We start from the raw sequence: 115,343 nt of genomic DNA on the forward strand, positions 1-115,343 counted from the left end.
GCTCAATATCGACGCTGGCGGCGTGCAGTCGCGTCGCGTTCTGGAGCGCCTGATCGCCAGGGAGCAAGCCTCGCAGGAGTCAATGGCATGATCGAAGTGCTGGTGGTATCGCGCAACAACGAAGCCCAGGACATCTGCAGCTATGAGCTGGCCAGTGTCGATGACCGACCGCTGCCGGCCTTCAGCGCCGGTGCGCATATCGATGTGCACCTGCCCGGCGGCTTGATCCGGCAATACTCCCTGTGCAACCACCCCGAAGAACGCCATCGCTACCTGATCGGCGTGCTCAAGGACCCGACCTCCCGCGGTGGTTCACTGGCCATGCACGAGCAGATCCACCCCGGCACGCGCCTGCCGATCAGTGAACCGCGCAACCTGTTCCCGTTGGTCCATGAGGCCAGGCGCAGCCTGCTGTTCGCTGGCGGTATCGGGATCACGCCGATCCTGTGCATGGCCGAACGCCTGGCACACAGTGGCGCGGATTTCGAGCTGCATTACTGTGCCCGATCACGGGACCGTGCAGCCTTTTTCGAACGCCTGCAGCACTCGCCTTTTGCCGACCGGGTGTTCCTGCATTTCGATCAGGAACCCGACACCGTGCTGGACGCGGCCAAGGTTCTGGCCACGCCGCTGAACGACGTTCATTTATATGTGTGTGGCCCCGGCGGCTTCATGCAGCACGTGTTGGACACGGCCAGGAAGCAGGGCTGGCAGGAACAATACCTGCACCGCGAGTACTTCGCCGCTGCGCCCGTCGACACTGGCGCCGATGGCAGTTTCTCGATCAAGGTCGCCAGCAGCGGTCAGGTCTTCGAGGTGCCGGCCGACAAGAGCGTGGTGCAGGTGTTGCAAAACCAAGGCATCGAGATCGCCATTTCCTGTGAACAAGGCATTTGTGGCACTTGCCTGACTCGGGTTCTGGAAGGGGTGCCGGAGCATCGCGACCTGTTCCTCACCGAGGATGAACAGGCCTGCAACGACCAGTTCACCCCTTGCTGCTCGCGCTCGAAAACGCCGCTGCTGGTGCTGGATATCTGATAAACCGCGCTTATTCCGAGCGGAGAATGACCTTCATCCGCTCCTCGGCCGTCGCTGAGCCGAAGACCTCGGCGTAGCGCAACGTGGCGTTGGCGTGTTCGCGCATGATCGCTTCGGCACGCGCGCCCTGGCGGTTAACCAAGGCATCGAACACCGAATGGTGTTGCATGTGGGCATAGTTGAAGCGTCGGTATTCCCGGACCATGTCGTTGCGGTCCACGGCCAGGGCAGTCACCGAAGCGAAGGGCAAATGATCGTTGCGCGCCAGGGCGTCGGCGATCGCCGGGTTGTGACTGCCTTCGACGATCACCTGGTGAAAACGCATGTTGAGGTCGTGATAGACCTCCAGGTCTTCTATGGTCACGTACCCTTTATCGAACAGCTGATCACCCTGCATCAGGCACTGTTCGAGGGTCGCCCGGGCTTCGTCCGAGAGCCCGCGCTCGGCGGTCTGACGCGCCGCCAGGCCTTCGAGTACGCCCCGTACTTCGACCGCACCGGCAATGTCATCGGGGCTGACCGAACGCACCTGAAACCCGCGCCCGCCAAAACGCACCAGCAAGCCTTCCTGCTCCAGCGTGCGGAACGCCATGCGCACCGGCATCCGCGAAACACCGAATAGCTGCGCCGTGGGGATTTCCATCAACCGCTCGCCCGCCGCCAGCTCGCCCGAGGCGATCATCTTGCGCAATGCGACCAACACCGTTTGACCGGGCTTACTCATCCAGGCAACTTCCAGAAAGGTGGGCCTGCATAGTAACGCAAGAGAGAGACGCCAGGTTTGAGCAGAGGTCGCGGTGTTCAGCCTTGATAGGCCGGGTTCTCGATCAGCAGCGCCATGCCCTGCCCTCCGCCAACACACGCGGCGGCAATGCCATAACGCAGATTGCCCTCGCGCAGTTGCCTGGCCAGGGTCAGCACCAGACGCAACCCGCTGGCGGCCAAGGGATGCCCCAGGGCGATGGAGCCGCCCCGCCGGTTGAGGCGGTCGCCGTCCAGTTCAAGCACCTGCGCCACGGCCAGCACCTGTGCCGCCTGGGCTTCGTTGATTTCCAACAAGCCGATGTCGTCAATGGCCAGGCCGCTGCGTTGCAGCAGCAACTGGATCGCCGGCGCCGGGCCGATGCCCATGAACTCCGGTGCCACGCCCACCACGGCACTGGCCAGCAAATGGGCCAACACCGGACGCCGAGCCGCAGAGGCTCGCCCCACCAGCGCGGCCGCCGCACCATCGACCACCGCGCAACTGTTGCCGGCCGTTTGCACACCGCCGGCATGCACCGCGCGCAAACGGTCCAAAGCGCTCAGCTCGGTAGGTCGCGGATGGCTATCGCGCGTCACGCGATCCACGCCCCGTGGCAACTGAATACTCCGTGGTTGATAGCCGGCCAGCTCAAAACGCTCATTGCCGATCGCTACCAGTTCCGGTTCGAACCAGCCGTCGGCTTGCCCCTGCAATGCCAGTTGATGACTGCACAGAGCGTAGCGATCCACTTCGTCGCGGCTCAGGCCATGCCGCCGGGCCAGGTTGTCGGCGGTGGTGATCATGTCTACGCCTGGGGCCGGGTCGTAGAGGGCTTCCCAGAGAAAGTCCTTGAACGCCACCTCGGCACCGAGCCGGAAACCGCTGCGGTGGGTGTAAGCGGCAATCGGGTTGCGTGACATCGATTCGGCTGCCACACACAGGGCCAGCTGCACGCCGTCATCCAGCTGCCTGGCGGCCTGCCGCAAGAGTTCGAAACCGGTGGCGCAGATGCGCTGCACCCCCAGCGCCGGAGTCTCTTGCGGCACACCACTGTAAAGGCCGATATGTCGAGGCAGCAGGTACGCATCAAAACTGGCCTGGGCCACGGAGCCGGCGAGCACGCTGTCCACCGAGGACGGATCGAGAGCAGCGCGAGCCAATACCTCGCGCCCGACCTTGATCCCCAGATCGATCGGCGAGACCTGAGCCAAGGCCCCGCCAAGGTCGACCCAAGGCGTGCGCAGGGCTTCGAAAATCGCCACATCGCTAAAGCTCGAATACTGCCCCGCACCGTTCATGGCAGAGGTCCGGCGCGCAGGATGGAAGGCTCTTCACCGCGATACAGCGCCTCGACTTTGTCGGCACGCCACTGCAACACCGCACGCTGATTGATCGAGCCCTTGTCGGTGATTTCACCACGGTCGATGGAAGCTGGTTCGTCAAGCAGCGCGATCCATTCCAGGCGGCTGGCATTACCGGTGGCGTCGCGGTTGAGCCGCTGCAGCCAATCGCCGAACCACTGACGCACCGGCGCGCTGGCCAAAACCTCGGCATCGCTGGCGTGGGCACTCAAACCCGCCAGACGTCGGCATTCATACAACCGGGGAAAGACCAGCGCCCCCAGGCACTCGCGGTCCGGTGCGGCCACCACCAGGTCCTGAACATAAGGAGAACCTTCGAGCACCGCACGATTTCGTAGCGGACCGACGCTGACAAACACGCCGGAGCTGAGCTTGAAGTCCTCGGCAATGCGCCCGTCGAACATCAGCCCGAGTTGCGGATCACGGGGGTCAGCCAGTTTCAGCGCATCGCCAGAACAATAGAAACCCTGTTCGTCGAACACCTCGGCGGTCTGCTGCGGCGCGCGCCAGTAACCGGGCATGATGTGCGGCCCGCGAAAACGCCCTTCCAGCTTGCCGTCCACCGGTACCAGCCGCACTTCGCAACCGGGTGCCGGCAGGCCGATGTAGCCGGCCATGGACAATGGCCCGGTGGTGAACGTGCAGGACGGCGACGCCTCGGTCATGCCAAGCCCGGCCATCATGCGAATGCGTTCGCCACAATGCTGTTCAGCGACCCGGTCCAAGCGATCCCAAACCCGTTGCGACAAACCGGCGGCAGCGAAAAAGAACAGCTTCATGCGCGAGAAGAAACGCTCGCGCAACTCGCCATCCTGCTCCAGAGCGTTGACCAGCTCTTCCCAGCCCTTGGGCACGGTCAGGTAGGCGGTGGGCGATATTTCCTTGAGGTTGCGCAGTGTTTCAGCAAAACCCTGAACGGTCGGCTTGCCGTCGTCCAGGTAAAAAGTGCCGCCGTTGTACAGCACAATACCGACGTTGTGGCTGCCACCGAAGGTGTGATTCCACGGCAGCCAGTCCACCAGCACCGGAGGTTCTTCGCCGAACACCGGGAAGGTTTGCAACAGCATCTGCTGGTTGGCGCAGAGCATGCGCTGGGTGGTGACCACCGCCTTGGGCAGTTTGGTGGAGCCTGAGGTAAACAGGAATTTGGCGATGCTGTCTGGCCCGGTAGCCGTGAACGCGCAATCGGCCTCGGCACCGCCGGGCCGTTCCAGCAGGCTGGCAAAACTCGCCTGACGGCGGCCCGGTACTTGGCCATGCACGGTAACCAGCGGCGTATCGGCCGGCAGCACCGCCTCAATCGCCCGCTGATAGGTCGCGGCGTCGCTGACGAACACCAGCCCCGGTTGCAGCAGGTCGCAGACATGCCGCAGCTTGGCGAAATCCTGGGACAACAACGAATAGGCCGGGGAAATCGGACTATAGGGAATGCCGGCGTACATCGCGCCCAGGGCCATCTGCAAATGCTCGATGTCGTTGCCCGAGAGGATCGCCAGTGGTCGCTCGGACGACAGGCCGTAACTCAGCAGGCTCTGGGCAATGGCGCGGACGCTGGTCAGCATGTCGGCGTAACTCACCCGGCGCCAGTCGCCGCCCTCCAGGCGAGCGGCAACAAAGGTCTGTTGCGGGCGCACCCGGGCCCAATGCACCAGGCGATCGAGCAAGCGTACGGGCAACTCGGCCAAGGGTTCCAGGGAGCGCATATGCAATATGCCCTGCTCTTCGCTGACCTCGACCGCAGGACAGCCGATGGATACCTGGCGATAGCGTGGCGCACTGGCGTCGGCCTGGGGGTGCGATCTGAATTCGGAACTCACGTGCTTGTTCTCCATCAAGGCACGCCACCGGTCCGCTGCGAAGCAGTCAACTGGGGCATGGCAGCCTTGTTATTGTTATATCTGGCCTGCACGCGGGCGACGAGCGCTCTCAAGCGTACGTCGCCCGGCGCTGCGACAGCTGCTCAGATCGGGTAGTGCCGCGGTCCGTTCTGCAAGGTCACCCAGCGCAATTGGGTGAAGTGCTCGATGGACGCCTTGCCGCCAAAACTGCCATAGCCGCTGGACTTGACCCCGCCGAAAGGCATCTGTGCCTCGTCGTGCACGGTCGGGCCGTTGATGTGGCAGATGCCCGACTCGACCCGCTGGGCCAAGGCCAGAGCACGGCCGGTGTCACGACTGAAGATCGCCGCCGACAAGCCGAACTCGGAATCATTGGCCAGACGCAGCAGCTCTTCATCGCCCTCACCGCGCAGCACCACCGCCACCGGGCCAAAGGATTCTTCGCGGTACAGGCGCATGGCATCGGTGACGCTATCGAGCAAAGTCGGCTGCAGAATACTGCCCTCCAACCGGCCACCTGCGACCAGGGTTGCGCCCTTGTCGAGAGCATCGTCGATCATCAGTTTGATCCGTTCGCCGGCGTTGCTGTCCACCAGGGAACCCAGCACCGAACCTTCCGCATTGGGGTTGCCGGCGGGCAAGGTGGCGATCTTCGCCGCCAGTTTGGCGACAAAGGCATCGGCCACCCTGGCATCGACGATCAGGCGCTCGGTGGACATGCAGATCTGTCCCTGGTTGAAGAAGGCACCGAAGGCTGCGGCCTCGACTGCCGCATCCAGGTCGGCATCTTCCAGCACCAGGAACGGCGCCTTGCCGCCCAGTTCCAGCAACGCCGGCTTGAGATGACGCGCCGACAGTTCACCAACGATGCGCCCGACATGGGTCGAGCCGGTGAAGTTGACCCGACGCACCGCCGGGTTGGCGATCAACCGTTCGACAATCGCCGCGGCATCCTGGGGCGCGTTGCTGATGACGTTGACCACGCCGTCACCGAGGCCGGCGTCCTGCAACACCTGGCCGATCAGCCTATGCACCGCCGGGCTCAGTTCCGACGCCTTGAGCACCACGGTGTTGCCGCAGGCCAGCGGCATGGCGATGGCGCGGGTGGCGAGGATGACTGGGGCGTTCCACGGCGCGATGCCGAGCACCACGCCACACGGTTGACGCAGGGCCATGGCGAAGCTGCCGGGCACATCCGAAGGAATGACTTCGCCGGTGATCTGGGTGGTCATGGATGCCGCTTCACGCAGCATGTTCGACGCCAGATGCACATTGAAGCCGTACCAGTTGGCCATGGCGCCGGTCTCGCCGGCGGCGGCGATGAATTCCGCGCTGCGGGCCTGCAACTGCTCGGCGGCGCGCAACAACCGGGTGCGTCGTTCATTGGGGGCCAGGGCCGCCCAGATGGGGAATGCCGCTTTGGCCGCAGCCACGGCGGCGTCGGCATCTTCCAGGGTGGCGGCGGCAACCCGCGACACGATTTCGCCGGTCACCGGATTACGCCGTTCGAAGGTTCGACCGTCTCGGGCGGGGCACGACTGGCCGCCGATCAGCAGGGGCACGTCCAGCATGGTGATTCCTCTTTATTGTCTTTATCGGGAATACGTTCGAGGGGCTCACAGTAGCGCCGAGGCGCCGGGGCGAACAGCTGGCGGACGCTCGATCGCCCGGCCAGCTCGCCTTGTTCTAAACGCCAGGGCTCAGCGTTTGTAAGCCTGCAAACCGGGCTTGATGCTCTTGTCGTCGAGGAACTGCTTCATGCCCTGCTCGCGGCCACCTTCGGTGTCCAGAAGACGCGACTGATCGAGCTTGGCGTACAGGTAATCTTCATTCTGCTCCCAGGTGAGTTCGCGGCAACGCTTGAAGCCGTGCTTGGCTGCGCGCAGCACCACCGGGTTTTTCTCCAGCAGGTTACGCGCCAGCTCGATCGTCACCTCACGCAGTTGCGCCAGCGGCACGCTCTCGTTGACCAGGCCCATCTCGGCGGCTTTCTGCCCGCCGAAGGTCTTGCCGGTCATGATGTAGTACAGCGACTGGCGATGGCCCACGGTGTCGGCCATGGCCTTGCTCACCAGGTTGCCCGGCGGAATGCCCCAGTTGATTTCCGACAGGCCGAAAGTCGCTTCATCGGCGCAGATCGCCAGATCGCAGGCCACCAGCGGGCTGAAACCGCCACCGAAGCACCAGCCGTTGACCATGGCGATGGTCGGCTTGGCGTACATGCGCAGCAGTTTCCATTGCCATTGAGAGGCTTCGCGGCGGATTTTTTCCTGAAGGATTTCCGGGCCGGCGTCCACTTCGCGGAAGTATTCCTTGAGGTCCATGCCTGCAGTCCAGGCTTCGCCCGCCCCCGTCAGCACCAGGACACCGGCGTCCGGATCCTGCTCCAGGGTTTCCAGAACGTCGATCATCTCGCGGTTCAGGGTCGGGCTCATGGCGTTGCGTTTTTCCGGGCGGTTGAGGATGACCCAAGCGATGCCTTCCTCGATTTCCACTTTGACCGTTGTCCAGCGACCTTCGTAATTGCTCATGGCGATGCTCTCTTGTTCTTGGCTTGACGATGGGTAAAAACTAAACCGCAAATATAGTTATGTCAATTAACTATTAATAAAATTAACAAAGCATTTTCTGTCCCGAAAACCAATGCGAGTCAGTTAAGCCGTATTGCGATCTGTAGCAGCTGGCGAAGCCTGCGTTTGGCTGCGTAGCAGCCGTAAAATCAGAAATTGCGGTGAGTCAGACAGCGTGCGTCAGCCGGACTCACGACTGCTTCGCAGCCGAACGCAGCCTCGCGGGCTCGGCAGCTGCTACAAAGAGTGCGTCGCGACTGAAGTCGTGGCTATCCCCGGCCAATCTCGGCAAACTAGATAGCCTTCTTAACCGCCAGCCCGAGGATTCACCCTGCAATGGCCAAGTCTTCCAAGATTGCCGCCGCCCCCGAGGCGCCTGCCGACAGCCCCGAAACCCAGGCGTCGCTGGACGCAGCCCTCGACGACCTGATCGGTTACGCCATGCGCCGGGCGCAACTGAAACTGTTCCAGAACCTGATTGGCCGGCTCTCGGCCCACGACTTGCGCCCGGCGCAGTTCTCGGCCCTGGCGATCATCGACCAGAACCCCGGGCTGATGCAGGCCGACCTGGCCAAGGCACTGGCCATCGAGCCACCGCAAGTGGTGCCGCTGCTGAACAAACTGGAAAGCCGGGCGCTGGCGGTGCGAGTGCGCTGCAAACCGGACAAACGCTCCTACGGGATTTTTCTCAGCAAGACCGGCGAAACCCTGCTCAAGGAGCTGAAACTGATCGCTGCCGAGAGCGACATGGATGCCACGTCCGCCCTCGACAGTCAGGAACGCGAAGAACTGCTCAGGCTGCTGAAGAAGGTCTATCAGGCCTGAAACGACTTACCAGATCGGCACGGTGTAGAGCACCAGAAAGCGGGTCTGGTTTTCATCGCGAAACGCCGCGCCGGTGGGGAAGTCATTGCGATAGATCGACTTGCGCGCCATCAGCCCGACGTTCTTCAGCGGGCCACTCTGGATTACATACCCCAGCTCCATCTGGAACTCCCGCTCCTTGCGGTCGTCGGCGTTCAGCGCCGCCAGTTCGATATGGTCACCGCGCACATAACGCAGCCGGCTCTTCAGGCCGGGCACCCCGGCGGCGGCGAAGTCATAGTCGTAGATCGCCTGCCAGGTTCGCTCCTTGGCATTGAGAAAGTCTGAGCTCATGGTCAGCTCACTCATGCCCATCAACTCGGTGCCCGACACATAAGGCGTCGCGGTGTCACCACTGGAGTGCATATAACCCAAGCTCAGGCGATGGCCGCCAAAGCGATAGCCGAACAGCGCCGAGAGGTTGCGGTTGTCCACCTTGCCGGCCTTCGCGCTACCGTCCTCGTCGCTGAAAAAACTGCGCAAGTCAGTGGTCAGCGTGCCCTCGCCCACCTGCAGCGTGTGCAGCAAGGCCAGGGTGTTCTGCTGGTAAAGGTCCGCCACTTCGGCGTGATAGGCACGCAGGCTCAGATCCTTGTTCACCTGGTAATCGCCGCCGACATAGGCCATGTGCGATGAGGTGGCCGCACCGTTGAAACGCCGGTTCGGCGAGGCGATGCTCATCGGCTGGTAGTTGGTGGAATCGCGCTTGTTGATGCGATCGATGTAGCCAGTGTTGAAGGTCAGCCCGTCGATGTCCTTTGAACTGAGGGTGGTGCCACGAAACGTCTGCGGCAGCAGCCGTGACGGACTGGCGAAAGCGAACGGCAGGAAGATCGATACATCGCCGGTCTTCACCGTGGTCTGGGCAAAACGCATCTTGGCGGTCATGGCCAGGCGCGAATACTCGTCCGCCGCACGCTTGTCGCTGGCGGACACCGGCAACAACTCGGTGCCGCTGCGGTCCGGCGACGAATCCAGCTTGACCCCCATCAGGCCGCGAGCATCAAGGCCGAAGCCGACGGTCCCCGGGGTAAAGCCCGACTCCATATTCATGATGAAACCCTGAGCCCATTCCCGGGCCGCGGTCTTCGCCCCGTCGTCCTTGTAGTCCCGATCCAGGTAGTAATTGCGCAGGGTCAAGGTGCCGTGACTGTCATCGATAAAGCCTTCGGCCAGCGCCGGAGTGGCAATCACACTCAAACCCAACAGGGCCAGATGACGTGCACGAACAGGTAAGGTTGAGATCGCCACGAGGGCGTCCCGAGGGAGATTTGGCATGTTCGATGTCCACTTATTGTTGTTGTTTTTAGAACGGGATCGTCGGGTTGCCCCAAGGATCTCCGGTCAGAGAATGGAAACGCCTGAGGGTGGCGTCAATCCACAATGACCGATAATCGAACATTAATATTATTATCTATTTTTTAAATACATCTTCCACCTTATGTCATCACATTGATTTAAATGAATTTAATGGCATTTTTCAGTAAAAAACCTTGGTCATTCATTTTTTAGTTATCTTTGTTAATCTTAATTTCAGCCTGCTATCGCCTACAGCAATCAGGCTCGCGCTCCCCCGTAAGCCCCAACAAAAACAATAATGAGGTTCGCCATGGACACCCCATCACGTCGCACGACGCTGACCATCGCCCTGTGTTTTATCGTTGCACTGATCGAAGGCTTCGACCTGCAAGCCGCCGGCACTGCCGCCGCGGGCCTGCGCCAGACCTTTGCCCTGGACCCGAAAATGATGGGCTGGGTATTCAGCGCCGGCATTATCGGTTTACTGCCGGGCGCCTTCTTCGGCGGCTGGATCGCCGATCGCATCGGCCGCAAGAAAATCCTCATCGGCGCCGTGCTGCTGTTCGGCGTGTTCTCCCTCAACACGGCCTATGTCAGCAGTTTTTCCGGCCTGCTGCTGGCGCGCTTCATGACGGGCCTGGGCCTGGGTGCCGCCCTGCCCAACCTGATCGCGCTGTGTGCCGAAGCCGTGGGTGAGCAACGTCGCGGCACCGCGATCAGCATCATGTATGCCGGCGTGCCGTTGGGCGGCGCACTGGCGGCGGTGGTCGCCATGCTGTTCGCCGAGCATTGGCAGATGACCTTCATCATCGGTGGTCTCGTGCCCTTGCTGGTGGTGCCGTTGATGGTCCTGCTGCTGCCTGAGTCCAGCGCCTTTCGCCAGCAACAAGGCAGCGTCAACGTGGCGCGTGCGTCAACCGGCCAGGCGCTGTTCGGCGAAGACCGGACCCGCGTCACCCTGGCGTTGTGGCTGAGCTACTTCTTCACCCTGACCGTGATGTACATGCTGCTCAACTGGCTGCCATCGCTGTTGCTGGAACAGGGTTTCAGCAAACCCCAGGCAGGCCTGGTGCAGATGCTGTTCAACATTGGCGGCGCCCTCGGTTCCCTGCTCGGCGGGCTGCTGCTGGATCGCTGCAACGGCATCAAAGTGGTGCTGTTTGTCTACGCCGGGTTGCTGGCGGCGCTAGCTGGAGTCGGCCTGTCGGTGGGCATCGTCCCCATGGCCATCGCCGGTTTTTCCGCCGGGTTGTTTGTGATGGCCGCGCAGCTGGTGCTGTACGCCCTGGCACCGCCGTCGTACCCGACCTCGGTGCGCGCCACCGGCGTCGGCGCTGCGGTGGCGATCGGTCGCCTCGGATCAGTGGCCGGGCCCTTGGCCGCCGGGCAAATTCTGGCGGCCGGGGCTGGCACCACCGGAGTTTTGCTGGCGACCTCGCCCGGGCTGCTGATTGCAGCACTGGCGATCATCAGCGTGATTGCCCGCTCGGCCGAGCCGCCGTTGCGTACGGCGAACCCGATTGCGGATAAAACCTGACCGGGGCGCCCTCCTTGTAGCAGCTGCCGAGCCTGCGTGACTGCGTTCGGCCGTAGCAGCTGTCGAGCTTGCGAGGCTGCGTTCGGCTGCGAAGCAGTCGTCAAACCAGAACTTGCGGTACGCCTGGCAGACCGCATCAGCCGGATTCACGACTGCTGCGCAGCCGAACGCAGCCTCGCAGGCTCGGCAGCTGCTACCAATCGTGTTACGGCGTGGTGCGCAGGCACGCATTCACCGGCGGTACGCGCTGCCGCCAGGGCTGAGCCTGCTCCAGTTGTGCGGCCAGGCTCAGCAAGGTCGCCTCTTCGCCGAAGCGGCCTGCGAAGTGCGCGCCCATGGGCAAGCCTTGCGGGCTCCAGTGAAGCGGTACCGACATTGCCGGTTGCCCACTGGCATTGAACAACGCGGTAAACGGCGAGTAACTGTGGAAGCGCTCGATCAATTCATCGAGACTCAAGCGGTCGTCCCGCAGGTCCAGCTCGCCGATCGGTACCGGTTCACGGGTCAGGGTCGGGCTGAGGATCAGGTCGTAATCCTGCATGAACAGCGCCAGTTGCCGGCCCAGGGCATGAATCCACTCCACCGCTGCCGCGTATTGCGCGCCACTGACCCCGCCCTTGTCGCGCAGAATGATCCGCGTGCGGGCTTCCAGCTCCTCGGGCTGTACAGGCGCGCCACGCAATTGGCCCAACAGGTCGACGTAGTTTCGCGTGCTGGCACCGATGATAGTGAACACCTGGTCAAGAAACTCAGGCAGCACCACCGGTAACCGGGCGGGTTCTACCCGATGCCCCAGCGACTCACACAGGCTCGCAGCCTGACGCACCGCCTCCAGGCTTTGTGTGGAAGTCGGCCAAGACCCGATCTGCTCCACCAGGGCGATACGCATTGGCCGCGGAGTCTGTTGTACAGCAGTCACATACGGTTGCGCCGACAGCGGCGCAGCATAGGGCGCACCCAAATCGATTCCCGCCGTGGCGTCGAGCAAAGCCGCGCTGTCACGTACCGATAAGGTGATGCAGTGGTTGGTGCCCATGCCCGCCCAGCCCTCGCCTATCATTGGCCCGGAGGGCAGCAAGCCACGGCTTGGTTTGAGGCCAAAGACTCCGCAGCAGGACGCCGGCACCCGCAACGAACCACCGCCGTCATTGCCATGGGCAAACGGCACTACCCGCGCCGCCACCAGGGCCGCCGCCCCGCCGCTGGAGCCGCCAGCGCTGTGCTCGGTGTTCCACGGATTGCGGGTGGCGCCGAAACGTGTCGACTCGGTGGAATAGGATGTGCCGAACTCCGGTGCCGTGCTGGTGCCGACGATCAGGCAACCGGCGCGGCGCAGGCGGATCACCACCTCGGATTCGAAATCGGCGCGGGCCCCGCCCAGCGCCAGCGAACCATTGGTCATTGCGGCACCCTGCACCGGCGCGAACAGGTCCTTGATCAAGGTCGGCACACCGGCAAACAGTCCGTCCCGAACCTGAGGTTCGAGCGCTGCCTCGCGGGCCTTGTCGTAGAGCCGCTCGGCCACTGCGTTGAGTTGCGGTTCAACCCGCTCCAGTCGCTCGATCACTGCGTCGACCAGCTCCACGGGCTGCACTTCACCACGCCTGACCCAAGCGGCCAGGCCGGTGGCGTCTTCCTTGTCCAACAACTGATGGATGTCTTGCATGTTTGATACTCCGGATCTATTTCAATGACGAATGGGTGGATGGCACGGAAGAGTTCGAGCGGCGGCGCGATAATCCGGCGATCGCCCAAAGCAGCGCGGCAGCAAGACTGGCGAAGGCCAGCCATTCGATGGCGTGACGCAGGTCGCCGGCAAACGCACCCAGCACCGCCACCACCAAGGGGCTGACGAACTGACCGAAATACAGGCACGCGGTGAAGCCTCCCAATCCCCGACCACGGGTTCGAGCACTCAAGGCCTCCATCATCGGCGCCATGACATTGGGCACCAGCAATCCCGCGCCCAGGCCATGGATCACCACCGCCAGCACCACTTGGTTGTAGCTTTGCCCGCGCATCAGCAACCACAACCCGAGCGCCAGCAACAGCAGCAACACCGTATTGGTACCGGCGATCCCCAAACGTCGACGCAGCAGCGGCCAGGCCAGGGAACCGCCCAGGGTGGCCAGCAGGCTCAAGCCGGCGGACAGGCCAATCAGGGTGCTGGATGTGACCCCGAGACCCACCAGCAAAATGGGCGTCTGTACCGGCACCACAAAGCTCAGCACCATGCCCGCGAGGATCAGCAGATAACCCAACACCAGCGGCAGAATCGCCACCCGCTCCGGTCCCTGAACCTCAACGGACGGCTGCGTACGAACCGGCTCCCAGAGCACCTTCACCATGGCCGGCACCAGCAGCAGCGGCAGCAAATAGAGGAGGAACGGCAAGCGCCAGGAGTGCTCGCCCAAAGCGCCACCAACGACGAAGAACAACGCACCGACCAAACCGATGGTGACCACCTGACGGTTGATGTAGCGCAACCGTTCCTCGCCCTGCCAATAGTCGCCGATCAGGGTCGCGCAACAGGTCATCACCGCCGCCTCGGCCACCCCGAACAGCAGGCGCACAGCGACGATGGACTGCAGATCCCCCAGCACTGCCGGCAACGCGCCGAGCAAGGTATAGAGCAAGGTGGCGATCACCAGTAACGCCTTGCGCCCGACTCGATCGGCGAGCCAGCCGGCCAGGGGCGCGCACACCGCAATCGCCAGCGCCGGCCCGGTCACCGCCAGTGGCACCAGTAAATCGGCCCGGGAAGTGAGCGGCCCGAACTCGGCACCGAGTTTGGGCAGGATCGGCGCGATCATCACCGAGCCCATGATGGTCAGGCTGCTGCCCAGCACCAGCACCAGCCCTTCGCGGCGTCCCGTGGCCTGACGCACGACAGGCGTCGCCAGGGTTGAAGCGCAATGCACAGAAGTCATGGTCCGGTCCTCAGAAACTTTGGGAAACGCGCAAGGCGACGGTGTAGCCTTCGGCGCGGTTGCTCGCGCCCTGCTCTTTGTAGAGGTGCAGCCAGACCGGCGGAAGGCCCGGTTTGACGTAGCTCACCGCTGGTCCCACAGCCAGCACCCTGGCGCGATTGCCACTCGTCAGGCCCGGGGCGTCGTCATCGGTGAACTGACGGTAGTAGTACCCGCCGATACCGGCGGTCCAGGGGCCGAAGTGCTGGCCCACGGCGAACTCATGCCGGTACTCCACGCCGTTCTTGTAGTCAGTGGCAGGGTTGCGCGTGTTGATGTCCACCTCGAAGCTCGATGACACCTCGAAGCCGGTGTCACTGATGTAAGTGGCATTGACGATGGGGGAAAAAGTCCAGTGATTGAGCCCGGGGGAAATCAGCCGGTTCTTGTCGTAGTCGCCGGTGGGGGTCTGGATCTGAAACTGGGTGTTGACGAACAGGTTGAGCGACAGGTTCCACTGCAGGATCAGCGGCAGAAACTGCACGTCTGCCAGGCGGAACGGATCGGCCTCAAGTTTCAACGGACCGCCCGGCGTCGGCACCTCCAGGGAAGCATCCATCTTGAAGAAAGGCACCACCGTGCCGAAACCGTATTGGGCGCCGAGGACGGTGTAGTCCGTCATGCGCATATAGGCCAGGCCGATGGACAGCACGTCCAGGGAGAGATTGTTGTCCAGAGAACGACCGTGGCGGTCCTTCTGCACGTTGGCCGAATAGAAGGCCGTGCGCAGGCCCAGGGTGCCGAATGGCGTGGCCGGCGGCATCATCCCGGCGCCGAAGTCATAGACGCCCACTGCGGTGGTCGGCGCCCCGTTTTCAGTGGCCTGTGCGCCAGCGCACAGGCCGAACAGCCCCAGGGTGAATACAGTGACGCGGCTGATGCTTGAGTTGTTGTTCTTGTGATTCATCGAATGCCCCTCCCAACCAAATGGTGTGGGCCATCCTAGTAACGACTCCGGTAGGCGGGTTATCCGTTTTCAGCACAGTTAATGGCGACGCAAGGTCTGTGAGGGCGTCTCTCCGAACAGTGTGCGGTAATCGCTGGCAAAGCGACTCAGGTGCCAGAAGCCCCAACGCGCCGCCACCTCTTGCACCCCATGTTCATGGGGGCTGTCACGCAGTTCACGACGCACTGCATTGAGGCGCAACGCCCTTAAATACGCCACCGGATTGATACCCAGGGTTTCCTGGAAACAGTACTGGAGTTTGCGTCGGCTGGCGCCGATGTGATTGCACAGATCGAGGATCGATAATGGTTCGTCCAGATGCCCCAACGCATATTCCCTGGCACGATCGACCATGCGTTTGCGCGCCGTCGGGTTAAGGGGCGCGGCCTGATCCGGCGCGACCAGTTCCAGCAGTTGCACCATCACGGCATCGCGAATGCCATGACGGATCGCCTCATAGCCCAGCAGGCTGTCGTGGCCTTGATCGGCAGCGGCCAGCTCGTCGAACAGCGCCGCCAACTCAGCCTGCACCGAGGAAGCCCCCAGACGGTAACACTTGGGAAGATCGGTAATTTGAAACCGGGCGCCCTGGCGCTCCAGCACATGTTCAAGGGCCTGGACATCAACCGCCACCCCCAACAGATCCAGATGTTCGGGCGTGCGCAGATCGGGCAAGTGATCACCATGGGCCACCAACAGGCTCGCCTCATGAATCGGATGCCCCGCACAAAACACCGCCCCCTGAGCGCTCAGCGGCACGCTGAAGGTGATGGCTCCCTTCCAGGCGCTGCCACTCTTGAGCATCGCCTGATTAGAGCGGTCGCGCGCCAGTTGCATCCACCCGGCGCGAAACTCGATCAACTCGCCTTCAAAGCGCCCGGGCGTCAGCTGGTCATAGCGTACCTGCCAGCCGTCCATGTTCTGTGCGTGCTGATCGATGTCGTTGGTGCGATAACGATGAATCGCCGCAGTCATGTCCGGCGTACCGGTGGCGCCATCCACGCTTGGGTTATTGTTATTCATGGACCTTTCCTGTTGGGCACACAAGGCTTGCAGGCCGTTGGGGAGGCAAGTTCCATTCCGCCGTAACAGGCATTGGCGTAATTGTGCCGAAAACGGCTAGTCGGTCCTCACTGTCCCCGTCCTCGTGTAGCGCTTGCCGAGTCCTCAGCCCTCCTTGAGCAACAGCCCATGCCGGCTCGCTTCAGGCTTTTTTGCGAAGACCTTCTGCGGCAGCAGCAGCCAGGCCAGGGCCGGCAGCAGGATCAGGGCACCGAGCATGTTCACCAGGAACATGAACGCCAGCAGAATCCCCATGTCGGCCTGGAACTTGATCGGTGAGAACGCCCAGGTCGACACCGCGACCGCCAGGGTCATGCCGGTCAGCAACACCACTTTGCCGGTGAACAGCAGCGCCTGGTAATACGCCTGTGCCAGGGTGTCGCCGGCACGCATGCGGGCCAGAATCACACTCAAGACGTAGAGCGCGTAGTCGATGCCAATGCCCACGCCCAGTGCGATGACCGGCAGGGTCGCGACTTTGACCCCCATGCCCAGCCCCACCATCAGCGCCTCGCAAAGAATCGAGGTGAGCATCAGCGGCAGCATCGCGCAAAGGGTTGCGCGCCAGCTGCGGAAGGTCAGCAGGCACAACAGGCTGACCGCGCCGTAGACCCAGAACAGCATCTCGCGCATGGATTTTTTCACCACGATATTGGTCGCGGCTTCGATCCCGGCGCTGCCGGCGGCGAGCATGAATTTGACCTCTGGCATCTGATGCTCGCTGATGAATTTCTCGCTGGCCTGCACCACCCGATTCAGGGTATCGGCCTTGTGATCGGCCAGGTAAACGTACAGCGACAACATCGAACAGCCCTGATTGAACAGCTCCCGCGGAGCACGGGTTTGCACGGCGCCCAGCGCACCGTCATTGGGGATCAGCTCATACCATTTGAAGTTGCCTTCGTTGTAACCGGCCGTGGCGATCTTGCTCAGCACCGCCATCGAGGTGGTCGACTCCACGCCGGGCAATTGCTCCAGCCGCCAGGCCAACGCATCCACTGCCGACAGGCTCGCGTAACGGGTGCACTGATCTTCCGGAGTCTTGATCATGACCACGAAAATATCCGAGCTGGCCGCATAGTTTTGGGTCATGAACAGCGCGTCGCGGTTGTAGCGCGAGTCAGCCCGCAACTCCGGGGCGCCGGGATCGAGATCGCCGATCTTCAGGTGCAGGCTCACGGCAAAACCGAACGCTGCCAGCAGCAGACCGCCCAGCATGGCGCAAATAGCCCAGCGCCGCTGGGTGAACAAATCGAGCACGCGCCACAACGGATGCTTGATCTGTGCCTGCAGTTCGGCGTTTTCCGAACTCAGGCTGCGTTGCGCCGCTGCCGGGCTGACACCGATATAGCTGAGCAGGATCGGCAACAGAATCAGGTTGGTGAAAATCAGCACCGCCACGCCGAGGCTGGCGGTGATCGCCAGATCCTGAATCACCCGGATATTGATCAGCAGCAGCACCGCGAAGCCCACCGCATCACAGAGCAACGCGGTCATGCCGGCCGCGAACAGTCGGCGGAAGGTATAACGCGCGGCCACCACCCGGTGGGTGCCGCGACCGACGTCCTGCATGATGCCGTTCATCTTCTGCGCGCCGTGGCTCATGCCAATGGCGAACACCAGAAACGGCACCAGCGCCGAGTACGGGTCCAATTCATAACCGAGGATGGCGAGCAGACCCAGCTGCCAGAGCACCGCCACCAGCGAACACGTCACCACCACCAGCGTGCTGCGCGCGCAACGGGTGTAGCCAAACAGCACCAACACCGTCACCAGTACCGCCACCACGAAGAACAGCAAAACTTGAGTCAGCCCCTCGATCAGGTCGCCGACGATTTTGGTGAAACCGGTGATGTGAATCCGCAGGTCATCGCTCTGGTACTTATCCCGCAGAGCTTCCAGTTGCCGGGAAAACTCGCCGTAGTCCAAGGCCTTGCCGGTCTGCGGACTGATGTCCAGCAACGGCACGAAGATCACGCTGGACTTGAAGTTGCCGGCCACCAATTGACCGACCTCACCGGAACGCGCGACGTTGGTCCGCACCTGTTCGATACTGGCCGCCGAGCCATCGTAGTCGTCGGGGATCACGGTGCCGCCATCAAGCCCCTCCTCGGTCACGGCGGTCCAGCGCGTGGTCGGGGTCCATAACGATTTCATGTAGGGCCGGTCGACACCCGGCAGCAGATAGAGCTCGTCGTTGAGCCTGGCCAAGGTGTCGAGATAGTCCTTGGTGAAAATGCTGCCTTGTTTGACCTCCACGGCGATCCGCAGCGAGTTGCCCAGGCCGCTCAACTCACTGCGATTCTCCAGGAAGTTGGCGACATAGGGATGCCCCGTGGGAATGGTTTTCTCATAACTGGCATTGATGCCGATGCGCGTGGCTTGCCAGCCGAGCACCAGCGTCACCAGCAGACACAGCAGGATCACCAGCGGTCGATGGTTGAAGATCGCCCGTTCGGCGAAGTTGCCCGACGCCTGGTCGAAGTCTGCCAGGCGGCCGATCACGGTTTGGGTTTTGTCGTCTTTCAAGTCTGACTCCTGTTGCACGGGCCGTGGCCCGATAGCGCTGCACCGTGAAGTTTCAAGGTTTGCCAGAGGCCCGTGGATCCTGGTCAGCGGCCACACCGCTCAAACCGACGCTGGCCAGGCTGCCGTCGGCCGCCTGTTGCACGGCCGCGACAGTCCCGCCGCTGCGGCTCTGGCGTTTGTCGAAGCTACGACCTTGGTCATGGCTGAAGAAAAGTTCGCCGCCCTGGCTGGCCAACAGCAGGCTGCCATCGCGCAGTTCGATGGCGCTCGCCAGTGTTGATTCGATACCGGTGTCGAGGCGTCGCCAACTGCCGCCACGGTCATCGGACCACCAGGCGTTACCGCGCAAACCATAGGCAATCAAGGCGCCGCCGCGAGTGCCGAGCAGGCCGAAAAAGCTGCCTTCATAAGGTGACTTCAAGGCCTGGAATGAATGCCCGGCATCGGTCGAACGCAACAGCAAACCGCGCTCCCCCACCAGCAGCAGATCGTTGCCCGAGACGCGAATGCCATACAGGTTCAGGCCCTGCGGATTGTCCACATGCTGCATCCACGGCTGCCAGCTTCGCCCACCGTCGTCGGTGCGGTAGATCTGGTTATAGGCGCCAACGACGTAGCCGTGCAGGCGGTCACTGAAGTACAGGTCGAGGAACGGTTTGTCCGGTCCGTCGTCGAGCATCTGCCGTGCCTGCGCCAGGTTGCCGGCGCCGCCCGGTTGATTGGCATCGCGCTCAGCGGCCTGCACCGCCAGCGCGGCGGCGCGTTCGCCGTCGAGTTGCTTGTGCCAGGTTTCACCGCCGTCCTCGGTGTGCAACACCACGCCCAGATGACCGACCGCCCAGCCCTGCTCGGCATCGACGAACTGCACCGCCGTCAGGCTGACGCTGACCGGCACACTGGCCTGGCGCCAATTTCTTCCAGCGTCATCCGAAAGCAGTACGATCCCGCGCTCGCCGACCGCCACCAGCCGCTCGCCGGCCCGGGTCAGCCCGAGCAATGCCGCGCGCTGGGCCTTGGCGGTCGGCAGTGCCGGCTGCTGCAGTACTGCAAACGTGCTCGCCTGGGCGTTGAACATACACGCCATCAAACCCAATGCCAGGACGCAGGCGCCCCGGCGCAGGCCGAAGCCCGCATAGCGTTTTTGCCCCATCATGTCGGTATCCCACTCGCAAAGTCACAGGCGACCGCAGCGCGCACCCTCACCCGCCGCGGCCTCCCTCAGGTTCAACGCATGTTTTCGTTGGCCATGGCATCCGGCGTGAAATAGGACGCCGAAGGTTTCGCGACTTTCTGGTACTGGACCGCCAGATCGTTGCTCGAGGAGTTGAGGAAGTAGGCGCCGGTGTCGAGGTTGTAGCTGCCCCACATGACTTGCGCGGTGAGGGCCGGCAGGTCCGGCGCCAGCAGCGTCAGCGAATACATCTGCCGTCCGAGCTTGCCCTGGGCGTCATAACCGTCGGCCATCAGGATCTGCCAGGAGTCTTCGTCGATGTAGTAAGTCCGACGCGGCACCACATGGCGCTTGCCGGATTTGAGCGTGGCCTCGACCACCCAGACCCGATGTTTCTCCCAGCGCACCAGGTCAGGATTGAGGAAGTTCTGTTTGACCAGGTCGTCGCTCTTGGCCAGGGCGGCGCGGTTATTGTTGTAGGCGACGATCAGTTCTTTCTTGCCCATCAGCTTGAGGTCATAGCGATCGGTAGGCCCGAACAGCATGAACGCTTCGTCGAACAGACCGACCCCCGAGGTCACGAAGTCCGGGGTGTCGTAGGCGATGTTCGGCGCCCGGCGCACCCGGCGCTGACCGACCAGATACTGCCAGGCCGCGCGGTTGGCCGGGTCCAGGTCCCAATGGGTCATCAGGCCTTCGCCGGCCTTGGACGACGGCAGTTCGGTCAGCAGCTTGCCCACCAGGTACTTGCCGGAAAAGTTTTCCAGGCTGCCGCCTTCAACGTAGTAGGGAAACTGGTAGGTGTACTGGGCGCGGGTCGCCTGGACTTTCTTGCCGCCGGCGGTCATCAGCCAGGTATCGAAAGGCGAACTGATGGTGTCGCCACCCTGCCAGGACAATCGATAATTCCACAGCACTTGCGTACCGTTTTCCGGGATCGGGAACGGGATGCCGCCATAGGCGCCGGTGACTTTCTCGCTCGCCACGTCCAGCGTGGCGCGGGTGGCATTCTTGCCGGTGTTGTCATACACCCATTGCGGGGCTGCCGCCGAGCGATGGGTCGGGTAGACGTCCAGGCGATAGTCCGGGTATTTCTTCAGCAGCAGCTTGGTGCCTTCGGCCAGTACATTGGCGTACTGCTCCATGTTCGAGGCCTTGATCGAATACAGCGGTTTTTCACCGGCGAATGGATCGGGACGTTTGTCACCCGGTTTGTAGCCCGGCGCGACCTTGGTGTAGCCGCCATCCCAGGCAGGGATGCTGCCATCGGCGTTGCCGGCGCGCTCGCCACCAAGGGGTGTCAGTTCAGTCTTCAAGCGTACAGCCTGCTCAGGCGACACGGCCGCCTGCGCCAGGCTCATGCCGGCAAAGGCCAGGGTGAGGACGCAAGTGTTGAGAAATGCTTTGTTCTGCATGGCGAATCCACCTTATTAGAATGAGGTTTTCACGTAGAGCGAGACGAAGTCGCGGTCGGCCAACGACTGCCCGTAACTGAAATTGCCGTCCTCGCGCAGCCCGGCTTTCGGGGCACCGAAGAAGTTCACGTAGTTCAGGCCGACATCCCAGCGCTGCAGGTAGGTGGCCTTGAGCCCGACACTCCAGTCGCCGGAATGGGTATTGCCGAAGCCCGATTTGTTGACCGCCGAAGAGCGCCCATCGAGTACCACACCCATGCCGATCGGCACGGTCAGGTCGATCCCGTCGACAATCTGGAAGTACGCCGACTCCACCAATACCCGCAGTGCCGTAGCATCGCGGGTGGTGTTGGCATCCAGCGCGGCGGCGTTCTCGGTCACGCTCAGGGTGCGGTTCCAGGCCAGCTCGGCCAGTGCCGAGCCGCCATCCCAAAATGCGGTGGGCGATAACAGGTAAATCGCCGACAGGTTGGCGTGAGCGGTTTTGCCCCTGGCAAACAGTGAGTTATCGTCGCCATCGGCCGCCACGCCAGGGGCCACCACTTGCAGATTGCTCACCAGCGGCGCGTTCCAGCGCACGGAAGTTTCACCGGCAAAGTTGAACGGCCCATAAGCGGTGGAGAAGCTGACGCCAGCAGTCTTGATGTCTTCGGCGTAGACCTGACGATAGGAACTCAGGATCGGCAACCCGGTGGCGGCCGCAGCCGTACCGTCGAGGTAGGCGTACAGGCCGGTCGGGGTTTTGTCATGATACTGCGCAGCGTAGAAACCCAGCTCCAGCTCGGTGCCGGTCGGCTTGAAGCGGATCTGCATACCGCCCTGCCCCGAATTTCGCGGTTTCAAATCGCCGCCATTCACCGTGTCGTTGCCGAACACTTCGCGCAGTGAACCGCTGCCGTAACCGATGGCATCGATATCGCTCAGGTAGCTGCCGGCGCCGGGCACATTGGAGCGTTCCCACTCAAACTGGTAGTAAGCGCCCACCGACAGCTGCGGGTTGATCTGCAACTGCCCGGAGATCTGATTGACCGGACGCAGGATCTCCTTGAACTGGGTCCCCGGCACGCTCAGCAACTTGACCACATCGGTCGGGCCCTGGGCATTGGCAATGCCGTTGCCACCGTAGAACAGGCTTTCGCCGTAGATCAGGCTGTGTCGGCCCAGACGCACCACGCCTTGGGAGTCTTCACCGAGGTCACCGCGCAGGAACACGAAGGCGTCGAGAATTTCCGCGTCGCGACCGTGGAGCTTGCGGGTTTCGCTGAGGAAATGCGTTTGCTCGCTGCTGTCGGTGCCCTGGTTGTAGATATCGTCGTACCAGGCTGCGCCGCTCACACGCAGGCCATAGTTTTGCCGGCTGAGGTCCATTTCAGAAAACAGGTCCAGACGATTGGAGACCAGGCCACTGCTGAAGTTTTTATCGCCCTGACTCTGGATCGACGGGTACAGGCCGTTGGCGGTCGGTGCGTTGACCAATCGGCTGTCCTGCCCCTGAAGACGCCAGGCCTGGCTGTACTTGATGGTGTTGTCCCAACGCAGTTTCCAGTCGGAATCACCAAGGTCCATTTGCATGGCCTCGACCCTTTCGACCATCACACCGGCGCTGCATAACGCCAGAAACAGGGCGCAATGCTTGAAACGAAAGCAACGTTTAACGTTGTCCATGGACGCTCCTCATTATTTTTATTTTTTGGCATGGCTTTGCACTTGTGGCGAGGGGGCTTGCCCCCGCTGGGGCACGCAGCGGCCCTAAAATCAGCCGGTTTACGACTGCTTCGCAGCCGAACGGGGGCAAGCCCCCTCGCCACATGGTTTCAGATGTAGGTAGAGGCCAATCCGCCATCGACTGCCAGGTTGACGCCGTTGATCCAGCGCGACTCGTCGGCACACAGGAAAGCGATCACCGCCGCTACCTCATCGGCATAAGCGGGGCGTTTCATGCGATGGGCATCGGCCTGGGTTCGGGCCTCACCGAGCATGCTCACGAAGTCGCCGAGGATCGGTGTGAAAACCGGACCTGGCGCGACGCTGTTCATGCGCACCGAATGTTCGAGAAACCAGGGTTGGGCCTGCAGGTAATTCCAAACGATCAAGGCTTCCTTGAAATACTGGTAGCAGGTCTGGTCCGGTACCGGGTGCTCGGCCAGCCAGGCCTGCCCGGCGGCGAAACCTTCGATGCGCGCCAGTGCCTTGTGCTGTTCCAGACGTAACGGCCACTCGGCGCCGAGGATCGAGGCGATATTGACGATGCTGCCGCCAGCGTTGATGCGTGGCAGCAACGCGCTGCTCAAGTGGCGCAATCCCAGGTAGTTGACCCGCGCCAACAGTTGCGGGTTTGCAGTGCCCGGCACCCCGGCGATATTGCACAGGCTGTCGATCCGTGCCGGTAGCTGCGCCAGCAACCGGTCGATGTTCTCGGCACTGCTCAGATCGCCCTGAACAAAACCATCCAGGGTCATGTGCGGCGCCTTCAGGTCCACGCCAATCACGTGGGCGCCGTGGCTGCGCAGCAGGCTTGCCGTGGCCGCGCCGATACCCGAAGAGACGCCAGTCACCAGCACAATCTTGTTGTCGAGTTTCATGTTGAGTCCTCTTATTATTTTTGTGTACTCGGTGGGCCGACCTACCTTGTCGGCCCGGAAAAACCGGCCCGTCAGAACGGGTAACGCGGCGCCTTATCCTTGACCGTCACCCATTGCCATTGGGTGTATTCATCCCAGTCGGCCGGGCCGCCAACGCTGCCGGCATTTCCTGAGCTGCCGCGTCCGCCGAAGGGGTTGATGCATTCGTCGGCCACTGTCTGGTCGTTGATGTGCAGCAGCCCGCAATTGAGTTGCTCGCCCATCGCCATCGCGTGCCCGACCGAAGGCGAAATGATCCCTGCGGACAAGCCATACTCGGTGCGGTTGGCCAGGTCGATGGCCTCATCGTCGCTGGCAAAACTCACTACCGTGGCCACCGGGCCGAAGATTTCCTCGTCGAACGCGCGCATGCCCGGGCGCACACCGGAAAGCACCGTGGGTTGGTAGAAGAGCTGCTCATACTCGCCGCCGGCTTGCAGAGTTGCCCCGGCCGTCACACTCTCCGTGACGATTTCATGCACTCGCAACAGCTGGCGTTTGTTGATCAACGGCCCCAGCACCGCCTCACCGCGAGCGGCATTGCCGACCGTGATTGCCCGTGCCTTTTCTGCCAGCCTGCGGACCAGCTCTTGTGCAATCGACTCATGGGCCAGGATGCGTCCGGTGGCCATGCAAATCTGCCCCTGATGCAGCCAGGCACCCCACGCGGCGTTGCTGGCCGCCAGTTCGAGATCGGCGTCTTCGAGCACAATCAACGAGTTCTTGCCGCCCAGCTCCAGGGCGACTTTTTTCAGATGACGCCCAGCCAGCTCCGCGACTTTGCGCCCCGCTGCGGTGGAGCCGGTGAACGCGATCATCCGCACATGCGGATCGCGGCACAGCGCTTCTCCGGCTGGCGCCGCACCCGGCAACACCTGCAGCAAGCCCTTGGGCAGACCGGCCGACTCGAACAACCGGGCAATGATGAAACCGCCACTGACCGGGGTCTGCGGATCGGGCTTGAGCACCACGGCGTTGCCCGCCGCCAGCGCCGGCGCCACCGAACGCAGGGACAACACCAGAGGAAAGTTGAACGGCGAGATCACCCCGACCACGCCATGGGGCAATCGGCGTGCATAGGACAAGCGCCCCGCTTCGCTCGGCAGAACCAGACCATGGGGTTGCGACAGCAGCCCGGCCGCCTGATGCAGCAACACGATCGCCTCACGGACCTCATGTTCACCCTTGAACAGGCTGCCGCCACTTTCCCGGGCGATGTACAACGCCAGTTCGGCAAAGTGTTGCTGGGCCAGTGCGGCAGCTTTACGAAAGATCTCTGCGCGTTCCCGTGGCCCCAATGCCGCCCAGGCCGGTTGAGCACGAGCGGCGTTCAGGCTGGCAAACGCGATGTCTACTGCGTCGGCCAAACCGGTGACGGTCAACACCTCGCCGGTGGCCGGTTCGATGACGCTATGGCTGCCGCCCAATGGACGTAGCCAGTCGCCATTGAAGATGCGTTCACGCCATGGCTCGTCCCGCAGAAAATCAGATGGTTCACTTACCGACATTTCGGTCTCCCGGCTCTTGTGTTTGTCATTGCCTGACGCGGCCTTGCTAAAACGATGCAAGGCGTCTGCGTGGTGAAAGCGCTAGAGCAAGGGCTGTGCCGACTTCCTGCGTTGCGCCGCATTTCAACTGGCGAAGGCTCTGGCCTGCGGGCTTTAGAGGGGCATTTGCGAATAGGACAAGGTGCTTGGCGTACAGCCGGCAGCTCGCCACTTGTCCAAATGATAAAGTTATGTTTAATAACTGTTTTGCTAGTTGATCATTTCGATCAGTCGACTCGCTCAGGGGCATAACAATGAACAATCCCCATTCGCTGCTTCCTCATCTTGCCGTGCAGGAGGAGCATTTCTCGCCCCGAGGTGACAGTACCCAACTGGCCGAAGGCAACTCACCGACCCTGGCCGAGTTGACCGAATGCCTGTTCTTTTCCCCTGTTGACGGACGTATCTGGCTCAACGACCAGCGCATGCTGCTATTGCACAGCTCATCCTTCGGCGCGCTGCGACGAGAAATTATCGAGCGCCAGGGACTGGAACAGAGCCGCGGCCTGTTTACCCGCACCGGCTATCTCTCCGGCGCACGCGATGCGCGACTGATCCGCGAGCGCTGGCCAGACGCCGACGCCGCGGCGGTTTTCTCGGCCGGCACGCGTCTGCATACACTCGAAGGCATGACCAAGGTCGAACCCCTGCACTTCAAATTCGACGCCGACTCAGGCTTCTATGAAGGTGAATTCCTCTGGCACCACTCCTGTGAGGCCGACGAACATATCGCCGCCTACGGGATCGGCCAGGATTCGGTGTGCTGGACCGAACTGGGCTATGCCATCGGTTATGTCAGCGGGCTGTTCGGCCGTCTGGTGATCTTCCGCGAAACCGAATGCCGGGGCATGGGCCATGAGAGCTGCCGGGTGATCGGCAAGACCGCCGAGCAATGGGGCGATGTCGAGCAGGACCTGAGTTATCTCACCGCCTCGCCCTCAAGTGCCGCACCCAAACAGCCTCAAGCCCCGGCGCCCGCCCCCCAGGATGACGACAGCGAAAACCCCGGCGGACCAAAACCGATTGGCGCCAGCGCGGCCTTCAATGCCGCTACCCTCGCCTTGCAGCGCGTGGCGCCGACGCCCGCCACGGTGTTGTTCAGCGGCGAGTCCGGGGTCGGCAAAGAGTTGTTCGCCCGTCAGTTGCACCAGTTCAGCCCACGCCATCGAGCACCTTTCGTGGCGCTCAACTGCGCCGCCATCCCGGACAATCTGATCGAGGCTGAGCTGTTTGGTGTCGAACGTGGCGCCTACACCGGCGCGACCCATTCGCGCCCCGGACGCTTCGAGCGCGCCCAGGGCGGCACGCTGTTTCTCGACGAAATCGCCAGCCTCAGCCTGCCGGGTCAGGGCAAGTTGCTGCGTGCATTGCAGGAGCGGGAGATCGAGCGCATCGGCGGTGGCCAGCCCATCAAGGTCGACGTCCGGGTGGTGGCGGCCACCAATGTCGACTTGCGCAAAGCCGTGGCGGCCGGAGAATTTCGCGAAGACTTGTTCTACCGGCTGAATGTCTACCCCATCGTGCTGCCACCGCTGCGCGAACGTCGCGACGACATTCCGTTGCTGGTCAACGCGTTCCTGCGGCGCTTCTGTCAGGCCTACGCCCGCAAACCCGCCGGCCTGACCATGCGCGCACTCAAGGTGTTATTGCGCTATGACTTCCCCGGCAACGTACGGGAACTGCAGAACCTGGTGGAGCGCGGCCTGATCGCCAGCGAAGACGGCCAAGCCATCGATCTGATCCACCTGTTTCGCAACGAACCCATGCCGCAGGATGCGTACTCTCTGGACGACAATGGCAGCCTCGCCGCAACCGACCAGAGTCCCGCCGGCACACAGCCTCGCCCGGCCTTGCTGGAGACCCTGGCTCGCCTGGAACACGGTTTCTCCATTGAAGGGCTGGAGTCGCGCCTGATCGATGAAGCGCTGCAAAAAAGCCAAGGCAATCTGGCCGCTGCCGCGCGACTGCTGGGTTTGAGTCGTGCGCAGTTTGCCTATCGACTGAAAAAATACCGACAGGCATCGGCTTGATTCAGGCGGGTCAATGCATGGTGAACAGCGCTTAAAAGATTAATGAAATTAACTATTAAGCCTGAAGACTCTCGCCATCAGCCAACGAGACTTTTCGCTTCCGGGATAAACGCGCACTACAGAAATTAGCGCTTTAAAAGTTTTACCCGATTAAGTATTTTGCATGGATGATTGGGCGACATGCGCCCCCTTTATTCATAGCGACAAGGGATCAACCGTGAGCGGACTGCGTGAACGTCAGAAAGTCGAACGACGCCAAGCCATCAGCAAGGCAGCGATCGAACTGTTCGAGCGTCAAGGTTTCCAGAACACCACCATCGAACAGATCGCCAACCAGGCTGGGGTGTCGGCGCCCACCGTGTTCAAGTACTTCGGCAACAAGCAGGAAATCATCCTGGAAATCCTGCACGACGCCGACCAGCGCGCCCTCAAGGACACCCGCAACCAGATCCCTGAAATTGAGGATCCGGTCGACGCCCTGTGCTACCTGGAACGCCTGCTGACCGGTTACGCCCTGGAAGTCATGCATCCCAGTCTCTGGCGTGAACTGCTGCCGTTGATTCTATTTGGTGGTGATAACGGACTGCCCGAAGGTTATCGGGCCATGAACGATGCGCTCAGGGCCGAAATCAGCGGTTTACTCAGAGAACTGCAACAGGCCGGCAAGCTACGCGCCGACCTCAACGTCGACCTGGCCGCCTTCCTGTTGAACGACTACTCACACCTGCAGTTGTTCAGGCTGGTCAACCAGGAACAGCCGGACATCGAGTCACACTCCGCCCAGGTAAGGCGTATCACCGAGCTGCTCTTTTACGGAATGCGGGCCTGAGAACGCCAGCCTCCTCCCAGACTGGCTGCATGCCATAGCCGAGGCGCGTCATTGCTGGCGAGCCCGGCGTCACGACGCCGGGCCACGATGATCAGCGGTTGGTCTTGATGGTGGTCCAGGTGCGGGTGCGGATCCGTTCCACGGCTGCCGGCATGGGCTGCAGAGCGAACAGTGTTTTGCGCGCTTCTTCCGGCACATACATGTTGGGGTTATTACGGATCTCGGCGTTCACCAGTGCGGTGGCGTCCTTGTTCGGATTGGGGTAACCGATCTTGTTGCTGATCCGGGCAATGACGTCAGGGCGCAGGATGTAGTTGATGAACTCATAGGCTTCTTTGGTATGGGGGGCGTTGGTCGGCACCATCATCACGTCCGACCACATCGGCGCGCCTTCCTTGGGTAACGCCATCTCCACCCTGACGCCCTTGCCGGCCGCATCGGCCAGTTGCTTGGCCAGCGCCACACCACCCGACCAGCCGACGGCTACGCAAATGTCACCGTTGGCCAGGTCCATGCCGTAGCGTGAGGAGTTGAAGTAGGTGATGTGCGGGCGAATCTTCATCATCGCCGCCTGGGCCTGCGGGTAGTCTTCGCGCTTCTGGCTGTTGGGGTCGAGGCCCTTGTAGTGCAAGGCGATGGGCACGATTTCGTTGGCTGCGTCGAGGAAACCGACACCGCAACTGGCCAGCTTGGCGAGGTTCTCTTCCTTGAAGATCATGTCCCAGGTGTTCATCTGCACATTGGCGCCCAGGACTTGCTGAACCTTGTCGACGTTGTAGCCGATCAGCGTGGTGCCCCACAGGTACGGTGCCGCGTAACGGTTGCCCGTATCACCGGCGGCTTCCAGGGTTTTCATGAACTCCGGGTCCAGGTGCTGCCAGTTCGGCAGCTGGTTGCGGTCCAGCGGCTGGACGGCACCGGCGGCGATCAGGTGACTCAGGTTGGCGCTGCCGGGGTACACCACGTCATACCCGGAATTGCCGGTCAGCAGCTTGGACTCCAGGGTTTCGACACTGTCAAAAACGTCGTAGACCGGACGGATGCCCGTTTCCTCCTGGAAGCTCTTGAGCACTTCAGGTGGCAGGTATTCGATCCAGTTGTAGATCCGCACCGTGCGCTCTTCAGCCAGGCACACACCGCTGGCCAGCAACGACACTACAGCGCCCAATAAGGTGTTACGCAAAAACATGTTCATGGTTAAGCACTCCTGCGCGGCCGCGAAGGCTCGCGGCACTTAATAGCGGTAGGTGAGGTACAGTTCCAGCGCGCTGAATTTCTGGTCATCGCCGAACACCTGCCTGGCAGCGGCCAGCGGCTTGACCCAGTTATAGGAGAGCGACGTATAGAACGACGGCGTCGGGGTCCAGTCGAGGAAAACCACACTCTCGTCCGCAAAGCGCCGATCGCTGACCTGCGCACCCATGTAGTTTTTCTCGTCCAGCCAGAACTGATAGTGGATCGCGCCGAGGGTCAGCGTTTCATTGAGGTGGGTCTTGAGCGAGAACTGCTGGACGTTTTCGTTGCTGTTGAACAGCAGGTAGTTGCCGACGACATCCCCCACCAGCCAGGTGCTCCAGTCGACGAAGCCCTTGCTCAGTGACTCCCAGGCTTTCTGCCGGTTGTCGGCGAGGTTGTCGTCGCCGGAAAAACTGGCGTAGCGATAGCCGATCACCGGGGTCAGCGGCAACGTGTTGAAGGCGTAATCCGCCTGACCGTACCAGGCGTTGGCATCGTAATCCACGCCTTCACCACTGCCCCGCTCCACGGCGTATTCGGCATTCAGGGTCAGGTCCGGCACGCCCGGTACTTTGGCCTTCAACGCACGCACGTTGTACACCTGCATCCCGTCCCGGCGTCGTGGCAGTGTACTGCCCTTGGGCCCCAGCGCGTTGACCTTCATCGCCATGGCCCCCAGTGTCACCTGGTCGTCGAGGTTGTAGTCCAGGTTAGCGCCGGTCATGCGGAAGTCACCCAGATCGTCATCGACCCGCAAGGTGAAGGCCTGGGTCTTCAATGCGCCATGATCCCAGGCCAGGATGGCCGAATCCTTGAAGGCGGTTCTGGGGCCAAGCCAGTAGGCGCCGTCCTTGAGTTGGTCGAGGTTACCGTCCATGACGATGAAGCCGGTGCCGATCATGTAGTTCTGGCGACCGGCTGTGAGCGTCCACTCCCCGGCCCGGAAACCACCGTAGAGTTCTTCGGTGGCCACGTCACCATCAGAGCTGCGGGTGAAGCCGCCGGCATCGCCGTCGCCAAAGGTGGTCGCCGCCACCAGCGAGCCACCGGCCAACAGGCTGAAGTCTGGCTGCAGGGCGTATTCCAGCTTGACGCCGGGCTTGACGTAGAGCTCCTGCCAGTCGATTTTCGTACCGCCATTCTTGCCACTGCGCGCATCGACGCGGCCGCTGCCGAAGTTGACGTTACGGGTGGACAGGGTCGCACCGCCGGCAGTGAAGTTAACCTCACCCTTGAGGTTGCCATCCTCGAAGGTGTAGCCCGCCAGCGCGACTTGGGCGGTCAGGGGTAAGCCGACCGCTAAGAGCGTTCGAGAGAAACGCGTCATGAGAACCATATGAAGCTCCTGTGTGATTATTGTTGTTACAGGGCAGTGAATGGCGGCGCAAAGCGCCGCCAACACCTGGTCGAGCCAGGCGAATAGATCGCAAACTTCTTGTCGTTATGAGGCGTTTCAGTGAGTAAGGTGCGCGGCGATGGCACGCAGCATGCGCACGCTGTCAGCATCGAACGGGCTGACAGCCTCGGTCAGCGATGACTGCTTGACGATCACCACACCGGACGGCTTATCGACGAACAGGTATTGGCCGTGGATACCACCGGCCATGATCGCCTGGCTGTGGTCGTTGAAGACGTACCACTGGCTGCGGTAGGAAGCGTCAGGAGTCCATTGGGAGAACTCGGAGTTTTTGGCGTAGATCGCTGGATCGGAGCCGACGCAAATGCGTGCAACCGTCTCGGTCGACAGCAATTGCAGCCCATCATGGCGACCGTCGTTGGCCAGCAGCCGACCGAACCGCGCCATGTCTCGCAAGGTGGCGTTGAAACCGGCACCGGCAACGCTACGCCCCCAAGGATCGGCCATGAAGTAGCCGTCGCGCTCACACCCCAACTGGCTCCAGAGGTCTTGCAGCAATTGATTGCAAGCCTTGCCCGAAGCGCGCTCCATGACCCAGGCCAGGGCTTCGGTGGTGGCGGTCACGTAATGGAAAAAGCCGCCGTGACTGCCGCGTTTTTTCAGCGACGGCAGGTACTGATACAGCGACTCGAACTGAGCGTACTGCGCAGGTGCCGGCTGGAAACCGCAGGCATAGCCGTACTGCGAGCTCTCGGAGTTGGGATCGTCATAGACTTCGCTGTAGTCGATGCCCACGGCCATGTCGAACAGCTGGCGCACCGTGGCATCGCCAAACGCGCTACCCAACAGTTCGGGCACGTAAAACGCCGCCGGCAACTCCGGATTGAGGATGCCATCGCAGACCAGTTGCTCCCCCAGGGTGCCGATCAGCGACTTGGTCACCGAGAACATGACGTGCCGGTCCCGGGGACGCTGGCCGTTGAAGTAACGCTCGAACAGCACGGTGTCGCCCTGCATCACCAAAAAGGCGTCGGTCTGACTGACCACCAGATGATCGATGACACTGACGCTCAAGCCACATTCACTGTCGAAGTGCAGTTCGTCCAGCGCTTGTGGCGCTTCCTTCAAGACGCTGACCGGTCCGCCACCCGCCTCCACATCAATGGAGGGACGCAGGCGCGCCAGATTGCGGAACCCCCACTGATTGAACGGTGGACGCATCCAGTTGTTCCAAGTGACGCGGCGTTTCGGCTCGGCCGGAAAACCCTGCATAAACAAAGGCGCCAAGCGCCTGTCGAGTGACGATTCATTCGTCTCGATGTAAAGACTGGCCAGCAACGGCACGGTGTTCTGACTCATCGGGTTTCCCCTGCAAAATGACTCTGCGTGAAAGCAGATGCAGGGAAATAATTACCCGGTATTATTTTTTAGTCAATAAAACATTTATCAGATAAAAATATTTTGACGCTGTGCTTTGATGGGGGGCAAACACGGCGTTCAGAGCCCGTTACTCCTGCGCCAGCCCTGCCAGCCGGGGGGGTAATTGGGTGCTAAATGCCCTCGCAGGGTGCTGATACCAGGCGTAGGATCGATACGATGACTGCTAATCACGCGTCGCTGGAGGGTGACTTCCAACCCATCTGCATTCACGTGCAAACGCAAGACATATACCGCCGCACTGTAAGGCCGCGCGACCCTTCGCAGTACAAGGGCCGTGTTCTCACAACAACAAAAGCGAGGTGAAATCATGTCTGGTAATCGTGGTGTCGTGTATCTCGGCGCAGGCAAGGTCGAGGTGCAAACCATCCCCTATCCGAAAATGGAAGACCCGCGCGGCAAGCGCATTGACCATGGCGTGATCCTGCGCGTGGTTTCGACCAATATCTGCGGCTCCGACCAGCATATGGTGCGTGGCCGGACCACGGCCCAGGTCGGGCTGGTGCTTGGCCACGAGATCACCGGCGAGGTCATCGAGAAGGGCCGTGACGTGGAAAACGTGCAGATCGGTGACCTGGTATCGGTGCCGTTCAACGTCGCCTGCGGCCGTTGTCGCAGTTGCAAGGAGCAGCACACCGGCGTCTGCCTGACGGTCAATCCGGCGCGCCCCGGCGGTGCCTATGGCTATGTGGACATGGGTGACTGGGTTGGCGGCCAGGCCGAATATGTGTTGGTGCCGTATGCCGACTTCAACCTGTTGAAGCTGCCCGACCGCGACAAGGCAATGGAGAAAATCCGCGACCTGACCTGCCTCTCCGATATCCTGCCGACCGGCTACCATGGCGCGGTGACCGCCGGTGTCGGCCCTGGCAGCACGGTGTATATCGCCGGTGCCGGTCCGGTCGGACTGGCTGCCGCCGCCTCCGCCCGTCTGCTGGGTGCGGCGGTGGTGATAGTCGGCGACGTCAATCCGCTGCGCCTGGCGCATGCCAAGGCCCAGGGCTTCGAGATCGCCGACCTGACCCTGGACACTCCGCTGCACGAGCAAATCGCCAACCTGCTCGGTGAGCCGGAAGTCGATTGTGCGGTCGATGCGGTCGGCTTCGAAGCCCGTGGCCACGGCCATGACGGCGCGCAGCACGAGGCCCCGGCCGATGTGCTCAACGCGCTGATGGGCGTGGTGCGGGTCGCCGGCAATATCGGTATCCCCGGTCTGTATGTCACCGAAGACCCGGGTGCGGTCAATAAAGCCGCCAAGCATGGCAGCCTGAACATCCGTTTCGGCCTCGGCTGGGCCAAGTCCCACAGTTTCCACACCGGCCAGACCCCGACGATGAAGTACAACCGTCAGCTGATGCAGGCGATCATGTGGGACCGGATCAAGATTGCCGAGGTCGTCGGCGTGCAGGTGATCAGCCTGGACGACGCGCCGCGTGGCTACCACGAGTTCGATGCCGGGGCGCCGAAGAAATTCGTCATGGATCCGCACAAGCTGTTTACCGCGGCCTAAGGAATGGGTTGGGACAAGGGCAGCTTTGAGCTGCCCTTTTTTATGGCCGTTTATAACGTAAGAAACAGCGCCGAGGTCCAGACTCGGGATTGATCGCGCTGCCGGGCGCAGATGAATAATGGATGTTCACGCCCCTGCTCCAGATTCAACCGGGCAAGCTCGATTTGCCCTTGCAGTTCACGAGGCAGCGGCGCAGCGGTTGTCCTTTCGAGGGACACCTTCAACTCCGCGCCCGGCAACTCTTCACTCACTTGCGATTGCACCAGCAACTCATCGCCGGACAACTCCATCAGCACCGTCGGCGCATGCACGTAAGGTTGCGGTTCAGACGGGTCGCCGACCTTGATGTAGTTATCGATGCGGCTATGAACCTGCAGCGTGGCGCCGGCCAATTGCGACAAGTCGATTTCGATGCTGTCGGTGTCGCCGTTGGTGTCGGTGCGAAAGGCCAGAACCGTTGCATCCTTGCGCCATACAGTTTGTTCGGGGTGATCGAGACCCAAGGCGCGAAAGCCGTTGATGACCGCACCCGTCACGCGAATCTCGCCGGTCCAGTAGGCGCCGCGATAACGGTCCTTGATCCTTGCGCCGCCCAGGCGCAGACGAATACGTTGGCTGGAAAAACCCAATTCCTGATGCAGGTTGCGCGACCAGATCAGTTTGTCGCCATCGAACAGATCGACCTGCTCCCAGCCCGCCTCTCCGAGCAGTCGATAGTCCAGCGTGGCATTTGCATCGGCGGTGAACACTTCACCCATGAAATGCTGGCCCTGGCGCAGGCTGGCAAATGAACGCTCGCCGGTGGTGGCAAAAGTGCGACGGGCGCGAAGTGCCTTGCCGACACTGGCTCGATCGAAGGCCTCGGCCACCACGCCAGTCAGCCCGCCACGAGAGCCGAACACCGCCGTGGCCGGAACACCACCGCCACAACGCCCCTGATGCTCATCGCTGTTCGCCGCGGCACCCACTCGATAGCCACGCTGAAGCGCTTCGGCGTAGACCCAATGGAACTGCCCCCAGGCCGAGCCGACCTCGATCAGGCGCTCCAGCTCCGGATGGTGCCAGTCGAGGTTGCAACGGCGTCCGCCGACGTGAGGCATCATCAAATGCCCTTCGGGGTCCTTGGCATAGGCGGCATACAACTCATCCACCGGCCAGGCACCCGGCTTGATGGTGCCGGCGGTGAACTCGTTCCACTCGAAAGAACGCACCAGCCGACCTTGATTGTCGAAGGGAAACTCGGGTTTGCGGTCATGCAGGAACACCACATTACGGTCACCACCCGCGCAAGAGTTGCCGCACCATTCGGTGCCGGGATAGCAAACAAATCGTCCTGGTTCATTGAGTTCGTGAATCAGGTTGACCGCCTGATCCCAGCGCTGCTCAGTGATATTGAAATCATTGGCGGTGTAACCGAGGACATCGAGCCCGGCGACATCGCGACCGTAGCTGAGGTTGTACAAGGTGTCGTTGGTGCCCACCGTGTCATCGGAGTGCACATGCAGGTCGGCGTACAGCGGGCGCAATGCAGTGCCGGCCGGATCGACAGTGACAAACGCCCGAGCGGCACGCACAAAAGGTGCCGCCACCTCGGCCGACAAGCGCCACTCCCCCACCGCACCGAGATCAAAACCCTCAAGCCGGGCAGTCGCCCAACCTTCAGCCGCCAGGGTGAACGGTTGTTGTCGCTCCCCCCCTTCGGGATCAACCAAAGTCAGGACACCTTGGAGCGGCAAGTTGCGGCAGGTGTTGCCCCAGGCATCATCCACCCTGAGCAGTACGTCGAACGCCTCACCCGCGCTGACCAGGCGAGGCACGATCAACTGCACGCTTTGCGCCGGTCCCGGCACGATGTTCAGCAGCGGGTCACCCGGCACCTCGGCAAATTTCGAGCTGCCCAGCGGGTCGATGAACAAACGGAAACGGAAGTCCTTCTCGACAAAACTCTGCACCCGCGTACCCGCGCCGCCCTGACGACGATCGCCCAGGCGAATGATTATTTTGTCTCCCGGATTCAGGTAACCGTCGATGATGTCGATGATGATCGCTTTCTGAAACGGCCGTTCATGCCCCTTCTGGTCGAAGCGCACTTTCAGATGCTGCACAGAGGCCTGGCTCTGGCCAGGGACCAGCTCGCCTGCCTGATATTCGGCGCTGACATAGTTGGGGCCAGTCGGATTCGAGGTCTGGAACAAGGCCCAGTCGGAGTAGAACTTGAAGGCCAGTTTCAGCCAGGCGCCGTCCGCAAGGCCGCTGCCGCCGACCTCGTAGACCAAGGTGATTTCATCCCATTGGCCAGCAATCAGCGTGTCACGATCACAGTGGATGCTGCCCAGAAACGGGCGTTGTTTGTTGCGTTCGTAGAGGCCTTGAGGGGCAATGTAATACCCGGCTTCGCGGGGATCGAAAACGTTACTCACATGACACCTCGTGCAGTGGTCCACTGAAGGTTTGAAGGGGGTTGAAGTCAAATGACGATGCTTACTGCACTCGCCATTTCTGGTAATGACGCTCGATACGCCTGAACACAAAACTCTCCATCAGCCAGGCAATCAGGCCGATCACCACAATGCCCAGCAGCACCTGGCTGCTGTTGCCGATCTGCCCACCCGTCGACACCATCCAGCCGATGCCCTGGGACGCACCGATCATTTCCGCCGCGACCAATGCCCTCCAGCCCTGGCTGAAGCCGATGCGCAACGCCGCCGTCACGAAGGGCAGCGAGGCCGGCAGGTAAACGTGGGCCAGCAGTTGCCAGCGGTTGGCGCCCAAGGTGCGTGCCGCACGGACTTCACCGCCGCGGATACTCTGCACGCCCTCCTGAATGGTCACGGCCATGGGGAACATCGCGGCAATGAAAATCACCAGCACGATGGAGACATAGCCCAGGCCGAAAATGATCATGATCAGCGGTGCCCAGGCGATCGGCGGGATGGCCATGAACAGGCTGTTGAGCGGCGAGCTGAAATCGCGAAAACGCGAGGACAGGCCACCGGCAGTACCCAGCAGAATCGCGACGATCACCGCCGCGCAAAAGCCGCCAACCTCTTCAAGGACGCTGGCCCGCAGGTGCTGCCACAGCGAACTGTCGCCCAGCCAGCGCACAGCCTCGCGGGCAACATCCCATGGCTGCGGCAGGATGTAAGTGGGAAAGCGGCTGGCCAGGGCCATCCAGATCAACAGCAGGAATGGCAGTGACGCCCATCCCCAATTCGGTTTTGGCAAGGACATGACAGACTCAGTGCGAGGCTTTTTTGCAGGTAGGAGGTATCCACGATCTGTTCGGTCTTGAGCGTGGTATCGATAAAGCCCAGGTCGTGGGAGTAATTCATCAGGCGCTGGATGAATTGAATATCCGCAGACTGCAAGTCCGCTGACCAGCCCAACCGGGTACGTGCCTGGGCGACGATGGCTTGCGGGGCGATGGTCTTGCCGTCTACGCCTTGCACCGCTTCAAGCTTGAACGCCTCGGCGATGATTCGATTCGACTCATCGGGGTGCTCGTTGAGAAAGGCGATGGCCTTGCGGTGCGCACGCAGCAGCCTCACCACATCGTCCGGTCGCTCCTGCAAGGTTTTCGGTAAGGCGATCACCACGTACCAAGGGTAATTCGGCAGCGCCTGATTGACGTCGAGCAGGATCCGGCTCGACCCGCGCAACAACGACTGGCTGACAAAGGGTTCCCAGGAAAACGCCGCATCGACAATGCCGCGCTCCAGCGCCGCGTTCATATTGCCGGGTGGCATGTCGATGATGTCCAGATCCTTGTCAGGATTGAGACCGGCCTTTTCTTTCAGCACATAGCCGCGCAGCAGCACATCCATGCCACTGCCCTTCTTGACCCCGGCCAGTTTTTTCCCCTTGAGTTCATCCAAGGCGGTAACCGGACTCTTGGCGTCGACAATCACCGCAGCCTGACCGTAATTGACCTTGGCCAGAATCCGGCTTTGCAGCCCCCGGGAAAACCATTGATACACCGGCGGCGTACCGACATAGGCCACATCCAGCTCGCCAGCGGCCAGCGCCTGCTGGATTACCGGACCATCGCCCAAGGCCTTGAGATCGACATTCAAGCCTTCCTCGCGGTAGTAGCCCTGTTTGTCGGCGATCAACGCCGGGGCGTTGGCCATGGCGAATACGTAACCCACACGCAAGGGTTTCTCTTCGCCAGCCATGGCGAATACGCTGCTTGCCAAGGCGGCAACAGACAAGGAAAGGGCAAGCAGCGAATGTTTGATCATGCTGTCAACTCAGGTTGGCGGGTTGGGTAAGCGGAGGCTGCAGGCACTTCCATGACCTGGGAAATACGCTCCATCAGCTCATTGCGGTAATCGAGAAAGGCCGGCAACCGGCGGGTTTCGAGGTTGGAGCGAGGGCGCGGCAAATGAAAATTCAGTTCGCTGTGGATACCGCCGGGGGCGATGTTGAGCACGATGACCCGATCCGCCAGAAACACCGCTTCGTCGATATCGTGGGTAATGAACAGCACCGTCTGACCCAATTCAGCCCAGATGCACAAGGTCTCTTCGTTCATGCTGTTGCGGCTGATGGCATCCAGTGCAGCGAATGGCTCATCCATCAGCAACACGCTGGGCTCCAATGCCAGGGTCCTGGCCAAGGAAACCCGCTGCTGCATGCCGCCAGACAGCTGATGCGGCAACCGATGCGTAGCATTCTCCAGACCGACCAGGCGAAGGTACTGCAAGGCTTGAGAACGCTGCTGCGATTCGTTGATCCGAGCCGCCATTCGCAGGCCGAAACGGACGTTTTCCAAGGCGCTCAACCAGGGAAACAACTGCGGCGCCTGGAACACATAACCCAACTCCGAACGCTCTGGACGAACCGCCGTCTGGTTGATACAGATCTGACCACTTTGCGGTTGCACAAAACCTGACAACAAGTTCAGCAAGGTGGTTTTCCCGCAGCCGGATGGCCCCAGGATCGCGACGAACTCACCGGGCCTGGCGTTCAGACTGAAAGAGGAAAACACGCGATGCCCATTGGGGTAGCTGAAGCTGATGTCATCGACCGTCAGCGCATCGGCTTGCTGCTGTGCGTAAGGGAGGGTTTTGAACATGGCAAGTGTCGTCAGGTCGTTTACAATGGGATTGCCTGACATAATACGTATTAATACAAGTAGTCCCAATAACCTATTTTTATAACCTTAGAAGTGAAGGCGTACCGCCCTCCTCCAAGGCCATGGAAACCGACAGTGTCTACGTCTATTCTTCGCGACAGCACCACCTCACTCTACGAGCAGATCGCCCAGCAATTGCTGGAAGAGATTCAACGCGGCGACTTTGAGCCAAGCGGCAAGCTGCCGTCAGAAGCAGAGCTGGGTAAACGTTTTGCGGTGAGCCGCGTCACCGTTCGCCTGGCGGTGGGCAAACTCAGCGACGACGGCGTAGTGGAGCGCAAACAAGGCAAAGGCACCTTCGTGGCGGCCAAACAGGTGCGGCACGGCCTGGACGCGTTGCGTAGTTTTCATGAAGCCTTGTTGCTGCAAGGGCTCGAACCGAGCATGCGCGTCATCAGCCATACCCTGCAGCCGGTTCCAGAGGCGTTGCGTGGTTTGTTTGAAGAAGCGGACGACTGCCTGCTTCTGGAACGACTGCATTTCGTCGATGACGAACCCATCGCGCTGGGCCGCAGCCATTTACCGGCCGAATTGGCCAGCGTGGTCTGGACTGAAGTCGAGCATCAACCGATTTACTCCATTCTCGAGTCGATCACTGGCATGGCGGTCACCCGAGCCGATCTGGCGATCCGCGCGCAAGAAGCCGATAAACACCTGGCCAGTGCCTTGCACATCAAACGTGGCGCGGCACTGCTGGTCATGGAGCGCACCTCCTGGTTTGCCGACGGCCGCTGCTGCGACCGTACGACCTTCTACATCCGCCCAGAACGTTATGCCTTTGTCTTGAGTGGTGTCTTCAAGTCCAGACCCGCCAGCTGAATCAGTGCACCCGCAGGAATGCCCGCCTCAATCGCCAATTCAACCCGACGCAAGGCGGTCAATGGGGTTTCCATCGCCGGTTTGATTCTCACCGTGCCGTGGGTTTCATTGGCCCGGGAGCTCAAGACTTTTGAGAAAGCCTGCGACCAGCGCGTTGAACACCTCGCCTTGATCATCGTGTACATAGTGACTGGCGCCTGCGACCTCCACCGTCCGCACGTGCGGATTGCTGGCGCTCATCGCCTGCAGCATCGCGGGTGGCAGAAAGTCCGAGCGGCCGCCGCGAATGAACAGGGTCGGGCAATCCAGCGCGCGTACCGCCGGCCATAGGTCCGTCGGCTCGATACTCAGGCGCGCCTCGGCAATACCCTGCTGATCATGGCGCCAGGTGATCACGCCATCGCTCTCTTTCATCGAATGAGTGAGCCTTGATGCCAGGCCCTGTTCCGACAACCCAGGGCGCGAAGCCTGCCAGAATGTGCGGGCCGCCTCCCAGCTATCGAACTGCAAAGGCGTCTGGCTCATTTCGCGGCGAATGCGCGCGGCGCCATCGCCCTGGATTGAGGAGCCGGGGCCGATGTCCTCGATCATCAAGCCAATCAATCGCCCCGGATTTTGCCGCGCATATTCAAGGGCGTTGGCGCCCCCTAATGAGTGCCCCAGCAATACAAAACGCGACAAGCCAACATGGGCGACCAAGTCCTCGAGGTCCTCGACATACGACTGCGTGTGGTAGCTGCCGGGCGCGGCCCAGTCACTCAGTCCTCGACCGCGCTGGTCCAGGGCATAGATGCAGTAGCCTGCACCCAGAGATTGCACCAGCGATTCCCAGGTTTGGGCATAAGCCCGCAAGCCATGCAATAGCACCAGAGGCACACCGGTGGATTCACCCCAGCGCAAAAAGTGCAGGCGCAAGCCAGATCGGTTGGTAAAGAAACAGCTGTCAGAAGGCATCGTTTGGTTCCTTATATGCGTGGCTTCGACCGACCTAGAAACGATCGAACCGATAAGGGCTTGGATCAATGATCGGCGCATGACCGCTGACGAGATCCGCGGCGAGGTGACCTGCCGCCGGCGACGTGCCGAAGCCGTGCCCCGAGAAGCCGGTGGCCACGGTCAGCCCCGGAATCTGCGCGACCGGCCCAATGACCGGGTTGGAATCCGGCGTGACGTCAATAGTGCCTGCCCAGGCCTGGGCAATCCGGGCCTGTTCAAATACCGGCCAGGCCGCAATGAGGTTGTTCATCGCATCGTTATTGAGCCGCGGGTTGGCGGCCGGGTCCTGCACCCTGACGCGCTCGAACGGGCTGACACTGTCGGATTTCCAACGCCGGGCAAGCGCCAGGTCATTGAAAAAAGGCTTGCCCAACGACACGTTCAGAACGCTGCGTTGCGCACGGAACTGCGGCATGTATTGCTTGGCGAGCAACAGGTGGTCGAGGGTCAGGAAGGCATCCAGTTTGCCGCGCTGGGTAATGATGAAGCCGCCGTCCTTGTGCTTGCGAAACGAAAAATCCGGTGCGCCGACAGCAATTTCCGTCGGCCCCTCCATTGGGTGAGTACGTAGCACCGAGCAGGTCAAGGGCAAGGTCGGCAACGACACACCGAGGTTGCCCAGAAAACGCCGTGACCACATCCCCCCAGCCAGCAGCACATGATCACAGCGAATCTCACCTTGCTCGGTGACCACGCCACTGACCGTGCCGGCGGACATCTGCAGCGTCCGAACCGCGCACTGCTCGATAATCACCACACCCAGGTCCATGGCGGCCTTGGCGATAGCGCTGCTTGCCAGCGTCGGTTCTGCACGCGCATCGGACGGCGTGAAGATGCCACCGGCCCATTCACCCACGCCACCGGGCACCAACGCGTCAATCTCGCGCTTGCTGAGCAGCCGTGAATCCAGCGACAAATGCTCCACCGACTTGAGCCATCCCTCATGCATCGCCATCTGCGATGGGTTGCGACCCACGAACATGATGCCCTCCTGGCGATACCCGACATCCGCCCCTACCCGCTCAGGCATCTTTGCCCACAGACGGTCAGCGGCGAGGGCAAGGGGGATATCGGCCGCATGGCGGCTGGTCTTGCGTACCCAGCCCAGGTTGCGTGACGACTGCTCGCCGGCGATACAACCTTTTTCCAGCACCACCACCGCAATATTGCGTTCGGCCAATGTCAACGCTGCAGTCAGGCCGATAATCCCGCCGCCAATGATGACGACGGAGGTTGCGGAAGGAAACACGGTAGACGTTTTCACGGGCGCTATAGTGGGTGCCATGATCAAGACTCGGTAAACGAATGAGGTAGGCCACGCCTGCGCATGGCCGCGTGACAGTTACTGCGACAGTCGAATGACTTCAACTTGCGCCTTCGACGCGTTGCGATACGCCGTCACTTCCAGCTCCACCTTGTAGACCGTCGACCCCAAGGGCGGACAGGTGACGGTGCTGGCAGGGTCAACGCCGCGAAACTTTTCGCCGATCAGGGCCATCACGGCAGGTACGTCCTTGGGGTCCTGGATGAACACCCGCGAACACACCACGTCCGCCAGGCTCGCATCGACCGCCGCCAGGGCCGCCTCGATGTTGGCGAATACCTGATGGGTCTGTTCGAGGATATCTTCCGGGATCAGCTTGGTTTGTGGGTTGCGGCCTGCGGTGTTGGACACGTAGATCCAGTTGTCCACGACCACCAGGCGCGAATAACTGGCCTGATCTTCAAACGGGGAACCGGTCTTGAGCTTGATGATGTTTGTCATGTGGAATGCCTCTTCAAAATAAGTGATGGCTGGCTTAACGCAGAACCGGGGTTTCCCACAGGTTCAAGGTGACGCCGATGCCTTTTTCGATGGCGTTGCGGTAAACCACCGTGCCCCAGGCCACGTCTTCCACGGGCATTCCGCCCACCGACATGATGATGATTTCTTCATCGTTCCTACGGCCTTGCGCGGCCCCGGCGATGATCTTGCCAATGTCCTCGACGTCTTCGAGCCGCATCTTGCCTTCGGCAATCATGTCCATGAAGCGCACGCCAATCACCGGCACGCAGTGATGCGCAGGCTTGGGCAGTTCTTCAAACCAGGCTTGGTAGAGACCGGTGTTGTCCAGCACCTTGCGTACGTCGCGCTGTTCCATCCCGTCGTCAAGGGAGCAGGATGCAGGCATCGCGAGGAAGGCACCTGGCTTGACCCACTCGCGCTTCACAATTGGGTAGGTTGTGGGATCACCCACCTCACCGGAGCTACAATAAGTAACAAGGTCGGAGTCACGAACCACCGCTTCAAGGGTGTCGACCACTTCGATCGTGGTGACCTGCGGATAGGTTTCCTTGACCCAGGCGATAAAGTTATCGAGGCTCTTCTGGCCACGACCCTTGATCTTCAGTGTGTCGATATGCGGGCATACCGCGATGAATGCCGCCAGTGTGGTCTTGCCCATCACACCCGGGCCGAGTAGGCCGACGACTTTCGAGTCCTTGCGTGCCAGGTGGCGCGCGCCCACGCCGGGAATCGCACCGGTGCGGTACGCGGACAGCAGGTTGGCCGACATATGGGCCAGCGGTGCGCCGGTGTCGGGGTCGTTCAAGGTAAACATCAGAATCGAGCGCGGCAGGCCTTTTTCGCGGTTGGCGATATTGGAGCCGTACCACTTCACGCCTGCGGTGCAAAAGCTGCCGCCCAGGTAGGCAGGCATGGCCATCATGCGTCGGTCAGCCGTGGGCTTGGGCATGTTCGGGAAGGGTGAATCCTGCGGGAAGATCACCATCGCGCCATGGGAGTCATTGTTCGGACCGGCCATGCGATAGTCACCGGCATAGAGCAGGCCGAACATCTCCTCCATGGTGTTCACGCACGCCAGCATGTCAGTCACGCCCGCGCGGATCATGTCCTGCTCGGAGAGGTAGATGAAGTCGATTTTTGTATTTGTAGACATAGTTATTCTCGGGCTGAAGGTGATATCGCTGCGGTAGGCGCAGCTCCACGCTGTCGACCTCGAGTATCAGGGCGCGCTTTTCGGCGGTATTGTAAATTTCGGACATGCCCGATTGACCGGCGCGCAACAGTTGGCGTGATTAATGCGTGAAAACTTCCGTATCGCTGCTCATCGAAGGTGCAACCATGATCAAACAGTGCGCGCCGCCTCCCAGGCACCACACTGCGAACGAACAGCCCTGGTTCGTGCTCAACTCTTCACGGTATTCGGTCATGCCCTCCGAACACCCGGCGATCTCGCATTTCTATGCCTTCGATGTGGCTCAATCAGCCAACCTGCTGGCCGTGCCGGACGGTTGCGTGGATATTGTTTTCGACTGTGATGCAACACGCCCTACCGCCCGGATCTGTGGCACGCCGCTGGCTGCCCAAGCGGTCGAGTTACACCAGAACCATCACTACTTCGGCGTGCGCTTTTCACCGGGCGTCATTCCCGGATTTATCAATGTGCTGGCCGAGGAATTGACCGAACGGGAACTCGACCTGCTGGAGGTCTCGGGGTTCGCCCAGCGCATCTTCGAAAATATCGTTCAAGCACCACTGCTGGGCGATCAGATGCGGCTGTTCAACGACTACCTCGCCCCCCGCCTGATGGGGAGAACGTCAGCACTCACGGCCATGGTCATTCAGCAGGCGCTGCGCCACCGCGGTGATATTCGTATTCAGCAACTGGAAGAACTCAGCGGGTACACCAGTCGCACGCTGCACCGACAGTTCAGCCAGGACACTGGTATGTCACCCAAGACCTTTTGCCGAATCATCCGCTGCCAGGCAGCTCTGGACACCCTCAATACCCAACACGATGTATCGTTTTCGGAGCTGGCCCTCGACCTGGGCTTTTCCGATCAATCGCACTTCCTGCGCGACTTCAAGAAACTGGTCAGTACAACGCCTTGCGACTATCAACGCCAAATGACCCAGAACGCCTACACCGACCGGATCAACTACGCCTGACCCTCCCTTTCAAAATTTCATGAGCGCTTGAATATCAGCCTGGAAAAGGAAATCGGGTGGGAGGAAAGCGTCAGCCGCACATGAGGTCTTTAGCGCATTGCCCTGAGCGTTTCAGACGGTGACTCGCCGAACAATTGCCGGTAATGCGCGGCAAAGTGGCTCAGATGAAAAAAGCCCATCGCCATCGCGATCTCACTGATGTTGTGAGTGCAGGCAGAGGTTGTGATCAAGCGGCGTCGCACCGCGTTGAGGCGTAGATTGCGCAGGTATTCGACCGGACGCATTCCGGTCACTGCCTGAAAACTGTTCTGCAGGGTCCGGCGACTCACCCGCAGGTGCTCGCACAGGTCGAGAATGCTCAGTGGTGTATCACCGCTGGCATCGATCAGCTCTTGGCAACGCTTCACCAGGTAAGCACTCACGGCGAAATTACCGCGACGACAACGTACCTCATCGGTGGCGTGGCTGAACAAATCGAGGAACGCGCCGAGCAGTTCTTCCTCCAGCATTTTCTCGGCGGTTGAGTTGATAGCGTCCGTCTGTTCCAAAAGGTGATGAAACAGCGGGTGGATACGCTGACGTATTCGCAACAGTAACGCGTCATCCACGCTGAGTTGGGACGTGGTCTTCAGGCGCTTGAGCTGATCGTCAGACAGTTCGAAGGCCGCCAGTTTGGCGAAGCGTACCGCGTCGATATTGAGCGCGAAGAAGTGCATGCCTTCAGGGGCGTGCAACACAAACTCCTCGCCGTCACGCAACAGTACCACGCTGTGAGTGCCCACCTGTTGCCCCTGCACCACCGGCGCGCAGCCTAACGACATGGCTGCGCACAGCCGACCTTTTGGCGCATAGCCGCGCTGTACCACGCGTTTGTCCAGCACTTCCTGGAAGATTTGGAAGCGGTCAGAGGACAACTGCCGCAGCTCACTGGTCAGGCAGCCACGGCCGAGTTGGTCATACACTTGCCGCCAGCCCTGGATGGAGCCAGCGTGTTGTTGAGGGTCATTGAAGGTTCGAACTTCAGCAAGCATGGTCGTCGTTCCTCGGTGGCCCCGTTTGTTTATCGGCCTGAAAGGGACTCAGTCATCCGTGACGGCAGCTATCGTTCACACCGGGGCGGCGTCCGCCGTGAAAACCAAAGCCAGTTCCATGCCAAGCATATGCAGGCAGTACGTGGCGGGCTGGATATTCATTGGCGGCAACAACGCCCCGGACAGCACGACCTGCCCAGCCTCCACACGTTGACCGTCGGCCAACAGACGCCGAATCAGCCAGCACAGATTGGCCAGCGGGCTGTCCTCCCGATCGCGCGTATCACCGTTACCGCAGAGCGCGCCGTCGCACTCCAGGCGATACGCTACGTTGACGTGGTCTACAGGATCGAACGGGATGCGCGGTCCGAGACAATAAAGCCCCGCCGCCGCGTTATCGGCCAGAAAGGCGCCCACTCCGAAACTCCAGCCCTGCCAACGGCAGTCAGCGATCTCGAACGCAGGCGCCACGTCGCCGATGGCGGCCAGAATATCCTCGTCACGGTAGTCCCCCGGCGCCAGGGTACGCCCGAGTACAAACGCCAATTCGATCTCCAGCTTGGGCTGGATCAATCGCGAGAACGCCACCGCCGTACCCGGCTCGACAATCATGGTATCCATCAGGCCGCCATACACCGGCTCGTCAAGGCCAAAGCGTTTTTGCGCGGCGCTGCCGGCGAAGGCGACCTTCCACCCGCTCAGTCGCTCGCCTGCGGCTTGTTGGTGATCCAGCGCTTCGCGTTGCAGCGCATAACCCGCAAGCCGATCTATCGCCTCGGGGGCCAGTGGCGCAATGGCTTGCACCGTGCGCGTTGCCTGATGTAGCCGGTTAAGTAGCGCGTTGCCGCTGTTCATGACAGTTGCTCCGCCAGTTTGCGCAGCACACCTTCAAGCCTCTCTGGTGTGGTAATGGCGGCGACAAACCGGTCAGGACGCACCACCACGATGCAGTCACGCACCTTGGAGAACCATTCACCCAGGCGATTATCCACGTCCTCCACGCTGATGGCGTCCGAGGCCGTCAACGGCTGGCCACGTCCGATGCCACTGCGCGAACGATTGACCTGAATAAAACGCGTGTCCCAGCGCGCCCAATAAGCGGTCATTTCCTCGCTGAGTTGCTCGCGCGGGTTCACCCGATAACCCAGCACCGCATAGGAATTGCCAAGCACTTCGTCCAGGCGACGACGCTGCCCCTGGGCGTCTTCGATATGCGGCTGTACAAACAGCTGGCCGACCAGGTCGTCCTCGCGCAACTCGGCCCGCTCGTGATAGACCAAGCCCTTGGTGATGGTGGCCTTGGGTTTGAATTTGAACTCCAGCAGGTGCGAGCGCAGGTTGTCGACACTGTTCACCGCCTGGAACAGCCAGTCGCGCACGCCGGCCATCAGCGGGTTGGTCATTCCCAGTACCGCGCCCATGTTGTCGGCCAGGGCTACCAGCTCGGTGGCATGCCCACGGCGCTCCTGGTCGTAGCTGGCGAGGATCGAGTGCGAGGCACGGCCCTGGATGATCGCCGCCAGTTTCCAGGCCACGTTGGCCACGTCCCTCAGCCCGGAATTGAGGCCCTGCCCGGCCCAGGGTGGAGAAATATGCGCGGCATCGCCCACCAGCGCCACACGCCCTTCTACAAACCGCACCGCGACCCGGGAGTGGTGGGTATAGGCTCGGATGCGGATGATGTTCAACTGATCGACCGCGTTGCCGATATGCCCACGGATCAAGTCGCGAATGGTGCTTTCCTCACACATCCTCGCTTCATCTTCGCCCTCCAGGAGCATGAATTCCCAGCGGCGTTGCTGGTACGGCAGATAGATGCACACGAAGGGCCGCTCCGGGTCGGCATGCAGTGCGGTGTAGGGTGCATCGAGGGTGTCATTGGCCGTATCGACCACCACCCATTTGCGCGCATGTGTCAGCCCCGACAGCTCGATACCGAGCTTTTTACGCACAGTGGAGCGTCCGCCATCGGCGCCGATGACATAGTCAGCCCGCAGTTGATAAATCTCGCCTTGAGCATCGCGCACCTGCAATGTCACGCCCTGCCCGTCCTGCTCGAGTTCGAGCATTTCGTGGCCTTGGCGCAACACAACGCTGGCACGCTGTCCCAGGGTTTCGCGCAACGTGCCTTCCAGCAACTGCTGCATGAAGATATTACGCATTGGCCAGCCGTAATGGGCGGTACTCGGCTTGACCTCGGCGAAGCACACACCGCGTGCATTGTAATAGCGCAGCGGTACATCGCAGATCATGTCGCGTACAGCGAGATCGGCGATGCCGATCCCCTGCAGTACGCGCAGTGCTTCATCATCCATGCCCACCGCGCGTGGATAAGGCAGTACGCCGTCGGCAAGTTCAAGGACGACGCAGTCGATACCGTACATCCCCATATAGTGTGCGGCCGTGATCCCGTTAGGGCCGCCGCCGACAATGACAACTTGGGTCTTCTCCTGCTTCATCGCTATTCACCGCTTTCTTGTTGTGTTTTTAATCCGACGCCGCTAAAGCCATGCGCCTGAAATCAGTGCAGCCCATCAATACCTTTGACGTCTGCCGCCTGCAGACCGCCCAGCCGCGCATGCAAGCGCCCGCGCGTGGCGAAGGCCCAGATCACGATCACCTCATCCGGCGCGGGGCCGTCGCCAAACATCAAGGACATGCTGTCGTAATGGGAGCGTACATACAGTGCATCCTTGTGGGCCAACGGCACATCGATGGTTGAACCTGGGGCGCCCCGTTTGCCGGTGGACGGCACCCAGGATTTGCCCCCGCCCAGCGCCAGGCGCACCGGATCGGCAGCCGGGTTGGTCAGGAACGCATTGCCGTGTTCGTATTCGCCCTGGCTGCCCACCATGCAAGCTTTACCGTAGCTGACAATATCCCGCGAGCCGGCCAGCGCCTGAATGCGACGACCGAACTCTTCGCCCAGCAGCGGCGACGGTTCTACCAGCTCTGTCAGCGACTCGCTGTAGCGACCGGCATAGGGGTTGGCGATCACGGCGGCGACGGCATATTTGAACAGCGGCTCGCCATCGGCTAACTGGCCACTTTCGTTGGCCAGGGTTTCTTCGACAAAGCTGTACCACTTGCGGATGTGATACGAAGCAAAATTCGCGGTTTTCATCTGGGTGGCCTCAAAGCGGGTCTAGTGGGTCTAGATTGAAATGTCGGCTTGGCGCGCCAGCGGCCTTGAACCGGGCCTTGCCGCGCGCATCGTCGTGTTCGGTCTCAAGGAAAAATTCCATGCGATTACCGTCAGGGTCGTTGAAATACACACCATGGCCGATTTCGTGATCGGTGATCTTCACCACCTCGACGCCCTTGCCCAGCAACATGCCGTAGAGCTGGCGCAAGGTGGTCATGTCCCCGGCGATTTCCAATCCATAGTGTTGCAACCCCAACCCGCCCTGATGGGCGCCGGGCTCTGCACGAAGCAAGGCGATGTCGTGATGTTTGGTGCCAAACGCCATCATGACCCAGCTTTCGCCCCGGGCACTTTCATGCATGCCCAGGATGTCGGCGTACCAGCGTGCCGACACATCAGGATCACTTACCGAGAGCGATAAGTGAGTACGAAGGATTTCGACTTTCATCGCGTGATACCTCAGCTTTTTTTGACCACGGATTGATGCCCTGCCTTGATCTGCGCCACTGCGGGGGTCCAGAGCACGTCAGCGATCTCACTGAATTCGCGCCACTGTTTCTGCCAGCCATCACCGCCATTCCCGGAGGTGAACAAGTGCCCGTACTTGGTTCCCGCAACGATCTGTCGCGGATTTTCCGGGTTGAAGGCAATGGCCCAGACGCAGGAGTTGGGTTGTTGCGGCAGGGGCAGCACTTCCCAGCTGAGCGCAGCATCACGGGACACCAGGATCTTGCTGGTGGTACCGGGCGTGCCATCGGAAATACTCAGGTACAGGTCGCTTTGCGTGCCCAACGGCGCGTTCATGGCGCGCATGTAGTACAGGCCAAACGCTTCTCGACCGATAATGCCAGTCCAGGTCAGCCCCTCATCCAGGCTGCGGTAGACGGCGTTGACGCAGACCACCACGATGACTTTCTGACCATGATTGGGCAGTACCAGAATGTTGTGGACATCCGAGTTGTAGTCCCACAGCAGCCGATCATCGACGCGCGTCCAGCTGTCGCCACCGTCACGGGAGTGGAATAACCCACCCTCTTCAAGGCCGAACCATAGCTGGTTGCGGTCGGTCGGGTCATAGGCGAAAGCCAGCAGCCGTGGGCGGCTGACTCCGTCGCAGAATTCCGGAATCTCAACCGGCGCACGATCCCAACTGAGACCACCGTCCAGAGTCCTCCACAGTACGGCGCGCGAAGGTGCACCGGTGCCGACGAAAATCCGTTGCGCGTCCTGCGGATCGACGGCGACTTTCCAGACCGTCTGCCCGTTGAAAGGCGAATCGACCCGCTGCCAATGGCCGCCGGTGTCGCGGCTGACACACAAACCTACGTCCGTGCCGGCGTAGATCACCTCAGGCTCGCCGGGGTGCACGCTCAAGGATCGAGTGATCGCGTCGAACTCCAGATCCTGGCCCAGGCCCAGGCGATGCCAGGTCCGACCCTCGTCGGCGCTGCGGATCACCGCCTGCCCTACCGTGGCCACTAACAGGGTTCCGTTACTCATCGCTGGTGCTCCTCAGATGTAGATACCGCGGGTCAAACCGCCGTCGATGCCGATGGATTCTCCGGTCACCGCGCCAGCCTTTGGCGACGCCAGGAAACCAATCAGCCAGCCCATTTCAATCGGTGCCAGGGTGCGGCGAATCGGCGTCGCGTCGATGTAGGCCTGCTCAACCTGTTCCGAGGTCTTGCCTTGCTTGACCGCTTCGCGCTCGTACAACTCCTGGATGTGCGGGGTGTCAACCACGCCAGGGTGAATCAGGTTGACCGTGATGCCCGAAGGGCCCAACTGGTCGGAGAGGGTTTTGGTCATGTGGGCGATCGCCAGGTTGCGCATCCCCGAGAGGACTTTGCTGCTGCGCCCGGTGAGGCCGCCGATGTTGATGATGCGACCGAAACCGCCGGCCTTCATGTGCGGGGTCACTGCCTTGGCGCAACGGAAGTAGCCGATCACCTTGGTGTTGAGATCCGACAGCAACTCGTCGTCGCCGGCATGTTCGATGTCATTGCGCACCACTCCGGACGGCGCTGCGGCACCGTTGACCAGGATGTCGATGCGGCCGAAGTGTTTGTGCGCAGCTTCGACCATGTCAGACACGGCCGACATCTGATTGGTGTCGCAATACAGCGGCAGTACTTCGTTGCCGGTCTGAGCCGTGATCTCTTCGGCAGCCTGTTGGAGAAACTCCATGCGGCGTGCGCAGATCACCACCTTGCAGCCCTCTTCGGACAGAAAACGTGCGACTTCCTTGCCGATACCCATACCTCCGCCGGTGACGATGGCCACGCGGCCTTTCAATTCCAGATCCATAGCATTTCCTCTTGTGATTATTCGGTTCAGGCGAGATCGACGAAGACGCTCTTGGTCTCGGTGTAGGCATCGATCACGTTTTTACCCATTTCCCGGCCCCAGCCAGATTGCTTGTACCCGCCGAACGGCGAAGCCGCGTCGACCACGTTCCAGCAGTTGATCCACACCGAGCCCGCCTTGAGCTGCGCTGCCACGCGGTGCGCCGAGCGCAGGTCGCGGGTCCACAGGCCTGCTGCGAGGCCATAAGGCGAATCGTTGGCGCGCAGCACCAGGTCGTCGATTTCGGTCCAGCTCATGACGGTCAGCACCGGACCGAAGATCTCTTCGCGGGCGACACAGGCACGTTCGGCGCGATCAAGGAACACGCTGGGCGCAATGAAGTGGCCGCGCTCCAGGTGGGCGGGACGGCCGCCACCGCAGATCAGTTCGGCACCCTCCTCCTGACCACGTTGCAGGTAGCCTTTGACCGTGCTCAATTGGCGGCCCGACACGAGTGGGCCCATGCTGGTAGCCGGGTCCAAACCATTACCGAGCACGTGGGCGGTGGCATGCCGCTCAAGTTCTTCGAGCACCTGATCGAGCACACTGGCGTGTACGTATAAACGTGAGGCAGCCGTGCACACCTGGCCCTGGTTGTAGAAGATGCCGTCGGCGGCACCTTTGGCGGCGCGCACGATATCGGCGTCCGGCAAGATGATGTTCGGCGACTTGCCGCCCAGTTCCAGCGAGACTTTTTTCATGTTGCTGGTGGCCGCCTGAGCGATCAGCCGGCCGACGTGGGTCGAGCCGGTGAAGGCGATCTTGTCCACGTCGGGATGCTGCGCCAGCGGTCCGCCCGTTTCCGCGCCAAGACCGGTGATCAGGTTGACCACCCCCGCTGGAAACCCGGCGGCCTCGATCAACTGCACCAGTCGAATCGCGACCAGTGGAGTTTGCTCGGCAGGCTTGAGCACCGCGACACAGCCTGTCGCCAGCGCTGGGCCAAGCTTCCACACGCACATGTTCAACGGGAAGTTCCACGGTACGATCAGCGCGCACACACCCACCGGTTCACGCAAGGTGTAGTTGAGCATCGGCGCACCGCTGGCCGGCGATACAGGCAGCGTGCTGCCTTCGATCTTGGTCGGCCAGCCAGCGAAGTAGCGAATGATGGTCGCCGCACTGGCCGCTTCCCCTCGAGCGGCTGAGATGGGTTTGCCGTTCTCCAGCGTGATCAACTGCGCCAGCTCCTCGCGGTGCTGATCCAACAGGTCCGCCAGTCGAAACAGCAGCAGACCGCGCTGGGCGGGAGACTGCAGTGCCCAGGCGCCGTTGAACGCTGCGCGGGCTGCCGCAACGGCCGCATCTACGTCACGCGCGTCACCTTGGGCCACTTCCGTCAGGGTTTCTTCAGTTGCCGGGTTTTCCACGGCAAACCGCCGGCCAGCGGCGGCGTCCTGCCAACTGCCACCGATAAACAGGCGGCCAGGCTGGGACAGAAAGTGTTGCACAGCAGGTAGCACTTCAAACTGTTTCATCATCGACTCCTTCACAGCGCCATTTCGATCAGGCAAGGACCACCTTCGGCATTGGCGTTGGCCAGCGCCCGTTGCAGTTCGGCATTGGTGTGCACCGTGCAGGCCGGCACGCCGTAGCCCTTGGCCAGAGCCTTCCAGTCAATCCGCGGGCTATCGAGCACCGTCAGGCGCAGGGCTTCAGGCCCCATTTCAGTCATGCCGAAGCGGCGCAGTTCGTTCTGCAAAATGGCGTAGCGATGGTTGGCGGCAATCAGGATCACCACCGGCACCTGCTCACGGGCGATGCTCCACAGGGTTTGGATGGTGTACTGGGCACTGCCGTCGGATTGCAGGCAGAACACGCGATTGCCCCGCTCCGCCAAGGCGGCGCCGAACCCCACCGGAATGCCCTGGCCGATCGCGCCACCGGTATTGGTCAACACCCGGTGCCGAGCGGCGCCAGCGGAGGCGGTGAAAAACGGATAGCCGCAGGTGCCGCCTTCCACGGAGACAATGCTGTCGTCCGGCAGCGATGCGGCTAAAACCTGGCCGATGGACTGAGGTGTGAGCTCGGCATGGCCTGGCGGCAGTTCGATGCCCATCGGTGTCGGCACGTAGGCCGGTGCATTGAGGGCATCGGCCAGCGCCGTCAGCGCGCCGGCTACATCGTCACCGACATCGGCCAGCGTCAGCAGACGCTCACGCTCGGCGAGGCGCGACGGGATGCCTTCGTAGCCGAAATAACTGATGGGCTCCGGCACCCCGGCACACACGACCTGGTCGTACTGCTCAAGGATTTCAATGGCCACTTCCGGGAAGTACGGCAGGCGATCCAGATCCGGCAAACCACCACCACGGTAGCTGAGCCGTGGAAAGGTCTCGGCAAACAGGCGCACGCCAGGCAGTTGCGCCAGGCGCCCCGCTGCTTCCAGACCGGCGACCGACAACCCCTCATCCCCGACAATAAACACCAGGCGCTGCCCGTCACGCAGTGCCTGTGCCACCGTCTCGACCCGGTCACCGGCAAACCGGCGAATCGGCGCCCGCATCGGAGCGAACACGCCGTTGTGCGTCACTGCGCTGGCTTGCAGGTCCATGGGCAGAATCAGGCTGGCGATCTGCCCTTTGGCCTGCCAGGCCGACCGCACCGCTTCCTGTAAATCTTCGCCGATACCCGACGCCGTGCGCGAGGTGCGTACCCAACCGGAGACAGTCCCGGCCAAGGCCTGGATGTCACTGGCCAGCGGCGGATCGTAGTTGACATGCCATGACGCGTGATCACCGATCACGTTGACGATAGGGGTATTGGCACGACGCGCGTTGTGCAGGTTGGCGATGCCATTGGCAAACCCGGGGCCCAGGTGCGTCAGGGTCATCGCCGGCTTGCCGGCAATCCGGCCATACCCATCCGCCGCCCCCGTGCACACCCCTTCGAACAACGACAACACCGGCTTCAGTGCTGGTGCGCTGGCCATGGCCGCCACCAATGGAATTTCGGTGGTTCCGGGGTTGGCGAAGCAGTATTCGATACCGCTTGCCGCTGCCGCATTCACTATCAGTTGCGCACCATTCATTTTCAGCCCTCTTGCTTGAGCATTTGCAGTGATGAGATTTATCACACACAAACACTCAATCAACAAGCATTAAATTAATGTTTGTCTCGCTTAGTGAGATTTATGCAATTTTATTTGCACCAGAAAGACTGCCGAGATTGCGTTTTTCTCTCACTGAGGTAGTGTTGCGCCAGCGCTTGGCGCTTCTGCGGGATGTCTGGTCTACGCCGGAACGAAGCACGCGCCCTCCCCCCGTCTTTAGGAACGAAATGAGTAGCCTGAGCAAATTACTGAGTGTCCTGGACCTGTTCGGTCCACAGACATTGAAGATCGACCCCGACACCATTGCCGAGCGCATGGGCCTGTCACGCGCGACCGTGTACCGCTACGTCAAGGATTTGTGCGACGCCGGCCTGCTGACCCGCGTGGACGCCGGCAGTTATGGCTTGGGGCCGCGAGTCATCGAACTGGACTGGATGATGCGTCAGTACGACCCTATCCTCGTTGCCGGGCGCGAGTTGATGCACGAGCTGTCCGCGCAAACCGGCCTGGCCGTGTTTGCGAGCGTCTTTTATGACGGTCGCATCATCAACACCTACATCGCCGAACCCACCGACACCTACCACTTTGCGTTCGGGCGCGGGCAACCGCTGCCGTTCTTTCGCGGCGCGCAATCCAAGGTGTTGATCGCCTTTCAGAAAGGTCGCCGTTTGCAACGCTTGTTCGACGAGCATATGGCCAACGACCCGGACTGCCCTTATGACTGGTCAAGCTTCTCCAAGGCCGCGAAAAAGATTCGCAAGGACGGTTACTGCCTCACCCATGATGAACTCAACCTGGGCTTGACCGGCATCGCCGCGCCGATCATCCAGACGGACATCGACGAAGTGGTTGGCAGCCTGTCCGCCGTCGGCAGCACGCAGAGCTTCAAGCTGCTGCGCCAGGAAACCGTGATCGAAATGGTCATGGATACCACTCGGCGCATCGCCGAAAACATGCGTAATCAGTCGAACACCACCACGCCCTAGCCTATGGACAAGCCGCCGGTCCCTTACCAGGGACGCGGCGGATATGCGGTCAGAACGGAACAGCCACCGTCAATTGGCTGTACAGGTTGGTGCCATTGCCGCCGACTTGATTGCCACCCGTGGTTGAGTCCTGATCGGGTTTGTAGAGGCCAATCAGCGGGGTAATGATCAAGTGCGGGTTGGCTGCCCATTCGGCGTAGATATCCAGCTCACGGGCATTGAGGTTCAGCGCGTTGTTTTTACGCACCGTGTCGAAATCGAAGTACAGCGCGCCCAAGGTCAGGTTTTCCAGCGGAGTGGCCTTCAGACCGACGTGCTGAATGCTGGTATTGCTGTTGAACGGCCCGGCGTAGTTGCCGGCGACTTCGCCCTGAAACCAGGTGCCGTAGCCCATGCTCAAGCCAGTGAACAGCGGATCCCATTTCTGTGAATAGCGGGTATAGCGATAGGTCACCTTGGGCGCCCAGGCGGTATCGGCGAAGGTGTAGCCCGCTTCGCCATACCAGGCTTTCTCAGGCCCGGCGTCCTTGTCCTGCCAGGCGTATTCGAACGCCAGGCTGACGTTCTTGATGCCCGCATCGCCTTCACCGCGAACGCTGTAGACGTTCATGCCTTTGCGCTGGCGTTGAACGTCGGTGGCCCATTGATCGCTCACGTCGATGCCGTGTAACCAGGTCAGCCCGATCGTACCCGGTTGGGTGGTGTAATCCAGCGTGCCGGCGGCCAGTTCGGTTTCGGCCTGGACGCGGTTGTCGGATTTGAGCCACACCAGACTGCCGTGCAGGCCATCTTGCCCACCCAGGCGCAACAGCGCGGTTTGATCGAACGCATGCCGTGCAGCCAGGTAATAAGCGCCCCCACGGTTCATAGTGCCATTGGCCGGGCCCTCGCCCAGGTTCAGTCCGTCATCGTTGATCAGGAACCCTCGGCCCAGCTTGACCACCTGGCGCCCGCCGGAAATATCAACCCCGTCCTTGCCTAACGCAGGGAACAGGTCGCCGGAGCGCCAGCCCAGGTAGGCGTCTTCGATCTTTGTTGTGCGCTCGGTTCCCAGGGAATTGCCGCCTGGGTCGCCGTCGCCCCAGGTGGCGGAACTGACCAGGGCGAATGCCCCATACGCGGTGCCATTGCCCGCCAGGGACTGGTCGCCATTCAAGCCGTACTTGATGAAGCCTTCGCGCCAGGTAGATCCACCGGGCGTGCCGTCGTAGTTCTTGCGACTGTTGAACTGGCCGAACACGGCGGTCATGTCTGCGTTGAGGTGACGGCCCTCATCACTGTACAACTCATAGGCCTGGGCCTGATTGATGGCGCATAGAACCAATGTGCACACAAGCCTGCCACCAAACACGGGATGACGTGACGGATTGCGCATGGCTCAAGCTCCTTGTGGTGCGCTTTTAAAGGGGCGGACAAACAGCAGTTGCTGGCCAGTGAACTCCAGCAGCCCCTCAAGGCCGAACTCGACGCCAAACCCGGACATCTTGCTGCCGCCAAACGGCGTATTCGGCTGAATCTGCGCGTGGCAATTGACCCAGGCAACGCCGCTTTCCAGGCGGCTGGCCAGTGCCTGGGCCTGCTCGACATCCGGCCCCCAGACCGATCCACCCAGCCCCATGTCACCGGCATTGGCACGCCGCAGCACATCCTCGACATCCCGGTACGCGATCAAAGGCAACACAGGACCGAACTGTTCCTCGTCGACCAGACGCTGGCCATCTGTCACGTCCGCGACCAGGGTCGGCGGATAAAAGAAACCGGGGCGATCCAGACGCGCGCCGCCGCACAGCACGCGTGCGCCTTGTGCCCGCGCGTCAGCGACCAGCGCGTCGACAAGCTCCAATTGCTCAAGGTTTTGCACCGGTCCAAAGGTGACGCCAGCTTCCAGGCCATCGCCCACCACTTGGCGCGTCGCAATCAGGGTCAGCGCATCAGCGAAGGCCTGGTACTGCGATTCATGGATATACAGACGCTTGAGGGCCGCGCAGGTCTGGCCCATGTTGAGAAACGCCGCCTGGAAAATCTCCTCGACCACCGCCTCAACCGGCGTACCGGGCAGAACGATTGCCGCGTCGTTACCACCCAGCTCCAGCGTCAGGCGCTTGAGGTTGTTGGCGGCGCCGCGCATGACGCTTTGTCCGGTGGCGGTCGAGCCGGTGAACACAATCTTCTGAATGCCGGTATGCGAAGTGATTGCGCTGCCGAAACCTTGCTCGCCCGTCAGGCAATTGATCACGCCGTGAGGCACATGGCGGGCGATGATCTCCACCAGGCGCAAGGTGCTCAGCGGGGTCAGGCTCGACGGTTTGCTGATCACACAGTTACCGGCTCGCAGCGCCGGCATGATGTGCCAGACGGCGATCATGAATGGCCAGTTCCACGGCGTGATCGACGCCACCACACCCAAAGGCTTGCGATGCAACTCGATCCGCTGGGCGGGGGTTTCCTCCACCAGCTCCACGGCAATCTCCTGCCCGGCCGCATAGCGGGTCCAGGCGGCGGACCCCATGACTTCGGAAAACGCCAGTTCCAGTGGTTTACCTTGTTCCAGCACAATCAGTCGGGCCAGTGACTCTGCCTCCCGCTCGATATCCGCCGCAACCGCCAACAGGCGCTCGCAACGGTCTGCGTGGGTGCTGTGCCGCCAGCTTTTGAACGCCGCTTGTGCAGCGTCGACCGCCTGGTCGAGTTGCGCCAGCGAGCCGGCGGGGCATTGGGCGAATGCAGCACCGGTGGCCGGGTTGATCACATCAAACTGGCCCTGTTCACCGGCGACCTGAACGCCATTGATGAGCATCTTGTAGTTGTGCATTTGAAACCTTCCTTTCACACACTGACGAGCCATGCCGGGCAACGGCAGGCTGGAATTGTCTGGTTAGTCGAGCAGTAACGAGTGCGGCCTTAAAGCTTGTGGCTGCCCAAGGCAAGAAACCGTTGCGGGGAGATCTTTCGCAAGCGCGCGGCGAGCATGACGCCGATGATCAGGGCCGCGGGAATGATGGCGCAGAGTCCGTAGGACAATAGCTGGCTGGCCCCGGTCAACACGTCGAAATGCACCACCGCCAGCCCCAGCACGAGCACCAATGCCAGGGAGGAGAAAACAGGCAGGATGCGCCCGCGCCATATCCCGACGTTAAGCTCGGGATGACGCTGAAAGTAGACGCAGACCGCTACCGACGTCAGCGCCATCAGTAAAATGACGCAGAGGGTGGCGAGGTTGGAGAACCAGGCGAACAGTTGCAGGATCGGGTCCGCATCCAATGCAGCGAAAATCAGTACCACCACAGCAGCAATCAGGCTCTGCAACACCGAACCCATATGGGGGCTCTGATGCACGCGGTGAGTGGTGCCCAACAGACTGTGTAACAGGCCATCACGGCCGATCGCGTAAAAATAGCGCGCCGCGGCGTTATGAAAGGCCAGGAGGCCGGCATAGATACTGACCATGAACAGCACCCGGATAATCTGAGTCAGCCAGGGGCCGACAAAGTGATCGGACATGCCGTAGATAAACGTCGTGGGATCCTGCAAGGCCTGCAGCATCGGCACGATCTTGTCCGCACCCACGCCCACCACCATCGACCACACCGACAGCGCGTAGAACCCACCGATCAGCAGCACCGAACTGTAGGTGGCAATCGGGATAGTACGCTGCGGGTTCTTGGCCTCTTCGCCGTAAATAGTCGTCGCCTCAAAGCCGATGAATGCCGCAAAACAAAACAGCAGGCCGATGGACGGGGTACCGCCGAGCACATGGGTGCGGTCGAACGCATCAAGGTTGATGCCGCTGTCGCCGCCGGATTTGAGGATGGCAAAATCCAGGATCAGGATCGCCAGGTACTCGGCGATTACCACCACCGACAGCACCCGCGCAGAAAGGTCGATCTTGCGATAGCCCAGAATCGCAATGCTCGCCATCGCCATCAGCGAGTAGGACCACCACGGCAACACCAGCCCAAATACACTTTCCATGGTGCCACTGACGACCCCACCGAACATGCCATACAACCCGACCTGAAGAATGTTATAGGCAAACATCGCCAACACCCCGGCCGCGCCGCCTGCCAGGCCACCCAAACCACGTGAGGTGAACGCATAAAAACCGCCGGCATTGGTCAGGTGCCGGGACATGGTGGTGTAACCCACCGAGAACGCGAGCAGCACCAGCAACGCCAGGATCAGCAATGCCGGAGTACCGGCACCGTTACCCAGCATGATGCCAATCGGGAAGCCGCCGGCGATCACACTTAAAGGGCTCGCCGCCGACACCACGAAGAAGATGATGAACCCGACGCCCAGGGCGCCACGCTTGAGCTCCGTGGAGCTGTTGATCGAGATAGGTACACTCATGTTGTTGACCTTATTGTATGAGGCAGTCGCTGTTGGGGTGGCCCGATTGAATTCCATCGGCACCAATTAGCGTTTTGTTTTAGTTGCGCGCTGAATTCGATCCTATGCCCGCCCCTGAACCGCTCGCTATCCCAAATCGGTAGCATCCGAGGCGCCGCCCCAAAACAGGTCGATGCGACACCCGCAATCCGCCAGTTCTTGCCGATTCGGGATAACCGGCTGGCCGTTCCCTCCCGCATGCTAGCGTCACCCGCTCTATACCCAGATGCCGGCACCGATAATAAAAGCGAGGGCCTGGTCCACAGCCCATCGCAGCCAAAGCCCTCTGCAGGAAGTCCCAGTCATGCGTTTAGCTCATCTCACTATCCAATGGCGGATCACACTCCTGAGCGGACTGTGCCTGCTGGCTGTCGTCGGCGCGCTGGTAGGCACCTCGGTGTACCAGAACCAACAAAGTGCAAAATTGCTGAAGGAGCAGAGCAGTCACCTGCTCGGGCAAGCCGCCGTGGAGCGCTTGCAAGCCCAGGCCGCTGCCCATGGCCAACAGGTCGAACGCTTTTTCAACGAAACGGCGCTGTATAGCGAAGGGTTCGCGCAACAGGTTCTGCAACTGCGCGATCAAACGCTAAATGGACGCCTCACGGCTGGGCAATTGCGCGAAGCGCTGATCAGCGTGACCCGTCAGACACTGCTCAACCGCGAAAAAGTGCTCGGCCTGTACGTCATCCTTCTGCCTGACGCGTTGGCGGGCGCAGACGCTAATTTCGTCGGGCAACGTGCACTGGCGAGCAACGAAAAAGGTCGTTTTGCGCTGTATTGGTCACAGAGCCAGCCGGGACAATTGGTCCAGGATGTGCTCACCGAGGCGCAAATCTTCACCAACACAGCGCCCCCCGGCAGCGAACCGACAAACGTCTGGTACACCTGCCCTCAAGCTCAAAGGCGCACGTGCGTGGTGGAGCCCTACACCAGTGAGGTGGAAGGCCAGAAAGTCCTGATGAGCAGCATTTCTGTCCCTCTGATCGCCAACGGCAAGATCCTCGGCGTGGTCGGCATGGACATTGGCCTCGACACGCTGCAAAAGCTGGCTGCCGACCTCGGCCAGGACCTGTATCAAGGCAACAGCGAAGTGGCCATTGTGTCGGCCTCCGGCCAGGTGGCAGGACGCAGCGGCGAAGTCTCCGGGACCACCCTCGATATACGCCAGGCTCTGCAACCCGTGGCAGGCAATCCACTCTGGCAACTGGAGATCAAGGTTCCCCAAGCCCTGGTGCAGGCACCCGCCCGGCAAATGCAAAGCGAACTGGACGACAAAAGCCGCCAGGCCAACTGGCTCAACCTTTGCTTGGGGGTATTGGCCAGTTGCCTCGGCATGTTGCTGATCTGGCTGGCCGCCTACGGGGTGACACGCCCGCTGCTGAAGGTGGCAGGTCTGCTTGATGCCATCGTCGATGGCGATGGTGACCTTACCCAACGCCTGCCCGCCGGGCGACGCGACGAATTGGGCCAATTAGCCAATGGGTTCAACCGTTTTCTGGACAAGTTGCAGCCGATTATCCGTGACATTCAAACCGCCTCCCTGGATACCCGCAACAGCGCCAATACCTCGTCGGGGATCGCCCGGGAAGTCAGCGCAGGGATGCAACGCCAGTACCGCGAAGTGGAGCTGGCCGCGACCGCGCTGCACGAAATGAGTGCCAGTGCCCAGCAAGTGGCGCGCCATTCCCACGGTGCCGCCGACGCAGCGACAGCCGCCGAAAGCGCGAGCCGATCAGGTCAAGCGGTGTTCTCCATCGCCGAAAGCAGCATCGAAAGCCTCGATCAGCGTCTGGACACCACCCTTAAGCAAGTGCATGCCCTCGCCGATAGCAGCACCCAGATTGGCCAGGTGCTGGACGTCATCAGCACCATCGCGCAGCAGACCAACTTGCTGGCGTTGAATGCGGCCATCGAAGCGGCCAGAGCGGGCGAACAGGGGCGCGGCTTCGCGGTGGTAGCCGATGAAGTCAGGCACCTGGCCAGCAACACCCAGAGCTCGGTCGAACAGGTCCGCACGGTGATAGAAATGTTGCAGCAGTTGAGCCAGGAGGTGGTGCACAGTACCCAGCTGAGCCGCGAGCAAGCCGGCAACAGCGTGATCCAGGTGCAACAGACCCGTACGGCGCTGGAGAATATTTCCCAGGCCGTGGATGTGATCGAGCAGATGAATCAGCAGATCGCCAGCGCAGCCCTGGAGCAAAGCACGGTCGTGGAAGATATCAACCATCGGGTCAGTGGCATTCGCAGCATCAGCGAAACACTGACCAAACGGATGAGCGATGCCTCAACGGCCAGTGACTCACTCCATGAAATGGCCAACCATCAACAGCAGCTTGTCGGCCATTTTCGAGTGTAAAGGGGCACGGCAGGCTACCTGCCGGTGCTGACGTCTTGACTGAGTTACAGTTGCCGGCTTTCGACCATCGTTCATCGAGTCCCCCATGATTCCCCCACGTCGTTGGCTGATCCTGGCCATTATTTCCAGCGCATTGCTGCTGATCGTCATTGATATGACGGTGTTGTACACCGCCCTGCCGACACTGACCCGTGAGCTCGATGCCTCGGCCTCGCAAAAGCTCTGGATCATCAACATCTATGCATTGATCGCTGCCGGGCTGCTGTTGGGCATGGGCACACTCGGTGACCGCCTCGGGCACAAACGCCTGTTTATCGGCGGGCTGAGTGTGTTTGGCCTGTTCTCGCTGATCGCGGCCTTCTCGCCATCGGCCAGCGTATTGATCGGTGCCCGTGGCTTCCTGGCCGTCGGCGCAGCGATGATGATGCCGGCTACTTTGGCCATCGTGCGGATGACGTTCACCGACCCGCGCGAGCAGGCGATGGCATTCGGCATCTGGGCATCGGTTGCCTCAGGGGGCGCTGCGTTCGGCCCGGTAGTGGGCGGCCTGCTGCTGGAGCATTTCTGGTGGGGCTCGGTGTTTCTGATCAACGTGCCTATTGTGCTGGTGGCACTGGTCCTCGGCGCGGTGTTGATCCCGAATCACCCGGGGGATGCCAAAAAGCGATGGGACTGGCTGGGCTCGCTGCAGGTCATGATCGGGTTGATCAGCCTGGCGTATGCCGTCAAGGAACTCGGTAAACGGGCGCCCTCCTTCGACGGCATGCTGGTGGCGGTCGTGCTGGGTGCGCTATTCCTGACGCTGTTCATTCGACGCCAACGCCGTGCCGCACAGCCGATGCTCGATCTGGCGCTGTTCACCACGCCTGGCTTCAGAAATGCCGTCATTTCAGCAGTCGTGTCGGCCGCTGCGTTGATCGGCATGGAACTGGTGTTCAGCCAGCGCCTGCAACTGGTGCTCGGCATGTCGCCGCTGGAGGCGGCATTGTTCATCCTTCCCCTCCCACTGGGCTCCTTCGTCGCAGGGCCGCTTGCCGGTTACTACCTGCCGCGCCTGGGAAACCGGCGGATGCTGTGCTGGACGTTGCTGCTGTCGTCAGCCGCGATGCTGAGCTATCTCTTGCTGTACAACGCTGCGGTTTACCTGCAAGTCGCCAGCCTTGCCCTGTTGGGCTTGACGATTGGCGCTGCACTGACCGTTTCGTCCAGCACCATCATGCTCAGCGTGCCCGCCGATAAAGCCGGCATGGCCGCCTCCATCGAGGAAGTGTCCTTTGAACTGGGCGGAGCTGTGGGTGTGACGCTGGCGGGCAGTCTGTCATCGGCGATTTATGCGTATTCGGCGGGCCTGATGATTCCGTCATGGCTGACCCTGAACCCCGCGACATTCGAGAGTCTCGACGACGCGTTGGTCGTCGCCGAGACGTTGTCACCCGAAGGCCGCGCGATGCTGAGCGCATTCGCCCGTGCGGCGTTCGATGCAGGCTTCGTTGCCGTGCTGGCAGCGTCGGCAGTCCTGCTGTTGATCGCATCGCTGCTGGTCAAGTTGAGCAGACAGGCGCAGCCGCGTGAGGTCGCAGACCATCCTTGGTAAGCAAAACGCAGATTTGGTTGAACGGTTCTGCGTGGGGGCCTTAAAGCTTGTGGCTGCCCAATGCCTGGTACCGTTGCGGCGACGCCTTGCGAAGTCGAGCCGCCAGGAACACGCCACCCAGCAGGGCCGCGGGAATGATCGCGCAGAGACTGTATGACAAGGCCAGGCTGGCGCCCGTCAGTACATCGAAATGCACCACCGCGAGTACCAGGACCGCCAAGAGGGCAATGCAAGAGAAACCGGGGAAAATCCGCCCACGCCAGGTCCCCACCTTGAGTTCGGGGTGACGCCGGAAAAAGAAAATAACCGCTGCGGACGTGAGCGCCATCAACAAAATCACGCACAGCGTGGCCAAGTTGGACAGCCAGGCAAACAGCTGCAGGATCGGATCGGCATCCATGGCGGCGAAAATCAGTACCACCACCGCTGAGATAAGGCTCTGCAACGCCGACCCCATATGAGGACTCTGGTGCACGCGATGGGTAGTGCCCAAGCGGTGCGGCAACAGGCCGTCACGCCCAATCGCGTAGAAGTAACGGGCCGCGGCGTTATGAAACGCCAGCAGGCCGGCATAGATACTGACCATGAACAGCACCCGGATAATCTGAGTCAGCCAGGGGCCGACAAAGTGGTCGGACATGCCGTAGATAAACGTCGTAGGGTCCTGCAAGGACTGCAGCATCGGCACGATCTTGTCCGCACCCACGCCCACCACCATCGACCACACCGACAGTGCGTAGAAACCACCGATCAGCAACACCGAGCAGTAGGTGGCAATCGGGATAGTACGCTGCGGGTTCTTGGCCTCTTCGCCGTAAATAGTCGTCGCCTCAAAGCCGATAAATGCCGCGAAGCAGAACAGCAAGCCGATTGACGGTGTGCCGCTGAACACATGACTGCGATCAAACGCATCAAGGTTGATGCCGCTGTCGCCGCCGGATTTGAGGATGGAAAAATCCAGGATCAGGATCGCCAGGTACTCGGCGATCACCATCACCGACAGTAGCCGCGCCGACAGGTCGATCTTGCGATACCCCAGAATCGCAATGCTTGCCATCGCCATCAGCGAGTAACACCACCACGGCAGCACCAGTGCGAACATGCTTTCCATGGTGCCACTGACCACCCCGCCGAACATGCCATACAACCCGACCTGAAGAATGTTATAGGCAAACATCGCCAACACCCCGGCCGCGCCGCCTGCCAGGCCACCCAAACCACGGGAGGTGAACGCATAAAAACCGCCGGCATTGGTCAGGTGCCGGGACATGGTGGTGTAACCCACCGAGAACGCGAGCAACACCAGCAACGCCAGGATCAGCAACGCCGGCGTGCCGGCACCGTTACCCAGCATGATGCCAATCGGGAAACCACCGGCGATCACACTTAAAGGGCTCGCCGCCGACACCACGAAAAAGATGATGAAACCAACACCCAGGGCACCACGCTTCAACTCCGTCGAACTGTTGATCGGGATAGATACGCTCATGTTCTTGACCTTATTGTATGAGGCAGTCGCTGTAGGATCGGTGCAGCAAGCCGTTCACCGTCACCGATAGAGCTTGTCGCTTTTATCGCACGCTGGATTCGATCCTATGCCTCACCGTGAACGCCCCGGTATCCCAAATCGGTAACCTGTTACGCCATCACCTGAACAGCGCCATCCGCCAGCCTGACCTCACTGCGAAGCGAGACGCGCCGTCAGTTCCGACGCCGCGCCGGTCACCAGGTCGCACAGATAGCCTTGCTGAAACGCACCGAACCGCTCACTGCGCCCCACCAGGGTCATGCTCCCGAGGACGCGCTGCTTTTCGTCGAAGATCGGCGCCGCGACGCCACTGCGTCCTGGGTGCAGCTCGCTTTCGCTGATGCAGTAGCCCTGTTTGCGGATGGCGAGCAGGCTCTTGATGAACGGTTTCCACTCCAGCCCCAGATGCTGCAATTCGGATGGGTTCACGTGCGCGTCGTAAACACGTCGGATTTGGCGCGGTAGCAGATAAGCCAGTACGACCCGGGAGGTCGCGCTGTGGAAAAGATCGATCGACCGCCCCCTGCCGCTACCGACCGGTCCAGCATCGGAGCCACGATGGATCAGCACGTTGACCACGGAGTCGCCATGCCACTCGCTGACCAGCGCGTCCAGGCCGGTGTCGACGACCAGGTTGTCGACCAGGTCCCGGCTGCATGCCAACAACGGATCGTAGTTCGTCATCAGATGCTCCAGCGTGACGATTCGCGGGCCGAGCGCATAACCGCGCGGTAATCGCTTCAAAAAGCCCGCGTCGCCCAGTTCGCGCAGATAACGATAGGCGGTGGCGGACGTGTAGCCGAGCTCCCGGCAAATGATGTCCACATCGATGACCGGTTGTTCCGGGCGAAACAGGTCGAAGACCATGAGCAGGCGGCGAAGGCTATTCATCTTTCTCTACATCCTTGTGAAGCCAACGGTCACCCCACACTGCTTTCAGCGGGCGGGTGTTCAGGCATGAGCGCAACCGGTGATGGCAGCACGGGGGGTATGGGACGGCAACTCTGCGAACAGCTCCTGGTACTCCGCCGCAAAATGGCTGAGGTGAAAGAAGCCCCATTGGGCAGCGGCATCGCCGATCGAGAGATGCGACGCGCGGGTGGACATCAAGGTCCGGCGTACACCGTTGAGCCTCACAGAGCGCAAGTAATTCAGCGGCGTCGTCTCGGCAACCGAGCGAAAGCTGTTCTGCACGGTACGCCGACTGACCTGGAGTCGCTGGCACAACTCGATCACGCTGGGCACGTCGATCATCTCCGCGGTCGCCAGACGGTGGCATTTCTCGACAATGAAGCTGCGCGTGGAGCTTGCGGAGCGTTGTTGCTTGTCGCATGCCGGGTCGGTCATGAGTTGCAGCAACTCGCCGAGCATCGCCTGTTCCAGCGCCAGCTCCCGCTCCCGATCTCGCGTGCTGTCGAGCTCTTCGTACACCAGGGCCTGGGAGAACATCGCCAGCAATCGGCGACGAGCGTCTGCAAAGCGCGGCGTGGAAACCCTGATCACCGGCTGACGCAGCAACAGGCTGACCTCCTTCGCCGAAGCCGTTTGCGCCAACGCCTGCTCGAACAATTCACGTTCGAAGGTGATCGACAGCAGCTCCATGCCCATCGGCATATGGAACATGAACTCCTCGCCACCGTGAAGAAAGAACAGGCTGCTATCGTCCGCCTCCCGTCCCTGCATCCGAATCGAACCCGGGGTGGTGATCGGCACGGCAAAGCACATCTTGCCTCGGGGAGCCACGCCGTGCTGCACGACACGCTGGTTGATCTGCTCGAGAAAGACGTGGACACCCGCCGTCGACAACTGCATCAGCGAACTCTCAGTCGAGCCTGCCGTTAGCTGACTGTAGTCCTGATTCCACTCCTGGACGGTGGCCGCATGAACATGGACGTCTCTGAAATGGCTGATAGTCTGATTTTTCATGATGTCGAAAGCCTCTGCCAATATTCTTGTTTTTAGATCGCCTTCCTATGCGATATTCGCACATAGTGAGAATTTTGCACAATTCTTTATGAGATTTTAAATTCACTGGACAGTGCGCTCAGGGCGGTCCACTCATATGCCAATTCGGGCTACCGGCCATACACACACCACGGAGATGATCAGCACACTTAAATCGACATCCAGAGTGAACGTCATGAGTGAAGCCAAACTTGAATCCCTCCATTTCGCGGATGCCCCGCGAATTACCTCCAGCACACTTCCCGGCCCCAAAACCAGCGAGGCCCTGGCGTTGTCGGCGCGTACCGAGTCGATGGCGCGCGGCGGCGGACGCATGCCGGTGGCCATGGACCGCGCCTTCGGCGCGACCTTCAAAGACCCGGATGGCAACACCTACATCGATTTGTCCGCCGGCGTGGGCGTCAGCAGCGTAGGCCGCTGCCATCCGAAGGTGGTGCAGGCGATCCGCGAACAGTCCGAAGTGCTGATGCATGCCCTGGAGGTCAACAGCACCCGGCGCACCGAGCTGGCGGCCAAGCTCTCCGAGATCGCGCCCGACGGCTTGCGTGGCGACTGCATCACCTTCTTCACGCAAAGCGGCAGCGATGCGCTTGAAGCAGCCATCAAGTTCGCCAAACGCATCACCGGGAGGCACCAGATCATCGCCTTTCATGGAGGCTACCACGGCGTGTGGAACGCCTCGGGTTCCCTGACGACAGGTACGGCATACCGCAAGGGTTACGGAGCCCAAATGGGCGGGGTGATTCACGCCCCCTACCCTTACGCCTACCGTTTCCCTTTCGACACCACTCACAAAAGCGCCGAGCAGATCGCCGGCGAATACGTGGACTACCTGTTGAACACCCCCTACACCGCCGCCGATGATGTGGCTGCCGTTATCGTAGAGCCGGTGCAGGGCGAAGGCGGCTACGTGCCTCCTTCACCAGAATTCCTGCAGCTGTTGCGCAAAGCATGCGACCGTAGCGGCACGCTGCTGATCGTCGATGAAGTGCAATCCGGCGCAGGGCGCACCGGCAAGATGTGGGCGGTCGAGCACTCGGGCGTGAAGCCGGACATGCTCACGTTCGGCAAAGGCATCGGCAGCGACCTGCCAATGGCGGGCCTGATCATGCGTTCGGACCTGGCGGCCGCGATTCCTGACGGATCGATGCCCAACACCTTTGCCGCCAACTCGTTGTCCGCGGCGGTGGCGCTGACCAACATCAGCATCCTGCAGGACCCGGAGCTCGATCTGCTCAACCGTGCGCACACGCTGGGGTTGGAGGCGCAGGAACGTATCCGTGGCTTCAACAGCCCGTTCGTCGCTGAAGTCCGCGGCCGCGGCCTGATGATCGGTATCGAACTGGTTGAAGACCCAGCCACCAAGGCTCCCCTGGCGCCCGAAAAAATCGGCCAGCTCATGGGTTACCTGCTGAACCACGGCGTGCTGATGATTCCCTGTGGTCGCTACAGCAACGTGATGCGAGTCATGCCGTCGCTGACGATCTCACGCTCGCTGTTCTTCAAGGCACTGGACATCTTCGGCGACGCCCTGGCTTCCCTTGAGGCATGACCCGACCACTGCACATCACTTATGGACCGCAAAATGACTGAGCACTTGAATCACTTCATCGAAGGCGCGTCCTTCGAAGCCTCCGACGGCCGTCGCATAAACCTCGTCAACCCCGTGACAGAACAGGTGTACGGCAGTTCCGCACAGGGCACGACTGAGGACGTGGACCGCGCAGTGGGGGCCGCACACCGCCAACTTGAGGGTGGCGCCTGGAGCCAGCTCGACGGCGCCCAGCGCGGTCGACTGCTATCTAAACTCGCTGACCTGGTTGAACGCGACAGCGAATTGCTGGCCGATCTGGACGCCAACGCCATCGGTCGCTCACCCATCGAACCGCGCCGGATGGACTTGCCCAACGCAATCGCCAACCTGCGTGCCGCCGCCGGCTGGGCCAACCAGCTTGAGGGACGCACCATTCCCACCGGTGGCTACTTCGGCACCAAGACCCTTTCGTACACGGTACGCGAGCCCGTGGGCGTGGTCGGCGCCATCGTTCCCTGGAATTCGCCGTTGATGATCACCGTCTGGAAGCTCGCCGCGTTGCTGGCGGCAGGCTGCACCGTGGTCATCAAACCTTCGGAAGAGACGCCGCAGTCTGCCCTGCACCTGGCGGTGCTGGCTCAGGAAGCGGGCTTTCCGGATGGCGTGATCAACGTGGTCACCGGCTATGGCAACGAGGTGGGTCGCGCCCTGTGCGAACACCCGCTCGTTGCCAAGATCAGCTTCACCGGCAGCCCCGAGGCCGGACGCGAAATCCAGCGCACCGCCGGTGTGCTGTTCAAGCGCGTGGCATTAGAGTTGGGCGGCAAGAGCCCCCAGATTGTCTTCGACGATGCCTCTTTCGAAGACGCGCTGCGCGGGTGTGCGCTCGGCCTGTTCGCCAACCAGGGCCAGGTCTGTGCGGCCGGCTCGCGCATCCTGGTGCACCGCAGCATTGCGGATCGCTTCGGCGCAGCGCTGGCCGATGCCGCAGAGGCAGTCAACGTGGGCGACCCTCGCCAGCCCGGTGTACAGATGGGACCGGTGGCCAAGAAAGCGCAATTCGATCGCGTTAACCGATACATCCAACTGGGTATCGACCAAGGCGCCTCGCTACTGGCCGGCGGTGTATCGACGCCAGAACGGGGCTGGTTTGTCCGGCCGACGATCTTCACCAACGCGAACAACGCCATGGCGATCGCCCAAGACGAAATCTTCGGGCCCGTCGGCACGCTGATCACGTTCGACAGCGAAGAGGAAGCTATCGCACTGGCCAATGACTCCTCCTACGGCCTGGCGGCCACGGTCTGGACGACCGACCTGGTGCGAGCGCACCGCGTAGCCGCTGCGGTGAAGGCCGGTGCCGTGGGTATCAACTGCTGGAGCCCGCTGGACGCCAACCTGCCCTGGGGCGGCGTAAAGACCAGCGGTATCGGCCGTGAAGGCGGGTTCGCCGGCGCGGTGGCCTACACCGAGGAGAAAGTCATCACCGTGCTGCTACCTTCCTGAGCACGATCCCTGTCCTGACCGAATAACCCTCCGGACCCTGTGCCGCGAGGGTTAGCGTTCAAAAGTGCATCCCTGATGCCGTTGATAATCAATGGAGAGACTGCGATGAACCCGATAGATCAACAAACAACCGATCGGTATCCGACGTCCCTGCGAATGTTGCACTGGGTGCGCGCCGCACTCATCGCGGGCCTCCTCTGGGCAGGCTGGCATATGACCGGTCTGAATGACGAAGTGGCGAGCAAGTACGAGCTCTATTACCCGTGGCACAAATCCTTTGGGCTGTTGGTGTTTCTGGTTGTCCTGACCCAGATCGCCCTGCGCTTTCGGACCCCCGTGCTTCCGCAGCCGCTGGAAACGCTGGCAAGTTATGAAAGGTTCCTGTCAAGGCTTACGCAGCGTGTCATGTATGCGCTCGTCGTGATCGTGCCGTTGATGGGCTACTCAATGTCGAGCACTTACACAATGAGCGACGGGGTGTTCTTTTTTGGGGTCAACCTGCCGGAACTCCTTCCGAAAAATGACAATTGGTTCGTCGTCTTCCAATGGCTGCACAAAGTGCTCGCCTACACCCTGCTCGGACTGATCCTGTTGCATGTCGTAGGCGCCCTCAAACACCGGTTTTACGACCGGGACCCTCGAAACGACGTCCTGCGCCGCATGCTGTAACTTGATGAGGCGTGGGCGCAAGATGTCCACGCCTTCGTGGCTCTGACCTGAGGGGGCCCGGTACAGTCACTTGCGTACGGGGTTCTTGAAGTCTTCAGTTCTGTTGTGCTTACCTGCTATCAGTTTGGCCCAGGTCTGACGAGGTGAGCCCGCCATGCTGAAATCACTCGCAGTTATCGCCGTTGGTGCGTCACTTGGTGCCTGGTTGCGCTGGCTCCTGGGCGTGAAGCTGAACGCCCTGTTCCCCACGATTCCCCCGGGCACGGTGGTCGCGAACATGGTCGGGGGCTACATCATTGGCCTGGCTATCGCGTTTTTGGCCGCCTCACCCACCTTGAGTCCTGAGTGGCGCCTGCTGATCATCACGGGTTTCTGCGGTGGGCTTACCACCTTTTCTACGTTTTCCGCCGAAACAGTTGCCCTGATCCAGGAAGGCAGACTGCTCTGGGCGCTCGGCTCAATTTCATTGCACGTCGTAGGCTCGTTGGTGATGACCGCTGCCGGGCTTTTGTCCTATCAAATCATTGGCATGCGATGAGGAGATGAAAATGAAAGGTTTTCTGGTGATTTTCTTCACTCAACAGAACCGCCGTTATCAGGGAAAGATGCTTGGCGAATGGATCGTCGATGTGGCCAAGGAGATGGGGCTGCGTGGTGCGACTCTCTCTACGGCTATCGAGGGTTTTGGACACACCGGTCGACTGCACTCTTCGCATTTTTTTGAACTCGCGGATCAGCCTACGGAGATTCGCATGGCTATCACCGAGGACGAATCCGAAAGGTTGCTCAAGAGGCTGGAGGCTGAGGAAATCTCTGTGTTCTACATAAAGACCCCAATCGAGATGGGCTTCGTCGGCAAAAAAACCACCTAGCCTGGCCCCTCCTCGATCGCCTGTTGCCTGGCGACCTCCCATCGGGAATGCGCCACCGCGGGTGGCGCCCCCGATCAAGATACCGGCAACAAACCTTCGTCGTTACGGCGTGAGCGGCGACTCAGAACGTCATCCACACGATGAACTGGAAGTAAGTGTTCGTTGATGCACTCCCGCTCTGCAGACCACCGTCCCCAAGCCACTTTTCAGGCTTGTAGAAGCCGACCAGAGGCGAGAGTGTGACGTTATCCGTCACCATCCAATCCAGAAAAAGGTCGACCTCACGTGCAGCGAAGTCCTGCTCATGCGTACGGGAGAGCTGGTGGTAGTTGAAGGCCATTGCGTTAAGGGTCAATTTATCGGTCGGCTTGACTGAGAGGAGCACGTCGTTGATCGCCATGTTCGAGGTCACTGAACCTGCGTAATTGGCGGCGACTTCACCCTGGTATCGCTTGCGAAAACCTCCCTGGAACAGAAAGTCGTAACCTTCGGAATAGCGCGAATATCGATAGCTCACCGTCGGTTGCCATTGGGTGTCGGCAAAGGTGTAGCCTGCTTCGAAGAACATCGCCCGCTGTGAGCCCGAGCGTTTTTCCTGACGTGCCACCTCGAACGCAAAGTCGGCATTCTCGATCCCGGCATTGCCCTGCCCACGAATGCTGTAGACGTTCATGCCCTTGCGCTCAAGCCGATCACCAAAGGCATATCGCTCGTCAACATCCAGGCCGTGCACGTACGTCGAACCGATCGAGCCGACGGGCGTCGTGTAGTCGAGGGTGGCGGCAGCCACTTCGGTCTTCGACTGCCCGGGGTTATCGGATTTGAGCCATATCAGGCTACCGTGCAGGCCCTCCTGACCACCCAGTTTCAAGACTGCCGTATTCCCGAACGCCAACCGCGGGCCAAGGTAAAAGGCGCCACCGCGATTGAACCGGCCATCCCTTACGCCCTCGATAGGGCTGAAGGCCTTCCCGGGGGCGAACCCGTCGTCAGTGATCAGGAAGCCGTCCACCGTAACGAGCTGCCGGCCAAAAGAGAAATCAACGCCGTCCTTGCCCAGTGCTGGAATCAGATCACCTGACTTCCAGCCCAGGTAGGCGTCTTCCACAGCCGTTCTTCTTTCATCCCCGACGGTGAGTCCTCCCGCGTCCCCATCGCCAAATGATCCCGTACTGATCCAGCTGAGCCCACCATAGACGGAACCGGCATTGATCTTGTTTGTCGTGCCGTTGAGACCGTACTTGGCGAAGCCTTCTTGCCAGCGCATCCTGCCGGGCTCCCTCTCAGGGTCGCCAATGTAGTTTTTCTCGCTGCCGAACCAGCCAAACGCCGCCGACAGGTCGGCGTTCAGGACGGTTCCACCATCGTCTTCGTTGTAGAGCTGGTAGGCGTGTACCTGCGGCTCAAATGTACAGAGTGCGACCAGCGAAAGTAATGGGGCGTAACTGAGGGTGCGCATGACGTCTCTCCTGTTTTTATATTTATGAGGCGAGCCATGAGTGTTCCGGCTTGGGTCGCGCAAGCGGTAACCCAAATCAGCACTTTCAAGGGGCTGGCCGTCCATCCCTTCGCGCGATACCTCCCCCACTGCAAAACATCCTCAGCGCCTTCAATAGTTGCCGTTTTGGGCTACGGCCTCTGAGCGCACTCCCCCTATGCTGGGCCCATAAGAACCATAAGAACCGAGGCACCTGTCATGACCCCTTTGTCACCCTCCCCGCTGTTACGTCAGGGGCTTTGTCTTCTGACCCTCTTCGCCTGCAGTGCCCTGGCACCTGTTGCCAGTGCTCACCATTCGTTCGCGCTTTTCGACCAGACCCAGACCGTCTCGATCAAGGGTGTCGTCGAGCGCTTTGCCTGGACCAATCCCCACATCACGATTTACGTCGATACGCCCGGCCCGCCGGCCCAGCGATTCAAGATCGAAACGGGCAGTGTCAACGCGTTACAGCGCACGGGCTGGACCGCTGAGTCGATCAAGGCCGGCGAGACTGCCGAGGTGTCCTTCAAACCGTTGAAAAACGGTGAGCCAGGCGGGCTGCTCGTGGAAATCAAGAGCGGAGACGTCGTACTCACGGGCGGCGGATGAGAAGTCCCTCCCCGGCTTCCTGACGAACTCACCGACCAGACCAGCAGCGTGGAGACGTTTCAATGAAACCGACACGAACCTTGAACACGGCAATGATCTTCCTGGGCATCGCCCTCGTGACTGCCGCCGGGATGTGCAGCGCCGCAACACCTTCGAAACCTCTAAGCGACAAACACAGCGTCAGCGCACGCCCCGACATCAGCGGCACCTGGGAACGAACCCCGGACGACTGGTTCGGTGAGAACCCCGACAACCCGGTGCACCCGGGTGGGCCGATGGACCTGAAGGCGCCCTATGCCGACGAATACGTCGCGCTGAAGAAGAAGCAAGCCGCTGCGAACGAGGCCGGAACGCCGTTGGCCACAACAAGTTCCAGATGCCTGCCCGAGGGAATGCCAACGTTGATGGCGGCGCTCTTCCCGATCCAGATCATTCACGACGACAAGCAAGTGATTGTCCTCGGTGAGTATCTCCAGCAGGTCCGCCGGATTCTCTTGAACGAAGCGATGCCTGCAAAAGAGACCCTGGACCCTAAATATCAAGGCCATTCACGCGGCCATTGGGAAGGCGACACGCTCGTCGTGGAAACACAACGAGTGCGAACGGACGTGAGTTTCTACGACGTTCCACACGGCAAGGACATGAAGATCATCGAACGCATCAGGCTGACGGCGCCGGATCACCTGGAGAACCAGGTCGTGATCGAGGACCCACAGGTGCTCAAGACCCCGTATCGCTTCACGTTCGAGTACAAACGGTCCAACTACGCCATTCAAGAGTATGTCTGCGAGAACAATCAGATCGTGATCGATAAAGAGGGCAAGGCATCCCTCAGTCTCGAGTGAAGTCGCCATTAATCGTCATCGGAGCTGACCAAATGGAAAGACTGACAACCCTCAGCATCCTGCGGCCGACGCTGCAAAGCGCCCTGCTGTTGCTGATCCTCACGTCGAACACATTCGCCGAGGTGCCCGAGGTGCCCCGCATGCCCACGGCCATCGCGGTGCCGCCCTCCGGCAAGCCACCGCTCTCGTCGGCGAAACGCCCGGGCACCGAATACAGCGACCTCGACAAGTACGGCTACATCGAGGAGGAGTTTTACCTGCAAGGCGTTGCCCCGGCCATTACCGCTTCGGGCAAAACCCTGTTGGAGGCGCCTTACACCACACGCATTCTGGTGCGCAAACCGGCTGACCCCGCGCGCTTCAATGGCACGGTCGTGATCGAGCCGTTCAGTTGGTTCGGCGAGCGCGCCGCGGGATGGATCCTGACCCGCGACTATTTGCTGCGTCGCGGCTACGCGTACGTCGGGTACACGCTGAATGTGAACAAGCCGCCAGTCGATCCCAAGTTCATCTCGGACACCCCGGCTGCCGAGGCCGAGCAGATCGCTCAGTACGGACGGATCGTGAACTTCGAGTTCATGCGCCGCTTCGACTTTGCACGCTACGCGCCGCTGGGCACCTATTACGACCCGGAACACTTCACCCGCGGTGAAGCTCCCGATCCGTTCGCTCCACAGTCCCAGGGCATCGGGGCGCAACTGGCGTTGCTGCTGAAAACCAATGCAGCGCAAAGCCCGTTGGCAGGTCTCGATGTTCAACGCATCTACGTCAATAGCTGGGCCGTAACCGCGCAAGTCTGGATGGACTACCTCGACCAGGGCCGGCACCAGCAATGGCGCATGCCCGACGCAAGGCCGCTGATCGATGCCTACATGACCGGCCGCATGGCCTACGGAGAAGTGGGCGGCGACGTCATCCGGGTGCCGCGCCATACGCCCGATGGCGTGCCGTTCGTGACCGTCTACAGCCAGTCCGAACTGATGCACGACGTGATCGAAGGCATCAACCTGCCGCCGGACACCGACAGCCCGCAGATTCGCTACTACGAAGTGACCGGCATGCCACACCTGCGGCTGGCCGACCTTGGTACGGAGCATACCGAACAGCTCGCTGCCGACATCGGCAAGGGCGACGACCCACGGTGCCGGACGCTGTACGACGAACCGGCGGAACTGATCGTCTCGGCGCTCCTGGATCGCATGGACCAATGGGTGCGCCAAGGCAAACCCATGCCGAATGCTCCGCGGGTCGCCCGCGATGGCAAGACCGCCGCGCGCGACCCTGTTACCGGCAACCTGCAAGGGGGCGTACGCCCACCGTGGATCCAGGTGCCCAGTGCGACCTACCTCACGGATCAGGAGACCGGCTGCGGACTGATCTACGACACCAAGGTGCCTTACTCCAGGGACGTCCTTGGCCAGCGTTATGGAAGCTTCAGCAACTACGAACAGAAATTCGAAGACGCCAAGGCCCTTTCGATCAAGGAAGGGTACCTACTGCCAGAAGATGCGGCGGGTCTGCGCTCGATCGCAAAGCCTCAAGACTTCTAACCCATTGGGAAGAACAGCAAATGTCATCATCACTCATCATTGCCTGGATCTATGCGTCACCTTTGAGCACAGCCATCCGGGACATTCTCTGGATCATACCCACCGTCCAGAGCATTCATATCCTCGCTATCACAGTGCTCTTCGGCTCTGCGGTCATCTCCGATCTTCGGCTGGCGGGTGTGTTCGCCACGGACGAGCCCTTGCGTGGCGTCGTTCGCCGGTACTACCCGTGGATGCGCAATGCGCTCCTCGTCCTGCTCTTCACGGGGTTGATCATGATCATCGCCGAGCCTGATCGCGTACTCGTCAACTCGACCTTCTGGCTGAAGATGGCGCTGGTCGTGAGTGCGTTCACGCTGACCTTGCTTCTGCGGCGCCCCCTTCTGCGCCCTGCCGACGATGCACAACGTGATGACAAGCCTCCTCTTGTCAAAGCGCTAGCCTGGCTGTCGATCGGCTTGTGGTGCGTCGTCATCATCTGTGGTCGCTGGATCGCCTACGCGATCTAAGCGTATTCAACGAAAGCTCCCAGGTATTCGCCATGGACATTCAACCAACACTACAAGCCCTCCAGGACACCTCTGTCGCCACCTTCATCCGAGAGTCGGGCTCCGTCTTTCCAGCCCTTGAATCGGTACATGTGATCGGCATCGCTCTTGTGTTCGGGACCATCGCCGTCGTCGATTTGCGTCTGCTCGGCGTTGCCTCCCATCGCCGCAGCGCGCTACGGCTGATAAAAGATTTGCTGCCGTTCACCTGGGTCGCTTTCGTGGCTTGCGTGATCACCGGCCTGCTCATGTTCGCCGCCAATGCCACGACCTATGCCGAGAACACCGCATTCTTGTGCAAGATGGGCGTGTTACTGCTGGCGGGGCTCAACATGGGGGTATTCCATTTGGGCGTCTTTCGCCGCATTGCCGAATGGGACACAACGCTAACGCCTCCCAGCCAGGCGCGTGTCGCAGGGTTCAGTTCGTTGGCATTGTGGGCGGGCGTGGTGTTCCTCGGCCGCTGGATCGCGTTTCTCTGATGGCTCGTCTATCGCCGCGTCGCGCATCCGGTGCAGATATGCCCAGCGATCACGCAAACAGCTCAATCAAGGTGGTGCGCCCGGTATCCGGCCGATGGGAATCACTGGCATTGTTGCTTGCGGCCCTGGCAGTCATCGCCAGCGTGGCAGGCTATATAACGCTGCGACCCCAGAAAGTCGGCCCACCGATAACCTTGAGCTGGCAGGTGCGTTCCTTCGATGGCCTGGGTGCGGTCGATCAGGCGATTCACAGCGCTCTGCTGCCGGCCGGTGAAGAAATCATCTGGTTCAACAACGATACCGGCGGCTGGATCACGCTGGAGCGTGCGCAGAAAATCTTGCTGCCGCCCTTCTACCGTGACGCCTTCTGGAAGACCAATGGCGAGGTGCAGTGGCAATTGATTCTGCCTGGCACTCACCTGCCGCATGCCGCTTCCGGCGACGTGCACGCCGATGCGCCTGTCACCCCGCCGGACCAGACCGCCAACAAGGTGTCGCAAGCCACCCAGGGCCAGGGCGCTACGGTCTATTACGGCTCGGGCGGCCGCGCGCCGGGCCAGAGCGCCTACCTGCTCGTCATCGGTCACGCGCATGCCGGTGTCATGTGGGCCAACCAAGCGACGATCTGGGTCCACCGCGACCCGAACGCGCCCTACCCTGGCATCGTCAAGCCCGAATCGCTGGTCGGCGATGGCTGGCGCCAGGTCATCCCTTACAACGGTGCCAGCGAAGTCGAACGCGTAAAAGGAACCCAGCCATGACCGTTTCTACGAAACACCGCGCACTGTGGCGCCGATGCATCGCGCTATTGCTGCTGATACCCGCCATCGCACTCGCCAGCCCGGCTCCCTCTTCGGGCAAGAAGCTCAAGATCGGCGTCACACTGCATCCCTACTACAGCTTCGTGGCAAATATCGTTGGAGATCGGGCGGAGGTCGTTGCGCTCATCCCAGCGGAGGCGAATCCGCACAATTACCAGCCGCAGCCCGATGACATCACCCGCGCGATGAATATCGATGTTCTGGTCGTCAACGGCATCGGACACGATGAATGGGCCTTCCAAATCCTCAAGGCCGCTGGCCGCGGGGCGACCCTGCCGATCATCCAGGCCAATGCCTCGGTTGCGCTCATTCCAATCGGCGGCGGCCAGGACGGCGTCAAGGTGGTCAATCCGCATACCTTCGTATCCACCACGGCAGCGATACAACAGGTCTTCGAGATCACTCGCCGGCTGGGGGAGCTGGACCCGGACAACGCTGCAGCGTATCGACAAAACGCCCTGGCGTATGCCGCGCGTATCCGGGCGCTAAGGGCCGGCTTCATGACCCGTTTCGCCGCGCTGGATTTGTCTTCCTTCCGGTGCGCGACAACGCACGCTGGCTACGACTACATGATGCAAGAGTTCGGCCTGTTCGTGAGTGCGGTGATCGAGCCGCGTCACGGCGTCGCGCCGACTGCGCGCCAGTTGGCCAACACCATCGACGCGATCAAGAAGGCCAATGTGCGTGTGCTTTTTGCCGAGAAGAATTTCTCCCTCGACCTGGCCAAGCCTATCGAGGCAGCCACCGGCGTGAAGGTGTTCGCGCTGTCTCACATCACTGGCAATACCTATAGCCCGGACGAATTCGAGGTGGCGATGCGTGAAAACCTCGAGACCTTGGCCGAAGCCGTTGAGTTTACGCAGCGATGAACGCGATGAAGGAGGAACAAGCGATGCGCGGCCCCGCCATAGTGTTCGATGACGTCTCCCTGCAATTGGGAGGTACGCAAGTGCTCGACAAAGTGAGCTTCCGGGTAGAAGCCGGTGCGCTGCACTGCCTGGTAGGCCCGAACGGCGGCGGCAAGACTTCACTGGTGCGTGCGCTGCTGGGCCAGATGCCGCATTCAGGGACGGTCCGGTTCGAAGGCGAGGTCACGACACCCATGGGGTATGTCCCGCAATTGCCGGACTTCGACCGCAACGTGCCGATGACGGTCAACGACATCATGGCCCTTCTCGGTCAACGCAGGCCGGCCTTCCTGGGCTCAAGCCGATCTGCCAAGGCGGCCAATGCCCAAGCACTGGAGCGCACCGGCGTGGCCGGAATGGGCGCAAAACCTTTTGGCAGCCTGTCCGGTGGCCAGCGTCAGCGAGTGCTGCTGGCCCAGGCGATCAGCCCGGCGCCCTGGCTACTGATCCTTGACGAACCGACCGCCGGCATCGACGAACCGGGTGTGCGACTGGTGGAGGCGCTGGTGGCCGAGCTGAACGGCCGCGGCGTCACCATCCTCTGGATCAACCATGACCTGGAACAAGTCAGGCGCATCGCGCAATCGGTGACCGTTATCAACCGGCGGGTGCTGTTCCATGGTTCGCCCGACCAGGTCGCCTACCCTCTGGAGGCTACCCAATGAGTGCCCTGTACGAATTGATTCGCAACCAGCTCCAGGCGCTTGCCGCGAGTGGCATCCTGCCGCAACCGTTCGAGTACGAGTTCGTGATCAATGCGCTGCTCTGTGCAGTGCTCATCGGACCGCTACTGGGCGTGCTGGGCTCGATGGTGATGATCAAGCGCATGGCGTTCTTCAGTCAGGCCGTCGGTAATGCGGCGATGACCGGCGTTGCCATTGGCGTGCTGATCGGCGAGTCCTACACCTCCCCCTACTTCTCAATGTTCGGCTTTTGCCTGCTGTTCGCCCTGACGCTGAAGTACACGCAGCACCGCACCACGCTGGCCAATGACACGCTGATCGGCGTGTTCTTGTCCATCTCGCTGGCGGTCGGGGCCTCGTTGCTGCTGTTCGTGTCGGCGAAGATCAACACGCACGTAATGGAAAGCGTGCTGTTCGGTTCCATCCTGGCGGTCGACTACACCGACATGAACGTGCTGCTTGTGGTAACGGCGACGTGTGCTCTGCTCGGACTGCCGATGTACAACGGCATGCTGTTGGCCAGCCTCAATCCGAGCCTGGCACATGCTCGCGGCGTGCGCGTGCGAAGCGTCGAGTACCTGTTTGTCGTACTGGTCACCCTGGTGACGGTAGCCTGCCTGAAAATCATCGGCGCAGTACTCGTCGAAGCCCTTCTGCTCATACCGGCCGCGGCAGCACGCAACATCAGCCATTCGCTCCCGGGGCTGGTCGTGCGCGCCATCCTGATCGCGACTTTTTCCTGCGTGGTCGGCATCCTGGCACCCATGCAATTCCACATCCCCGTACCGACAGGCGGCGCAATCGTGATCGTCGCCGCCCTGGTGTTCGTCGCCACCACCGTCATCCGCGCTACCGGGGCCCGATTCAGAGGTGCCAGCGTATGAAATGGCTTTGCATGTCACGTCGACCCTGGCTAGCGATGCTGCTACTGCTGCTGGGCAATCCGCTTTCTGCCTTCGCGGATACCGGCAGGCAGCAGGTGCTTGTCGCACTGCCGGCGGTGTATGCGCTCACCTCGACGCTCAGCGACGGCACAACCCTCAAGGTCGTCCGCCTTCCGGCAGACGCTGCCGTGCCCATGGAAAGCCAGGCCAACGCGCTGTCGCGCCTGGAGCCCGCCGTGTTCCAGCAGGCCACCGCCGTGGTTACCCTGGGTAACCTCTGGCGCGCGGATCCGCTTTACACCACGGCACGTCGCCACAATCTGCGAATCGTCGAGATCGATGCCTCGCACTCATGGGACACCGTCAAGCCCGGAGTGGCCGTGGCCCGCGTGCCATCGAACGACGTTCCCTGGGCAACCGAACGCGACGTCGATGGCGGACTGTCGCCGTACGCCTGGCTCGGCCCCGTCAACGCCATGCGCATGTCGGCGATTATCGCTACCGACCTGGCACGCCTGTCTCCCCCCGATGCGCCTCGGATAGAGCGCAACCTCGCCGCACTCGAAGGCCGATTGCGCCAGCTCAAGGCCAACTACGGTGCCCGGCTGCTGGCAGTGCCGGATCTGCGCGTGCTGTCGCTGGCCGATGAGTTCACCTACTTGTTCGGCGAGTTCGGGATTTTTGTCGACGGCTGGTTCGTCCGACAGGACATCGACTGGAGCGACGCCGACTGCACCGCACTGACCCGATACCTGCGCGAGCGTGACATCCACGTGGTGGTCCACAAGTGGGCACCGGACGCCAGGATTGCCAAGGCCATCGAGGACGGCGGCGCACGGTTGTTGATACTGGACGCCGGCAACCCGGGAATGCTCGCCGACGCGGCCAACGGGTACGAAGCACTCCTGAGTTCGAACCTGGATTCCTTACTGACGGCCTTCGCGCCACCTGGCCCCAATACGAGCGGCGATCACAAATCGCCGCTCCAATGATCAACCTCGACCGTGGAGATCGAAGACCTTATGAAACCCCTAGGCTCAGCACATCGGATACTGATCGCCGGCGCCCTGGTGTTCTGCCAGGCAGCCTTCGCTCATGGCCCCGTCTTCGACTGCTACATCGAGAGCGATGATCTGGTGAAGTGCGAGGCGGGTTACACCGACGGCAGCTCCGCCGCTGGCAGAAAAGTCCATGTCCAGGACACCAGCAACAAGGTGTTGCTCGAAGGAAACGTCGGCACCGACAACACCTACGCATTCCAGCCCCCAGCCGGGAAATACTCCGTTGTGTTCATGGGCGGAGACAACCATCAAGCCACGATTCAATCATCCGACATTTCAAGGTGAAATCGACCATGCCGATCAAACGACGACTGCTCCAGGCACTTGCCGCCGTTACATTAGGTTGCCTGACAGGCGCTGCACAGGCCCATTTCCAGATGCTCTACGTCGAGGAAACGGCGCTGCCGCGTGCGGATAAACTGGAGTTCGCGCTGGTGTTCACGCATCCCTTCTCCAGCGGCCCCACCATGACCATGGATGAACCCCGCGCCTTTAGCCACATCAGCTCGCACGGCGGGGAAAAAATCGATCTGCGCCAATACTTGCGCCCTGTCCAGTGGCAGAGTCGCGATAACCAAACGACTGCCTATCGTGCGTCGATTCCGCGGGAGTTGGTTCGCTCACTGGGTGACCATATCTTCGTACTCGAGCCCGAGCCCTACCTGGAAACCGAGGAAGACGTCTACATCCAACAGTTCACCAAGCTGATCGTGAACGTGGGCGGAGTGCCCGGCAACTGGGCAGAACCACAAGGGTTGCCGGTTGAGATCCAGCCACTGAACAAGCCTTATGCAAACTGGACAGGCGGAGTGTTCCGCGCCTTGGTGCTGGCCGATGGCAAGCCCGTTCCGTTCGCCGAAATCGAAATCGAATACATCAACCATTCCGTCGATATCGAGAAAAACGCCTTCGGCCAGCAAGACTATGTAACGGCACCTCAAGCTTCATTCAAGTCCCTGAGCACCTACACGGACGCCCAGGGCGTCGTGACCATCGGCCTGCCCCGGGCCGGCTGGTGGGGTATTGCAGCGCTCGACATCGGTACAACGAAAACCCACAAGGGCAAGCCCTTGTCGCAAGACGCGGTGCTGTGGGTGCAGGCCAGGGATATGAAATGAAAAGCGCATAAAGCAACCGCGCCTGATAGCCCTCACGGAAAGCGCCCCCCCTCAGAAACGGATAGATATCGCCTCGAATCCGGATAGATGCACCGCACAGAAAGGCTTTCAATCAGGTCGTGCCTAAAACTACAAAAAGGGTGTACCTGATGAACAGCTCTAGAAGCATTGCGCAGTGGCAAGATTACATTCAGGGTTGCCTGGATTTTCGGCCGGCCGAAGGTATTTACCGTGTCGCCCGTGACATGTTCACAGAGCCGGAACTGTTCGACCTGGAGATGGAGCTGATCTTCGAGAAGAACTGGATCTACGCCTGCCACGAGAGTGAAATCGCCAATCCCAATGATTTCCTGACGATGCGTGCAGGTCGTCAGCCGATGATCATCACCCGCGATGGGAGCAATCAACTCCACGCGCTGATCAACGCTTGCCAGCACCGGGGCGCGACCCTGACTCGCGTCAGCAAAGGCAACCAATCTACCTTTACCTGTCCGTTCCACGCCTGGTGTTACAAAAGTGACGGCCGTCTGGTCAAGGTCAAGGCCCCAGGTGAATACCCGGAGGGTTTCGACAAAGCAACACGCGGCCTGAAGAAGGCCCGGATCGAGAGCTACAAGGGCTTCGTCTTTATCAGCCTGGACGTCAATGGCAGCGACTCGCTGGAAGACTACCTCGGCGATGCCAAAGTGTTCTTCGACATGATGGTCGCGCAGTCTCCGACCGGCGAACTGGAAGTACTGCCCGGCAAGTCGACCTATAGCTATGACGGCAACTGGAAACTGCAGCACGAAAACGGCCTGGATGGTTATCACGTCAGCACCGTGCACTACAACTACGTCTCCACGGTGCAGCATCGCCAGCAAGTCAATGCGGCCAAGGGCGGCGGCTCCGACACGCTGGACTACAGCAAGTTGGGCGCCGGCGATGCCGAAACCGACGACGGCTGGTTCTCGTTTAAGAATGGCCACAGCCTCTTGTTCAGCGACATGCCCAACCCGACTGTACGCGCCGGTTATGCCAGCGTGATGCCGCGTCTGGTGAAGGAATACGGCCAGCAACAAGCCGAGTGGATGATGCATCGTCTACGCAATCTCAACATCTACCCAAGCCTGTTCTTCATGGATCAGATCAGCTCGCAGCTGCGTATCGTGCGCCCAGTGGCCTGGAACAAGACCGAGATCACCAGCCAGTGCATCGGCGTCAAGGGTGAGTCCGACGCAGATCGGGAAAACCGGATTCGCCAGTTCGAGGACTTCTTCAACGTTTCAGGCATGGGCACTCCCGACGACCTGGTGGAATTTCGCGAGGCCCAGCGCGGATTCCAGGCTCGCCTCGAGCGCTGGAACGAAGTATCCCGCGGCAGTGAAAAATGGGTCGAAGGCCCCACCCCGAACAGCGAGGTTTTGGGCATCAATCCGGTACTGACCGGCACCGAGTTCACGCATGAGGGGCTCTACATCAATCAGCACGGATCCTGGCAGCGCTTCCTTCTGCAAGGTCTGGCACAAAAAGCCCTGAAGTTGAAGGAGGTGTGAAATGAGCGCACTACAACATTCCATCGAACAATTCCTCTACCGCAAAGCCGAGCTGTGTGATCAGCAGGATTGGGACGCCTACATCGCCCTGTTTGATGAACAGAGCGAGTTCCACCTGCCGCAATGGGAGTCGGAGCATGTGTACACCACCGATCCCAAGCGCGGCATGTCGCTGATTTATTACTCGAACCGCTCCGGCCTGGAAGACCGGGTATTTCGTCTGCGCACAGGCAAGTCGGCAGCTTCAAACCCGATGCCGCGCACCTTGCATCAAATCAGCAATGTGCGAATCAAGGAGATCGATAACGGCTTGCTTGAAGTCAAGGCCGCCTGGGTCACGCTCTACACCCGGCAAGGGCTGTCCGAGCAGTTCTACGGCCATGTGACCTACCACCTCAAAGCGGACGCAGACAGCTGGAAGATCACCCGCAAGCACATCGTGCTGCTCAACGACACGATCAACTCAGTACTTGATTTCTATCACCTGTGAACTGTGGGGCACGCTGTCATGAACCATAAAGTCGCTTTCAGCTTCGCAGATGGCAAGACCTCGTTCTTCGAGGTCAAGCCCAACGAACTGCTGCTCGACGCCGCGCTACGCAATGGCGTGAACATCCCGCTGGACTGTCGCGAAGGTGTCTGTGGCACTTGCCAGGGTCGCTGCGAATCAGGCCAATTCACCCAAGACTACGTCGATGAAGAGGCCCTTTCCGAACAGGATCTGGCGCAACGCAAAATGCTCTCTTGCCAGACCCGCGTGCAATCGGATGCGTCGTTCTATTTCGACTTCGATTCGAGCTTGTGCAACGCTGGCGCAACCCGGTTACTGCAAACGGTGATCACCGGTGTAGAACAGGTGTCGGCCACCACGGCGATCCTTCATCTGGACGCTTGCGCCCACCAGCAGCAATTGGACTTTCTTCCGGGGCAATACGCTCGACTGCATGTACCGGGCACCAGTGAGTGGCGCTCCTACTCATTCGCCAACCGCCCCAACCCCACCAACCAATTGCAGTTTCTCATCAGGCTCCTGCCTGATGGCGTGATGAGCAACTTCATCCGTGAGCATTGCCGCCCCGGTCAAGTACTCGAGCTCGAGGCCCCATTGGGGAGCTTCTATCTACGTCAGGTGACCAAGCCTCTCGTACTGGTGGCAGGAGGAACCGGCCTGTCGGCCTTCCTCGGGATGCTTGATAACATTGCAGAAAAAGGTGGCTGCGGGCACCCGATCCAACTGTTCTATGGCGTCACCCAGGACAATGACCTGTGCGAAACTCAACGCCTGGCCGATTATCGCGAACGAATCGCCGACTTCGACTATCACCTTGTGGTTTCAAAACCCTCCGTGGATTGGCAAGGTAAAACCGGGTGGATTCCTGACCACTTCGACCGTCAGTCGTTCGAAGCCAACCCATTCGACATCTATCTGTGCGGTCCTCCGCCCATGGTCGACGCGATTAAAACCTGGTTCAACGATCAGAAGATCGAGCAGTTCCAGATGTATTACGAGAAGTTTATCGATAGCAATTCCACACATTGAGCAACAGGGAAATATCCGGAGAGGCATCCAGATATTTCCCTGTTTTTTTATCGTCTGACTACGTCGCAGCCAATCTCCCTTCCTCTAAGAATCAGCGAGGTTTGGCGTGCACTAGACGCCATCATCCGCTGTCTTGTCCGTGACGATGAGGGGCTCGATGCCCCAGTCTCCAGACAAATACCAATCTTCTCCGAACATCTCCGCCGGATGCATCGTACGGTCGGAGCCATTGCCGCATGCCAGGGACTTGGCCGGACAATACCGGTCGCACCCCCAACAGATCCGTTCGGGGTGCTTGGGGCTGATGGGGAAGTTCTTGGCCATTTCGATCTCCGGTCATTGAGAGACGTTCTTCCAACCTAAGGCCTTTGTGCAAAACCATCCTTGATGGATATCAAGAATCGACATCGAGCGACTGCTCTCCCTATCGCGATCCTGGAGCTAAGCTTCTAACGGTTTAATTGATCAAAACTTGATAACAATCATTATTGTTCGCAGCAAAGCTTCCTAGACTCGGGTTCCTACTCGCCAGTGCTCAGGAAGACATTATGCGTACCCACCTCTCACTCGCCCTGCTCTTGCTCGTACCGCTGGCTCACGCAAAGGAATACCCGATCGGGGAACCACAGCTGTGTCAGGGACTGGAAGTCGGGGCAGTGTATCTGCAACCGATCGAGATGGCCCCGGCTGGCATGATGCGCGCTACTGTCGATTCTGATGTTCACCTGGAAGCCGACATTCGGGCCACCGCGGACAATCGACAGGGCTTTCAGGAAGGCAGTTTCGTGCCTTACCTCAATGTCTCGTTCAACTTGAGCAGAGCGGGTAACCCGGACGAAATCAAGGGTGACTTCCATGCCATGGTCGCCAATGACGGCCCGCACTATGGCGACAATGTGAAGCTGCTGGGGCCGGGCAAATATCGGCTGACGTTCACCGTGCTCCCCCCCACCGGTCACGGCTCCCTCGGGCGTCATACCGATAAGGAAACCGGTGTAGCGCCCTGGTTCGAACGCTGCGAACTGCACTACGAATTCATCTACGCAGGCATCGGCAAAAAAGGCGGCTATTGAATGAAGCGCCTGCATCTTGCCTGGCTGATCGTGGCCGGAACAGTTGCGCCGTTGACGGCCCATGCCGAGTTGCCGAGCTTTGAGCTGACCCTGCGCGATGGCCACTTCTCCCCTGCCTTGCTTGAGGTCCCGGCCGGACAGCGTTTCAAGATCGTCCTGAAAAATAGCGGTCAGGGGCCGGCGGAGTTCGAGAGCACGCCGTTGCGGGTTGAAAAAGTACTGTCGCCGGGCGTGACAACCTTCGTCGTCATTCACCCGCTCAGGCCCGGCCACTATCCCTTTTTCGATGAGTTCAATCCGCAATTGCCCGAGGGCGGCATCCTCGCGAAATAACCTGTTAGCGCACGGAGCTTCCATGAATCAATCAATGTTCATCGTCTGGCGCGAAAGCGTCGAGGCGTTGCTGGTGATCGGCATTCTCCAGGCCTGGGCCAGCCAACAAGGCCAGCGTCATCGCTTGGTCAAATACCTGTGGGCGGGTGTGATGCTGGGGTTGATGCTCTCGGGCCTGCTGGCGGTGTTGATTCTGTTTGCCGGTGAGGCCATGAGCGGGTCGGCCAGTGAATGGTTCCAGGCCGCACTCGCACTGTTTGCCAGCCTGTTAATGGTGCAAATGGTCGGCTGGATGCACCGTCACGGGCGCACCCTCAACCACGATTTGCGACGGCACGCCGATAGCCACCTGGCCCGCCAAGGAGGCGCAGGTCTACTACTGCTGGCCATGCTCGCGATCAGCCGTGAAGGCAGCGAAACGGTGGTATTTCTCTATGGCGCCGGCGCCCGATTGCGGGGTCCGCAGCTCGGTTTGTTTGCCGTCGGCGGCGTGTTGGGGCTGGTGCTGTCCGCGCTGACCATTACGCTGCTGCACAGCAGTCGCCGCTTCATTTCATGGCAACGATTCTTTGCCATCAGCGAAGTCATCTTGCTCATGCTCGGCGCGGGGTTGCTGGTCAGCGGCACCGAGCGAATCGGCGGCCAACTGCTCGCCCTGGATGTGCCGGACGTGGTTTACAGCCTCGTAGGCGAATCGCTTTGGGACAGCAGCGCTTGGCTGAGCGACAGCCATGGATTGGGTGGCTTTCTGGCCAGTTTTGTCGGTTATCGCGCAACGCCCAGCGGCATGACCTTACTGGTGTGGGTCGGTTACTGGCTGGTCGTCAGCGCCTGGCTACGCCAACGGGCTGCGGAGAAAGTCCCATGCCTGACCTGAGCCGGCACAATCGATGGCTCCAGCGCCTGGGTGACGGGATGCGTCGCCATGCGTCCGTCATCCGAGTGCTGCAGTGGGCTGTCGTACTGTTTTACGCAGTGCTGTTGGTGACCCCGGCGCTGTTGCCGCTGCCGGACAGCCAAGCACGGATACTCGACAACCTGACCTTGCTCGCGCAGTTTTTATTCTGGGGAATCTGGTGGCCGTTCGTGTTGCTGTCGATGGTGTGCTTCGGTCGACTCTGGTGTGGCGTTCTGTGCCCGGAAGGTTCGCTCAGCGAATGGGCCAGTCATTACGGGAAAGGCCTGGGTGTGCCGCGTTGGTTGCGTTGGGGCGGCTGGCCCACATTGGCGTTCTGCCTGACGACCCTCTACGGCCAATTGATCAGCGTCTATGACTACGCCCAGGCCGCACTGTTGATTCTGGGTGGTTCGACCGTCGCAGCGGTCATCATCGGGTTGTTGTTCGCCCGGGGCAAGCGGGTCTGGTGCCGTTACCTGTGCCCGGTCAGCGGCGTTTTCTCCCTGCTCGCCCGGCTGGCCCCTGTGCACTTTCAGGTCGATGAGCAACGCTGGATAGAGAATGCCGCACCACGCCTGCCACCCCCCAACTGCGCTCCCCTGCTCGATATTCGCCGCCTGCAAGGCGCCAGTGATTGCCACGCCTGCGGACGCTGCAGCGGGCAACGCGGCGCCGTGCAGCTGATCGCCCGCTCCAGCAATCAGGAGATTCTTCACGCAACCGCGCAGACGCTGTCCCCTTGGGATACACGCTTGCTGCTGTTCGGTGTGATCGGCTTGGCCATGGGCGCGTTTCAGTGGACAGTCAGCCCATGGTTTATCGCCCTCAAACAAAACCTGGCCCAGTGGCTGGTAGAACACAACCAGCTCTGGGCATTGCAGGACAACGCCCCCTGGTGGTTGCTGACCCATTACCCGCAACTCAACGACAGCTTCAGCTGGCTCGACGGCTTCAGCATTGTCGCTTACTTGAGTGTGAGTTCGATCATGCTCGGCACGGCGTTGATGCTGCTCCTAAGCCTGACGGCCCGACTGGCGCGAGATCGCGCACTGTATTGGCCTCTGGCGCTGACACTCACGCCTGTGGGTGGCGCCGGGCTGTTTCTCGGGCTGTCGGCCACCACCGTCAAATTACTGCGTTATGAAGGTCTGCTGCTGGAGTGGGTACAACCCGCCAGGGCCTGTCTGTTATTGGCCGCCATGGGGTGGAGCCTGCTACTGGGTTGGAAACGGTTGCGACACGAAGGTGTTTCCCTGATCCGGCGTGTGTCGGGTGGCGTTTGCCTGTTCCTCGCCAACGGCCTGATCGGGTTTGGCTGGTGGTTGCAGTTCTGGGGCTGGGCTTGAGTTTCCCCAGCCCCCGTTACCCCCGTAGCACGAAGGCTGGGAACAACTCGCGCATGGCCTCCCACAACTCTGGCAACAAGGCTTGCGTCGAAATGCTCGGCAATAGCGGATCGAACATCCGCTCGGTGCGGACCAGTTGCACGGCGAAGCGTTTGACGCCGAGCGCGCTCAAGTGTTTTGCCAGGATCAGCAGACGCGCCGGCTCGAACAGATGCCAATGCACGGTGGTGCGACATTCGTAGTCCACACCACTGGCCAGCAGATGCTCAAGGCTGCGCCAGTTAGCCGTTCCGCTGCCCTCGACCCGGGTGATGGCCAGGCAATCCTCGGGCAACGCCTTGACGTCGAAACCGACCCAATCCGCGCCAGTCAGAGCCTTGGCGAAGGCGGCAGGTTTAATGCCAGCGCTGTGCAAGCCGATGCGAAAGCCCATGTCCCGCACTTCATCCATGGCGCCGAGCAAGCCGTCTTGCAAGGTGGGCTCACCACCGCTGAACACCACGGCATCGAGCAGGTCCTGACGACGTTGCAGAAACGCCAACACCCGCCGCCACTCCACTTCCTCACTGCCACGAGGCGGAATCAGCTGCGGGTTATGACAGTAACGACAACGCCAGGCGCAACCCTGGCAAAACAGCACGCAGGCGAGCTGTCCCGGATAGTCGATAGTGGTCAGGGGCACCATGCCCCCGACCCGAAGCATTCGACTCATTGGCGCCCGGCCAGGGCTGCGCCTTCAGTGAAGTGCACCCGCTCGCGGTGCTCCGACTGTTTACCTGGATTGAACGCTGACACAGGACGGTGATAGCCCATCACGCGGGTCCAGATTTCGCAGCGTTGGCGTTGAGCCTGGGGCAGAGTTTGCGATGCAGTCATGGTGAAGCTCCTTGCGGTTGAGTGGATCAAAATCAATGAACGGTGCCAGCCTTCTGTTCTTGCAACAGCAGGACCTCGTCACATTTGGGGCAAAACTCATGTTCGCCATCGAGGTAGCCATGCACCGGGCAGATGGAGAAGGTCGGGGTCACGGTCAGGTACGGCAGGCGGAAACGTCCAAGGGCCTTGCGCACCAGTTGCTTGCAGGCCTGGGTCGAGGAGATCCGCTCGGCCATGTACAGGTGCAAGACCGTGCCGCCGGTGTATTTGCATTGCAGTTCGTCTTGAAGTTCCAGGGCCTCGAAGGGGTCTTCGGTGTAGCCCACGGGCAGTTGCGAGGAGTTGGTGTAATACGGTGCCTGCGCACTGCCCGCCTGGAGAATGTCCGGATAGCGCTTGAGGTCTTCCTTGGCGAAGCGGTAGGTGGTGCCTTCTGCCGGTGTCGCTTCCAGGTTGTAGAGATGACCGGTTTCCTCCTGGAAACGCAGCAAGGTGGCACGTACATGGTCCAGCAGATTCAGGGCAAACTGTCGGCCATGTTCGGTGTGCATGCCCTCCTCGTCGCCGGTGAAATTGCGCAGCATTTCATGCAGGCCGTTGAGGCCGATGGTGGAAAAATGGTTACGCAAGGTGCCCAGGTAGCGCTTGGTGTAAGGGTACAAACCGGCATCCATGTGGTGCTGAATGACCTTGCGCTTGACCTCCAGGCTCTCCATTGCCAGCTCCATCAGCGTGTCCAGGCGTCGCAACAAGCCACTGGTGTTGCCCTTGAACACATAGCCCAGGCGTGCACAGTTGATGGTCACCACGCCGAGCGATCCGGTCTGTTCCGCCGAACCGAACAAGCCACCGCCGCGCTTGAGCAACTCGCGCACATCGAGCTGCAACCGGCAGCACATCGAACGCACCTGATTGGGCTGCATGTCCGAATTGAGGAAGTTCTGGAAGTACGGCAAACCGTAACGCGCCGTCATCTCGAACAGACGGTCGGCGTTCTCACTGTCCCATGGAAAGTCATGGGTGATGTTGTAGGTCGGGATCGGAAAGGTGAACACTCGCCCTTTCGCGTCGCCAGCCTGCATCACCTCGATGTACGCGCGGTTGAGCAGGTCCATTTCGACTTGCAGATCACCATAGGCAAACGGCATCTCCTCACCGTCGATGACGGGTATCTGCTCACGCAAATCCTGCGGGCAAACCCAGTCGAAGGTCAGATTGGTGAACGGCGTCTGGGTGCCCCAGCGCGATGGCACATTGAGGTTGTAGATGAACTCCTGGATCGCCTGGCGCACCTCCTGATAACTCAGCTGGTCCTTGCGTACGTACGGCGCCAGGTAGGTGTCGAACGAGCTGAACGCCTGGGCGCCGGCCCATTCGTTTTGCAGGGTGCCGAGGAAATTCACCATTTGCCCCAGGGCACTGCTCAAGTGCTTCGGCGGACCGGCCTCGACACGCCCCGGCACGCCGTTAAGACCTTCATGCAACAGGGTGCGCAGCGACCACCCGGCACAGTAACCGGCGAGCATGTCCAGGTCGTGCACATGCAAATCCGCGTCGCGGTGGGCCTGGCCGATGGCTTCGCTGTACACCTCGTCCAGCCAGTAGTTGGCGGTGACCTTGCCCGACACGTTCAACACCAGCCCGCCCAGGGAATAGCCCTGATTGGCGTTGGCCTGGACCCGCCAGTCTTCACGGTCGAGGTATTCGTTCATCGAAGTCGCCACCTCGACCATGGTCCGGCGGTCGCGGCGCAAACGTCCGTGCTGTTCGCGGTAGACGATGTAGGCGCGCATGGCGAAGAAAAAACCGGCGTCCATCAACACCCGTTCGACACGATCCTGGATCTGCTCGACGTGCAGTCTTGGCAGACCTTCCAGCCGGGCCAGCACGGCCTGAAGCAACCCCTCAACCTCAACCTCGGTGTACTCCCCTGTCGCCTTGCCGGCGGCGATCAATGCCTGGCGGATCTTGTCCGCATCGAAGGCGACCAGACTGCCATCGCGTTTGTGCAAGCGGTTACATCCCACTGAGATCAGCGTGCTCTGCATTTGGCCTCCAGATACTACATATAGATGTTCAGACACAATCAAACACAACATGCAGTGAAGACTACGGACAAAGTGCTGTTCTGCAATTGATCGACATCAAGATTTGCCGGTGAAAAAAACCGCCCGAAGGCGGTGAAGGAAAAATCGGTGTGAACACTGTGGCTAGGGAGCAAGCTCCCTAGCCACAGTGTTGTGTTTTACAGACCTGCTCAACCGCCACTCATGTTCATGAACCGCACAATCTGCACCTCCCCTTCGGGGTTGAAGTCGTGGCGCAATGGCTTGCCGCGCAAGGCCTTTTGCACCGCATTGATCAGCGGCTGGTCGTCCAGCGGATAACGCCGCAGCAATCCGCGCAAATCCAGCGCGTCTTCCTGGCCAAGACAGAGCAACAGCTTCCCTTCAACGGTCATCCGCACCCGGTTGCAGGTGCCACAGAAATTGTGACTGTTGGGTGAGATGAAACCGATCCGAGTCTCGGGATGGCGTTCCAGGCGCACATAGCGCGCCGGTCCGCCGCTGTTTTCAGTGCTGTCGAGCAACCGGTGACCACTGGCGATCAGCGCCCGGACCTCATCGCTGGAACAAAACGATTCGCCCCGGGAACGCCCGACATCACCCAAGGGCATTTCCTCAATGAAACTGATGTCGATGCGTTGATCGATGGCGTACTGCACCAACGCCGGAACTTCATCGAAGTTGCGCCCTTTCATCACCACGCAGTTGAGTTTGATCCGCTCGAACCCCGCATCCCGCGCCGCTTCAATGCCACCCAGCACCTGATCGAGATCGCCGTTGCGGGTGATTGCGCGAAATTTCTGCCCGTCCAGACTATCGAGGCTGATGTTCATCCGCTTGACGCCTGCCTCCGCCAACGGCCGGGCCAGACGGCCCAGCTGCGAGCCGTTGCTGGTCATCACCAGCTCGCGCAAACCGGGCAATGCGGCGATGTTGCGGCACAGTTCGACAATGCCCGGACGAATCAGCGGCTCACCGCCGGTGAGGCGGATTTTGCGGACGCCCAACCCGACGAACAACGTTGCCAGGCGCTGCAATTCCTCCAGCGTCAGGACCTGCTGACGCGTCAGGAACGTCATGTTTTTCGCCATGCAATACACACAACGAAAATCACAACGGTCCGTCACCGACATCCGCAGATAATCGATCTGCCGTCCAAAACCATCCTGCATCACAGCGTTCATCACATCTCCCGGTTTGTCTCGATGCTCACTGCACCAGCGGTGAGTCGGCGCCCTGCAAGTGGATGCCACGAATATCCGCCGCTCCGATCAGGGTTTGCAGGTACTGCACCAGCGCTTTTTGCCAGACGCCTTGCTGCAACTGCGTGCGGATCGCCGTCGACACCACTTCATAGGGCAACGGCATGCCTTCGATCCGCTGATCGACACTGACCACATGCCAGCCGTAGCGACTTTCCAGCGGTTTGCTGGCCAGGCCCGGCGCCAGAGTGAACAGCTGACGTTCCAGTTCGGGCACGGTCTGGCCCTTGCTGATCTGCCCCAGAGAACCGCCTTGAGCCTTCGACGGGCAGGCCGAATATTTCACCGCCAGCTCGGCGAAACTGCCGGGAAAATCCGCCAGCCGCTGCAACAGGATTTCGGCCTGGACATGCGCCAGCGCACGGGCCTCGGCGTCGTCCGGTGCGCATTCGAGCAGGATGTGCCGCACCGCCAATAACGGTGCGCTGTGGAAGCGCCCGCGATTGTTTTCGTAGTAGCGCAGACTGGTTTCCTCGTCGCACTGCGGCACGTGCACCTCGCGTTCGAGCAACAAACGCGTGGCCGCTTCTTCTTCGTTCTCACCAGCGCCGATCTCCAGCGCCAGGCCGAGTTCGGCAATGCGCTGCTGCAACAATTCGCGGATCACCAGTGCCCTGGCGGCCAGATAGACCGCCTCTTCACGGCTTTCGGCCGGGTGATATTGCAGCTCCTGGGCCATTGCCTCAGGCGTGATCGACACCCCGTTGACGCTGATGATCGGCCACTCCTGTTCGCTGCTGGCGATCAACTGCACCGGGGCGTCCTCGGCCGCCGCCGGCTCGACCGGCAGTGCTTCAAACTGCGCGATGTCGACAACTTCCGGTACCGAAAGCTCTGCATTTTTAGAAGAACCGCAGCCACCGCTGCCGCCGTTACCGCCGCCACATCCACATCCACCTGACATGATGTTCTCCTCAGACTTTCTGCCGAACGATTTGATAACGACGCCCCAGGTACCAGATCGGTGCACTGACGATGTGTACGAGACGGGTGAAGGGGAACAACACGAACAGGGTCAAGCCTAGAAACACATGCAGCTTGTAGGTCAGCCCGACCGGCGCAATGGACGCCGCCGCTTCCATCGGCCGCAACAGCACGGTGTTCTGCGCCCAGTCGGCGAGCATCACCATCACCGAGCCGTCCATGTGCGCGGTGGACGCTGCAATCGTCAGCAAACCGAGCAGCAACTGCACCAGCAGCACCAGCAGAATCAAAATGTCCGAAGCGCTAGAGGCGGCACGTACCCGAGGATCGGTGAGCCGCCGATTGACCAGCATCAGCAAGCCGATCAGGCACAGCAGGCCGAAGAGCCCGCCGGAGACCATCGCCAGCAACTGCTTGTTCTCGGTGCTGATCACATGGTGATAAACCGATGCAGGCGTCAGCAGGCCGACGAAATGCCCGGCCAGTACAAACAGCACACCGATGTGGAAGAGGTTGCTCGCCACGCGCATGCCGCGCTGGTTGAGCATCTGGCTGGAGCCAGCCTTCCAGGTGTACTGCGACAGATCGAAACGGGCCCAACTGCCAATCAGGCAAATCGCCAAAGCGACATAGGGATAGATCCCGAACAACAACAGGTTCCATTTAGACATTGCCTACCTCCTTGGCTGGCACGGTGGCCAACCCTTCATGCTGAAAATCCACCCAGTGCAACGGCACGGCGCTTTCTTCCCGGGCCTTGCCCGGGGCGCCAGGCAACGAACTGCAACGGTCTTGCTGTTCGGCCTGGAGAAAGTCCACGGCCTCCTCTTCCCAGATCTTGTCGAGGGCTTCGAGGGAGTCGTCGCGCGGTTCCGCCGCCACCTGCGCCCGCAGGTCGGCCACCGCCTGATGCGGCTCGGCCCCGGCGATTTGCAGCAACGCCCGGAAGCAACTGGCATAGGCGCTTTCGCGCTCTTCCAGACGCGCCGCGAGCAAGGCCAGCAAGTGCGAAACATCCGCCAGGCCCTCGCGGGCCTCGAGGTCTTCGCGGGTGGACAGGAACTCCAGGTACAGCGGGATATAGTCCGGCAGCTCCTTGACGCCGATGGCAAAACCGGCGGCTTCGTATTGCGCCATCATGTCGACCATGGCCTGGCCACGATCGCGGGATTCGCCGTGCACATGCTCGAACAACAGCAACGACAGCGAACGCCCCCGGCCGAACAGCGCGCCGTAGTGCTCCTGCCCGTCCATCAGGTCATTGGCGCAGATCAACTCCAGCAATTCGAACAACGCACCGCGCTGTTTAGGGCTGATTTCCCGTGACTGGATGATCGTTTGCTCCAGTTCGTCGCGCCCGCCAATCAGCGTCTCGGTCGGATAGTCGAGCAGCAGCGAAATCACTTTGAGAATTTGCATGCTCATTCCTCCCACAACTGGACGGTTTTCAGGACGTCGCGGCGGTTGGCTTTCTTCGCACCGAACATGTTGGTGTCGGAGCTGCCGCTGCAACCGCTGCCGAAACTGAAGCCGCAACCGGAGCGCTCGGCAAAGGCGTCGCTCATGGCGTCTTCACGGTGGGCACTCGGTACCACAAAGCGGTCTTCATAGTTGGCAATCGCCAGGTAGCGATACATCTCTTCGACCTGGGCCACGCTCAAGCCGACGTCCTTCAACACTTGCAGGTCCTGAACGCCATCGACTTGCTCGGAACGTTTGTAGGCGCGCATCGCCAGCAAGCGTTTAAGTGCGCGCTTGACCGGTTTTTCATCGCCCGCTGTCAGCAGGTTCGCCAGGTACTTCAGTGGAATACGCAGGCTGTCGACATCCGGGATCACCCCGTTCATGCCCACGGTGCCGGCAGTGGCGGCGTTCTGGATCGGCGACAGCGGCGGCACGTACCAGACCATTGGCAAGGTGCGGTATTCCGGGTGCAGCGGCAGTGCGAGTTTCCAGTCCACGGCCATTTTGTAGACCGGCGAACGCTGGGCGGAATCAATCACCGACTGCGGTACGCCATCGGCCAGGGCCTGGCGAATCACTGCCGGGTCATTCGGATCGAGGAAGATCTCCAGTTGTTTCTCGTACAGGTCTTGCTCATTGGCGGTGCTCGCCACTTCGCTGATGCGGTCGGCGTCATACAGCAGCACACCGAGGTAACGGATACGCCCGACACAGGTTTCGGCGCAAACAGTCGGCATCCCGGCTTCGATACGCGGGTAGCAGAAGATGCACTTCTCGGACTTGCCGCTTTTCCAGTTGAAATAGATCTTCTTGTACGGGCAGCCGCTGATGCACATCCGCCAGCCACGGCATTTTTCCTGGTCGATCAGCACAATGCCGTCTTCTTCACGCTTGTAGATCGCCCCGCTCGGGCACGACGCTGCGCACGCCGGGTTGAGGCAGTGCTCGCACAGGCGCGGCAAATACATCATGAAGGTGTTTTCGTATTCGCCGTAAATGTCCGCCTGGATCTTGTCGAAGTTCTTGTCCTTGCGGCGCTTGGCGAATTCGGTGCCGAGGATTTCTTCCCAGTTCGGGCCCCATTCGATTTTCTCCATGCGCTTGCCAGAGATCAGCGAACGCGGGCGCGCAGTGGGCTGATGCTCGCCCAGCGGCGCGGTATGCAGGTGCTGGTAATCGAAGTCGAACGGTTCGTAGTAATCGTCGAGGCTCGGCAGGTCCGGGTTGGCGAAAATATTCGCCAAGACCCGGAATTTACCGCCGATGCGCGGGTTGATCGTGCCGTTGGCATTGCGGATCCAGCCGCCCTTCCACTTGTCCTGGTTTTCCCATTCTTTCGGGTAACCGATGCCGGGTTTCGATTCGACGTTGTTGAACCAGGCGTATTCCATGCCTTCGCGGCTGGTCCAGACGTTCTTGCAGGTAATCGAACAAGTGTGGCAGCCGATGCATTTGTCCAGGTTCAGGACCATGCCGATTTGTGAGCGAATCTTCATCTCAGTTCTCCTCGATGTCGGTCGGCAGTGGACGCGGCAAGGCATCGCCGTCTGTGCCATCGAGCCAGTCAACTTTGGACATTTTGCGTACCACGACAAACTCGTCGCGGTTGCAACCGACGGTGCCGTAGTAGTTGAACCCGTAGGCCTGCTGTGCATAGCCGCCGATCATGTGGGTCGGCTTGAGCACTACCCGGGTAACCGAGTTGTGGTGGCCGCCACGGGTCTTGGTGGTTTCCGAACCAGGCACGTTCACGATCCGTTCCTGGGCGTGGTACATCATCACCATGCCGTCCTTGACCCGCTGGCTGACCACCGCTCGTGCGGTCAGCGCGCCGTTGGCGTTGAAGCATTCGATCCAGTCGTTGTCTTCAATGCCGGCGCGTTTCGCGTCGTTCTCCGAGAGCCAGACAATCGGGCCGCCACGGCTCAAGGTCAGCATCAGCAGGTTGTCGCTGTAAGTGCTGTGGATGCCCCATTTCTGGTGCGGAGTAATCCAGTTCAGGACGATTTCGGTCTCGCCGTTGCTGCGCTTGCCTTTCACCCCTGCAATGGTGCGGGTGTTGACCGGCGGGCGGTAACTCATCAGTTGCTCGCCGAATGCCTGCATCCACGGGTGATCCTGGTAGAACTGCTGGCGACCGGTGATGGTGCGCCATGGGATGGCTTCGTGAACGTTGGTGTAGCCGGCGTTGTAGCTGACGTGATCGTCTTCGAGACCCGACCAGGTAGGGCTGGAAATGATCTTGCGCGGCTGCGCCTGAATGTCGCGGAATCGGATCGCCTCGTGTTCCTTGGATAACGCCAGGTGGCTGTGATCGATGCCGGTAAATTCCGACAACGCAGCCCAGGCCTTGACGGCGACATGGCCGTTGGTTTCCGGCGCCAGGGACAGAATCACTTCAGCAGCATCGATCGCCGAGTCGATTTTCGGCCGGCCATGACTGATCCCGGCAGCCCCTTCGCGGTGATTGAGCGCACCGAGGAATTTCACTTCGGCGTCGGTGTTCCAGTTGATGCCCTTGCCACCGTTGCCGTGTTTTTCCAGCAATGGCCCCAGCGAGGAAAACTGCTTGTAAATGTTCGGGTAATCACGCTCCACCACATGCAGGTTCGGCGCGTTCTTGCCTGGCACCGGGGCCACGCCGGCGCTTTTCCAGTCGGTGCCGCCAAAAGGTTGAGCCAGTTCACCGACGCTGTCGTGCATCAGCGGGATGGTCACCAGGTCCTTCTCAACGCCCAGATGCCCTTCAGCCATGCTGGAAAAGGCCTTGGCGATGCCTTTGTAGATTTCCCAGTCGGAACGCGATTCCCACGCCGGGTCGATGGCGGCCGACAGCGGGTGAATGAACGGGTGCATGTCCGAGGTGTTCATGTCGTCCTTTTCGTACCAGGTCGCGGTCGGCAAGACGATGTCGGAATAGACGCAGGTCGAGGACATGCGGAAATCCAGCGTGGTGACCAGATCGAGCTTGCCGATGGCGCCCTCGTCCACCCATTCGGCTTCTTCGGGTTTGCAATCCCCGACCTGGCCGATGTCTTCGTTCATCACCCCATTCTTGGTGCCGAGCAGGTACTTGAGCATGTACTCGTGGCCCTTGCCCGAGGAGCCCAGCAGGTTGGAACGCCAGATAAACATGTTGCGCGGGAAGTTCACCGGGCTGTCCGGCTGTTCGCAGGAGAAGCGCAGCGAGCCGTCTTGCAGCGACTTGACCACGTAGTCTTTCGGGTCCATGCCGGCTGCCGCGGCATCGCGGCAAATGTGCAGCGGGTTGGTGTTGAGTTGCGGTGCGCTGGGCAACCAGCCGGCGCGTTCGGCACGGATGTTGTAGTCCAGGGCATGCTCGGGGAATTGCGACTTGTCGGCCAACGGCGAGAGCACATCGTGCATGCTCATTTTCTCGTGGCGCCATTGCGAACTGTGGGCGTAGAAGAAGCTGGTGCCGTTCATCTGCCGTGGTGGACGGTTCCAGTCCAGGCCGAACGCCAGGGGCAGCCAGCCACATTGCGGACGCAGTTTTTCCTGACCGACATAGTGCGCCCAACCGCCACCGGTCTGGCCGACACACCCGCAGAGCATGAGCATGTTGATCAGCCCGCGGTAGTTCATGTCCATGTGGTACCAGTGGTTCATCGCCGCGCCGACGATGATCATCGAGCGCCCCTTGGTCTTGTCGGCGTTATCGGCGAACTCGCGGGCGATCTGGATCGCTTTCTCGCGGCTGACGCCGGTGATCTGCTCCTGCCAGGCCGGGGTGCCGGGTACGCTTGCGTCGTTGTAGTCCTTGGCGACGTTAGCGCCACCCAGGCCACGATCGATCGCCAGGTTGGCGGCCGACAGGTCGAACACAGTGGCGACTTTGGCCACACTGCCATCGGCCAGTACCACGTTGTGCACCGGCACGCGGCGGTATTGCACGGCATCGCCAGCGACGTGCTGGAAGTGTTCGTGGGACTCGCCGGCAAAATACGGGAACGCCACTTCGGCGACGTCATCGCCGATCAGGCTCAGCTTCAGATCGATCTCACGCCCTTCACCGCCTTCACGAGGCAAAATGTTCCACTTGCCCTTCTCACCCCAGCGATAACCGATGGAGCCCTGAGGGGAAACCAGTTCACCGCTGACGTCCAGGGCGATGGTTTTCCATTCCGGGTTGTTTTCCTGGCCGAGGTTGTCGGTAAGGTCCGAGGCGCGCAAGAAACGGTCCGGCTGGTAACCGGCGCCCGGCGCCTTGTCGACCATTTGTTTGAGCAGCACCAGCACCGGCAAATCGGTGAAGCGCTTGGCGTAGTCGGTGAAATACGCGCTCGGTTTGTCCAGGTGAAACTCTTTGAAGATCACATGATTGAACGCCTGGGCCAGCGCCGCATCGGTACCCTGCTTGGGGTTGAGCCACAGGTCGGTGAGCTTGGCGACTTCCGAGTAGTCGGGGGTGATGGCGACGGTCTTGGTGCCCTTGTAACGGACTTCGGTAAAAAAGTGCGCATCGGGGGTACGGGTCTGCGGGACGTTGGAGCCCCAGGCAATGATGTAGTTGGAGTTGTACCAGTCGGCCGATTCCGGCACGTCGGTTTGCTCGCCCCAGACCATCGGCGAGGCCGGTGGCAAGTCGCAGTACCAGTCATAGAAACTCAGGCACGCACCGCCGATCAGCGACAGATAACGCGAACCCGCGGCATAGCTGACCATCGACATGGCCGGAATCGGCGAGAAACCGACGATCCGGTCTGGGCCGTACTGCTTGATGGTGTAGACGTTGGACGCGGCAATGATCTCGTTGACTTCCTCCCAGTTGGAGCGAATGAAGCCACCCATGCCGCGCTTGCTTTTATACGAGTCGGCCTTGGCCTTGTTCTCGACAATGCTCGCCCAGGCTTCCACCGGTGCCATGGTCTGCCGCGCCTCTCGCCAAAGCTTGAGCAATGGCTTGCGGATTTTCGGGTACTTGAGGCGGTTGGCGCTGTAGATGTACCAGCTGTAACTGGCACCACGCGGGCAACCACGGGGCTCATGGTTTGGCAAATCGTTGCGGGTGCGCGGGTAATCGGTCTGCTGGGTTTCCCAGGTGATCAGGCCGTTCTTGACGTAGATTTTCCACGAACACGAGCCGGTGCAGTTCACCCCGTGGGTGGAACGCACGATCTTGTCGTACTGCCAGCGCGAACGGTAGACGTTCTCCCAGTCGCGAGACTCTTTGCGAGTCTCTCCATGACCATCGGAAAACTCGTTTTGCTTGCGATTGAAAAACCGCAGTTGATCCAGTAAATGACTCACGGTGTGTCCTCTCAGGCTTGCTGCGGGGTTCTGTGCCCCGCCCACGCAATGGTTGGATTCGGGTCGGATTAGCAGGGGGTTGCGGCGCCTTTGCGCGCGTACCACCACCAGGTCACCACGATGCAGCTCAGGTAAAAGCCGACGAACATGTAGAAAGCCATCTCAGGGCCGCCGGTCTGGGCCATCGAAGTGCCGAAGGATTTGGGAATGAAAAACGCACCGAAGGCGCCCATGGCCGAACTGAAGCCCAGGACGGCGGCCGATTCCTTGCCGGCATCCTTGAGCGCCTGTTCGCGCACGGCTGGCGATTTCCCGGCCGAGGCTTTTTCGTGCTGGGTACGGAAGATCACCGGGATCATCCGGAAGGTGGAGCCGTTGCCCACGCCAGTGGTGATGAACAGCAGCATGAACAGGCCAAGGAAGCCGTAGAAGCTGCCGCCCGCGCCGTTCTGCGGCAAGAAGTGCATCACGCCGAAGACCATCGCGATCATCGCCACGAAGTTCCACAGGGTCACTTTCGCGCCACCGAGCTTGTCCGCCAGCCAGCCGCCCAATGGCCGTACCAAGGCACCGACTAACGGGCCGAGGAAGGCGAATTTCAGGGCGATGACATCCGGAAAGGAGGTTTTGATCAGCAGCGGAAACGCGGCGGAAAAGCCAATGAACGAACCGAAGGTCGCCAGGTACAACCAGCACATCAGCCAGTTGTGTTTGCGCTTGAAGATCACCGCCTGCTCGCTGAACGAGGCCCGGGCGCTGGACAGGTCATTCATGCCGAACCAGGCCAACACCGTCACCAGGACAATGAACGGCACCCAGATGAACCCGGCGTTCTGCAGCCACAATTGACCGCCGTCCGGCAACGCTTGCGACGAGCCGCCCATGAAGCCGAACACACCGAAGGTAATCACCAGCGGCACACAGAACTGCATCACTGAGACGCCCAGGTTGCCCAGTCCGGCGTTGAGGCCAAGGGCCGTACCCTGCTGGGACTTGGGATAGAAGAAGCTGATGTTGGACATGCTCGAGGCGAAGTTGCCGCCACCAAAACCGCAGAGCAAGGCAATCACTACGAACACGCTGTATGAGGTGCTCGGGTCCTGCACGGCGAAGCCCATCCAGATCGATGGCAACAGCAGCGACGCGGTGCTCAGGGCAGTCCAGCGCCGGCCGCCGAAGATCGGCACCATAAAGGAATAGAAGACCCGCAAGGTCGCACCGGACAGCCCCGGCAACGCCGCCAGCCAGAACAGTTGGTCAGTGGTGAAGCTGAAGCCGATGGCGTTCAACCGCACAATCACCGTGCTCCAGACCATCCACACCGCAAAGGCCAACAACAGCGCAGGAATGGAAATCCACAAGTTGCGAGTGGCGGTCTGTTTGCCGCTACTTCCCCAGAACGCGGGGTCCTCGGGGCGCCAGTCATGAATGACCGGGCCTTTGTCAGGCGTTTGCAGAACGGACATGTTCTTCTCCTTGGGCAATGCTGGAAATCGGGGACGGAATCAGCAGCGGCTCTTTACCAAGCACCGGGCTTTTGCGTATTTCGCTGAAGTACATCCAGGTGAGGGAGACCCAGACCACGCCGTACATCAACATGAAGCAGGAAGAGCGCACGCCGGTGAGGTCCACCAGGGCGCCGAACAGGATCGGCAGCACAAAACCGCCCAAGCCACCCGCCAGGCCGACGATGCCGGACACCGCGCCCATGTTTTTCGGGTAGTCATTGGCGATGTATTTGAAAACCGAGGCCTTGCCGAATGCGAAGGCGATGCCCATGACGAACAGCAGCACGGTGAACAACGCGGGGCTCAGGCCAATGTGGAAATCCAGCGGGCCGTCGATGGTCTGCACTTGCAGTTGGGTCTGGGGATACGAGAGCAGGAACAGGCAGATCCAGCTGACCCACAACACCCACCAGGTCACGCTTTGCGCCCCCCAGCGATCCGACATCCAGCCGCCGACGGCACGCAGTACGCCGCCGGGCAGGGAGAAACAGGCCGCCAGCAGTGCCGCGCTTTGCAAGCTGAAACCGTATTCCTGCACGTAGTACTTGGTCATCCACAGTGCCAGGGCGACGTAGCCGCCGAAGACGATCGAGTAGTACTGGCAATAGCGCCACACCGCAGGATCCTTCAGCGAGCGCAGTTGCTCACGCAAGCTGACGCCCGTGGCACTGCGATGGCCCTTGTTTTCTGAGGTCAGGAACCAGAACAGCAGCGCAGTGATAAACAAGATCGCACTGAAGACTTTCGGCACCAGCTGCCAGCTGCCGGCGGCGATCAGCGCCGGGGCCAGGAACTTGGTCACCGCCGACCCGGCGTTACCGGCACCGAAGATGCCCATGGCGAAGCCCTGGTTCTCCTTGTCGAACCATTTGGCGACGTAGGCAATCCCCACGGAAAACGAGCCACCAGCCAGGCCGACGAACAAACCCAGTACCAGGAACTGCCAGTAGGCGGTGGCGTGACTGATCAAGTACAGCGGCGTGACGCAGGTCAGCATCAGCAGGAAAAACACGCTGCGCCCGCCAAAGCGGTCGGTCAGCAAACCCAGCGGCAAACGCACCAGCGAGCCGGTCAGCACCGGGGTCGCGGCCAGCAGGCCGAATTGGGTTTCGTTGAGCTGGAGCAGTTCCTTGATCGGCACCCCGAGCACGGCAAACATCATCCAGACCATGAAGCACACAGTGAAGGCCAGTGTGCTCATGCCCAGCACCAAGCCTTGTCGTACACGCGGTTGGTTCACAATGCTCTCCCGTCAATTAGCCATGGCGGCAGACTAGAGAGGCAAACCCCGCAAAAACTTGACCCAGGTCAACGATGCCCATGAGGGCCTAAGCCTATGCTTAGCCCGCCTACCTCCAAGGAGGTAGTGCAAAAAAACCTTAAAAACCTTTATTTATCAGCTTATTAAGGGTTTTAACCCACGCTTTTGCCGACAAGGAACTGTCGACAACTCTTTAGAGGTAGCTCGCCCAGGAACGGCGGCAAAACCCCACGCTGGAACGTGCATGCTCTGTTTTCTTATCGTTTTCCCGGACCTGCGCCGATGATCCGCTGGTTGCGCAGCTCCCTGCCCGCTCGCGCCGGGCTGGCGGTGATCCTGATCGCCGTGCTGGCGCTCGCCAGTTCATTGAGCGCCGGGCTGATCGCCTGGTTCAGCCAGGGCGATGCCGCTGCCATCAACACCGCAGGCTCGGTGCGCATGGAGACCTATCACCTGAGCTGGAAACTCGCCGCTGGCGTCGCCGACGAAGAAATCACCACCATCATCGACAGCCTGCAAAACCGCTTGGACAGCCACTCTCTCAAAGCGGTACTGGAAGATGGCCCGACCACCGCATTGCAACTCAGTTATGGGCAAATCCAGCAACACTGGAATGAGGATTTGCGTCCGGCACTGGAGCGCGGCGATGCGGCGGCCTTTCAGGCCCAGGCCCAGTCCTTCGTTGAGCAACTGAACCAGTTCGTCGATCTGTTGCAGCGCCAAAGCGAACAAAAGCAAGGCTGGCAACAGGCGATCCAGGGCCTGGCCCTGTTCACCACCATGATCGTCCTGCTGCTCGGGCTCTACGAACTGCAGTACGGCGTTGTCACCCCTTTGAAGGAGTTGGTGGATGCAACCCAGCGCTTTCGTCGCGGCGACTTCAAGGTGCGGGTCAACCATCAGTCCGAGGATGAGCTGGGCCAGTTAGCCATGAGTTTCAACACCATGGCCGAGACGATCGAAGAGTCGCATCGCACCCTGGAAAGTCAGGTCCAGCAAAAAACCCTGAACCTGCAACAAGCCAATGCCGCCCTGGAGCTTCTGTATCAAAGCAGCCGAAGCCTGGCCACACGCCTGGCCAATGCCGAAGGCCTGGATGAGTTGATTCGGCGCTTCCAGCAACGCCTGCCCGGCTTGCGCCTGTCGCTGTGCCTGCAGGGACAGTTGCAGGCACCGGCCCAGCAGTTGCTCGCCCTGCATGGCGCGAACATCCGGGAAGTCTGCGCCAGTAGCGACTGCGCCACGTGCCAGCGGCACCCTAAAACCAATCCGCAAATCTTCAGCATCAGCAATCAGGGCAGTGAACTGGGTGAGCTCAAGGCGCACTTTGTCGACGGGCACCCCATGCAAGCCTGGGAAACCCAACTGATCCAGGCCCTGGCCAATCTGATCGGCACCTCGCTCTCGCTCAAGCGTCAACGGGAACAGGATCATCGCCTGCTACTGCTCGAAGAACGCACGATCATCGCCCGCGAGCTGCACGATTCACTGGCCCAGGCCCTGTCCTACATGAAGCTGCAAGTCAGCCGCATGCAGACCCTGATGCGCCGGGGCGAACCGGTCCAGACCCTGGAAACCGTCACCAACGAATTGCGCGAGGGACTGAACAATGCCTATCGCCAATTGCGCGAGTTGCTGACCACGTTTCGCTTGCAGATTCACGACGCGGGACTGGTACAGGAACTCAAGGACACGGCCGAGGAGTTTTCCCGTCGCGGAGAATTCCAGGTGCACCTGCACGTCGACACGCTGGCCTTTCAGCTATCGGCCAGCGAACAAATCCACATTTTGCAGATCACCCGCGAGGCGCTCTCCAACTGCCTGCGCCACGCCCATGCGCAAAACGCCTGGCTGCAACTGCGCCAGGATGGCGAGACCGTCAGGTTGTCGGTCGAAGACGACGGGCGTGGGTTCAGTGGCAACGTCGACCAGCGCGAACACCACGGCCTGAACATCATGGATGAGCGGGCTCGCAGCTTGCGCGGCCAACTGCAGATATTTTCCAGGGAGCCCCAAGGCACCCGTGTCCAACTGGAATTCCACCCGGAGTTTCTCGGGCAGCAAACAGAAGGTAGCGCCTCATGACCCTGTCCCCACAACACAAAATCCTGCTGGTAGACGATCACCCGATGATGCGTCACGGCATTCGCCAGATGCTCGAACTCGAAGATGATTTCCTGATCGTCGGCGAAGCCAGCCAGGGTGAAGAAGCACTCAGTCTGATTGAGCCGCTTCAACCGGACCTGGTTTTGCTCGACAACAACATGCCGCAAATGAATGGCATCGAAACCCTGCGCCGACTACGAGCCATGCACTACACCGGCAAAGTGCTGCTGTTTACGGTATCGGACGCCGAAGACGATATTCGCGATGCACTGCGCCTGGATGCCGACGGCTATCTGCTCAAGGACATGGAGCCCGAACTGTTGATTCAGTACATCCGCGATGCCCTGAACGGCGCGCTGGTGATCAGCCCGGGACTGACCCAAGTCATGGCGCAAGCACTGCGTGCTCCTGCGCGTCAGGCCGTGGTGGAACTGACCGAGCGTGAGCGTCAGGTGCTGAAAACCATCGCCAGCGGCTTCAGCAACAAGGTCATCGGGCACAAACTGGGCATCACCGAAGGCACGGTCAAGGTTCACGTCAAAAACCTGTTGCACAAACTCGGCTTGCGCTCACGAGTAGAGGCGGCGGTGTGGGCCATGGAACATCTGCGCAACGCCGGCTGAAGGGTATTCCTCTTTGGAGGTAGGCCTGCAGAGGCATAGGTCATCGAGCCTGCGCTCTCTACTATGGTCGTCAGCGGAGGTACGCCATGCTGATTCACCCTTCCATCGTTTTAACGTTGCGCCGTCATCATCTGTTCAGCCAACTGCCGGAGAAAGTCTTCGAGGAAGTCTGCGGCCTGGCCATGCTCAAACGCCTGAGTTGTCACAGTACGCTCATGCATCAAGGGGATCCGGCCAGGCGTTTTTTCCTGCTGGTCACCGGCCAGGTCAAGTTGTACCGGCTCACCGGCGAAGGCCAGGAGAACCTGGTGGAGATCATTCAGCCCGGCCAGACTTTTGCCGAAGCCTTGCTGTTCAGCCAGGCTCGTCTGTATCCGGTGAGCGCCACCGCGCTGAAGGACAGCGTGCTGGTGAGCATCGACGGCAACCATTACCGCAATGCCCTGGAGGACCAGCCGAAAGTCTGCCTGGCCATCCTGGCGAGCATGAGCGTTCACCTGCACCTGCGTCTGCGCGATATCGATACCTTGACCATGGCCAGTGCGAGCCGTCGGGTGATCAATTTCCTGTTCCAGGAACGCCACCCGGTGACCGGCCAGATTGTCTTGCAGATGTCCAAACGCCTGGTGGCGTCGAAGCTGGGAATTCAGCCGGAAACCTTTTCGCGGATACTGCATCGCCTGGTGGAAAGCGGCCTGATTGCCATGGAACGACGCCACATCAGCATCCTCGCTGAAGAGGAACTGGCCGCTTTCCAATAGCCGGAATTGACCGTTATCAAGGCGCCCTGCCACACCTCTTGCACACTGACAGAGCCCATCCACGGAGAATGCAAATGCCCCGTTCAACCCTGCCTTTGGTTTACTCCTGCTCAGGCTGCTCCAACGTCGCCCAACTGGCCAACACCCTGGCCGTGCGCCTGGATCGCAGTGGTCTCGCTGAAATGTCCTGCATCGTTGGTGTCGGCGGGCATGTGGCAGCGCTGGTCAACAAAGCGCGCTCGGGGCGCCGGATCTTCGCGCTGGACGGCTGCCCGCTGCAATGTGTTGAAAACAGCCTCAAGCAGCATGGCCTGCATGCTGATGTGCACCTGATTCTCAGCCATTACGGGCTGCGCAAACGCTATGGCGAGGACTGCACACAGGCGCAGAGTGATGAGTTGTTTGAAGGGATCAGGCGGTTGATTGCCAGTGATGCCCGGCAGCACGGAAGCCGCCAGTAAACGATTAATGCTGTTCACTTAAGCAATTTCAGCCGCGACGCATTCTTTGTAGCAGCTGCCGAAGGCTGCGTTCGGCGGCGAAGCCGTCGTCAAACCAGTGATTGCGGCGTGTCAGGCAGACCGCACTAGCCGGATTCACGACGGCTTCGCCGCCGAACGCAGCCTCGCAGGCTCGACAGCTGCTACAGATCGCATTACGGCTTAAGTGAACAGCATTACAGTAAACGATGGCCTGAGGGCCAACGAAAATCCAACTGTGGGAGCGGCGGTGCGACGATTCGACTTGCTCTCTCCCACATTTAATCTACGTTGGTCATCCCGCCGCCAAGCCCTTCCCCGCCCGCTCCAGATTGCGCCACAACCATACAGGCAGAACATCGGGATCAAGGCTGTCGATCAGGTTCTTCAGCGCCAGACCCAGTTCGGTATCGCCCTCGATGACCAGCCGCCGGCGAAAGAACAGCGTGTCCGGATCTTCCTGACGGCTGGCCAGCAACAAAAATTCGCGCCAGTTACCGCTGATGGTCACGTTCGCCGTAGCGCGCTCGGTAATCCGCAAGCCCTGACGACTGAGCGTCAGGTACCAGGACAAACCCAGGTCCGGAATCCGCAAGCACAGCCAACGTCCGCGCAGCACTTCGAACTCGCCATCGCGCAACGGCTCGGCGAGGCAGCGATTCAGTGCCTGCTGCAACGCCAGGCGCTGCACGGCAAAAGGCACCCGGCGCACCAGCGGCAGCAACCGGTCGGCACCTTTCAACAGCCACTTTTTCCGATTCAACACAGGCCGACCTCCTCGACGCGCAGCATGCCGGCCTGGCCATGCCAATAGCCATTGCAACCTTCGACGAACAGCGGCGGTGTCTCGCCCTGACGAACCCGTTGATAGGCCGCGATCACTTCGTCCATGCCCTGAGCACGAGGGCTCAAGCGCAACAGATCGGCACCGCAGGCCACCAGTCCGGCGTAATCGGCCAACAGATTAGTCACCTCCGCCGACATCGTTTGAATACCGTTAAGGGTAAACAGTGGTTGCCCTTCCTGACTGGTCAGCGCCAGGCCATCGGGGTAGTTGATGCAGCAAAACCGGCAGTCGTCCTTGGGCCGATTTTCTGCACGGGCAGTGAAGCAGCGGGCGGAATAGGCCAACGGCAGATGCCCATAGGCGAAGATTTCAACTTCCGGCACTGCACGACCCAATTCACGCACCTGCCCGATCACATCGCTGATCAGCGCCGCCGAACACTCCACGGGCGGCACCCAGCGGGTCATTCCGCTGTCGAGTAATTGTGCCAATGAGTGGCCGTTGTACAGATTGAGCGCCGGGCCGCCCACGAAAGGTAACTTGCGTTCGGCCAGGAATTGCACCGCGCCCATGTCGTTGGCCTCCACCAACAACTCGCCGTTGTCGCACAGCCGGCGCAGGCTGGAGAGTTCGGAGGCAGCCTCGATCAGCGTCAGGCTGGAAAGCGCCAACTGTGCCGGGCTGCATTCCTGTAACTCGCGCCCCAGCCCCAGCCATTGATCCAGGGAAAAGGCCCGGCGTTTGGAGCACACGGTTTCCCCCAGATAAATCACGTCCAGGGGCAAGGTCGACATGTCGGCGTAAAAGTTGCTGAGTTGCTCTTTGTCCCAATAAAACAGGACCGGTCCCAGGCTGAGCTTCATGTCGCGTCCCTCATTGCCATGATCGATGATAAGCGCCCAGGGTGGTCTGATTGCCCTCGGACAAACCGGCCAGCACCTGACGCCATTCTTCCTTGACCCGAAAACTGCCTGGCGCACCACGATGAGCGTCCAGTGCCGCGCGCCAGACCCGGGTGACTTGTTCGACATACGCCGGGCTGCGTTGGCGGCCCTCGATTTTCACCGCTTCGACGCCGATGGCCGTCAATTCCGGGAGCAAGTCCAGGGTGTCGAGGCTGGTGGGCTCCTCCAGCGCATGAAAGCGTTTGCCATCGACCAGAAAACGGCCTTTGCACAAGGTCGGGTAACCGGCCGATTCGTCAGGGGTGTAGCGATCGATCAGCACCTCGCTGAGGCGCGCGCTCAAACCTTCGGCGTCCTCGCTCCAACGCACGGCTTTGGCTGGCGAACAGACACCGCACAGGTTCGGCGACTCACCGGTGATGTAGGAAGACAGGTGGCAACGCCCTTCGGCCATGATGCACAAGCTGCCGAAGCCGAATACTTCGATGGGCACCGGGCTGCTGGCGGCGACTTGACGTACCTGCGCCAACGACAACACCCGTGGCAATACCGCGCGACGAATGCCGTAGCGCTGCGCATAAAATTCCAGCGCCGCGGCATGGGTTGCCGACCCCTGAACCGACAGATGCAGGGCCAATTGCGGGTGACGCTGGCTGGCGTAGTTGAGCACCCCGGGGTCGGCGGCGATCAGCGCATCGACGCCGAAATCGGCGGCACGATCCACCGCCCGTTGCCAGCGCTCCCACCCCTTGGGTTGTGGGTACGTGTTGACCGCGACGTAGAGTTTGCGTTGATGTTGGCGGATGTGGGCGACGGCGGCGTCGAACTGTTTGTCGTCCATGTTCAGCCCCGCGAAATGCCGGGCGTTGGTGTCATCGCGAAAGCCGACATACACGGCATCGGCGCCTTGGCGCACCGCCGCTTTAAGCGCAGGCAGGTTCCCTGCCGGGCAGACCAGTTGCATGGGTAATCCTCATGAAATTACGCGTCCGGGGCAGCGCCCGGCGTCTGTGGCGCACCCTTCGAAAAAGGCGCTGCCAGTCTAGCCAGACCGGCAGGCACAGCCTTGACGGCAATCAATTGCCATCACTGCATCAGGTCGGCGAAGGACAGGAACATCACGTTGTCGTGCTTGAGCACTTGCTGCTCGCACTCGATCACCGCCAGCCCGTCGGCCCAGCACGCGGCGGTCAACATGGCCGAGCTTTGCTGAGGGTGCAGTTCCACACTCAACTGGCCATCGGCGCCGGGCGTCAACCTGGCCCGCAGGTATTGTCGACGCTTGTTTCGCTGCAACCAGTCGAACCCGGCAGGCACAGCCAGCGGCACCGGCAGCACGTCAGTCACACCCTGGGCCCTGAGCAGGAACGGACGCACCACCACCAACGCGGTAATCAGCGCCCCTGACGGGTTTCCCGGCATACCGATCCACGGTTTACCGGCCACTTCGCCATAGGCCAATGGCTTACCCGGCTGGATCGCCAGCCGCCAGAAATCCACACTGCCCAGTTCCTCGATGGCCTGTTTGAGGTGATCTTCCTCGCCGACCGACACGCCACCGGAGCTCAACAGCAAGTCGCATTCCGAAGACGCCAGACTCAATGCATGCCGGCTGGCCACCAGCTCATCGGCCATGACACCATAGTCATGCACCTCGACGCCCCAGCCGCGCAACAACGCAGCGAGGCAATACCGGTTGCTGTTGTAGATCTGCCCCGGTGCCAAGGAATCGCCCGGCTCACGCAGTTCATTACCGCTGCTGAGCAGGCACACCTGTAACGGTCGATAGACCTCGACCCGCGCGATCCCGGCACCGGCCAGCAACCCCAGTTCCTGTGCGCGCAGGCGTTTGCCAGCCTTGAGCAACAGATGCCCGCGGCGAACTTCCTCACCCTCCTTGCGCACGTGATCGCCAACGGATACCGGCGGGAACCAGACGCGCTCGCCCTCGACCCGGCAGCGCTCTTGCGGCACCACGGTATCGGCACCCGGTGGCAATGGCGCGCCGGTAAAGATCTGCACCGTTTGCTGCGCGAGCAAGGGCGAGCGCGCCTGATCCCCCGCCGCAATTCGCCCGCCAATCGTCAAACAGCCACCTTCCGCTGGCAGGTCACCAGCCCTGAGGGCATACCCGTCCATGGCACTGTTGTCCCAGGCCGGCAGGTTCACCGGGCAATGAATGTCCGCCGCCAGCACCCGCCCCAAGGCTTGATCCAGAGGAACCATTTGCGCCAGGGGTGGCGGTGGTGCCTGGTCCAGCAGACGGCTGATGGCCTTGTCCACGGGCATCAGGTTGCCGAGGTCGCACACCCGGCCGCTCATGAGCGTGTCTCGCAGGCGTCGATGACCCGCTGCGCTTGCGCTTTCAAATGCGGGGCGAAGTTACACGGGCCGGTGCGACTGTCCAGTTGCTCGAGCAGAATCTTGTTCCAGGCAGTCCGGCAGGCACCCGGCGAGCCAGGAACGCAGCACACCAGTACACCGTTACTCATCCCGGCCAGTGCCCGGGACTGCAGACTGGACATGCCAATCTCCTCCAGCGACACCTGGCGGAACAATTCGCCGAAGCCTTCCACATGTTTGTCCAGCAGTGGCAGCACCGCTTGCGGTGTGTTGTCACGAGCGGTGAAACCGGTGCCGCCGGTCATCAGTACCACTTGCACCTTGGGGTCGGCGATCCACCGGGAAACGGTGGCGCGGATCTGATAAATGTCGTCCTTGACCAGATCCCGATCGATCAACACATGCCCGGCGGTTTGCAGCAAATCCGTCAGGGTCTGTCCCGAGGTGTCGGTGTCAAAGGTGCGCGTATCGCTGATGGTCAGCACGGCAATGTTCAGGGGTTCGAAACTGCGTTGCGTCAGATGGGCCATGTCCAGCTTTCCCGTAGATGAGGGTATGGCCCAAAGCCTGAACCGGAATAGCGAACGAGCCTATTCCTCCAAGGAGGTACCTCGTCGGCGTCTAAGGATTAATGGGGGACTCACGCCCGTAGCAGCTGCCGAAGGCTGCGTTCGGCTGCGCAGCAGTCGTAAACCCTGCTTACACGGTTTGTCTGGAGTACCGCAGTGCCTGATTTTACGACTGCTGCGCAGCCGAACGCAGCCTGCGGCAGCTGCTACGGGGGAACTTACTCGTCGCTCAAGGCGCCAAACGACTCCGTTGCCATGCACCATCTCGCAACCGGTAATCGAGGCGGTCATGCAAGCGGTCGGCACGGCCCTGCCAGAACTCCAGACGTTCAGGGTGCAGGCAGTAGCCACCCCAATGCTCGGGACGCGAAACGGTCTGGCCAACGAAGCGCTTGATGGTCTGCGCCAGCATCGACTCCAGCGCGGCACGACTGGCCAACGGACGGCTTTGCGGTGAAGCCCAGGCGCCCAGACGACTGGCCATCGAGCGGGAATCGAAGTATGCATCCGAGAGTTGCGGGTCGAGCCTGGACACCCGGCCTTCGATGCGCACTTGACGCTCCAGCCCCGGCCAGAAAAACGTCATGGCGGCATAGGGATTGGCGGCCAGTTGCCGCCCCTTGTCGCTCTGATAATTGCCGAAAAAAGTAAAACCTTCATCGCTCAAGCCTTTGAGCAACAGCACACGGCAGTGCGGCCGCCCTTCATCATCGACCGTCGCCAGCACCATGCTATTGGCTTCGACAGGTGCGCACTCGGTGTCGCGGGCCTGTTGCAGCCATTGCCGGAACATCGCCAGTGGATCGTCCAGCGCAGCCTCATCTTGCAGGCCATTAAGGGTGTAGTTACGGCGCATTTGGGCCAGGGACAGGGGCATGACGGTGATCTCCGGAAGGTTTTGCGCAGTGTGCGAGGCACTGCGCGATACCACCTTGACCGCCATCAACACCGAGCGTCGACGCGGCAGCGCCCTGACCTACTTCAGACGCAGGCGTCGCGCCAGTTTGTGCAAATTGCTGGGGTCGACTTCCAGCATCCGCGCGGCGCTGGCCCAGTTGTCCCCGGACAGGCTCAGGGCCTCGAGGATCTTCCTGCGCTGGTAATCGTCGACGGCTTCGCCCAGGGGCTGGAACGGTAGATCAGCCGTAATGTCCCGGGATGGCTCGACCTCTGCCCCCGATGCTGCCATCGGGCTGTCGAGATCGAGAACCTCTGGCTCCAGCGTCATGATCGATGTGCGACTCGTCCCGCGACTGAGCTGCTTCAACGCCGCCCGACTGATGACGTGCTCCAGTTCGCGCACATTGCCCGGCCAGGTGTATGCCAGCAAGGCTCGCTCCGCCGCCGGCGACAAACGCAAACCTCGCAGGCCGAGCCGCGCCCGATTGAGCTCCAGAAAATGCCCGGCCAGCATCAACACATCGTGACCACGCTCGCGCAGGGCCGGAATCGGCACCGGATACACCGAGAGCCGGTGATACAGATCGGCCCGAAACAAGCCATCGCGGATGCTGTCCGGCAGGTGCCGGTTGGTGGCGGCGATGACGCGCACATCGACGTGCAACGGCTTGTCGGCGCCCAGGCGCTGGATCTCGCCGTTTTGCAGGGTGCGCAGCAATTTCGCTTGCACGCTCAAGGGCAACTCCCCGACTTCATCGAGAAACAGCGTGCCACCGTTGGCGGCGTCGAAGCGTCCGGCACGGTCACTCGTAGCACCGGAAAAGGCGCCTTTGACATGCCCGAACAACTCACTCTCTGCCAGCGACTCCGGCAAGGCTGCGCAGTTAACCTGTATCAGCGGTTTGTGGTGGCGCCTTGAAAGACGATGCAAGCGCCGTGCGAACAGCTCTTTGCCGACGCCGGTCTCGCCCAGCAGCAATACCGGCAGATCGGAATCGGCCAGTACATCCAGCTCATTGAGCAACTGATGCAACACCTCGCTCTGCCCAAGGATCTCGCCCTCCCCGACGGGCATGCGCAAGTCCTGGGGATCGCTGCGGGACAGGCGCAAGCTGCGGTTTTCCTGCTCCAGGCGGGTGACCCGCACGGCGGCTTCGATCTGCAAAGTGCAACGCTTGAGTTCTTCCCGCGCCCGGTTGTCAAAGGTCCCGGCGTGCAGCGCATCGAGGGTGATCGCGCCCCAGATCCGCCCCTCGACATAGAGGCTCACGCCCATGCAGTCATGCACCGGCAGCGGTTCGCCGACATGGTTGTCGAGCAAGCCGTCGTAGGGGTCCGGCAGGCGGCTGTCGGGCTCGAACCAGGTCGGCTCGCGCGACGCCATGATTGCCGCCAGCCGAGGATGCTGGGCGATGACGAACCGGCGCCCCAACGCTTCATGAACCAGCCCCACCGTCGCAACGGGCCTGAGGCTGTCGTCATCCAGACGCAGCAAGCCCACGGCGCCACTGTTGAAGTATTCGCGCAGGGTCTGGACCAGTCGTTGCAACCGTACGGCATTGGGCAACTCGACGATCAGGTCGGCCGCCAGGCTTTCTCGCAGCATGGTAGTCATCACCCTCTATGGTTGTATTTACCCTGAAGCATCAGGGTGAATATCACCACAACTAAAAATTAATCCATGTTTTTCAATACGTTAAAAATGGCATGCCGGGTGCAATGAGCCTGGGGAACCG

General features: G+C 60.9%; 101 protein-coding genes and 3 pseudogenes (1 of these 104 only partly in view). 41 read left to right on the forward strand and 63 right to left on the reverse strand.

Annotated features, from left to right (window positions below):
* Both JUI81_RS22510 and JUI81_RS22515 read left to right on the forward strand, forming a co-directional pair.
* Window positions 1-91: the final stretch of an aromatic ring-hydroxylating dioxygenase subunit alpha gene (locus tag JUI81_RS22510; RefSeq protein ID WP_204125060.1), read on the forward strand. It extends 956 nt beyond the left edge of the window; 91 of the gene's 1,047 nt are visible here — the last part of the coding sequence; its start codon lies beyond the left edge, outside the window; it ends in the stop codon at window positions 89-91.
* Window positions 88-1,038 (forward strand): PDR/VanB family oxidoreductase, encoded by a 951-nt coding sequence (locus JUI81_RS22515; RefSeq protein WP_204125061.1) that lies wholly within the window; start codon window positions 88-90, stop codon window positions 1,036-1,038. The genes JUI81_RS22510 and JUI81_RS22515 overlap by 4 nt, the downstream gene beginning before the upstream one ends.
* 10 nt (window positions 1,039-1,048) lie before the next feature.
* Here the strand turns inward: JUI81_RS22515 and JUI81_RS22520 are convergent, their stop codons facing one another.
* The 5 genes from JUI81_RS22520 to JUI81_RS22540 all read right to left on the reverse strand — a co-directional run bounded on the left by JUI81_RS22520 (window position 1,049) and on the right by JUI81_RS22540 (window position 7,513).
* Window positions 1,049-1,762 (reverse strand): GntR family transcriptional regulator, encoded by a 714-nt coding sequence (locus JUI81_RS22520; protein ID WP_018927894.1) that lies wholly within the window; start codon window positions 1,760-1,762, stop codon window positions 1,049-1,051.
* Window positions 1,763-1,839: 77 nt separating this feature from the next.
* Window positions 1,840-3,081, reverse strand: coding sequence for a thiolase family protein (locus JUI81_RS22525; protein WP_204125062.1), 1,242 nt, complete (start codon window positions 3,079-3,081; stop codon window positions 1,840-1,842).
* Window positions 3,078-4,961: a feruloyl-CoA synthase gene (locus JUI81_RS22530; RefSeq protein ID WP_204125063.1), complete on the reverse strand. Its 1,884-nt coding sequence runs from the start codon at window positions 4,959-4,961 to the stop codon at window positions 3,078-3,080. The genes JUI81_RS22525 and JUI81_RS22530 overlap by 4 nt, the downstream gene beginning before the upstream one ends.
* A 143-nt stretch (window positions 4,962-5,104) precedes the next feature.
* Complete coding sequence (locus JUI81_RS22535; protein WP_064617346.1) at window positions 5,105-6,553, reverse strand: aldehyde dehydrogenase; 1,449 nt, start codon at window positions 6,551-6,553, stop codon at window positions 5,105-5,107.
* Window positions 6,554-6,682: 129 nt separating this feature from the next.
* Entirely contained in the window at window positions 6,683-7,513 is an 831-nt protein-coding gene (locus JUI81_RS22540; protein ID WP_007895816.1) for a p-hydroxycinnamoyl CoA hydratase/lyase, read from the reverse strand.
* Between the two features lie 375 nt (window positions 7,514-7,888).
* On the opposite strand from JUI81_RS22540, the gene JUI81_RS22545 reads away from it, so the two are divergent.
* Entirely contained in the window at window positions 7,889-8,377 is a 489-nt protein-coding gene (locus JUI81_RS22545) for a MarR family winged helix-turn-helix transcriptional regulator (protein ID WP_018927890.1), read from the forward strand.
* A 6-nt stretch (window positions 8,378-8,383) separates the two neighbouring features.
* Here JUI81_RS22545 and JUI81_RS22550 read toward each other — a convergent pair whose 3' ends face one another.
* On the reverse strand, window positions 8,384-9,694 hold the full coding sequence (locus tag JUI81_RS22550) for an OprD family porin (protein WP_019649001.1): 1,311 nt from the start codon (window positions 9,692-9,694) through the stop codon (window positions 8,384-8,386).
* A gap of 331 nt (window positions 9,695-10,025) precedes the next feature.
* Here JUI81_RS22550 and mhpT point away from each other — a divergent pair, with 331 nt between their 5' ends.
* Window positions 10,026-11,252 (forward strand): 3-(3-hydroxy-phenyl)propionate transporter MhpT, encoded by a 1,227-nt coding sequence (mhpT, locus tag JUI81_RS22555; protein WP_018927888.1) that lies wholly within the window; start codon window positions 10,026-10,028, stop codon window positions 11,250-11,252.
* Window positions 11,253-11,457: 205 nt separating this feature from the next.
* Here mhpT and JUI81_RS22560 read toward each other — a convergent pair whose 3' ends face one another.
* From JUI81_RS22560 to JUI81_RS22605, 10 genes are all read right to left on the reverse strand, one after another.
* Window positions 11,458-12,918: an amidase gene (locus JUI81_RS22560; protein ID WP_138867367.1), complete on the reverse strand. Its 1,461-nt coding sequence runs from the start codon at window positions 12,916-12,918 to the stop codon at window positions 11,458-11,460.
* Between the two features lie 16 nt (window positions 12,919-12,934).
* A complete protein-coding gene (locus JUI81_RS22565; RefSeq protein WP_019649003.1) occupies window positions 12,935-14,182 on the reverse strand; it encodes an MFS transporter in 1,248 nt (415 codons plus the stop codon).
* Window positions 14,183-14,192: 10 nt separating this feature from the next.
* Entirely contained in the window at window positions 14,193-15,128 is a 936-nt protein-coding gene (locus JUI81_RS22570; protein ID WP_204125064.1) for a transporter, read from the reverse strand.
* A gap of 78 nt (window positions 15,129-15,206) precedes the next feature.
* Window positions 15,207-16,190, reverse strand: a complete 984-nt coding sequence (locus JUI81_RS22575) for a helix-turn-helix domain-containing protein (protein ID WP_019578617.1) — start codon at window positions 16,188-16,190, stop codon at window positions 15,207-15,209.
* Between the two features lie 144 nt (window positions 16,191-16,334).
* Window positions 16,335-18,758, reverse strand: a complete 2,424-nt coding sequence (locus JUI81_RS22580) for an RND family transporter (protein WP_204125065.1) — start codon at window positions 18,756-18,758, stop codon at window positions 16,335-16,337.
* A gap of 52 nt (window positions 18,759-18,810) precedes the next feature.
* On the reverse strand, window positions 18,811-19,911 hold the full coding sequence (locus tag JUI81_RS22585; RefSeq protein ID WP_204125066.1) for a YCF48-related protein: 1,101 nt from the start codon (window positions 19,909-19,911) through the stop codon (window positions 18,811-18,813).
* Between the two features lie 71 nt (window positions 19,912-19,982).
* A complete protein-coding gene (locus JUI81_RS22590) occupies window positions 19,983-21,344 on the reverse strand; it encodes a DUF1329 domain-containing protein (protein WP_204125067.1) in 1,362 nt (453 codons plus the stop codon).
* Window positions 21,345-21,359: 15 nt separating this feature from the next.
* The gene (locus JUI81_RS22595; RefSeq protein WP_204125068.1) at window positions 21,360-23,009 is read right to left on the reverse strand and encodes a DUF1302 domain-containing protein; all 1,650 of its coding nucleotides are present in this window, start codon (window positions 23,007-23,009) and stop codon (window positions 21,360-21,362) included.
* A 149-nt stretch (window positions 23,010-23,158) separates the two neighbouring features.
* On the reverse strand, window positions 23,159-23,926 hold the full coding sequence (locus tag JUI81_RS22600; protein WP_019578612.1) for a coniferyl-alcohol dehydrogenase: 768 nt from the start codon (window positions 23,924-23,926) through the stop codon (window positions 23,159-23,161).
* Between the two features lie 71 nt (window positions 23,927-23,997).
* Window positions 23,998-25,473: a benzaldehyde dehydrogenase gene (locus JUI81_RS22605; RefSeq protein WP_204125069.1), complete on the reverse strand. Its 1,476-nt coding sequence runs from the start codon at window positions 25,471-25,473 to the stop codon at window positions 23,998-24,000.
* A gap of 293 nt (window positions 25,474-25,766) precedes the next feature.
* Between JUI81_RS22605 and JUI81_RS22610 the strand changes: the two genes are divergently transcribed.
* Together JUI81_RS22610 and JUI81_RS22615 are read left to right on the forward strand one after the other, a co-directional pair.
* The gene (locus JUI81_RS22610) at window positions 25,767-27,542 is read left to right on the forward strand and encodes a sigma-54-dependent Fis family transcriptional regulator (protein ID WP_204125070.1); all 1,776 of its coding nucleotides are present in this window, start codon (window positions 25,767-25,769) and stop codon (window positions 27,540-27,542) included.
* Between the two features lie 217 nt (window positions 27,543-27,759).
* On the forward strand, window positions 27,760-28,371 hold the full coding sequence (locus JUI81_RS22615; RefSeq protein WP_018927876.1) for a TetR/AcrR family transcriptional regulator: 612 nt from the start codon (window positions 27,760-27,762) through the stop codon (window positions 28,369-28,371).
* Window positions 28,372-28,462: 91 nt separating this feature from the next.
* Here JUI81_RS22615 and JUI81_RS22620 read toward each other — a convergent pair whose 3' ends face one another.
* From JUI81_RS22620 to JUI81_RS22630, 3 genes are all read right to left on the reverse strand, one after another.
* Complete coding sequence (locus JUI81_RS22620; protein WP_204125071.1) at window positions 28,463-29,566, reverse strand: polyamine ABC transporter substrate-binding protein; 1,104 nt, start codon at window positions 29,564-29,566, stop codon at window positions 28,463-28,465.
* Window positions 29,567-29,605: 39 nt separating this feature from the next.
* Window positions 29,606-30,943, reverse strand: a complete 1,338-nt coding sequence (locus tag JUI81_RS22625) for an alginate export family protein (RefSeq protein ID WP_204125072.1) — start codon at window positions 30,941-30,943, stop codon at window positions 29,606-29,608.
* Between the two features lie 117 nt (window positions 30,944-31,060).
* Window positions 31,061-32,323 (reverse strand): serine hydrolase, encoded by a 1,263-nt coding sequence (locus tag JUI81_RS22630; RefSeq protein ID WP_204125073.1) that lies wholly within the window; start codon window positions 32,321-32,323, stop codon window positions 31,061-31,063.
* A gap of 388 nt (window positions 32,324-32,711) precedes the next feature.
* On the opposite strand from JUI81_RS22630, the gene fdhA reads away from it, so the two are divergent.
* Complete coding sequence (gene fdhA, locus JUI81_RS22635; protein WP_018927872.1) at window positions 32,712-33,911, forward strand: formaldehyde dehydrogenase, glutathione-independent; 1,200 nt, start codon at window positions 32,712-32,714, stop codon at window positions 33,909-33,911.
* Window positions 33,912-33,961: 50 nt separating this feature from the next.
* Here fdhA and JUI81_RS22640 read toward each other — a convergent pair whose 3' ends face one another.
* From JUI81_RS22640 to JUI81_RS22655, 4 genes and pseudogenes are all read right to left on the reverse strand, one after another.
* Window positions 33,962-36,331 (reverse strand): hypothetical protein, encoded by a 2,370-nt coding sequence (locus JUI81_RS22640; protein WP_204125074.1) that lies wholly within the window; start codon window positions 36,329-36,331, stop codon window positions 33,962-33,964.
* Window positions 36,332-36,392: 61 nt separating this feature from the next.
* Complete coding sequence (locus tag JUI81_RS22645; RefSeq protein WP_019649017.1) at window positions 36,393-37,142, reverse strand: ABC transporter permease; 750 nt, start codon at window positions 37,140-37,142, stop codon at window positions 36,393-36,395.
* Between the two features lie 17 nt (window positions 37,143-37,159).
* Window positions 37,160-38,152, reverse strand: a pseudogene (locus JUI81_RS22650) (ABC transporter substrate-binding protein); the annotation flags it as partial.
* A complete protein-coding gene (locus tag JUI81_RS22655; protein ID WP_204125075.1) occupies window positions 38,149-38,988 on the reverse strand; it encodes an ABC transporter ATP-binding protein in 840 nt (279 codons plus the stop codon). The pseudogene JUI81_RS22650 and the gene JUI81_RS22655, both read right to left, overlap by 4 nt.
* A gap of 135 nt (window positions 38,989-39,123) precedes the next feature.
* Here JUI81_RS22655 and JUI81_RS22660 point away from each other — a divergent pair, with 135 nt between their 5' ends.
* Window positions 39,124-39,867, forward strand: a complete 744-nt coding sequence (locus JUI81_RS22660) for a GntR family transcriptional regulator (protein WP_019578600.1) — start codon at window positions 39,124-39,126, stop codon at window positions 39,865-39,867.
* Here the strand turns inward: JUI81_RS22660 and JUI81_RS32265 are convergent.
* The 5 genes and pseudogenes from JUI81_RS32265 to JUI81_RS22680 form a co-directional block, all read right to left on the reverse strand.
* Window positions 39,855-39,962 (reverse strand): annotated as a pseudogene (locus JUI81_RS32265) (aldehyde dehydrogenase family protein); the annotation flags it as partial. The gene JUI81_RS22660 and the pseudogene JUI81_RS32265 sit on opposite strands and share 13 nt — an antisense overlap.
* A 10-nt stretch (window positions 39,963-39,972) precedes the next feature.
* A complete protein-coding gene (locus tag JUI81_RS22665) occupies window positions 39,973-40,821 on the reverse strand; it encodes an alpha/beta fold hydrolase (RefSeq protein WP_204125076.1) in 849 nt (282 codons plus the stop codon).
* Between the two features lie 34 nt (window positions 40,822-40,855).
* Complete coding sequence (locus JUI81_RS22670; protein WP_204125077.1) at window positions 40,856-42,148, reverse strand: FAD-binding oxidoreductase; 1,293 nt, start codon at window positions 42,146-42,148, stop codon at window positions 40,856-40,858.
* A gap of 57 nt (window positions 42,149-42,205) precedes the next feature.
* Window positions 42,206-42,628: a RidA family protein gene (locus tag JUI81_RS22675; protein ID WP_033062030.1), complete on the reverse strand. Its 423-nt coding sequence runs from the start codon at window positions 42,626-42,628 to the stop codon at window positions 42,206-42,208.
* Window positions 42,629-42,662: 34 nt separating this feature from the next.
* Window positions 42,663-43,802 carry a tyramine oxidase subunit B gene (locus JUI81_RS22680; RefSeq protein WP_028940842.1) on the reverse strand — a complete coding sequence of 380 codons (1,140 nt, stop codon included), beginning with the start codon at window positions 43,800-43,802 and terminating at the stop codon, window positions 42,663-42,665.
* A gap of 185 nt (window positions 43,803-43,987) precedes the next feature.
* Here JUI81_RS22680 and JUI81_RS22685 point away from each other — a divergent pair, with 185 nt between their 5' ends.
* Window positions 43,988-44,815 carry a helix-turn-helix domain-containing protein gene (locus tag JUI81_RS22685; protein WP_019649022.1) on the forward strand — a complete coding sequence of 276 codons (828 nt, stop codon included), beginning with the start codon at window positions 43,988-43,990 and terminating at the stop codon, window positions 44,813-44,815.
* A gap of 89 nt (window positions 44,816-44,904) precedes the next feature.
* Here the strand turns inward: JUI81_RS22685 and JUI81_RS22690 are convergent, their stop codons facing one another.
* The 9 genes from JUI81_RS22690 to JUI81_RS22730 form a co-directional block, all read right to left on the reverse strand.
* Window positions 44,905-45,846: a helix-turn-helix domain-containing protein gene (locus JUI81_RS22690; protein ID WP_018927862.1), complete on the reverse strand. Its 942-nt coding sequence runs from the start codon at window positions 45,844-45,846 to the stop codon at window positions 44,905-44,907.
* A 75-nt stretch (window positions 45,847-45,921) separates the two neighbouring features.
* The gene (locus tag JUI81_RS22695; RefSeq protein WP_204125078.1) at window positions 45,922-46,701 is read right to left on the reverse strand and encodes a 2-keto-4-pentenoate hydratase; all 780 of its coding nucleotides are present in this window, start codon (window positions 46,699-46,701) and stop codon (window positions 45,922-45,924) included.
* The gene (locus tag JUI81_RS22700; RefSeq protein ID WP_204125079.1) at window positions 46,698-48,305 is read right to left on the reverse strand and encodes a bifunctional 3-(3-hydroxy-phenyl)propionate/3-hydroxycinnamic acid hydroxylase; all 1,608 of its coding nucleotides are present in this window, start codon (window positions 48,303-48,305) and stop codon (window positions 46,698-46,700) included. The genes JUI81_RS22695 and JUI81_RS22700 overlap by 4 nt, the downstream gene beginning before the upstream one ends.
* 62 nt (window positions 48,306-48,367) lie before the next feature.
* Entirely contained in the window at window positions 48,368-48,970 is a 603-nt protein-coding gene (locus JUI81_RS22705; RefSeq protein WP_018927859.1) for an amino acid synthesis family protein, read from the reverse strand.
* Between the two features lie 10 nt (window positions 48,971-48,980).
* Entirely contained in the window at window positions 48,981-49,439 is a 459-nt protein-coding gene (locus JUI81_RS22710; protein ID WP_018927858.1) for a VOC family protein, read from the reverse strand.
* An 11-nt stretch (window positions 49,440-49,450) separates the two neighbouring features.
* Window positions 49,451-50,491 carry a YCF48-related protein gene (locus tag JUI81_RS22715; protein ID WP_018927857.1) on the reverse strand — a complete coding sequence of 347 codons (1,041 nt, stop codon included), beginning with the start codon at window positions 50,489-50,491 and terminating at the stop codon, window positions 49,451-49,453.
* A gap of 12 nt (window positions 50,492-50,503) precedes the next feature.
* The gene (locus JUI81_RS22720; RefSeq protein ID WP_019578593.1) at window positions 50,504-51,298 is read right to left on the reverse strand and encodes an SDR family NAD(P)-dependent oxidoreductase; all 795 of its coding nucleotides are present in this window, start codon (window positions 51,296-51,298) and stop codon (window positions 50,504-50,506) included.
* A 26-nt stretch (window positions 51,299-51,324) separates the two neighbouring features.
* Complete coding sequence (locus JUI81_RS22725; protein WP_019578592.1) at window positions 51,325-52,815, reverse strand: aldehyde dehydrogenase family protein; 1,491 nt, start codon at window positions 52,813-52,815, stop codon at window positions 51,325-51,327.
* A gap of 11 nt (window positions 52,816-52,826) precedes the next feature.
* Window positions 52,827-54,368 (reverse strand): acetolactate synthase large subunit, encoded by a 1,542-nt coding sequence (locus tag JUI81_RS22730; RefSeq protein WP_019578591.1) that lies wholly within the window; start codon window positions 54,366-54,368, stop codon window positions 52,827-52,829.
* 248 nt (window positions 54,369-54,616) lie between these two features.
* Here JUI81_RS22730 and JUI81_RS22735 point away from each other — a divergent pair, with 248 nt between their 5' ends.
* A complete protein-coding gene (locus JUI81_RS22735; RefSeq protein ID WP_018927853.1) occupies window positions 54,617-55,375 on the forward strand; it encodes an IclR family transcriptional regulator in 759 nt (252 codons plus the stop codon).
* A gap of 49 nt (window positions 55,376-55,424) precedes the next feature.
* Here the strand turns inward: JUI81_RS22735 and JUI81_RS22740 are convergent, their stop codons facing one another.
* From JUI81_RS22740 to JUI81_RS22750, 3 genes are all read right to left on the reverse strand, one after another.
* Window positions 55,425-56,750 carry a hypothetical protein gene (locus tag JUI81_RS22740; RefSeq protein WP_204125080.1) on the reverse strand — a complete coding sequence of 442 codons (1,326 nt, stop codon included), beginning with the start codon at window positions 56,748-56,750 and terminating at the stop codon, window positions 55,425-55,427.
* A gap of 3 nt (window positions 56,751-56,753) precedes the next feature.
* Window positions 56,754-58,187, reverse strand: coding sequence for an aldehyde dehydrogenase family protein (locus tag JUI81_RS22745; RefSeq protein WP_204125081.1), 1,434 nt, complete (start codon window positions 58,185-58,187; stop codon window positions 56,754-56,756).
* 89 nt (window positions 58,188-58,276) lie between these two features.
* A complete protein-coding gene (locus JUI81_RS22750; RefSeq protein WP_018927850.1) occupies window positions 58,277-59,725 on the reverse strand; it encodes an APC family permease in 1,449 nt (482 codons plus the stop codon).
* 343 nt (window positions 59,726-60,068) lie between these two features.
* Here JUI81_RS22750 and JUI81_RS32270 point away from each other — a divergent pair.
* From JUI81_RS32270 to JUI81_RS22760, 3 genes and pseudogenes are all read left to right on the forward strand, one after another.
* Window positions 60,069-61,262 (forward strand): annotated as a pseudogene (locus JUI81_RS32270) (HAMP domain-containing protein); the annotation flags it as partial.
* Between the two features lie 102 nt (window positions 61,263-61,364).
* Window positions 61,365-62,120 carry a methyl-accepting chemotaxis protein gene (locus tag JUI81_RS32275; protein WP_371929207.1) on the forward strand — a complete coding sequence of 252 codons (756 nt, stop codon included), beginning with the start codon at window positions 61,365-61,367 and terminating at the stop codon, window positions 62,118-62,120.
* 85 nt (window positions 62,121-62,205) lie between these two features.
* A complete protein-coding gene (locus JUI81_RS22760) occupies window positions 62,206-63,714 on the forward strand; it encodes an MFS transporter (protein ID WP_028940848.1) in 1,509 nt (502 codons plus the stop codon).
* A 40-nt stretch (window positions 63,715-63,754) separates the two neighbouring features.
* Here the strand turns inward: JUI81_RS22760 and JUI81_RS22765 are convergent, their stop codons facing one another.
* The 3 genes from JUI81_RS22765 to JUI81_RS22775 form a co-directional block, all read right to left on the reverse strand.
* Window positions 63,755-65,203, reverse strand: coding sequence for an APC family permease (locus JUI81_RS22765; RefSeq protein WP_204125082.1), 1,449 nt, complete (start codon window positions 65,201-65,203; stop codon window positions 63,755-63,757).
* A 189-nt stretch (window positions 65,204-65,392) separates the two neighbouring features.
* Complete coding sequence (locus JUI81_RS22770) at window positions 65,393-66,133, reverse strand: IclR family transcriptional regulator (protein ID WP_018927846.1); 741 nt, start codon at window positions 66,131-66,133, stop codon at window positions 65,393-65,395.
* A 60-nt stretch (window positions 66,134-66,193) separates the two neighbouring features.
* Window positions 66,194-67,168, reverse strand: coding sequence for a helix-turn-helix domain-containing protein (locus JUI81_RS22775; protein ID WP_026286553.1), 975 nt, complete (start codon window positions 67,166-67,168; stop codon window positions 66,194-66,196).
* A 214-nt stretch (window positions 67,169-67,382) separates the two neighbouring features.
* Between JUI81_RS22775 and JUI81_RS22780 the strand changes: the two genes are divergently transcribed.
* From JUI81_RS22780 to JUI81_RS22800, 5 genes are all read left to right on the forward strand, one after another.
* Window positions 67,383-68,759: an aspartate aminotransferase family protein gene (locus tag JUI81_RS22780; protein ID WP_018927844.1), complete on the forward strand. Its 1,377-nt coding sequence runs from the start codon at window positions 67,383-67,385 to the stop codon at window positions 68,757-68,759.
* A gap of 33 nt (window positions 68,760-68,792) precedes the next feature.
* Entirely contained in the window at window positions 68,793-70,247 is a 1,455-nt protein-coding gene (locus JUI81_RS22785; protein ID WP_026331604.1) for an aldehyde dehydrogenase, read from the forward strand.
* A gap of 105 nt (window positions 70,248-70,352) precedes the next feature.
* Entirely contained in the window at window positions 70,353-70,916 is a 564-nt protein-coding gene (locus JUI81_RS22790; protein ID WP_018927842.1) for a cytochrome b, read from the forward strand.
* A 154-nt stretch (window positions 70,917-71,070) separates the two neighbouring features.
* Window positions 71,071-71,454 carry a fluoride efflux transporter CrcB gene (gene crcB, locus JUI81_RS22795; protein ID WP_019578583.1) on the forward strand — a complete coding sequence of 128 codons (384 nt, stop codon included), beginning with the start codon at window positions 71,071-71,073 and terminating at the stop codon, window positions 71,452-71,454.
* A gap of 10 nt (window positions 71,455-71,464) precedes the next feature.
* Entirely contained in the window at window positions 71,465-71,788 is a 324-nt protein-coding gene (locus JUI81_RS22800) for a DUF190 domain-containing protein (protein WP_019578582.1), read from the forward strand.
* Window positions 71,789-71,909: 121 nt separating this feature from the next.
* On the opposite strand, the gene JUI81_RS22805 is transcribed toward JUI81_RS22800, so the two are convergent.
* Window positions 71,910-73,247 (reverse strand): hypothetical protein, encoded by a 1,338-nt coding sequence (locus tag JUI81_RS22805; protein WP_018927839.1) that lies wholly within the window; start codon window positions 73,245-73,247, stop codon window positions 71,910-71,912.
* Between the two features lie 237 nt (window positions 73,248-73,484).
* On the opposite strand from JUI81_RS22805, the gene JUI81_RS22810 reads away from it, so the two are divergent.
* From JUI81_RS22810 to antC, 15 genes are all read left to right on the forward strand, one after another.
* Entirely contained in the window at window positions 73,485-73,877 is a 393-nt protein-coding gene (locus JUI81_RS22810) for a DUF6152 family protein (protein WP_019578580.1), read from the forward strand.
* Between the two features lie 62 nt (window positions 73,878-73,939).
* Entirely contained in the window at window positions 73,940-74,722 is a 783-nt protein-coding gene (locus tag JUI81_RS22815) for a hypothetical protein (RefSeq protein WP_028940851.1), read from the forward strand.
* A gap of 32 nt (window positions 74,723-74,754) precedes the next feature.
* A complete protein-coding gene (locus JUI81_RS22820) occupies window positions 74,755-76,272 on the forward strand; it encodes an alpha/beta hydrolase domain-containing protein (RefSeq protein WP_204125083.1) in 1,518 nt (505 codons plus the stop codon).
* A gap of 20 nt (window positions 76,273-76,292) precedes the next feature.
* Window positions 76,293-76,781 carry a DUF6644 family protein gene (locus tag JUI81_RS22825; protein WP_019578577.1) on the forward strand — a complete coding sequence of 163 codons (489 nt, stop codon included), beginning with the start codon at window positions 76,293-76,295 and terminating at the stop codon, window positions 76,779-76,781.
* 32 nt (window positions 76,782-76,813) lie between these two features.
* Window positions 76,814-77,302, forward strand: coding sequence for a DUF6644 family protein (locus JUI81_RS22830; RefSeq protein ID WP_019578576.1), 489 nt, complete (start codon window positions 76,814-76,816; stop codon window positions 77,300-77,302).
* A 38-nt stretch (window positions 77,303-77,340) separates the two neighbouring features.
* Window positions 77,341-78,063: a DUF6162 family protein gene (locus JUI81_RS22835; protein ID WP_204125084.1), complete on the forward strand. Its 723-nt coding sequence runs from the start codon at window positions 77,341-77,343 to the stop codon at window positions 78,061-78,063.
* Window positions 78,060-78,992: a metal ABC transporter solute-binding protein, Zn/Mn family gene (locus JUI81_RS22840; protein WP_019649041.1), complete on the forward strand. Its 933-nt coding sequence runs from the start codon at window positions 78,060-78,062 to the stop codon at window positions 78,990-78,992. The genes JUI81_RS22835 and JUI81_RS22840 overlap by 4 nt, the downstream gene beginning before the upstream one ends.
* Window positions 78,989-79,696 carry a metal ABC transporter ATP-binding protein gene (locus JUI81_RS22845; RefSeq protein ID WP_018927831.1) on the forward strand — a complete coding sequence of 236 codons (708 nt, stop codon included), beginning with the start codon at window positions 78,989-78,991 and terminating at the stop codon, window positions 79,694-79,696. The genes JUI81_RS22840 and JUI81_RS22845 overlap by 4 nt, the downstream gene beginning before the upstream one ends.
* On the forward strand, window positions 79,693-80,598 hold the full coding sequence (locus JUI81_RS22850) for a metal ABC transporter permease (protein ID WP_204125085.1): 906 nt from the start codon (window positions 79,693-79,695) through the stop codon (window positions 80,596-80,598). The genes JUI81_RS22845 and JUI81_RS22850 overlap by 4 nt, the downstream gene beginning before the upstream one ends.
* Window positions 80,599-80,633: 35 nt before the next feature.
* The gene (locus JUI81_RS22855; RefSeq protein ID WP_204125086.1) at window positions 80,634-81,590 is read left to right on the forward strand and encodes a metal ABC transporter solute-binding protein, Zn/Mn family; all 957 of its coding nucleotides are present in this window, start codon (window positions 80,634-80,636) and stop codon (window positions 81,588-81,590) included.
* Window positions 81,591-81,620: 30 nt separating this feature from the next.
* Complete coding sequence (locus tag JUI81_RS22860; RefSeq protein ID WP_026331603.1) at window positions 81,621-81,944, forward strand: hypothetical protein; 324 nt, start codon at window positions 81,621-81,623, stop codon at window positions 81,942-81,944.
* Between the two features lie 8 nt (window positions 81,945-81,952).
* Entirely contained in the window at window positions 81,953-82,777 is an 825-nt protein-coding gene (locus JUI81_RS22865) for a DUF4198 domain-containing protein (protein ID WP_204125087.1), read from the forward strand.
* Between the two features lie 149 nt (window positions 82,778-82,926).
* A complete protein-coding gene (gene antA, locus JUI81_RS22870; RefSeq protein ID WP_018927826.1) occupies window positions 82,927-84,312 on the forward strand; it encodes an anthranilate 1,2-dioxygenase large subunit in 1,386 nt (461 codons plus the stop codon).
* 1 nt (window position 84,313) lies between these two features.
* A complete protein-coding gene (gene antB / locus JUI81_RS22875; protein ID WP_064617270.1) occupies window positions 84,314-84,802 on the forward strand; it encodes an anthranilate 1,2-dioxygenase small subunit in 489 nt (162 codons plus the stop codon).
* A gap of 18 nt (window positions 84,803-84,820) precedes the next feature.
* On the forward strand, window positions 84,821-85,852 hold the full coding sequence (gene antC / locus JUI81_RS22880) for an anthranilate 1,2-dioxygenase electron transfer component AntC (RefSeq protein WP_028940859.1): 1,032 nt from the start codon (window positions 84,821-84,823) through the stop codon (window positions 85,850-85,852).
* Between the two features lie 111 nt (window positions 85,853-85,963).
* Here antC and JUI81_RS22885 read toward each other — a convergent pair whose 3' ends face one another.
* On the reverse strand, window positions 85,964-86,176 hold the full coding sequence (locus JUI81_RS22885) for a DUF3079 domain-containing protein (RefSeq protein ID WP_204125088.1): 213 nt from the start codon (window positions 86,174-86,176) through the stop codon (window positions 85,964-85,966).
* A 224-nt stretch (window positions 86,177-86,400) separates the two neighbouring features.
* On the opposite strand from JUI81_RS22885, the gene JUI81_RS22890 reads away from it, so the two are divergent.
* From JUI81_RS22890 to JUI81_RS22905, 4 genes are read left to right on the forward strand one after another with little or no spacing between them, the layout of a single operon-like run.
* Window positions 86,401-86,925: an iron transporter gene (locus JUI81_RS22890; protein ID WP_018927822.1), complete on the forward strand. Its 525-nt coding sequence runs from the start codon at window positions 86,401-86,403 to the stop codon at window positions 86,923-86,925.
* A complete protein-coding gene (locus tag JUI81_RS22895) occupies window positions 86,926-87,258 on the forward strand; it encodes a cupredoxin domain-containing protein (RefSeq protein WP_204125089.1) in 333 nt (110 codons plus the stop codon).
* 22 nt (window positions 87,259-87,280) lie between these two features.
* Entirely contained in the window at window positions 87,281-88,135 is an 855-nt protein-coding gene (locus tag JUI81_RS22900) for an FTR1 family protein (RefSeq protein WP_028940861.1), read from the forward strand.
* On the forward strand, window positions 88,123-89,502 hold the full coding sequence (locus tag JUI81_RS22905; RefSeq protein WP_204125090.1) for a 4Fe-4S binding protein: 1,380 nt from the start codon (window positions 88,123-88,125) through the stop codon (window positions 89,500-89,502). The genes JUI81_RS22900 and JUI81_RS22905 overlap by 13 nt, the downstream gene beginning before the upstream one ends.
* A 16-nt stretch (window positions 89,503-89,518) precedes the next feature.
* On the opposite strand, the gene JUI81_RS22910 is transcribed toward JUI81_RS22905, so the two are convergent.
* From JUI81_RS22910 to JUI81_RS22960, 11 genes are all read right to left on the reverse strand, one after another.
* Window positions 89,519-90,214: an anaerobic ribonucleoside-triphosphate reductase activating protein gene (locus tag JUI81_RS22910; RefSeq protein WP_204125091.1), complete on the reverse strand. Its 696-nt coding sequence runs from the start codon at window positions 90,212-90,214 to the stop codon at window positions 89,519-89,521.
* Window positions 90,211-90,378: an anaerobic ribonucleoside-triphosphate reductase gene (gene nrdD / locus JUI81_RS32010; RefSeq protein WP_028940864.1), complete on the reverse strand. Its 168-nt coding sequence runs from the start codon at window positions 90,376-90,378 to the stop codon at window positions 90,211-90,213. Before nrdD ends, JUI81_RS22910 begins: the two co-directional genes overlap by 4 nt.
* A gap of 32 nt (window positions 90,379-90,410) precedes the next feature.
* Window positions 90,411-92,426, reverse strand: coding sequence for a ribonucleoside triphosphate reductase (locus JUI81_RS22920; protein ID WP_028940865.1), 2,016 nt, complete (start codon window positions 92,424-92,426; stop codon window positions 90,411-90,413).
* 209 nt (window positions 92,427-92,635) lie between these two features.
* Window positions 92,636-93,628, reverse strand: a complete 993-nt coding sequence (gene moaA / locus JUI81_RS22925) for a GTP 3',8-cyclase MoaA (protein ID WP_204125092.1) — start codon at window positions 93,626-93,628, stop codon at window positions 92,636-92,638.
* A 25-nt stretch (window positions 93,629-93,653) separates the two neighbouring features.
* The gene (locus JUI81_RS22930; protein WP_028940867.1) at window positions 93,654-94,610 is read right to left on the reverse strand and encodes a peptidylprolyl isomerase; all 957 of its coding nucleotides are present in this window, start codon (window positions 94,608-94,610) and stop codon (window positions 93,654-93,656) included.
* 10 nt (window positions 94,611-94,620) lie between these two features.
* The gene (gene narI / locus JUI81_RS22935; RefSeq protein WP_018927813.1) at window positions 94,621-95,301 is read right to left on the reverse strand and encodes a respiratory nitrate reductase subunit gamma; all 681 of its coding nucleotides are present in this window, start codon (window positions 95,299-95,301) and stop codon (window positions 94,621-94,623) included.
* The gene (gene narJ / locus JUI81_RS22940) at window positions 95,294-96,049 is read right to left on the reverse strand and encodes a nitrate reductase molybdenum cofactor assembly chaperone (RefSeq protein ID WP_028940868.1); all 756 of its coding nucleotides are present in this window, start codon (window positions 96,047-96,049) and stop codon (window positions 95,294-95,296) included. Before narJ ends, narI begins: the two co-directional genes overlap by 8 nt.
* Before the next feature lie 2 nt (window positions 96,050-96,051).
* A complete protein-coding gene (narH, locus tag JUI81_RS22945; RefSeq protein WP_018927811.1) occupies window positions 96,052-97,590 on the reverse strand; it encodes a nitrate reductase subunit beta in 1,539 nt (512 codons plus the stop codon).
* A 1-nt stretch (window position 97,591) separates the two neighbouring features.
* Complete coding sequence (locus JUI81_RS22950) at window positions 97,592-101,365, reverse strand: nitrate reductase subunit alpha (RefSeq protein WP_028940870.1); 3,774 nt, start codon at window positions 101,363-101,365, stop codon at window positions 97,592-97,594.
* Between the two features lie 68 nt (window positions 101,366-101,433).
* Window positions 101,434-102,831, reverse strand: coding sequence for a NarK family nitrate/nitrite MFS transporter (locus JUI81_RS22955; RefSeq protein ID WP_019649060.1), 1,398 nt, complete (start codon window positions 102,829-102,831; stop codon window positions 101,434-101,436).
* Window positions 102,809-104,113 (reverse strand): nitrate/nitrite transporter, encoded by a 1,305-nt coding sequence (locus tag JUI81_RS22960; protein WP_204125093.1) that lies wholly within the window; start codon window positions 104,111-104,113, stop codon window positions 102,809-102,811. Before JUI81_RS22960 ends, JUI81_RS22955 begins: the two co-directional genes overlap by 23 nt.
* Window positions 104,114-104,416: 303 nt before the next feature.
* Here JUI81_RS22960 and JUI81_RS22965 point away from each other — a divergent pair, with 303 nt between their 5' ends.
* The 4 genes from JUI81_RS22965 to JUI81_RS22980 all read left to right on the forward strand — a co-directional run bounded on the left by JUI81_RS22965 (window position 104,417) and on the right by JUI81_RS22980 (window position 108,085).
* A complete protein-coding gene (locus JUI81_RS22965; RefSeq protein ID WP_204125094.1) occupies window positions 104,417-106,219 on the forward strand; it encodes a HAMP domain-containing protein in 1,803 nt (600 codons plus the stop codon).
* Complete coding sequence (narL, locus tag JUI81_RS22970; RefSeq protein WP_028940874.1) at window positions 106,216-106,863, forward strand: two-component system response regulator NarL; 648 nt, start codon at window positions 106,216-106,218, stop codon at window positions 106,861-106,863. The genes JUI81_RS22965 and narL overlap by 4 nt, the downstream gene beginning before the upstream one ends.
* Window positions 106,864-106,949: 86 nt before the next feature.
* On the forward strand, window positions 106,950-107,624 hold the full coding sequence (locus JUI81_RS22975; RefSeq protein ID WP_204125095.1) for a Crp/Fnr family transcriptional regulator: 675 nt from the start codon (window positions 106,950-106,952) through the stop codon (window positions 107,622-107,624).
* A gap of 74 nt (window positions 107,625-107,698) precedes the next feature.
* Window positions 107,699-108,085, forward strand: coding sequence for a putative zinc-binding protein (locus JUI81_RS22980; RefSeq protein ID WP_204125096.1), 387 nt, complete (start codon window positions 107,699-107,701; stop codon window positions 108,083-108,085).
* A gap of 313 nt (window positions 108,086-108,398) precedes the next feature.
* Here the strand turns inward: JUI81_RS22980 and JUI81_RS22985 are convergent, their stop codons facing one another.
* From JUI81_RS22985 to norR, 7 genes are all read right to left on the reverse strand, one after another.
* Complete coding sequence (locus JUI81_RS22985) at window positions 108,399-108,869, reverse strand: SCP2 domain-containing protein (protein ID WP_204125097.1); 471 nt, start codon at window positions 108,867-108,869, stop codon at window positions 108,399-108,401.
* Entirely contained in the window at window positions 108,863-109,753 is an 891-nt protein-coding gene (locus JUI81_RS22990) for a U32 family peptidase (protein ID WP_204125098.1), read from the reverse strand. The genes JUI81_RS22985 and JUI81_RS22990 overlap by 7 nt, the downstream gene beginning before the upstream one ends.
* Window positions 109,754-109,763: 10 nt before the next feature.
* Entirely contained in the window at window positions 109,764-110,759 is a 996-nt protein-coding gene (locus JUI81_RS22995; protein WP_204125099.1) for a peptidase U32 family protein, read from the reverse strand.
* A 122-nt stretch (window positions 110,760-110,881) separates the two neighbouring features.
* A complete protein-coding gene (gene glp / locus JUI81_RS23000; RefSeq protein ID WP_204125100.1) occupies window positions 110,882-112,117 on the reverse strand; it encodes a gephyrin-like molybdotransferase Glp in 1,236 nt (411 codons plus the stop codon).
* Window positions 112,114-112,668: a molybdenum cofactor biosynthesis protein B gene (gene moaB / locus JUI81_RS23005; RefSeq protein WP_028940880.1), complete on the reverse strand. Its 555-nt coding sequence runs from the start codon at window positions 112,666-112,668 to the stop codon at window positions 112,114-112,116. Before moaB ends, glp begins: the two co-directional genes overlap by 4 nt.
* Window positions 112,669-112,936: 268 nt before the next feature.
* A complete protein-coding gene (pdxH, locus tag JUI81_RS23010; RefSeq protein WP_028940881.1) occupies window positions 112,937-113,584 on the reverse strand; it encodes a pyridoxamine 5'-phosphate oxidase in 648 nt (215 codons plus the stop codon).
* 99 nt (window positions 113,585-113,683) lie between these two features.
* Entirely contained in the window at window positions 113,684-115,213 is a 1,530-nt protein-coding gene (norR, locus tag JUI81_RS23015) for a nitric oxide reductase transcriptional regulator NorR (protein WP_204125138.1), read from the reverse strand.
* Window positions 115,214-115,343: the final 130 nt, after the last annotated feature.

The sequence above is a fragment of the Pseudomonas sp. 008 genome, from assembly GCF_016861935.1.
Taxonomy (GTDB): domain Bacteria; phylum Pseudomonadota; class Gammaproteobacteria; order Pseudomonadales; family Pseudomonadaceae; genus Aquipseudomonas.

Excerpts from the sequence above, each read along its gene's own strand:
- JUI81_RS22515 (WP_204125061.1), top strand. The coding sequence starts at position 88 with ATGATCGAAGTGCTGGTGGTATCGCGCAACAACGAAGCCCAGGACATC.
- JUI81_RS22520 (WP_018927894.1), bottom strand. The coding sequence starts at position 1,762 with ATGAGTAAGCCCGGTCAAACGGTGTTGGTCGCATTGCGCAAGATGATC.
- JUI81_RS22525 (WP_204125062.1), bottom strand. The coding sequence starts at position 3,081 with ATGAACGGTGCGGGGCAGTATTCGAGCTTTAGCGATGTGGCGATTTTC.
- JUI81_RS22535 (WP_064617346.1), bottom strand. The coding sequence starts at position 6,553 with ATGCTGGACGTGCCCCTGCTGATCGGCGGCCAGTCGTGCCCCGCCCGA.
- JUI81_RS22540 (WP_007895816.1), bottom strand. The coding sequence starts at position 7,513 with ATGAGCAATTACGAAGGTCGCTGGACAACGGTCAAAGTGGAAATCGAG.
- JUI81_RS22545 (WP_018927890.1), top strand. The coding sequence starts at position 7,889 with ATGGCCAAGTCTTCCAAGATTGCCGCCGCCCCCGAGGCGCCTGCCGAC.
- JUI81_RS22550 (WP_019649001.1), bottom strand. The coding sequence starts at position 9,694 with ATGCCAAATCTCCCTCGGGACGCCCTCGTGGCGATCTCAACCTTACCT.
- mhpT (WP_018927888.1), top strand. The coding sequence starts at position 10,026 with ATGGACACCCCATCACGTCGCACGACGCTGACCATCGCCCTGTGTTTT.
- JUI81_RS22560 (WP_138867367.1), bottom strand. The coding sequence starts at position 12,918 with ATGCAAGACATCCATCAGTTGTTGGACAAGGAAGACGCCACCGGCCTG.
- JUI81_RS22565 (WP_019649003.1), bottom strand. The coding sequence starts at position 14,182 with ATGACTTCTGTGCATTGCGCTTCAACCCTGGCGACGCCTGTCGTGCGT.
- JUI81_RS22570 (WP_204125064.1), bottom strand. The coding sequence starts at position 15,128 with ATGAATCACAAGAACAACAACTCAAGCATCAGCCGCGTCACTGTATTC.
- JUI81_RS22575 (WP_019578617.1), bottom strand. The coding sequence starts at position 16,190 with ATGAATAACAATAACCCAAGCGTGGATGGCGCCACCGGTACGCCGGAC.
- JUI81_RS22585 (WP_204125066.1), bottom strand. The coding sequence starts at position 19,911 with ATGATGGGGCAAAAACGCTATGCGGGCTTCGGCCTGCGCCGGGGCGCC.
- JUI81_RS22590 (WP_204125067.1), bottom strand. The coding sequence starts at position 21,344 with ATGCAGAACAAAGCATTTCTCAACACTTGCGTCCTCACCCTGGCCTTT.
- JUI81_RS22595 (WP_204125068.1), bottom strand. The coding sequence starts at position 23,009 with ATGGACAACGTTAAACGTTGCTTTCGTTTCAAGCATTGCGCCCTGTTT.
- JUI81_RS22600 (WP_019578612.1), bottom strand. The coding sequence starts at position 23,926 with ATGAAACTCGACAACAAGATTGTGCTGGTGACTGGCGTCTCTTCGGGT.
- JUI81_RS22605 (WP_204125069.1), bottom strand. The coding sequence starts at position 25,473 with ATGTCGGTAAGTGAACCATCTGATTTTCTGCGGGACGAGCCATGGCGT.
- JUI81_RS22610 (WP_204125070.1), top strand. The coding sequence starts at position 25,767 with ATGAACAATCCCCATTCGCTGCTTCCTCATCTTGCCGTGCAGGAGGAG.
- JUI81_RS22620 (WP_204125071.1), bottom strand. The coding sequence starts at position 29,566 with ATGAACATGTTTTTGCGTAACACCTTATTGGGCGCTGTAGTGTCGTTG.
- JUI81_RS22625 (WP_204125072.1), bottom strand. The coding sequence starts at position 30,943 with ATGGTTCTCATGACGCGTTTCTCTCGAACGCTCTTAGCGGTCGGCTTA.
- JUI81_RS22630 (WP_204125073.1), bottom strand. The coding sequence starts at position 32,323 with ATGAGTCAGAACACCGTGCCGTTGCTGGCCAGTCTTTACATCGAGACG.
- fdhA (WP_018927872.1), top strand. The coding sequence starts at position 32,712 with ATGTCTGGTAATCGTGGTGTCGTGTATCTCGGCGCAGGCAAGGTCGAG.
- JUI81_RS22645 (WP_019649017.1), bottom strand. The coding sequence starts at position 37,142 with ATGTCCTTGCCAAAACCGAATTGGGGATGGGCGTCACTGCCATTCCTG.
- JUI81_RS22655 (WP_204125075.1), bottom strand. The coding sequence starts at position 38,988 with ATGTTCAAAACCCTCCCTTACGCACAGCAGCAAGCCGATGCGCTGACG.
- JUI81_RS22665 (WP_204125076.1), bottom strand. The coding sequence starts at position 40,821 with ATGCCTTCTGACAGCTGTTTCTTTACCAACCGATCTGGCTTGCGCCTG.
- JUI81_RS22670 (WP_204125077.1), bottom strand. The coding sequence starts at position 42,148 with ATGGCACCCACTATAGCGCCCGTGAAAACGTCTACCGTGTTTCCTTCC.
- JUI81_RS22675 (WP_033062030.1), bottom strand. The coding sequence starts at position 42,628 with ATGACAAACATCATCAAGCTCAAGACCGGTTCCCCGTTTGAAGATCAG.
- JUI81_RS22680 (WP_028940842.1), bottom strand. The coding sequence starts at position 43,802 with ATGTCTACAAATACAAAAATCGACTTCATCTACCTCTCCGAGCAGGAC.
- JUI81_RS22685 (WP_019649022.1), top strand. The coding sequence starts at position 43,988 with ATGATCAAACAGTGCGCGCCGCCTCCCAGGCACCACACTGCGAACGAA.
- JUI81_RS22690 (WP_018927862.1), bottom strand. The coding sequence starts at position 45,846 with ATGCTTGCTGAAGTTCGAACCTTCAATGACCCTCAACAACACGCTGGC.
- JUI81_RS22695 (WP_204125078.1), bottom strand. The coding sequence starts at position 46,701 with ATGAACAGCGGCAACGCGCTACTTAACCGGCTACATCAGGCAACGCGC.
- JUI81_RS22700 (WP_204125079.1), bottom strand. The coding sequence starts at position 48,305 with ATGAAGCAGGAGAAGACCCAAGTTGTCATTGTCGGCGGCGGCCCTAAC.
- JUI81_RS22705 (WP_018927859.1), bottom strand. The coding sequence starts at position 48,970 with ATGAAAACCGCGAATTTTGCTTCGTATCACATCCGCAAGTGGTACAGC.
- JUI81_RS22710 (WP_018927858.1), bottom strand. The coding sequence starts at position 49,439 with ATGAAAGTCGAAATCCTTCGTACTCACTTATCGCTCTCGGTAAGTGAT.
- JUI81_RS22715 (WP_018927857.1), bottom strand. The coding sequence starts at position 50,491 with ATGAGTAACGGAACCCTGTTAGTGGCCACGGTAGGGCAGGCGGTGATC.
- JUI81_RS22720 (WP_019578593.1), bottom strand. The coding sequence starts at position 51,298 with ATGGATCTGGAATTGAAAGGCCGCGTGGCCATCGTCACCGGCGGAGGT.
- JUI81_RS22725 (WP_019578592.1), bottom strand. The coding sequence starts at position 52,815 with ATGAAACAGTTTGAAGTGCTACCTGCTGTGCAACACTTTCTGTCCCAG.
- JUI81_RS22730 (WP_019578591.1), bottom strand. The coding sequence starts at position 54,368 with ATGAATGGTGCGCAACTGATAGTGAATGCGGCAGCGGCAAGCGGTATC.
- JUI81_RS22735 (WP_018927853.1), top strand. The coding sequence starts at position 54,617 with ATGAGTAGCCTGAGCAAATTACTGAGTGTCCTGGACCTGTTCGGTCCA.
- JUI81_RS22740 (WP_204125080.1), bottom strand. The coding sequence starts at position 56,750 with ATGCGCAATCCGTCACGTCATCCCGTGTTTGGTGGCAGGCTTGTGTGC.
- JUI81_RS22745 (WP_204125081.1), bottom strand. The coding sequence starts at position 58,187 with ATGCACAACTACAAGATGCTCATCAATGGCGTTCAGGTCGCCGGTGAA.
- JUI81_RS22750 (WP_018927850.1), bottom strand. The coding sequence starts at position 59,725 with ATGAGTGTACCTATCTCGATCAACAGCTCCACGGAGCTCAAGCGTGGC.
- JUI81_RS32275 (WP_371929207.1), top strand. The coding sequence starts at position 61,365 with ATGCAACGCCAGTACCGCGAAGTGGAGCTGGCCGCGACCGCGCTGCAC.
- JUI81_RS22760 (WP_028940848.1), top strand. The coding sequence starts at position 62,206 with ATGATTCCCCCACGTCGTTGGCTGATCCTGGCCATTATTTCCAGCGCA.
- JUI81_RS22765 (WP_204125082.1), bottom strand. The coding sequence starts at position 65,203 with ATGAGCGTATCTATCCCGATCAACAGTTCGACGGAGTTGAAGCGTGGT.
- JUI81_RS22770 (WP_018927846.1), bottom strand. The coding sequence starts at position 66,133 with ATGAATAGCCTTCGCCGCCTGCTCATGGTCTTCGACCTGTTTCGCCCG.
- JUI81_RS22775 (WP_026286553.1), bottom strand. The coding sequence starts at position 67,168 with ATGAAAAATCAGACTATCAGCCATTTCAGAGACGTCCATGTTCATGCG.
- JUI81_RS22780 (WP_018927844.1), top strand. The coding sequence starts at position 67,383 with ATGAGTGAAGCCAAACTTGAATCCCTCCATTTCGCGGATGCCCCGCGA.
- JUI81_RS22785 (WP_026331604.1), top strand. The coding sequence starts at position 68,793 with ATGACTGAGCACTTGAATCACTTCATCGAAGGCGCGTCCTTCGAAGCC.
- JUI81_RS22790 (WP_018927842.1), top strand. The coding sequence starts at position 70,353 with ATGAACCCGATAGATCAACAAACAACCGATCGGTATCCGACGTCCCTG.
- crcB (WP_019578583.1), top strand. The coding sequence starts at position 71,071 with ATGCTGAAATCACTCGCAGTTATCGCCGTTGGTGCGTCACTTGGTGCC.
- JUI81_RS22800 (WP_019578582.1), top strand. The coding sequence starts at position 71,465 with ATGAAAGGTTTTCTGGTGATTTTCTTCACTCAACAGAACCGCCGTTAT.
- JUI81_RS22805 (WP_018927839.1), bottom strand. The coding sequence starts at position 73,247 with ATGCGCACCCTCAGTTACGCCCCATTACTTTCGCTGGTCGCACTCTGT.
- JUI81_RS22810 (WP_019578580.1), top strand. The coding sequence starts at position 73,485 with ATGACCCCTTTGTCACCCTCCCCGCTGTTACGTCAGGGGCTTTGTCTT.
- JUI81_RS22815 (WP_028940851.1), top strand. The coding sequence starts at position 73,940 with ATGAAACCGACACGAACCTTGAACACGGCAATGATCTTCCTGGGCATC.
- JUI81_RS22820 (WP_204125083.1), top strand. The coding sequence starts at position 74,755 with ATGGAAAGACTGACAACCCTCAGCATCCTGCGGCCGACGCTGCAAAGC.
- JUI81_RS22825 (WP_019578577.1), top strand. The coding sequence starts at position 76,293 with ATGTCATCATCACTCATCATTGCCTGGATCTATGCGTCACCTTTGAGC.
- JUI81_RS22830 (WP_019578576.1), top strand. The coding sequence starts at position 76,814 with ATGGACATTCAACCAACACTACAAGCCCTCCAGGACACCTCTGTCGCC.
- JUI81_RS22835 (WP_204125084.1), top strand. The coding sequence starts at position 77,341 with ATGCCCAGCGATCACGCAAACAGCTCAATCAAGGTGGTGCGCCCGGTA.
- JUI81_RS22840 (WP_019649041.1), top strand. The coding sequence starts at position 78,060 with ATGACCGTTTCTACGAAACACCGCGCACTGTGGCGCCGATGCATCGCG.
- JUI81_RS22845 (WP_018927831.1), top strand. The coding sequence starts at position 78,989 with ATGAACGCGATGAAGGAGGAACAAGCGATGCGCGGCCCCGCCATAGTG.
- JUI81_RS22850 (WP_204125085.1), top strand. The coding sequence starts at position 79,693 with ATGAGTGCCCTGTACGAATTGATTCGCAACCAGCTCCAGGCGCTTGCC.
- JUI81_RS22855 (WP_204125086.1), top strand. The coding sequence starts at position 80,634 with ATGCTGCTACTGCTGCTGGGCAATCCGCTTTCTGCCTTCGCGGATACC.
- JUI81_RS22860 (WP_026331603.1), top strand. The coding sequence starts at position 81,621 with ATGAAACCCCTAGGCTCAGCACATCGGATACTGATCGCCGGCGCCCTG.
- JUI81_RS22865 (WP_204125087.1), top strand. The coding sequence starts at position 81,953 with ATGCCGATCAAACGACGACTGCTCCAGGCACTTGCCGCCGTTACATTA.
- antA (WP_018927826.1), top strand. The coding sequence starts at position 82,927 with ATGAACAGCTCTAGAAGCATTGCGCAGTGGCAAGATTACATTCAGGGT.
- antB (WP_064617270.1), top strand. The coding sequence starts at position 84,314 with ATGAGCGCACTACAACATTCCATCGAACAATTCCTCTACCGCAAAGCC.
- antC (WP_028940859.1), top strand. The coding sequence starts at position 84,821 with ATGAACCATAAAGTCGCTTTCAGCTTCGCAGATGGCAAGACCTCGTTC.
- JUI81_RS22885 (WP_204125088.1), bottom strand. The coding sequence starts at position 86,176 with ATGGCCAAGAACTTCCCCATCAGCCCCAAGCACCCCGAACGGATCTGT.
- JUI81_RS22890 (WP_018927822.1), top strand. The coding sequence starts at position 86,401 with ATGCGTACCCACCTCTCACTCGCCCTGCTCTTGCTCGTACCGCTGGCT.
- JUI81_RS22895 (WP_204125089.1), top strand. The coding sequence starts at position 86,926 with ATGAAGCGCCTGCATCTTGCCTGGCTGATCGTGGCCGGAACAGTTGCG.
- JUI81_RS22900 (WP_028940861.1), top strand. The coding sequence starts at position 87,281 with ATGAATCAATCAATGTTCATCGTCTGGCGCGAAAGCGTCGAGGCGTTG.
- JUI81_RS22905 (WP_204125090.1), top strand. The coding sequence starts at position 88,123 with ATGCCTGACCTGAGCCGGCACAATCGATGGCTCCAGCGCCTGGGTGAC.
- JUI81_RS22910 (WP_204125091.1), bottom strand. The coding sequence starts at position 90,214 with ATGAGTCGAATGCTTCGGGTCGGGGGCATGGTGCCCCTGACCACTATC.
- nrdD (WP_028940864.1), bottom strand. The coding sequence starts at position 90,378 with ATGACTGCATCGCAAACTCTGCCCCAGGCTCAACGCCAACGCTGCGAA.
- JUI81_RS22920 (WP_028940865.1), bottom strand. The coding sequence starts at position 92,426 with ATGCAGAGCACGCTGATCTCAGTGGGATGTAACCGCTTGCACAAACGC.
- moaA (WP_204125092.1), bottom strand. The coding sequence starts at position 93,628 with ATGAACGCTGTGATGCAGGATGGTTTTGGACGGCAGATCGATTATCTG.
- JUI81_RS22930 (WP_028940867.1), bottom strand. The coding sequence starts at position 94,610 with ATGTCAGGTGGATGTGGATGTGGCGGCGGTAACGGCGGCAGCGGTGGC.
- narI (WP_018927813.1), bottom strand. The coding sequence starts at position 95,301 with ATGTCTAAATGGAACCTGTTGTTGTTCGGGATCTATCCCTATGTCGCT.
- narJ (WP_028940868.1), bottom strand. The coding sequence starts at position 96,049 with ATGCAAATTCTCAAAGTGATTTCGCTGCTGCTCGACTATCCGACCGAG.
- narH (WP_018927811.1), bottom strand. The coding sequence starts at position 97,590 with ATGAAGATTCGCTCACAAATCGGCATGGTCCTGAACCTGGACAAATGC.
- JUI81_RS22955 (WP_019649060.1), bottom strand. The coding sequence starts at position 102,831 with ATGTCCGTTCTGCAAACGCCTGACAAAGGCCCGGTCATTCATGACTGG.
- JUI81_RS22965 (WP_204125094.1), top strand. The coding sequence starts at position 104,417 with ATGATCCGCTGGTTGCGCAGCTCCCTGCCCGCTCGCGCCGGGCTGGCG.
- narL (WP_028940874.1), top strand. The coding sequence starts at position 106,216 with ATGACCCTGTCCCCACAACACAAAATCCTGCTGGTAGACGATCACCCG.
- JUI81_RS22975 (WP_204125095.1), top strand. The coding sequence starts at position 106,950 with ATGCTGATTCACCCTTCCATCGTTTTAACGTTGCGCCGTCATCATCTG.
- JUI81_RS22980 (WP_204125096.1), top strand. The coding sequence starts at position 107,699 with ATGCCCCGTTCAACCCTGCCTTTGGTTTACTCCTGCTCAGGCTGCTCC.
- JUI81_RS22990 (WP_204125098.1), bottom strand. The coding sequence starts at position 109,753 with ATGAAGCTCAGCCTGGGACCGGTCCTGTTTTATTGGGACAAAGAGCAA.
- JUI81_RS22995 (WP_204125099.1), bottom strand. The coding sequence starts at position 110,759 with ATGCAACTGGTCTGCCCGGCAGGGAACCTGCCTGCGCTTAAAGCGGCG.
- glp (WP_204125100.1), bottom strand. The coding sequence starts at position 112,117 with ATGAGCGGCCGGGTGTGCGACCTCGGCAACCTGATGCCCGTGGACAAG.
- moaB (WP_028940880.1), bottom strand. The coding sequence starts at position 112,668 with ATGGCCCATCTGACGCAACGCAGTTTCGAACCCCTGAACATTGCCGTG.
- pdxH (WP_028940881.1), bottom strand. The coding sequence starts at position 113,584 with ATGCCCCTGTCCCTGGCCCAAATGCGCCGTAACTACACCCTTAATGGC.
- norR (WP_204125138.1), bottom strand. The coding sequence starts at position 115,213 with ATGCTGCGAGAAAGCCTGGCGGCCGACCTGATCGTCGAGTTGCCCAAT.